This window comes from Shimia litoralis, from assembly GCF_005518135.1.
Classification (GTDB): Bacteria; Pseudomonadota; Alphaproteobacteria; order Rhodobacterales; family Rhodobacteraceae; genus Shimia_E; species Shimia_E litoralis.
Genome location: NZ_SULI01000005.1, coordinates 1 through 113383 on the forward strand (window position 1 = coordinate 1; position 113383 = coordinate 113383).

The 113383-nt window shown below is 54.6% G+C and carries 115 protein-coding genes, 1 tRNA gene and 2 pseudogenes (1 of these 118 cut by a window edge); 44 read left to right on the forward strand and 74 right to left on the reverse strand.

The features are described 5' to 3' along the window. Positions 1 to 46: 46 nt before the first annotated feature. Positions 47 to 526, reverse strand: a complete 480-nt coding sequence (locus FAP39_RS05975; RefSeq protein ID WP_138015491.1) for a hypothetical protein — start codon at positions 524 to 526, stop codon at positions 47 to 49. A 203-nt stretch (positions 527 to 729) separates the two neighbouring features. Between FAP39_RS05975 and thyX the strand changes: the two genes are divergently transcribed. Both thyX and FAP39_RS05985 read left to right on the forward strand, forming a co-directional pair. Next, positions 730 to 1638, forward strand: coding sequence for an FAD-dependent thymidylate synthase (gene thyX / locus FAP39_RS05980; protein WP_138015492.1), 909 nt, complete (start codon positions 730 to 732; stop codon positions 1636 to 1638). 112 nt (positions 1639 to 1750) lie between these two features. Beyond that, entirely contained in the window at positions 1751 to 2032 is a 282-nt protein-coding gene (locus tag FAP39_RS05985) for a hypothetical protein (protein WP_138015493.1), read from the forward strand. A gap of 36 nt (positions 2033 to 2068) precedes the next feature. On the opposite strand, the gene FAP39_RS05990 is transcribed toward FAP39_RS05985, so the two are convergent. Next, positions 2069 to 2275 carry a cold-shock protein gene (locus FAP39_RS05990; RefSeq protein ID WP_138015494.1) on the reverse strand — a complete coding sequence of 69 codons (207 nt, stop codon included), beginning with the start codon at positions 2273 to 2275 and terminating at the stop codon, positions 2069 to 2071. Between the two features lie 211 nt (positions 2276 to 2486). Between FAP39_RS05990 and FAP39_RS05995 the strand changes: the two genes are divergently transcribed. Continuing rightward, on the forward strand, positions 2487 to 2798 hold the full coding sequence (locus FAP39_RS05995; protein ID WP_138015495.1) for an ArsC/Spx/MgsR family protein: 312 nt from the start codon (positions 2487 to 2489) through the stop codon (positions 2796 to 2798). 48 nt (positions 2799 to 2846) lie between these two features. After that, positions 2847 to 3215 carry a hypothetical protein gene (locus tag FAP39_RS06000; RefSeq protein WP_138015496.1) on the forward strand — a complete coding sequence of 123 codons (369 nt, stop codon included), beginning with the start codon at positions 2847 to 2849 and terminating at the stop codon, positions 3213 to 3215. Here the strand turns inward: FAP39_RS06000 and FAP39_RS06005 are convergent. The 6 genes and pseudogenes from FAP39_RS06005 to thrS form a co-directional block, all read right to left on the reverse strand. Then, positions 3199 to 3759, reverse strand: coding sequence for a DoxX family protein (locus tag FAP39_RS06005; protein WP_138015497.1), 561 nt, complete (start codon positions 3757 to 3759; stop codon positions 3199 to 3201). The genes FAP39_RS06000 and FAP39_RS06005 overlap by 17 nt on opposite strands. A gap of 9 nt (positions 3760 to 3768) precedes the next feature. Beyond that, entirely contained in the window at positions 3769 to 4518 is a 750-nt protein-coding gene (locus FAP39_RS06010) for an HvfC/BufC N-terminal domain-containing protein (protein WP_138015498.1), read from the reverse strand. Then, positions 4515 to 5372 (reverse strand): annotated as a pseudogene (gene bufB, locus FAP39_RS06015) (MNIO family bufferin maturase). The gene FAP39_RS06010 and the pseudogene bufB overlap by 4 nt, the downstream one beginning before the upstream one ends. Positions 5373 to 5397: 25 nt before the next feature. Next, on the reverse strand, positions 5398 to 5700 hold the full coding sequence (locus FAP39_RS06020; RefSeq protein ID WP_138015499.1) for a BufA1 family periplasmic bufferin-type metallophore: 303 nt from the start codon (positions 5698 to 5700) through the stop codon (positions 5398 to 5400). A 136-nt stretch (positions 5701 to 5836) separates the two neighbouring features. After that, on the reverse strand, positions 5837 to 6142 hold the full coding sequence (locus FAP39_RS06025; RefSeq protein ID WP_138015500.1) for a BufA1 family periplasmic bufferin-type metallophore: 306 nt from the start codon (positions 6140 to 6142) through the stop codon (positions 5837 to 5839). Between the two features lie 240 nt (positions 6143 to 6382). After that, positions 6383 to 8332: a threonine--tRNA ligase gene (gene thrS / locus FAP39_RS06030; protein ID WP_138015501.1), complete on the reverse strand. Its 1950-nt coding sequence runs from the start codon at positions 8330 to 8332 to the stop codon at positions 6383 to 6385. Positions 8333 to 8487: 155 nt separating this feature from the next. Between thrS and FAP39_RS06035 the strand changes: the two genes are divergently transcribed. The 3 genes from FAP39_RS06035 to FAP39_RS06045 all read left to right on the forward strand — a co-directional run bounded on the left by FAP39_RS06035 (position 8488) and on the right by FAP39_RS06045 (position 10688). Next, positions 8488 to 9237, forward strand: a complete 750-nt coding sequence (locus FAP39_RS06035; protein WP_138015502.1) for an alpha/beta fold hydrolase — start codon at positions 8488 to 8490, stop codon at positions 9235 to 9237. Positions 9238 to 9445: 208 nt separating this feature from the next. Next, complete coding sequence (locus FAP39_RS06040) at positions 9446 to 9883, forward strand: VOC family protein (RefSeq protein ID WP_138015503.1); 438 nt, start codon at positions 9446 to 9448, stop codon at positions 9881 to 9883. Between the two features lie 94 nt (positions 9884 to 9977). Then, positions 9978 to 10688 carry an alpha/beta fold hydrolase gene (locus FAP39_RS06045; protein ID WP_138015504.1) on the forward strand — a complete coding sequence of 237 codons (711 nt, stop codon included), beginning with the start codon at positions 9978 to 9980 and terminating at the stop codon, positions 10686 to 10688. A gap of 111 nt (positions 10689 to 10799) precedes the next feature. Here the strand turns inward: FAP39_RS06045 and phaZ are convergent, their stop codons facing one another. After that, on the reverse strand, positions 10800 to 12098 hold the full coding sequence (gene phaZ / locus FAP39_RS06050) for a polyhydroxyalkanoate depolymerase (protein ID WP_138015505.1): 1299 nt from the start codon (positions 12096 to 12098) through the stop codon (positions 10800 to 10802). A 102-nt stretch (positions 12099 to 12200) separates the two neighbouring features. Here phaZ and FAP39_RS06055 point away from each other — a divergent pair, with 102 nt between their 5' ends. The 3 genes from FAP39_RS06055 to phaR all read left to right on the forward strand — a co-directional run bounded on the left by FAP39_RS06055 (position 12201) and on the right by phaR (position 15268). After that, positions 12201 to 13994: a PHA/PHB synthase family protein gene (locus tag FAP39_RS06055; protein WP_138015506.1), complete on the forward strand. Its 1794-nt coding sequence runs from the start codon at positions 12201 to 12203 to the stop codon at positions 13992 to 13994. 128 nt (positions 13995 to 14122) lie between these two features. Beyond that, on the forward strand, positions 14123 to 14566 hold the full coding sequence (locus FAP39_RS06060; RefSeq protein ID WP_138015507.1) for a phasin family protein: 444 nt from the start codon (positions 14123 to 14125) through the stop codon (positions 14564 to 14566). A 147-nt stretch (positions 14567 to 14713) separates the two neighbouring features. Further along, a complete protein-coding gene (phaR, locus tag FAP39_RS06065; RefSeq protein WP_138015508.1) occupies positions 14714 to 15268 on the forward strand; it encodes a polyhydroxyalkanoate synthesis repressor PhaR in 555 nt (184 codons plus the stop codon). 65 nt (positions 15269 to 15333) lie between these two features. Here the strand turns inward: phaR and FAP39_RS06070 are convergent, their stop codons facing one another. From FAP39_RS06070 to FAP39_RS06090, 5 genes are all read right to left on the reverse strand, one after another. Beyond that, positions 15334 to 16551, reverse strand: a complete 1218-nt coding sequence (locus tag FAP39_RS06070; RefSeq protein ID WP_138015509.1) for a DegT/DnrJ/EryC1/StrS family aminotransferase — start codon at positions 16549 to 16551, stop codon at positions 15334 to 15336. 162 nt (positions 16552 to 16713) lie between these two features. Then, positions 16714 to 18021 (reverse strand): NAD(P)/FAD-dependent oxidoreductase, encoded by a 1308-nt coding sequence (locus FAP39_RS06075; protein WP_138015510.1) that lies wholly within the window; start codon positions 18019 to 18021, stop codon positions 16714 to 16716. Between the two features lie 85 nt (positions 18022 to 18106). Continuing rightward, entirely contained in the window at positions 18107 to 19465 is a 1359-nt protein-coding gene (locus FAP39_RS06080; RefSeq protein WP_138015511.1) for a glutamine synthetase family protein, read from the reverse strand. Beyond that, positions 19465 to 20145 carry a type 1 glutamine amidotransferase gene (locus tag FAP39_RS06085; RefSeq protein ID WP_138015512.1) on the reverse strand — a complete coding sequence of 227 codons (681 nt, stop codon included), beginning with the start codon at positions 20143 to 20145 and terminating at the stop codon, positions 19465 to 19467. Before FAP39_RS06085 ends, FAP39_RS06080 begins: the two co-directional genes overlap by 1 nt. Before the next feature lie 131 nt (positions 20146 to 20276). Next, positions 20277 to 21593, reverse strand: a complete 1317-nt coding sequence (locus FAP39_RS06090) for a glutamine synthetase family protein (RefSeq protein WP_138015513.1) — start codon at positions 21591 to 21593, stop codon at positions 20277 to 20279. A 219-nt stretch (positions 21594 to 21812) separates the two neighbouring features. Here FAP39_RS06090 and FAP39_RS06095 point away from each other — a divergent pair, with 219 nt between their 5' ends. Beyond that, on the forward strand, positions 21813 to 22220 hold the full coding sequence (locus FAP39_RS06095) for a hypothetical protein (protein WP_138015514.1): 408 nt from the start codon (positions 21813 to 21815) through the stop codon (positions 22218 to 22220). Positions 22221 to 22297: 77 nt separating this feature from the next. Here FAP39_RS06095 and FAP39_RS06100 read toward each other — a convergent pair whose 3' ends face one another. The 11 genes from FAP39_RS06100 to secG form a co-directional block, all read right to left on the reverse strand. Next, a complete protein-coding gene (locus FAP39_RS06100; RefSeq protein WP_138015515.1) occupies positions 22298 to 23104 on the reverse strand; it encodes an ABC transporter permease in 807 nt (268 codons plus the stop codon). After that, a complete protein-coding gene (locus FAP39_RS06105) occupies positions 23101 to 23985 on the reverse strand; it encodes an ABC transporter permease (protein WP_138015516.1) in 885 nt (294 codons plus the stop codon). The genes FAP39_RS06100 and FAP39_RS06105 overlap by 4 nt, the downstream gene beginning before the upstream one ends. Positions 23986 to 24043: 58 nt before the next feature. Further along, positions 24044 to 24769, reverse strand: coding sequence for a transporter substrate-binding domain-containing protein (locus FAP39_RS06110; RefSeq protein ID WP_138015517.1), 726 nt, complete (start codon positions 24767 to 24769; stop codon positions 24044 to 24046). Positions 24770 to 24798: 29 nt separating this feature from the next. Beyond that, the gene (locus FAP39_RS06115; protein WP_138015518.1) at positions 24799 to 25575 is read right to left on the reverse strand and encodes an ABC transporter ATP-binding protein; all 777 of its coding nucleotides are present in this window, start codon (positions 25573 to 25575) and stop codon (positions 24799 to 24801) included. A 164-nt stretch (positions 25576 to 25739) separates the two neighbouring features. After that, on the reverse strand, positions 25740 to 26483 hold the full coding sequence (locus FAP39_RS06120; RefSeq protein ID WP_138015519.1) for a phosphate/phosphite/phosphonate ABC transporter substrate-binding protein: 744 nt from the start codon (positions 26481 to 26483) through the stop codon (positions 25740 to 25742). Beyond that, entirely contained in the window at positions 26480 to 26920 is a 441-nt protein-coding gene (locus tag FAP39_RS06125; RefSeq protein WP_138015652.1) for a tellurite resistance TerB family protein, read from the reverse strand. The genes FAP39_RS06120 and FAP39_RS06125 overlap by 4 nt, the downstream gene beginning before the upstream one ends. Positions 26921 to 27023: 103 nt before the next feature. Next, positions 27024 to 27449 carry a tellurite resistance TerB family protein gene (locus FAP39_RS06130; RefSeq protein WP_342777177.1) on the reverse strand — a complete coding sequence of 142 codons (426 nt, stop codon included), beginning with the start codon at positions 27447 to 27449 and terminating at the stop codon, positions 27024 to 27026. After that, positions 27446 to 27739 (reverse strand): DUF1330 domain-containing protein, encoded by a 294-nt coding sequence (locus FAP39_RS06135; RefSeq protein WP_138015520.1) that lies wholly within the window; start codon positions 27737 to 27739, stop codon positions 27446 to 27448. Before FAP39_RS06135 ends, FAP39_RS06130 begins: the two co-directional genes overlap by 4 nt. Before the next feature lie 16 nt (positions 27740 to 27755). Then, entirely contained in the window at positions 27756 to 28454 is a 699-nt protein-coding gene (locus tag FAP39_RS06140) for a hypothetical protein (protein ID WP_138015521.1), read from the reverse strand. A 124-nt stretch (positions 28455 to 28578) separates the two neighbouring features. Next, the gene (locus FAP39_RS06145; protein WP_138015522.1) at positions 28579 to 30222 is read right to left on the reverse strand and encodes a CTP synthase; all 1644 of its coding nucleotides are present in this window, start codon (positions 30220 to 30222) and stop codon (positions 28579 to 28581) included. Positions 30223 to 30403: 181 nt separating this feature from the next. Then, on the reverse strand, positions 30404 to 30763 hold the full coding sequence (gene secG / locus FAP39_RS06150; RefSeq protein ID WP_138015654.1) for a preprotein translocase subunit SecG: 360 nt from the start codon (positions 30761 to 30763) through the stop codon (positions 30404 to 30406). Between the two features lie 116 nt (positions 30764 to 30879). On the opposite strand from secG, the gene nthA reads away from it, so the two are divergent. The 3 genes from nthA to FAP39_RS06165 are packed head-to-tail and all read left to right on the forward strand — an operon-like array spanning position 30880 to position 32488. Continuing rightward, positions 30880 to 31500, forward strand: a complete 621-nt coding sequence (gene nthA, locus FAP39_RS06155) for a nitrile hydratase subunit alpha (protein WP_138015523.1) — start codon at positions 30880 to 30882, stop codon at positions 31498 to 31500. Next, positions 31497 to 32171: a nitrile hydratase subunit beta gene (gene nthB / locus FAP39_RS06160; RefSeq protein ID WP_138015524.1), complete on the forward strand. Its 675-nt coding sequence runs from the start codon at positions 31497 to 31499 to the stop codon at positions 32169 to 32171. Before nthA ends, nthB begins: the two co-directional genes overlap by 4 nt. Beyond that, a complete protein-coding gene (locus FAP39_RS06165; RefSeq protein ID WP_138015525.1) occupies positions 32168 to 32488 on the forward strand; it encodes a nitrile hydratase accessory protein in 321 nt (106 codons plus the stop codon). Before nthB ends, FAP39_RS06165 begins: the two co-directional genes overlap by 4 nt. Here FAP39_RS06165 and FAP39_RS06170 read toward each other — a convergent pair. Further along, positions 32485 to 32880 carry a DUF6524 family protein gene (locus FAP39_RS06170; RefSeq protein WP_138015526.1) on the reverse strand — a complete coding sequence of 132 codons (396 nt, stop codon included), beginning with the start codon at positions 32878 to 32880 and terminating at the stop codon, positions 32485 to 32487. The genes FAP39_RS06165 and FAP39_RS06170 overlap by 4 nt on opposite strands. Positions 32881 to 33017: 137 nt before the next feature. Between FAP39_RS06170 and FAP39_RS06175 the strand changes: the two genes are divergently transcribed. Together FAP39_RS06175 and FAP39_RS06180 are read left to right on the forward strand one after the other, a co-directional pair. Continuing rightward, positions 33018 to 34310, forward strand: a complete 1293-nt coding sequence (locus tag FAP39_RS06175; RefSeq protein WP_138015527.1) for an adenylosuccinate synthase — start codon at positions 33018 to 33020, stop codon at positions 34308 to 34310. After that, positions 34310 to 34549 (forward strand): DUF2842 domain-containing protein, encoded by a 240-nt coding sequence (locus tag FAP39_RS06180; protein ID WP_138015528.1) that lies wholly within the window; start codon positions 34310 to 34312, stop codon positions 34547 to 34549. The genes FAP39_RS06175 and FAP39_RS06180 overlap by 1 nt, the downstream gene beginning before the upstream one ends. 71 nt (positions 34550 to 34620) lie before the next feature. On the opposite strand, the gene FAP39_RS06185 is transcribed toward FAP39_RS06180, so the two are convergent. Then, positions 34621 to 36681, reverse strand: a complete 2061-nt coding sequence (locus FAP39_RS06185; protein ID WP_425471402.1) for a chemotaxis protein CheA — start codon at positions 36679 to 36681, stop codon at positions 34621 to 34623. Between the two features lie 141 nt (positions 36682 to 36822). Between FAP39_RS06185 and FAP39_RS06190 the strand changes: the two genes are divergently transcribed. Further along, on the forward strand, positions 36823 to 37503 hold the full coding sequence (locus FAP39_RS06190; protein WP_138015530.1) for a thiamine diphosphokinase: 681 nt from the start codon (positions 36823 to 36825) through the stop codon (positions 37501 to 37503). On the opposite strand, the gene FAP39_RS06195 is transcribed toward FAP39_RS06190, so the two are convergent. From FAP39_RS06195 to FAP39_RS06220, 6 genes are all read right to left on the reverse strand, one after another. Then, on the reverse strand, positions 37427 to 38368 hold the full coding sequence (locus tag FAP39_RS06195) for a DMT family transporter (protein ID WP_138015531.1): 942 nt from the start codon (positions 38366 to 38368) through the stop codon (positions 37427 to 37429). The two genes, FAP39_RS06190 and FAP39_RS06195, sit on opposite strands and share 77 nt — an antisense overlap. Positions 38369 to 38596: 228 nt before the next feature. Continuing rightward, the gene (locus tag FAP39_RS06200) at positions 38597 to 39352 is read right to left on the reverse strand and encodes an ABC transporter ATP-binding protein (RefSeq protein WP_138015532.1); all 756 of its coding nucleotides are present in this window, start codon (positions 39350 to 39352) and stop codon (positions 38597 to 38599) included. An 11-nt stretch (positions 39353 to 39363) separates the two neighbouring features. Continuing rightward, the gene (locus tag FAP39_RS06205) at positions 39364 to 40119 is read right to left on the reverse strand and encodes an ABC transporter ATP-binding protein (protein WP_138015533.1); all 756 of its coding nucleotides are present in this window, start codon (positions 40117 to 40119) and stop codon (positions 39364 to 39366) included. Positions 40120 to 40131: 12 nt separating this feature from the next. Further along, entirely contained in the window at positions 40132 to 41328 is a 1197-nt protein-coding gene (locus FAP39_RS06210) for a branched-chain amino acid ABC transporter permease (RefSeq protein WP_138015534.1), read from the reverse strand. A 3-nt stretch (positions 41329 to 41331) separates the two neighbouring features. After that, positions 41332 to 42363: a branched-chain amino acid ABC transporter permease gene (locus FAP39_RS06215; RefSeq protein WP_138015535.1), complete on the reverse strand. Its 1032-nt coding sequence runs from the start codon at positions 42361 to 42363 to the stop codon at positions 41332 to 41334. 120 nt (positions 42364 to 42483) lie between these two features. Next, the gene (locus FAP39_RS06220) at positions 42484 to 43827 is read right to left on the reverse strand and encodes a substrate-binding protein (protein ID WP_138015536.1); all 1344 of its coding nucleotides are present in this window, start codon (positions 43825 to 43827) and stop codon (positions 42484 to 42486) included. Positions 43828 to 44046: 219 nt separating this feature from the next. Between FAP39_RS06220 and FAP39_RS06225 the strand changes: the two genes are divergently transcribed. From FAP39_RS06225 to FAP39_RS06245, 5 genes are all read left to right on the forward strand, one after another. After that, positions 44047 to 45345 (forward strand): helix-turn-helix domain-containing protein, encoded by a 1299-nt coding sequence (locus FAP39_RS06225; protein ID WP_138015537.1) that lies wholly within the window; start codon positions 44047 to 44049, stop codon positions 45343 to 45345. Between the two features lie 69 nt (positions 45346 to 45414). Continuing rightward, positions 45415 to 45783, forward strand: coding sequence for a response regulator transcription factor (locus FAP39_RS06230; protein WP_138015538.1), 369 nt, complete (start codon positions 45415 to 45417; stop codon positions 45781 to 45783). Further along, entirely contained in the window at positions 45780 to 46046 is a 267-nt protein-coding gene (locus FAP39_RS06235; protein ID WP_138015539.1) for a hypothetical protein, read from the forward strand. Before FAP39_RS06230 ends, FAP39_RS06235 begins: the two co-directional genes overlap by 4 nt. After that, positions 46047 to 48737, forward strand: coding sequence for an ATP-binding protein (locus FAP39_RS06240; RefSeq protein WP_138015540.1), 2691 nt, complete (start codon positions 46047 to 46049; stop codon positions 48735 to 48737). A gap of 81 nt (positions 48738 to 48818) precedes the next feature. After that, complete coding sequence (locus tag FAP39_RS06245) at positions 48819 to 49922, forward strand: FliM/FliN family flagellar motor C-terminal domain-containing protein (RefSeq protein ID WP_138015541.1); 1104 nt, start codon at positions 48819 to 48821, stop codon at positions 49920 to 49922. 9 nt (positions 49923 to 49931) lie between these two features. Here FAP39_RS06245 and FAP39_RS06250 read toward each other — a convergent pair whose 3' ends face one another. The 4 genes from FAP39_RS06250 to FAP39_RS06265 all read right to left on the reverse strand — a co-directional run bounded on the left by FAP39_RS06250 (position 49932) and on the right by FAP39_RS06265 (position 52184). Beyond that, positions 49932 to 50357: a protein tyrosine phosphatase family protein gene (locus FAP39_RS06250; protein WP_138015542.1), complete on the reverse strand. Its 426-nt coding sequence runs from the start codon at positions 50355 to 50357 to the stop codon at positions 49932 to 49934. 9 nt (positions 50358 to 50366) lie between these two features. After that, positions 50367 to 50798 carry a DUF6691 family protein gene (locus FAP39_RS06255; RefSeq protein ID WP_138015543.1) on the reverse strand — a complete coding sequence of 144 codons (432 nt, stop codon included), beginning with the start codon at positions 50796 to 50798 and terminating at the stop codon, positions 50367 to 50369. Then, a complete protein-coding gene (locus FAP39_RS06260) occupies positions 50798 to 51223 on the reverse strand; it encodes a YeeE/YedE family protein (RefSeq protein WP_138015655.1) in 426 nt (141 codons plus the stop codon). Before FAP39_RS06260 ends, FAP39_RS06255 begins: the two co-directional genes overlap by 1 nt. A 97-nt stretch (positions 51224 to 51320) precedes the next feature. Further along, positions 51321 to 52184 (reverse strand): MBL fold metallo-hydrolase, encoded by an 864-nt coding sequence (locus FAP39_RS06265; RefSeq protein ID WP_138015544.1) that lies wholly within the window; start codon positions 52182 to 52184, stop codon positions 51321 to 51323. Between the two features lie 135 nt (positions 52185 to 52319). On the opposite strand from FAP39_RS06265, the gene FAP39_RS06270 reads away from it, so the two are divergent. The 3 genes from FAP39_RS06270 (at position 52320) to FAP39_RS06280 (ending at position 55138) form a co-directional block, all read left to right on the forward strand. After that, on the forward strand, positions 52320 to 52649 hold the full coding sequence (locus FAP39_RS06270) for a TraR/DksA family transcriptional regulator (protein ID WP_138015545.1): 330 nt from the start codon (positions 52320 to 52322) through the stop codon (positions 52647 to 52649). A 27-nt stretch (positions 52650 to 52676) separates the two neighbouring features. Next, positions 52677 to 52892 (forward strand): hypothetical protein, encoded by a 216-nt coding sequence (locus FAP39_RS06275; RefSeq protein WP_138015546.1) that lies wholly within the window; start codon positions 52677 to 52679, stop codon positions 52890 to 52892. Positions 52893 to 53053: 161 nt separating this feature from the next. Further along, positions 53054 to 55138, forward strand: a complete 2085-nt coding sequence (locus FAP39_RS06280) for a 3-hydroxyacyl-CoA dehydrogenase NAD-binding domain-containing protein (protein WP_138015547.1) — start codon at positions 53054 to 53056, stop codon at positions 55136 to 55138. 14 nt (positions 55139 to 55152) lie between these two features. Here FAP39_RS06280 and FAP39_RS06285 read toward each other — a convergent pair whose 3' ends face one another. Further along, on the reverse strand, positions 55153 to 55368 hold the full coding sequence (locus tag FAP39_RS06285; RefSeq protein ID WP_138015548.1) for a hypothetical protein: 216 nt from the start codon (positions 55366 to 55368) through the stop codon (positions 55153 to 55155). 175 nt (positions 55369 to 55543) lie between these two features. Here FAP39_RS06285 and FAP39_RS06290 point away from each other — a divergent pair, with 175 nt between their 5' ends. Beyond that, the gene (locus tag FAP39_RS06290; protein WP_138015549.1) at positions 55544 to 55804 is read left to right on the forward strand and encodes a DUF2312 domain-containing protein; all 261 of its coding nucleotides are present in this window, start codon (positions 55544 to 55546) and stop codon (positions 55802 to 55804) included. Positions 55805 to 55847: 43 nt separating this feature from the next. Here FAP39_RS06290 and FAP39_RS06295 read toward each other — a convergent pair whose 3' ends face one another. Next, a complete protein-coding gene (locus FAP39_RS06295; RefSeq protein WP_138015550.1) occupies positions 55848 to 56729 on the reverse strand; it encodes a hypothetical protein in 882 nt (293 codons plus the stop codon). 85 nt (positions 56730 to 56814) lie between these two features. Between FAP39_RS06295 and FAP39_RS06300 the strand changes: the two genes are divergently transcribed. After that, positions 56815 to 58473: an ABC transporter permease gene (locus tag FAP39_RS06300; RefSeq protein ID WP_138015551.1), complete on the forward strand. Its 1659-nt coding sequence runs from the start codon at positions 56815 to 56817 to the stop codon at positions 58471 to 58473. 72 nt (positions 58474 to 58545) lie between these two features. Beyond that, positions 58546 to 58621 (forward strand) — tRNA-Thr (locus FAP39_RS06305). 57 nt (positions 58622 to 58678) lie between these two features. Here FAP39_RS06305 and FAP39_RS06310 read toward each other — a convergent pair. Further along, positions 58679 to 59797, reverse strand: a complete 1119-nt coding sequence (locus tag FAP39_RS06310) for a beta family protein (protein ID WP_138015552.1) — start codon at positions 59795 to 59797, stop codon at positions 58679 to 58681. Between the two features lie 14 nt (positions 59798 to 59811). Continuing rightward, on the reverse strand, positions 59812 to 61089 hold the full coding sequence (locus FAP39_RS06315) for an XRE family transcriptional regulator (RefSeq protein ID WP_138015553.1): 1278 nt from the start codon (positions 61087 to 61089) through the stop codon (positions 59812 to 59814). Positions 61090 to 61555: 466 nt separating this feature from the next. Here FAP39_RS06315 and FAP39_RS06320 point away from each other — a divergent pair, with 466 nt between their 5' ends. Beyond that, a complete protein-coding gene (locus FAP39_RS06320) occupies positions 61556 to 62131 on the forward strand; it encodes a hypothetical protein (RefSeq protein ID WP_138015554.1) in 576 nt (191 codons plus the stop codon). Between the two features lie 10 nt (positions 62132 to 62141). Here the strand turns inward: FAP39_RS06320 and FAP39_RS06325 are convergent, their stop codons facing one another. From FAP39_RS06325 to FAP39_RS06380, 11 genes and pseudogenes are all read right to left on the reverse strand, one after another. Beyond that, positions 62142 to 62384, reverse strand: coding sequence for a hypothetical protein (locus FAP39_RS06325; RefSeq protein WP_138015555.1), 243 nt, complete (start codon positions 62382 to 62384; stop codon positions 62142 to 62144). 152 nt (positions 62385 to 62536) lie between these two features. Further along, complete coding sequence (locus tag FAP39_RS06330) at positions 62537 to 62800, reverse strand: hypothetical protein (RefSeq protein ID WP_171006789.1); 264 nt, start codon at positions 62798 to 62800, stop codon at positions 62537 to 62539. Continuing rightward, positions 62797 to 63513 (reverse strand): hypothetical protein, encoded by a 717-nt coding sequence (locus FAP39_RS06335; protein WP_138015557.1) that lies wholly within the window; start codon positions 63511 to 63513, stop codon positions 62797 to 62799. Before FAP39_RS06335 ends, FAP39_RS06330 begins: the two co-directional genes overlap by 4 nt. Positions 63514 to 63654: 141 nt before the next feature. Then, positions 63655 to 64563, reverse strand: coding sequence for a hypothetical protein (locus FAP39_RS06340; RefSeq protein ID WP_138015558.1), 909 nt, complete (start codon positions 64561 to 64563; stop codon positions 63655 to 63657). 150 nt (positions 64564 to 64713) lie between these two features. Continuing rightward, entirely contained in the window at positions 64714 to 65169 is a 456-nt protein-coding gene (locus FAP39_RS06345) for a hypothetical protein (protein ID WP_138015559.1), read from the reverse strand. Then, positions 65166 to 65777, reverse strand: a complete 612-nt coding sequence (locus FAP39_RS06350; RefSeq protein WP_138015560.1) for a recombinase family protein — start codon at positions 65775 to 65777, stop codon at positions 65166 to 65168. The genes FAP39_RS06345 and FAP39_RS06350 overlap by 4 nt, the downstream gene beginning before the upstream one ends. Before the next feature lie 540 nt (positions 65778 to 66317). Then, positions 66318 to 68570, reverse strand: coding sequence for a DUF5906 domain-containing protein (locus FAP39_RS06355; RefSeq protein ID WP_138015561.1), 2253 nt, complete (start codon positions 68568 to 68570; stop codon positions 66318 to 66320). Positions 68571 to 68767: 197 nt separating this feature from the next. After that, positions 68768 to 69007, reverse strand: a complete 240-nt coding sequence (locus FAP39_RS06360; RefSeq protein ID WP_138015562.1) for a helix-turn-helix transcriptional regulator — start codon at positions 69005 to 69007, stop codon at positions 68768 to 68770. 294 nt (positions 69008 to 69301) lie between these two features. Continuing rightward, on the reverse strand, positions 69302 to 70531 hold the full coding sequence (locus tag FAP39_RS06365) for a tyrosine-type recombinase/integrase (protein ID WP_138015563.1): 1230 nt from the start codon (positions 70529 to 70531) through the stop codon (positions 69302 to 69304). Between the two features lie 595 nt (positions 70532 to 71126). Continuing rightward, positions 71127 to 72168 (reverse strand): annotated as a pseudogene (locus FAP39_RS06375) (integrase core domain-containing protein); the annotation flags it as partial. A 74-nt stretch (positions 72169 to 72242) separates the two neighbouring features. After that, positions 72243 to 73205, reverse strand: coding sequence for an NAD(P)-dependent oxidoreductase (locus FAP39_RS06380; RefSeq protein ID WP_138015564.1), 963 nt, complete (start codon positions 73203 to 73205; stop codon positions 72243 to 72245). Positions 73206 to 73337: 132 nt separating this feature from the next. Between FAP39_RS06380 and FAP39_RS06385 the strand changes: the two genes are divergently transcribed. Then, the gene (locus FAP39_RS06385; RefSeq protein ID WP_138015565.1) at positions 73338 to 74216 is read left to right on the forward strand and encodes a LysR family transcriptional regulator; all 879 of its coding nucleotides are present in this window, start codon (positions 73338 to 73340) and stop codon (positions 74214 to 74216) included. Between the two features lie 64 nt (positions 74217 to 74280). Here the strand turns inward: FAP39_RS06385 and FAP39_RS06390 are convergent, their stop codons facing one another. Further along, positions 74281 to 75447 carry an acetate/propionate family kinase gene (locus FAP39_RS06390; protein WP_138015566.1) on the reverse strand — a complete coding sequence of 389 codons (1167 nt, stop codon included), beginning with the start codon at positions 75445 to 75447 and terminating at the stop codon, positions 74281 to 74283. Further along, complete coding sequence (locus tag FAP39_RS06395) at positions 75444 to 76406, reverse strand: bifunctional enoyl-CoA hydratase/phosphate acetyltransferase (RefSeq protein WP_138015567.1); 963 nt, start codon at positions 76404 to 76406, stop codon at positions 75444 to 75446. Before FAP39_RS06395 ends, FAP39_RS06390 begins: the two co-directional genes overlap by 4 nt. Positions 76407 to 76605: 199 nt before the next feature. On the opposite strand from FAP39_RS06395, the gene FAP39_RS06400 reads away from it, so the two are divergent. Next, positions 76606 to 77628 carry a phosphotransferase gene (locus tag FAP39_RS06400; RefSeq protein ID WP_138015568.1) on the forward strand — a complete coding sequence of 341 codons (1023 nt, stop codon included), beginning with the start codon at positions 76606 to 76608 and terminating at the stop codon, positions 77626 to 77628. Here the strand turns inward: FAP39_RS06400 and FAP39_RS06405 are convergent. The 15 genes from FAP39_RS06405 to gabT form a co-directional block, all read right to left on the reverse strand. Next, positions 77625 to 78431, reverse strand: a complete 807-nt coding sequence (locus FAP39_RS06405; protein ID WP_138015569.1) for an ABC transporter substrate-binding protein — start codon at positions 78429 to 78431, stop codon at positions 77625 to 77627. The two genes, FAP39_RS06400 and FAP39_RS06405, sit on opposite strands and share 4 nt — an antisense overlap. Beyond that, positions 78428 to 79147: an ATP-binding cassette domain-containing protein gene (locus FAP39_RS06410; protein ID WP_138015570.1), complete on the reverse strand. Its 720-nt coding sequence runs from the start codon at positions 79145 to 79147 to the stop codon at positions 78428 to 78430. The genes FAP39_RS06405 and FAP39_RS06410 overlap by 4 nt, the downstream gene beginning before the upstream one ends. Beyond that, complete coding sequence (locus tag FAP39_RS06415; protein ID WP_138015571.1) at positions 79141 to 79845, reverse strand: ABC transporter permease; 705 nt, start codon at positions 79843 to 79845, stop codon at positions 79141 to 79143. Before FAP39_RS06415 ends, FAP39_RS06410 begins: the two co-directional genes overlap by 7 nt. 104 nt (positions 79846 to 79949) lie before the next feature. Then, complete coding sequence (locus tag FAP39_RS06420) at positions 79950 to 80444, reverse strand: flavin reductase family protein (protein WP_138015572.1); 495 nt, start codon at positions 80442 to 80444, stop codon at positions 79950 to 79952. Between the two features lie 83 nt (positions 80445 to 80527). Further along, complete coding sequence (locus FAP39_RS06425) at positions 80528 to 81940, reverse strand: 3'-5' exonuclease (protein WP_138015573.1); 1413 nt, start codon at positions 81938 to 81940, stop codon at positions 80528 to 80530. Then, positions 81940 to 82461, reverse strand: a complete 522-nt coding sequence (locus FAP39_RS06430; protein ID WP_138015574.1) for a hypothetical protein — start codon at positions 82459 to 82461, stop codon at positions 81940 to 81942. The genes FAP39_RS06425 and FAP39_RS06430 overlap by 1 nt, the downstream gene beginning before the upstream one ends. Before the next feature lie 70 nt (positions 82462 to 82531). Beyond that, positions 82532 to 84355: a DUF294 nucleotidyltransferase-like domain-containing protein gene (locus FAP39_RS06435; protein ID WP_138015575.1), complete on the reverse strand. Its 1824-nt coding sequence runs from the start codon at positions 84353 to 84355 to the stop codon at positions 82532 to 82534. A gap of 110 nt (positions 84356 to 84465) precedes the next feature. Next, a complete protein-coding gene (locus tag FAP39_RS06440) occupies positions 84466 to 86253 on the reverse strand; it encodes a sodium:solute symporter family protein (RefSeq protein ID WP_138015576.1) in 1788 nt (595 codons plus the stop codon). 14 nt (positions 86254 to 86267) lie between these two features. Next, a complete protein-coding gene (locus FAP39_RS06445) occupies positions 86268 to 86528 on the reverse strand; it encodes a DUF4212 domain-containing protein (protein ID WP_138015577.1) in 261 nt (86 codons plus the stop codon). A gap of 76 nt (positions 86529 to 86604) precedes the next feature. Continuing rightward, a complete protein-coding gene (locus tag FAP39_RS06450; RefSeq protein ID WP_138015578.1) occupies positions 86605 to 87288 on the reverse strand; it encodes an adenylate kinase in 684 nt (227 codons plus the stop codon). Between the two features lie 7 nt (positions 87289 to 87295). After that, positions 87296 to 89260 carry an acetate--CoA ligase gene (gene acs / locus FAP39_RS06455; RefSeq protein WP_138015579.1) on the reverse strand — a complete coding sequence of 655 codons (1965 nt, stop codon included), beginning with the start codon at positions 89258 to 89260 and terminating at the stop codon, positions 87296 to 87298. A gap of 479 nt (positions 89261 to 89739) precedes the next feature. Continuing rightward, a complete protein-coding gene (locus tag FAP39_RS06460) occupies positions 89740 to 90615 on the reverse strand; it encodes a 3-hydroxybutyryl-CoA dehydrogenase (protein WP_138015580.1) in 876 nt (291 codons plus the stop codon). Positions 90616 to 90619: 4 nt separating this feature from the next. Further along, positions 90620 to 92050: an aldehyde dehydrogenase family protein gene (locus FAP39_RS06465; RefSeq protein WP_138015581.1), complete on the reverse strand. Its 1431-nt coding sequence runs from the start codon at positions 92048 to 92050 to the stop codon at positions 90620 to 90622. Between the two features lie 105 nt (positions 92051 to 92155). Then, positions 92156 to 93370, reverse strand: coding sequence for an acyl-CoA dehydrogenase (locus tag FAP39_RS06470; RefSeq protein ID WP_138015582.1), 1215 nt, complete (start codon positions 93368 to 93370; stop codon positions 92156 to 92158). Positions 93371 to 93384: 14 nt separating this feature from the next. Further along, positions 93385 to 94686, reverse strand: a complete 1302-nt coding sequence (gene gabT, locus FAP39_RS06475; RefSeq protein ID WP_138015583.1) for a 4-aminobutyrate--2-oxoglutarate transaminase — start codon at positions 94684 to 94686, stop codon at positions 93385 to 93387. A 125-nt stretch (positions 94687 to 94811) separates the two neighbouring features. Between gabT and FAP39_RS06480 the strand changes: the two genes are divergently transcribed. Both FAP39_RS06480 and FAP39_RS06485 read left to right on the forward strand, forming a co-directional pair. Continuing rightward, the gene (locus FAP39_RS06480) at positions 94812 to 95393 is read left to right on the forward strand and encodes a cupin domain-containing protein (protein WP_138015584.1); all 582 of its coding nucleotides are present in this window, start codon (positions 94812 to 94814) and stop codon (positions 95391 to 95393) included. Positions 95394 to 95447: 54 nt separating this feature from the next. Then, on the forward strand, positions 95448 to 96554 hold the full coding sequence (locus tag FAP39_RS06485; protein WP_138015585.1) for a CaiB/BaiF CoA transferase family protein: 1107 nt from the start codon (positions 95448 to 95450) through the stop codon (positions 96552 to 96554). A gap of 85 nt (positions 96555 to 96639) precedes the next feature. Here the strand turns inward: FAP39_RS06485 and FAP39_RS06490 are convergent, their stop codons facing one another. The 3 genes from FAP39_RS06490 to FAP39_RS06500 are packed head-to-tail and all read right to left on the reverse strand — an operon-like array spanning position 96640 to position 99602. After that, positions 96640 to 97959, reverse strand: coding sequence for a TRAP transporter large permease (locus tag FAP39_RS06490; protein WP_138015586.1), 1320 nt, complete (start codon positions 97957 to 97959; stop codon positions 96640 to 96642). A 48-nt stretch (positions 97960 to 98007) separates the two neighbouring features. Then, on the reverse strand, positions 98008 to 98583 hold the full coding sequence (locus FAP39_RS06495) for a TRAP transporter small permease subunit (RefSeq protein ID WP_138015587.1): 576 nt from the start codon (positions 98581 to 98583) through the stop codon (positions 98008 to 98010). After that, the gene (locus FAP39_RS06500) at positions 98583 to 99602 is read right to left on the reverse strand and encodes a TRAP transporter substrate-binding protein (RefSeq protein WP_138015588.1); all 1020 of its coding nucleotides are present in this window, start codon (positions 99600 to 99602) and stop codon (positions 98583 to 98585) included. The genes FAP39_RS06495 and FAP39_RS06500 overlap by 1 nt, the downstream gene beginning before the upstream one ends. 392 nt (positions 99603 to 99994) lie before the next feature. Between FAP39_RS06500 and FAP39_RS06505 the strand changes: the two genes are divergently transcribed. Continuing rightward, complete coding sequence (locus FAP39_RS06505; RefSeq protein ID WP_138015589.1) at positions 99995 to 101449, forward strand: biotin carboxylase; 1455 nt, start codon at positions 99995 to 99997, stop codon at positions 101447 to 101449. 5 nt (positions 101450 to 101454) lie between these two features. Here the strand turns inward: FAP39_RS06505 and FAP39_RS06510 are convergent, their stop codons facing one another. Next, entirely contained in the window at positions 101455 to 101814 is a 360-nt protein-coding gene (locus FAP39_RS06510) for a hypothetical protein (RefSeq protein WP_138015590.1), read from the reverse strand. A gap of 125 nt (positions 101815 to 101939) precedes the next feature. Here FAP39_RS06510 and FAP39_RS06515 point away from each other — a divergent pair, with 125 nt between their 5' ends. The 4 genes from FAP39_RS06515 (at position 101940) to FAP39_RS06530 (ending at position 105236) form a co-directional block, all read left to right on the forward strand. After that, the gene (locus FAP39_RS06515; protein WP_138015591.1) at positions 101940 to 103127 is read left to right on the forward strand and encodes a C45 family autoproteolytic acyltransferase/hydrolase; all 1188 of its coding nucleotides are present in this window, start codon (positions 101940 to 101942) and stop codon (positions 103125 to 103127) included. A 5-nt stretch (positions 103128 to 103132) separates the two neighbouring features. Further along, positions 103133 to 104044, forward strand: coding sequence for a carbon-nitrogen hydrolase family protein (locus FAP39_RS06520; protein WP_138015592.1), 912 nt, complete (start codon positions 103133 to 103135; stop codon positions 104042 to 104044). A gap of 48 nt (positions 104045 to 104092) precedes the next feature. Next, positions 104093 to 104611, forward strand: coding sequence for a VOC family protein (locus FAP39_RS06525; RefSeq protein WP_138015593.1), 519 nt, complete (start codon positions 104093 to 104095; stop codon positions 104609 to 104611). Between the two features lie 91 nt (positions 104612 to 104702). After that, positions 104703 to 105236 carry a GNAT family N-acetyltransferase gene (locus tag FAP39_RS06530; protein WP_212743407.1) on the forward strand — a complete coding sequence of 178 codons (534 nt, stop codon included), beginning with the start codon at positions 104703 to 104705 and terminating at the stop codon, positions 105234 to 105236. On the opposite strand, the gene FAP39_RS06535 is transcribed toward FAP39_RS06530, so the two are convergent. Continuing rightward, a complete protein-coding gene (locus FAP39_RS06535) occupies positions 105228 to 106199 on the reverse strand; it encodes an AraC-like ligand-binding domain-containing protein (RefSeq protein ID WP_138015594.1) in 972 nt (323 codons plus the stop codon). The genes FAP39_RS06530 and FAP39_RS06535 overlap by 9 nt on opposite strands. A 245-nt stretch (positions 106200 to 106444) precedes the next feature. Between FAP39_RS06535 and capB the strand changes: the two genes are divergently transcribed. The 6 genes in view from capB to FAP39_RS06565 are tightly spaced (at most 25 nt apart) and all read left to right on the forward strand, a layout consistent with a single transcriptional unit that may run on beyond the window. After that, the gene (gene capB, locus FAP39_RS06540; RefSeq protein WP_138015595.1) at positions 106445 to 108196 is read left to right on the forward strand and encodes a caprolactamase subunit beta; all 1752 of its coding nucleotides are present in this window, start codon (positions 106445 to 106447) and stop codon (positions 108194 to 108196) included. A 25-nt stretch (positions 108197 to 108221) separates the two neighbouring features. After that, positions 108222 to 110309, forward strand: a complete 2088-nt coding sequence (gene capA, locus FAP39_RS06545) for a caprolactamase subunit alpha (RefSeq protein WP_138015596.1) — start codon at positions 108222 to 108224, stop codon at positions 110307 to 110309. A 12-nt stretch (positions 110310 to 110321) separates the two neighbouring features. After that, on the forward strand, positions 110322 to 111065 hold the full coding sequence (locus FAP39_RS06550) for an ABC transporter ATP-binding protein (RefSeq protein WP_138015597.1): 744 nt from the start codon (positions 110322 to 110324) through the stop codon (positions 111063 to 111065). Beyond that, positions 111065 to 111799, forward strand: coding sequence for an ABC transporter ATP-binding protein (locus FAP39_RS06555; RefSeq protein ID WP_138015598.1), 735 nt, complete (start codon positions 111065 to 111067; stop codon positions 111797 to 111799). Before FAP39_RS06550 ends, FAP39_RS06555 begins: the two co-directional genes overlap by 1 nt. Further along, positions 111796 to 112710 carry a branched-chain amino acid ABC transporter permease gene (locus tag FAP39_RS06560; RefSeq protein ID WP_138015599.1) on the forward strand — a complete coding sequence of 305 codons (915 nt, stop codon included), beginning with the start codon at positions 111796 to 111798 and terminating at the stop codon, positions 112708 to 112710. The genes FAP39_RS06555 and FAP39_RS06560 overlap by 4 nt, the downstream gene beginning before the upstream one ends. A 3-nt stretch (positions 112711 to 112713) precedes the next feature. After that, positions 112714 to 113383 carry the 5' portion of a branched-chain amino acid ABC transporter permease gene (locus tag FAP39_RS06565; RefSeq protein WP_138015600.1) on the forward strand. It continues 365 nt past the right edge of the window, so the window shows 670 of its 1035 coding nt (coding positions 1-670); the start codon lies at positions 112714 to 112716; its stop codon lies beyond the right edge, outside the window.

A 113383-nucleotide genomic window follows, 5' to 3' on the forward strand; every position in this document is an offset into this window, starting at 1 on the left:
ATAGTTCATCTCCTTTGTTGCAGTAAATGCTATCAAAGGAGCGGCATCAAACCGTGACAGGTCCATAAGAGACCTGACCTGCTGCTGGGCCGGTGCTAATGTTTGGAGCATCAAAGCTTCCGACGCGCGTATAATATCCGCCCTGTAAAACGCGGTTGAATTGTCCGCCATCCCCGACAAATCCCGCCTGAACGGATCCATCGTGGCTTTCGCCAACCATGGCGACAAAAAATCTGTCTAAGCCATCTTCTTGAATGGAATAGGCTTCGTAACTGCCGATATCGCGCGCGGCATCGCGATTATAGACAACCTGGATGGGAGTCGAATCCAACGCATAAATTTCGGCAGTCAGCGTCTTTGCTGTTGCATTGTAATTGATGGACTTGAGATTTCCGGCCAAAGTTTCGGGCACCACAGAGGCGCCGCCGCTGCCGTCTGTGTCAGTGCCAGTCGCAAATGGATTTGTGCCACTGCCACAAGCGGCAAGGCTGACCAATGCGGTCATGCACATTACTGAGCGGATCATATTACTGCCTCAAACTGCTAAACGCCCGGTTTTCCGAGTCATTGCACAGAGAGTCGCGTAGCAGAGGGTGAAAGTCAACAAAATGAGAACAGAATATTCTCGGCCTGTGTCCCAGTTACCGCCACAATACGGTGGTTTCCGTGAACGAAATCACAAGATATAGTCGTCGTTGAAATGTAAGAATCCACAAGGGAATCGCCCAGATGCCTCTGAACCCCGACCAATTGGCCGAAATTCAAGACTTGCGCTCTAGCCCAAAGCAGACGGTGCGTGCCGTAAGTGAAGGCATGGAAAAGCACCTTTACCATGCGATTGATGTGCTGGATCACGGGTTTGTGCGAGTGATCGACTATATGGGTGATGATGCTGCGATCTGTCAGGCCGCGCGTGTTTCATATGGCAAGGGCACCAAGTCGGTTCAAAACGACGAGGGCCTGATCCGCTATTTGATGCGCCATTGGCACTCCACGCCATTTGAAATGTGCGAAATCAAGCTGCATGTGAAATTGCCGGTGTTTGTGGCGCGTCAATGGATTCGCCATCGCACGGCCAATGTGAATGAATATTCGGCCAGATACTCAATTTTGGATCGCGAATTCTATATTCCGGCACCAGAACATGTGAATGCACAATCTGTCGTGAACAACCAAGGTCGCGGTGAGGTTCTCGAGGGGGAAGAGGCGGCGCGTGTGCTTGAAATTCTCAAGGCAGACAGCAACCGTGCCTATGACAATTATGAAGCCATGATTTCCGAAGAGGGACAGCTTGGATTGGCCAGAGAGCTTGCGCGCATGAACTTGCCATCAAATATCTATACCCAGTGGTATTGGAAGGTCGATTTGCATAATCTGTTGCATTTCTTACGCTTGCGCGCCGATCCTCATGCACAATACGAGATCAGAGTATATGCGGATGCGATTTGTCAGGTTGTCGCTGATTGGGTACCCGCAGCCTATAAAGCCTTTGAAGATTATCGCTTGGGTGCGGTCACCATGTCCGCGCAAATGATGGTTGCTTTGCGTGGTCTTCTCAAAGGTGAAGAGGTCACAGCCGAGTCCTGTGGCATGAGTGCACGCGAGTGGCGCGAGTTTCAGGACATGATTGACGCATGATTGTAGAGGGGGCGATGACACATCGTTTCCAATACGGAAATTGATAGCCCCCCAAGGCACACCGTATTTTTGTGCAATAGTTTGATGCATTTTCTCCAGAAAAGGGGGTCCCATGTTTAGATCAATCACACTGGCGGCAATCGTGGCCGTACTCGCATTGCCGGTCTCGGCACAAACATGGAGCAGCAACGCCCCGGTGATTGGTGCGGTGTCCCAACCCGAGAACGTCTATATGCCAGCGTATCCAGCCGCGGAAAACTATTGTCCGCAAGGATTACAGCCGGTCACGCGCGGCGGGGTGATTTGCTGCGGCACGCCAACAGCCGGCGCAGACTATGCACCCGCCCCGCAACGGCAAATGTCGTGCCCAGCTGGAACCAAAGGCTGTTCCTAACGTGCCGGTGGGGCGCTTGTTGGCGCCCCGATCCAATTACAGAAGTTTCAGATCCGCCGCCATTTGACGGCCATCGCGACCTTCGGACAGGTCGAATTCGACCTTCTGGTTATCTGCCAGTCCTGTCAAACCAGAGCGTTCGACGGCCGAGATATGTACAAATATATCCGTTCCGCCATCATCGGGTGCAATAAAACCGTACCCTTTTGTTGTGTTAAACCATTTTACGGTACCGCTTGGCATACCGCGTCTCCTTTGTTCTTTAACTTGCCTGCCGCGCGGACGTGCGCGACAAGTTCGCACTTGATCCCGGGACCTGCAAACTTAATGTAGTTTGGCGGGGAGCGGGAAAATGCTGTGCAAACCATTGCACGGCGTTTGTGAAAATCAAGCAAAACTCGCGAAATGAACGCTGGGGTGGCTGTTTCTAGCCGCTAATACAATGGAGAACTAGATGGTCCTTTATGGTCTTAAGAATTGCGATACTTGCCGGAAGGCATTGAAAAGGCTGGAGGAAGTTCAATTTGTAGATGTGCGCGCGGATGGGGTGCCTGCTGATGTGCTTGCCAATGCATATGAAGTATTCGGTGCTGCTTTGGTCAATACCCGCTCGACCACTTGGCGCGGGTTGGATGATACCGAGCGCGCAACGCCGCCGCTGGATCTGCTGGCATCGCACCCCACCTTAATGAAGCGCCCGCTGATTGAAAAAGATGGGAAATTGTATCTTGGCTGGGGCAAGGATGTGCAAGAGGCCCTTGGATAAGCTGCGCAGGCATCTTATGTGAGACGCCTGAACAGGTAAGGACGTAGTATGCGTAACGCGGCATTGGTATTGGGGATCATCGCAGGAGTTGTGGGGATGATCATCGGATTTTTTAGCTGGGGTTATACCGATGTTGTCGATCGATACGGCGAGGTCGAAGGCCTTTTTGAACAAGTCGACAATGTAGAATTGGTGCGCATTGGCGGCTTGCTTGCCCCTATGCTGGCCATCGCAGGCGGTGCAATGGCCCGTGCGCGTGCACTTTGGGGAGGCATCCTGTTGTTGCTCTCTGCTGCTGGAATGTACGCGGCGTTTGGATTTAACCCGTTCACGATGTTCCCGATCAGCTTTGCCGCACTTGGTGGAATTTTAGCAGTCGCAGCAGGCAAACCGGACGAGCCTAAAGCCCACTTTTGATCCGGCGCGACAAGATACGATCCAAGGATAGGGGGCCCGCCCCCTTGATCACCAATACCATCAGCACAAAGACCCAAAGTGTGCGCTGGTCCATGATCGCGCTGTTTTCAAACCGATCAAACCAAGCGCCGATGGTTTCGGGGTGGTCCATCGCCCCGTGCCCGTAGATATCGGTCAATGATTGCATAAACACAAAGCCAATCATGCCCAACGCGGCCAAGCGGGTCATCAGCCCGAGCACAATAAGGGCTGGCAAGACAAACTCTGCGAAGGTGCCCGCGACGACAACGGCCCAGTGAAAGAATGACAGTTGGGAACTGTCATAGCCGACGGCCTCGAACACACGTGGGAAAATTTGGACATAGGCACCGGTTGATGGTGTGAAAATACCGAAAATGCCATCGCCGATCTTTGTCAGGCCAGAGTTCCAGAAATAGACGGCAAGCACTGCTGCAAAGACAAATCTGGCCAGCGTCGCCAAGAGCCAGTCCGCCCGTTCAAGACGTTGGAAAAAGGCGGTATATGCTGACATCAGTATCGTCATGGTGCTTCCCTATTTTGTGAGAGATGTAAGTGCTTGGTGTTCCAGCAACTGACCTAGGCAGGCCCCCAAATCAAAGTTCGGATGCTGTGCAATGGTGGTCTCTGCGGCATCCCCAAGCGTCTGGCCCGCACGTAATTCGCACAAAAAGTCAGCCCCTCCAGTCGGAAGGATATGCGGTTCTGGATCAAAATCCGGACGGGTGATGATGACATCTTGGGCGATCGCACGGGGCTTTGGTGCACCATCAATCATGTTGAAGGTCCAGATATCAAATATCGGCCAGGCCGACTGAATGATTTGGGTGCTTGGTGCAATGCCAAGTTTTTGTTCGGCCAGATCGTCCGGGGCAATCGCGCCGAGGGTTTCGCTGGTGAGAGGAGCACAATCCGCAGCATGGTATGAGCGTCGTAGCGCCAATTCCATCTGAGCGATGTCGGCGAGATACCCGATGTGTGCAAGAGGCTCAAAATTTGCAAGAAAGCGCGGGAACTCATCGCCATACTGCATCATCAATGGCGATGACGGAGGAGATTGTCGCAAGAACACCCCAGCGATGGCTTTGAAGTTTTCATCCCCCAACAGCTTGGCGATCACCGGAAAACCGGTTTCCAAGGCTTCGGTGAGGGAGACCGCAACATTGTTGCGATATACGTCAAACCTGCGCCCAGCGGCACGCCCCTGTGCATCCACAAGGCCCGTCGGCACCGGCGTTTCAGCCGACAAAATAGCGGTGCGAAAATCGGTTTGTGATACACTCATGCCGGAACCACCGCCAAGGCTGCGGCTGCACGCGCTGCTTCGGCATGAAGCTCTGGCCACGCGGGCACATCATTGTCCCATTCGATCAAAATCGGCTTGGGGCCAGAAATGGCCAGTGTGTGATCCAACAATGCCCAAACTGGATCGACAACGGGCTTGCCATGGCTGTCAATCAACAGCGGTGCGCCATGGTCATCTTGGTCTTCGTCATGCCCGCCAAGGTGTATTTCCCCAACGTATTCAAGTGGTTAGTCCGAAATATAGCCGCGTGGATCATAGTTTAGATTTGTGGCGGACACAAAAACGTTGTTCACATCAAGCAACAGACCGCATCCTGTGCGTTTGGCGACTTGACGCAAAAATTCTGGCTCGGAATAGGTGCTTTCTGAAAATGCCAAATAACTTGACGGGTTTTCCAGCATCATTTGTCGCCCGATTGTGTTTTGCACCTGATCAATGTGGGTGCACACACGATCCAGAGTGTCCTGCGTATAGGGCAGGGGCAACAAGTCATTCAAAAATGCGCTCTCGTGGCTGGACCATGCGAGGTGTTCCGAAAATACAGTCGGTTGCAGCCAACCAACCAAGGTCTTGAGGCGATCCAGATGATCCGGATCAAGCCGCGCCTCACCACCGATCGAAAGACCGACGCCGTGCACAGATATTGGAAACCGTTCTGACAGGTGCTCAAGTTGAGCAAGGGGCCGTCCACCCGCTCCCATATAGTTTTCTGCGTGGATCTCCAGCCACTGCACGACGCCAGAGTTATCAAGAATCTCTTGAAAGTGCTGGGGTTTATAGCCAACACCCGGCGCATTGGGCAGGGATGGAAAACGGGATGTCACGTCGAACATGGAAGCGGGCTTTCCGTGAGTAGGGTTAAGCAGGACGGTCGCGTTTAAGAGGTTCTAGAGATGGCTTTCGCGGTGTGCCGTCGGCCATCGGAGGTAATTCAATTGACAGGCATGTGCCCTTTTCAACCAATTTCCAAGCATCGCCCTGGTAGTTGCGGGTGGATGTCCCTGCGCAGGTTGTTCCGGGGCCCGCAGCGCAACCGTTTGCGCCGATCTTGGATACACCGTAACATTTTTCTTTTTTGGCGGCTTGTGCAGGCTGTGTCTGGAGGGCCAAGGCGGCCAAAACAGCACCTGCGACAAAGGTTGATTTCATTGGTTTTGACATAGGGGTATCCTTTCGCATCAAAATCTTTGGTTTTAATGAATCCCAATTAGGTCTTCGGAAGATATCGTACCATAACCTTCCAACGTTGTGCGATCGGATTGCCCCGGCGCCGAAGCGCCAGAGCGGGGAGGGTACCTTATGCTGGCAGATCACGCTCGAGTGCTTCCAGAGAGCCTTTGCGCATTGAGCCATCAGCCATCGCAGGCAGATCGATCGAGGCGCATGTGCCTGCATCAACCAATGTCCATGCGTTCCCTTGATAATCTACAGAAGATGTTCCTGCACATGTGGTGCCTGGGCCCGCAGCACAGTCGTTTTTGCCAGCCATGGACACGCCATAGCATTTTTCTTTTTCAGCGGCGTTTGCGGCTGTGTGTGTGGCGGCTGTCAGAGCTGCTGCAACTGCGGATGCGACGGCGAGGGTTTTTACGGTCTTAGACATTGTTTCTCTTCCCTTTTGGTTTTGGTCGGTTGTGAATTCAGACCACCGTGTTTGGCGGCATATGAAAAACCTAAAGCCTAAGAGCCCAATTGATCCAATCACGGGGGCGTGTATCACGGCCCCGTCAGGTGGCGTGACGTTTTTGTGAGGATTCCAGCGCAGGAACCCCCAAATTCTACTGAAAATGAAACAGGCGCGCCCGGTTTCCCGTGGCGCGCCTGTGAATTGTTGCAAGTTTTGTTACGCTAGGTCAGGTGCGAGGGCCTCTTGTGACAAGATGCTCACGATTTCGTCCAAACTCTGGACTTTGCTTTGTTTGTTGCCCAGTCGCCGCGTGGAGACCGACCGGCTTTCCACTTCTTTCATACCGACGGCAAGAATGACTGGCACCTTGCCCACCGAATGCTCGCGGACCTTGTAATTGATTTTCTCATTGCGGATGTCTGCTTCTGCGCGGACGCCCTTGGCACGTAGCTCGGAAACCACTTCATGCACAAAATCGTCTGCGTCCGACACGATAGAGGCCACGACGACCTGACGCGGTGCAAGCCAGAAGGGCAACTTGCCAGCGTGTTCCTCGATCAGAATACCAATGAAGCGTTCGAACGACCCCAAGGTTGCGCGATGCAGCATGACGGGGCGGTGCTTGGCGCCGTCTTCGCCGATGTATGTGGCATCAAGACGTTCAGGCAGAACAAAATCGACCTGAAGTGTGCCGCATTGCCAGTCACGCCCAATTGCATCAGTCAGCACAAATTCCAGTTTCGGGCCATAAAAGGCACCTTCGCCGGGGTTTAATTCAAAGTCACAGCCCGCTGCGATTGTGGCAGCCTTAAGCGCGGCTTCGGATTTGTCCCAAACCTCGTCAGACCCAGCGCGTTTCTCGGGGCGGTCCGAAAATTTAATCGAGAAGTTTTCAAATCCAAGATCCTTATAAATCTTCGACAAGAAGTCGATGAACATCTGGGTCTCTTCTTCGATCTGCGCTTCGGTGCAGAAGATATGCGCGTCATCTTGGGTGAAACCACGTACCCGCATAATTCCATGTAATGCACCCGACGGCTCGTACCGGTTGCACGACCCGAACTCGGCCATCCGCAAGGGGAGGTCACGATAGGACTTGAGCCCCTGATTATAAACCTGCACGTGACACGGACAGTTCATCGGTTTCAGGGCGTTCACAGCCTTTTCGCGCGCGTGCTCTTCGTCGACTTCGACGATGAACATGTTTTCCTGATACTTGTCCCAGTGCCCTGAGGCCTCCCAGAGACGGCGATCGACCACTTGGGGGGTGTTGACCTCGACATACCCGCCGGCGGTTTGCTGGCGGCGCATATAGTCCTGCAACAGCGTGTAAATCTTCCATCCGTTCGGGTGCCAGAATATCTGACCGGGGGCTTCTTCCTGCATATGAAACAGGTTCATTTCGCGGCCAAGTTTGCGATGATCGCGCTTGGCGGCCTCTTCCAGCATGTGCAGGTGCTTTTTCAGGTCTTCTTTGTTCTTAAAGGCGACACCATAGATACGCTGGAGCATCGCACGATCTGAATCCCCCCGCCAATATGCACCGGCGACACTCATCAACTTGAACGCATCTGCCGGAATTTGGCCCGTGTGTTGAAGGTGAGGACCACGGCACAAGTCTTGCCAATGGCCGTGCCAATACATGCGCAGGGGCTCGTCACCCGGGATCGCATCAATCAACTCGACCTTATATGGTTCGTTGTTGGCCTCATAGAATGCAACAGCCCGGTCACGGTCCCATACTTCGGTGGTGACAGGATCGCGCCGATTGATGATCTCTTTCATCTTCTTTTCGATTTCACCCAGATCTTCTGGTGTGAACGGCTCTTGGCGGTCAAAATCATAGTACCAGCCATTATCAATCACAGGGCCGATGGTAACTTTGACATCTGGCCATAGCTCTTGCACGGCGCGTGCCATCACGTGCGCACAATCATGCCGGATCAACTCGAGCGCTTCGGCGTCGTTGTCTTTTAAAGTGTTGATCGCAATCGCACTGTCTTGTTGGATCGGCCACTGTAAATCCCAGTGCTGCCCATCGACAGTTGCAGAAATCGCCTTTTTACCAAGCGATGAAGAAATGGAAGTCGCGACTTCGGCTGGTGTTACACCAACGCTGTAAGATCGCGCGTTACCATCAGGAAAAGTAAGAGAAATATCGGCCATTAGCCTCTAGCTCCTCGTCAGTTTGGCGCCCACGGAACGCCCGGTTGCGGGTATTTGGTTCGGCAGTGTGTTTGCGCTTTTGATGATCGCAAGTCAAGTCACCTTTCCCGTTCCCAAAAGCCGCGCTAAGCTGGATGAAAATACGCGAGGGTAGCATGTCGACAACACAGTTTTTTCAAACGCCTGAGGGGCGCCGTTTGGCCTATCACAAGTCTGGCGACGCCGGTCCGACAGTGGTTTTTCTCGGGGGACTCAAATCCGATATGGAAGGGACCAAGGCGATACATTTGGAAGCGTGGGCGCACGCACGCGGTCAGGCCTTTTTAAGATTTGATTACTCCGGCCACGGTGAAAGTGACGGACGATTTGAAGACGGGTGTATTGGTGATTGGCATCAGGACACGCTTGCAGCAGTTGATGCATTGACCACAGGGCCGCTGATCGTGGTGGGATCATCGATGGGGGGCTGGCAGGCTCTGCTTCTGGCGCGGGCGATTCCAGAGCGGATTGCAGGGATGGTCACAATTGCGGCGGCACCCGATTTTACCGAAGACGGGTATTGGGCATCGTTCTCGGACACCCAAAAACACGAGTTGGACACGCAAGGTTTCGTCGAGCTTCCGAGTGATTACATGGAACCCTATATTATTTCCAAGCGGATGATTGAGGATGGGCGGGACCAACTTGTCTTGCGCACGCCTTTGACGCTGGATTTCCCGGTCAGGTTTCTGCAAGGCACACAAGACACGGCGGTGAGCACATCCACAGCCGTGCGGTTGCTCGAGCATGCCGCGGGACCTGATATGCGCCTGACGTTGGTGAAAGATGCGGACCACAGGTTTTCGGATGAGACTTGTCTAAATATGATAATTCAGAGTATTGAGGAGGTAATTTCTGCCGAATAGTTTTCATTTTGCGATGTTTTTCGGTTTGGGGTATGACATCGACTGCCGATTGGGGATGATGTCTTGCCACGAGGGCTTTGATAGGGGAACCGTTCGGCGGGGGCGGTGTAATATGTCGGTCATCCGTCGGTTTTTCTGTCATAACCTTGGTATATAATTTATATATATCAATGCACTATGCATCATATTTTATGTTGGAGTGGTTGAATTGGAACAAAGAGTTAGTTTAATCACGCTTGGGGTTCAGGATATGGATCGATCCGCAAGCTTTTATGAGAAATTGGGATGGCAGCGCGTGCCCAGCCAAGACGGTGTGATTGCGTTTGATCTAATCGGGCAGACGCTTGGGCTCTATCCCAAAGACATGCTGGCCCAAGAACTTGGTATTCCTGCGGATGCGATCGGCGGCTTCAGTGGTATAACCTTGGCGCATAACGTACGCACCAAAGCCGATGTTGGCAGAGTGCTCGAGGCGGCCAAGGCGGCAGGTGGGCAAATTCTGAAACCCGCCCAAGACGTGTTTTGGGGCGGGTTTCACGGATATTTCGCAGATCCGGATCGCCACGTCTGGGAGATTGCGTTTAATCCATTTTCGCCGCTGTCCTCATCTGGTGCATTTCGCTGGCAAGGATATGGCGAACAATAGCGTAGCCGCCATGTCTTATGTTGACGTTGGTGGGGACGGCGCAGAGAGTGCACGTGCAAACAAGTGAAATGACAAGCAAACAGGGCGGAATGGAATGCAGGAACCGTTGGTTCTAATACCGGGAATGATGTGTGATGCGCGCCTTTTTGGCCCACAGATCGCAGAGCTTTCGGCGGATTTGTGCGTGATGGTGACTTCGATGGCCCATGGGGATCGGGTCGAAGAGATTGCGTCGCGCATCCTTGATCAACTGCCTGCAAAGTTTGCACTGGCGGGGCTTAGTATGGGCGGGATCGTCGCCATGGAGTTGCTGCGACGTGCCCCAGATCGCGTCACGCGTATTGCGTTGCTTGATACCAACCCGCTTGCAGAAACGCCGCAAAGCGCTGCGGCTTACGAACCGATGATCGTCGGCGCAAAGGCGGGGCGCCTCGAAGATGTGATTACAGGGTTTATGCGCCCAGAGTATCTCGCACCGGGGCCACAGCGGCCAGAGGTGCTTGCGTTGGTGCGCGATATGGCTTTGACATTGGGGCCAGATATGTTCGTGCGCCAAGCGCGTGCCCTACAGCGTCGCCGCGATCATCAGAGTACGCTGCGCAAGTGCAAAGTCCCGGCTTTGGTGTTGTGTGGTGAGCATGATGCGTTGACGCCCGTCAAACGTCACAGCTTTATGGCGGACCTTATCCCATTCGCAGAGCTACGTATCATCGACGGGGCAGGGCATCTTCCTACGCTTGAACAACCGGCGGCAACGACGTCGGCTTTGCGCGATTGGATGGCACAGCCCCTCGTGCTTCAGTAATAAATTGAAACGGAATGGTTTTTTACACATTTGCGAGGTGTAAAAGACGTTCCGCAAACAGAAACGGGACCCAGCGGGTCCCGTTTTGATGTTTTGATGTGACGCAAGTATTTACGCGGCTGCGTTCTTGTTTGCAGCACCTTTTCCCTTGGGTTTTGGGGCAGCAGCAGCCTTTGGGGCGTCGCTGTTGGCGTCGATAAAGTCCAACACCAGTGGACGGATGTTATTGCGCCAGCTTTTGCCTGCAAAGATACCATAGTGCCCTGCATCGGGTTCTACATGGCTTGCCTTTTTGCTGTCAGGTAGGCCTGTGCAAAGGTCCAGCGCGGCGATGCACTGACCGGGTGCAGTGATGTCGTCTTTGGCACCTTCGACTGTTTTTACAGCAACCGTTGTGATTTTACCCAGATCAACTTTGCGTCCATCGACAACAAATTCGTTCTTTGCAATTTCGCAATTCTTAAAGATCCGCTCGACAGTGGAGAGGTAAAACTCGGCTGTCATGTCCATTACGGCGAGGTATTCGTCATAAAAACGGTTGTGTGCGTCATGATCAGATGCTTCGCCGCGTGTGACGCGCATGATCTGGTCTTGGAACGCTTTTGAGTGCCGATCGCCGTTCATCGACATAAACGAGGCGAGTTGCAACAACCCAGGGTATACCATCCGTCCGACACCAGGGTATTTATACCCCACGCGTTGAATCATGGTTTCTTCGAGTTGACCCATTGTAACGCGGTTGCCGAAATCAGTGACTTCGGTGGCGTTTGCATCCGGATCGATCGGCCCACCGATCAACGTCAGCGACCGTGGCTGGGCTGCCGGATCTTCTTCGGCAAGATATGCGGTGGCTGCCAAAGTTAGCGGGGCGGGTTGGCAAACTGCAATCAAGTGAATGTCAGGGCCGAGGGCCTTCATGAAATCAACAAGATACAGAGTATAATCTTCGATATCGAATTTGCCTTCGGACACAGGAATGTCACGCGCGTTGTGCCAATCTGTGACGTAAACTTCACAGTTCACCATCAGGCTTTTGACTGTAGAGCGCAGGAGAGTGGCATAGTGACCGGACATCGGGGCAACCAGCAGTACTTTGCGGGCCTGTGTTTCGCGGCCGGCGACGTTAAAGTGGATCAAATCCCCAAACGGACGTTCAACAACGGTCTCGACATTCACAAGATGGTCTTTTCCGTCTTCACAGGTGAATGTGCGAATGCCCCAATCGGGCTTAACAACCATGCGCTGGAATGTGCGTTCTGTCACTTCACCCCATGCGGCCATCCACTGGAACATTGGGTTAGGTACCATCGAGAAAACCGGGTAAGATGCCATAGCAAGTGCAGAGGCGCCCATCCATTGGTTTGTATTTCGAATGGTATCCATCAAGTCATATGTGGCCATGTAGCGCATAGGCGTCTCCTGTGTACCCCCGTTATGAATTGGCAATTAAGTTGCCCGTGGAGGGGTGATTGTCATGCTGCGTAGCGGCGAGAATAGGGCGAAATATTGAATATGACAACAAAAGAGAATGCCGCAGGTGCAAATTTGGCGACTTTCAACGAAAATTTGGAGCGCGTTGAAGAGCTTTCAAAACGTCTTGTTGAGGTGATGACACACCACAAACCTTTGCGCAAAGATTTGAACTCACCTGACCAAGACGTTTTTATGAGTGCGGCCAACGCTTACATGCAGGCGATGATGTCGAACCCCGGCAAAATGATCGAGCATCAGTTGGACTATTGGACCAAGTCTGTGAAGCACTTTGTGGACGCGCAACATGTGTTGCTGCAGGGTAAAATTGCCGCAGCCCCCGACGAGACCCCTTCTGACCGGCGTTTTTCGAACCCCTTGTGGCAGAATCACCCGTATTTCAACTTCCTCAAACAGCAATATATGCGCAATGCCGAAGCGGTGCGTCAGGCTGTAAACGATATCGAAGGGATTGAGGGCAAGGATCGCCAGCGTCTGGAGTATTTTTCACAGCAGATCATCGACATGATGTCGCCGACAAATTTCTTGGGCACCAATCCGGATGTTCTTGAGAAAGCGATCGAAACCGATGGCGCGTCTTTGGTCAAAGGACTTGAGAATCTGATCGCTGACCTTGAGGCCAACAATGGCGAGCTTGTGGTGCGGCTGGCCGACGAAAACGCATTCGAGCTCGGACGCAATATCGCGACAACACCCGGCAAGGTCGTGTTTCGCAATCACATGTTTGAACTGCTTCAGTATACGCCAACCACAGAGACTGTGCATGAGACGCCGCTGATCATTTTCCCACCGTGGATCAACAAATACTATATTCTGGATCTCAAAGAACAGAACAGCATGATCAAATGGGCGGTCGAGCAGGGATACACCGTCTTTATCGTCAGCTGGATCAACCCGGACAGATCGTATTCCGACATTGGGATGGAAGACTACATCGAGGGTGGCTTTCTCACGGCGATCTCCGAAGTGAAAAAACTGACCAACCAGAAACAGGTTAACGCGGTCGGATACTGTATTGCAGGTACCACGCTGCATATGACGCTGTCGTTGATGAAAAAGCGCGGGGACAAGTCTGTCAAATCCGCAACCTTCTTCACCACATTGACCGATTTCGCTGACCAAGGTGAATTTACCCCGTTCCTGCAAGACGACTTTATTGACGGGATTGACGCGGAAATCGCCGAAGAAGGCATTTTGCGGTCCTTTATCATGCAGCGGACATTCTCGTATCTGCGATCCAATGACCTTGTGTATGGCCCCGCAATCAAGAGCTATATGCTGGGCGAAGCGCCGCCCGCCTTTGACCTGCTCTATTGGAATGGTGACGGGTCGGGGCTTCCTGGTAAGATGGCACATCAGTATTTGCGCCAACTGTGTCAGGGCAATGCGTTTGTGTCCGACGGGCTGGAGCTGTGCGGCGAGACCTTGCATATCTCTGACGTGGACATCCCGCTTTGCTCGGTCACATGTGAAACGGATCACATCGCCCGTTGGAAGGACTGTTATAGAGGTTTCCAGCAAACCAAGAGTCGGTCCAAGACCTTTATCGTCTCAGAGTCTGGCCATATTGCCGGGATCGTGAATCCTCCGAGCAAAAAGAAGTATGGCCACTATGTGAACAAGGACACCAAAGCATCGCCAGACCAATGGATGGCCGATGCAGAGTTCCATGAAGGGTCATGGTGGCCGCGGTGGGACACATGGCTGTCATCTCGGTCTGGCAAACAAGTTCCAGCGCGTGATCCGGGCGATTCGGAGCATCCAGTGCTCGAAGATGCACCGGGGACCTATGTAGCGACCCTCGCAACGCGTTGATTTTACTTGATATGTGAATTTATTCTGCAGTGCAGCAAAATAATACTTGAAATGCTGCGCTGCAGAAAGCATATTGTTTGCAGAACACCAACGCGGAATATTCCGCACATCGTTAAAGGACCTGTGAAATGGCTAATACACCTGACATGACAGCAATGCTCAAAGACATGATGGGCGCATTCCCTGTGGACACTTCTGCAATGGAAGACGCTTTCAAAAACACCGTAGCAATGAACGAAAAGTTCGCTGGTGTTGCTCTGGAAGCTGCTGAGAAATCTTCCGAGATCTCCAGCAAATGGACAAAAGACACTTTGGCTAAAATGAGCGAAATGTCCAAAGCCAAAGCAGAGCCTGCTGACTATGCAAAAGCGATGACAGATTTCGCATCTGCTCAAGCTGAAGTTGCTGCTGAAAACATGGCTGCTTTCGCTGAAGTTGCTAAAAAAGTTCAAATGGAAACTGTTGAACTGATGATGGCTGCTGGCAAAGACGTCACAGAAGAAGCTCAAGCTGCTGTTAAGAAAGCCACGAACGACGTGACTGCAGCCGCTAAAAAAGCGACTTCTAAATAAGATTACGCGATACTCCCTCGGTACCCATCTCCTCCCTAATGGTACCGATCGCGCGGGCGAGCCTCTGGCTCGCCCTTTTCTTTTGTTTCCTTTTCTGCTGCAGTCGCATAAAGTTTTCTGCAGCGCGCATAACTTGGGGAGAAGTTCGTGGCTGAAGCACAAAAAACGCTACTGATCAAACGGTACGCAAGCCGCCGTCTTTATAACACAGAGACCAGCGACTATGTCACGTTGGACGATATTGCGGGGTTTATCCGTGATGGTCGCGAGGTCCAGATTGTTGATCTCAAGACCGGAGATGATCTGACAAGGCAATATCTGCTGCAGATCATTGCAGAACATGAAAGCCGTGGCGAGAACATGCTGCCGGTGAATGTGTTGAATGACCTTGTCCGCAGTTACACCACGCAAGCCACCAGTGTGGTGCCGCAATTCCTGCAAGCATCGTTTGAGATGCTGCGTGAAGGCCAAGAGAAAATGATCGGTAATTTGGGGGGCGGGATGAAAATGCCGGGCCTCGAGGCGATCCAAGCCCAGCAAGAAGCCTTTCTCAAGGCGATGACGGGGGGATTGGGCACATGGGGAACCCAACCAGGTGCATCAAGTGAAGACACCACGCCATCCTCTGAGGGCGAAGATAATCTTAGCGATATCAAGAAGCAGCTCTCAGAGTTGCAAGATAAGCTTTCCAAGCTCAAATAAAGTAGTGAAAACGCAAAAGGCCCCGTTTATGCGGGGCCTTTTTGTATTTCTGGGTGTTTCAGAAATTAGGTGCCAAAGGCGCGCTCGGTCCCCATCACGGCATGGGCCGCGCTGGTCAGTGCACCAGAGATCACGTCCAATTCGGCTTGGGTCAAGCGTGCCGGAAGACGCACATCGCATGCTTGCATCAGCATGGCGCGGGTTTTTGGCAAGTCGGGCAGGGCCTTCATGAACTGCCAGTTCCAGAACGCACGCGCGTTATCGGTGGACTGACCGAATACCTGAACTTTGATACCGCGATCTTGGGCCGCGGCGGCAAAGGCTTTGATCTGGGTATCTGTCATGCCGTGCGTGTTGAATTGAATCGAGTCGGGCGCACGTTGTTCTGGTGCCAGCTTTTCGGGCACGTGCAGCCATGGGGACGCATTCAACGCTTTGGCCACATGGTCGTGGTTGGCACGGCCATCTCGCACGCGCCGTGGTACTTCGTCCAGTTGCGGGCGGATGATCGCAGCGGACAGGTTGTTCAAACGCAGATTATAGAGCGGCAACTTGTTCTGCCACTTTTGGAACGCTGCGGTTAAGTCGCCAGTGTTGTCGCCTTCGGGGGCTTTGTGCTTTTGCCACGTATGTTCGTATGCTCCGGACATGATGACGGCGCGCGCCACAAGGTCGGCATCATCCGTAACCAGAATGCCACCTTCGCCAGCATTAACCAGTTTATAAGACTGGAAGGAAAAACAGCCAACGCGCCCAATAGTGCCGATGTTGCGCCCATGCCATGTGGTGCCCAAGCTGTGGGCGGCGTCTTCGATCACGGGGATATTTCTGGCGTCGCACAGGGCCATAATGGCGTCCATGTCCGAGGTGTGGCCACGCATGTGGCTGATGATGACGGCTTGGATGTTATCTTTGAGGCGCGCTTCAAAATCGGCAAGATCGATGCGGTAGTTTTCACCGACTTCGCACAATACGGGCACACAATCTGCGTGCACAACCGACGATGGCACCGCAGCAAATGTAAAGCCCGGGATCAATACACGCGAGTCACGCGGCAAGGCCAACGCCTTGAGAGATAAGAACAAAGCCGCAGAACAGGACGACACTGCCAGCGCATATTTTGCCCCCAATAATTTGGCAAACTCTGCTTCCAGCAGGGCCACAGGCGCGTCTTGTGCAGATGTGTAACGGAACAAATCACCGGACTGCAGCAGGCGGTCAATCTCGTCTCGGGCAGATTCCGGAATTGGCTCGGCATCGTAAACGTTGGGCGGCAGTGTCATAGTTTTCACTTTTCTGTATCTATACTGAAGAATATATAAAACTAGTGCTGATGAAAATCCAGCCCCTGACCGTGCTCTGATGTGAATTTTGCATGAAGAAAAGGCCACAGGACTGACCCTGCGACCTTCTTGTCTATCGAAATCTGTCGTGCTGACTGCGGGTTAGATGCCCAACCTATCGCGCAATCCAAACCATGTCATCGCCATCACCAACAGTGGCGTCCGAAGACCTCCTCCGCCTGGAAACGCCGGGGCAGGGACCTTGGCTAGGGTATCAAACCCTTCGCTTTGTCCGGCGATCGCCAAGGCCATCAATTGCCCTGCATGGGTTGCCGTGCCGACACCGTGGCCGGAATATCCAGATGCGCTCAGGACATTTGGCGCGATACGGGTCAAATACGGCATGCGCTTCATGGTGATGCCCAATGTTCCCCCCCATGCATAGTCGATTTCGACGTCGCGCAGGTGCGGATAGATCTCGGTCATGGGTTTGCGCACGGTGGCCGCAATATCGGTTGGGAATTTGTATCCATAGTTTTCGCCCCCACCAAACAACAACCGTTTGTCATGCGACAGTCTGAAGTAGTTGATCACAAACTTGGAATCGGCGATGGCAACATCACGCCGTAACACTGTATCCAGCTCGGACTCTGTTAAGGGGCGTGTCGCGGCGATAAAGTTGTTGATGGGCATCACGCGAGCGGCGATCTTCTTCTCCAGACTGCCAAGATACCCATTACAGGCCAAGACCACATGTTCGGCATCAACCCGCCCTTGATCGGTTTGCACAACGGGGCGGCTTCCATGTTGGATGTTGTGTACATGGGTATTCTCATAAATCCGCACACCTGCAGCTTGGGCTGCACGCGCCAGCCCAAGGGCATAGGCCAGAGGGTGCAAATGCCCTGCACTCATATCCAAAGACCCACCGACATACTTAGGGGACGGACAGATATCCTGAAGCTGATCATGGTCCAGCGTTTCGATCTGGTCATAGCCATATTCGGTCTGCAAATGTGCGACATAGGCGTGTTCGTGGCGGACTTCGGATGCGCTTAGGCAGGCATGTGCAATACCCGGTTTAAAGTGACACTCAATATTGTGCTTTTCAATCAGACCCTTGGTGACTTGTTTGGCCTCTTCGGCCAAGAGCCAGAGTTTGTGCGCATCTTGACGCCCCACCAGCTTCTCAAGGCCGTCTTGCTCCATGCGTTGGCCGGACCCTAATTGACCACCATTGCGGCCAGACGCGCCAAATCCCACACGGTGCGCATCCAGTAAAACGACATCATAGCCACGTTCGGCCAAGTGCAGGGCAGTGGACAGCCCAGTATATCCGGCGCCCACCACACACACATCGGCGCGGGTTTCCCCCTTAAGAGACGGGAACTGGCTTAGCAATTCAGTCGAGGCCGCGTACCAGCTCTGGGGATATTGGCCTTGCGTATCATTCGAATAAAGAAGGTTCATGACACCTCACACACGTAATATCGGAAATGTTTCGGTATGCCCTCGACCCAGTGCATATTCTGGGTCGAGGTCGGAAGGCCCGAGATCAGACGTTCAGCAATAGATGTTCGCGTTCCCAAGGGCTGATGACCCCAAGGAACTCTTCGTATTCTGTCTGTTTTACGATGGAATAGACGCGTGCGAACTCTGGCCCCAACACATCGTGCAGCTTTTTTGCTTCGTCAAATAGCTCAAGCGCTGCTCCGAGTTCACGAGGAATCGCCTCTTCGCCGTCATAGGCGTCGCCTTTGAATTGGGCGTCTGGCTGTTCTTTTTCCAGCAAACCAAGATAGCCGCAAGCAAGGCTGACCGCGATGCCGAGATAGGGATTGCAATCCATGCCCGCCAGACGGTTTTCGACACGTCGGGCCGACGTCGAGGAAATCGGAATACGGATACCCGTTGTGCGATTGTCCCGTGCCCACTCTAGATTGATTGGGGCTGCGTGATCACGCACATACCGACGGTACGAATTTACATATGGAGCCATGACGGCAATCGCTGACGGCAGGTGATTTTGCAATCCGGCGATAAAGTGGAAAAACGCATCTGTTTCGCCGCCGTTTTCATCCGAAAAGATATTCTTGCCGGTTTTTGTATCCAAAATTGAATGATGGATGTGCATCGCACTTCCGGGCTCGGCCCCGATGGGTTTGGCCATAAACGTCGCATAACAGTTGTGACGCAGTGCGGCTTCGCGGATCAGACGCTTAAAGTAAAAGACTTCGTCCGCAAGCTTGACCGGATCGCCGTGCAGCAGGTTGATCTCAAGCTGGCCAGCGCCCCCTTCTTGGGTGATGCCATCAATCTCAAACCCTTGTGCTTCGGCAAAATCATAGATGTCGTCAATCACGGGGCCAAATTCATCCACCGCTGTCATCGAATAGGCTTGGCGTGCGGCGGCAGGGCGGCCAGAGCGCCCCATCATCGGTTCAATCGCCTTGGCGGGATCGATGTTGCGCGCGACCAGATAAAATTCCATTTCTGGTGCAACGACGGGTTCCCAGCCTTTGGCACGATACAGCTCGACCACACGCTTGAGCACATTGCGCGGGCTATAGGGGATGGGCGTGCCATCAGTGAAATAGGCGTCATGTATGACCTGAAGTGTCCAGTCGCCTGTCCATGGGGCCGCAGTGGTTGTCGCCATATCCGGGCGCAACACCATATCTTTTTCGATAAAGCCCTCGTCGCCAGCCGCTTCGCCCCAACCACCTGTGATTGTTTGGTAGAAGATAGAATCGGGGAGGTGGAAAAACTCCTGGCGGGCGAATTTCTTGGCTGGCACAGCCTTACCGCGCGCGATGCCCGGAAGGTCCGAAATGATGCATTCGACTTCGTCCAGCCGTCGACCCTCAAGATATTCCTGTGCAGCCGTGGGGAGCGATTTCATCCAGTCAGTCATTAGGACCTCTCTTTGCGGAAGAAATCCGCCATTTGATCTGCAAAGCTTTCGCTTGAAATATGGTCGTCCAATTGGGCTTGGGCGGCCTCCAAAAGATCGTCAGGGACGACGCCTTTTCCGCGGGTATTAATCAACCCTTCAATGACATCGGGGCCAAATTCGGGATGCGGTTGAATGGTCAAAATCTGATCACCATACAAGAGCGCCGCGTTTTCGCAGAAGTCATTTGATGCCAATACGACAGTCCCCTGAGGACGTTCGGTGACCTGATCTTGGTGCCACGCATTAAACGCCATTTCGACGCCGCCAAAATCATAGGTCTGACGTCCGACGGCCCAGCCACCGGAAAACTTTTCGACCTTGCCACCAAGCGCTTGTGCAATGATCTGATGTCCAAAACAGATACCGATCAAAGGTCGCCCTGCTTCGGCGATGCCTTGAATCAGCTGTTCAAGCGGCGGAATCCAAGGCAAATCTTCGTATGCGCCGTGTTTGGATCCCGTGATAAGCCAGCCATCCGCGGCCAAAGCCGAGTCAGGAAACTGACCATCTACGACGCGATAGACGTCAAATTCAAAGCCTTGCCCTTGAAGCAAGTGCTTAAACATATCCGAGTAATCCCCGATCTGCGCACGCAGGTCTTCGGGGGAATGTCCGGTTTGTAAAATACCGATTTTCATGTGTCACCGATTTTATGATCAAATTAACGCTAGTCGAGAGAAGCTCATGCCGCAAGAGGGGCGAACCTCGGTTGACCGTTGAGAAGCGACCTTCCGCGCGTGGTCACAAAAGACCGTGGGCGCGAAAGGGCTCAGACTCTTTCGAGATAGAGTTTCCAGTGATCATGGGGGGCAAGCTTGGCAAGGTCTTCAAACTCTTGGCGTTTGGTCATGACCAAATTCTTGATCAAAACATCAGGTAAACAACGCGCAATAAAGGCGTCATGTTCAAACACATCGATTGCGGCGCCCCAGTCTGGCGCAAGTTGCGGCAGGTCGTGGTCATAGGCGTTGCCGGTAATGGGGGCCGGGGCAATCATGCCTTCTTCGACGCCCTCAATGGCCGCGCCCAGCACGGTTGCGAGCATAAGGTACGGGTTGATGTCACCCCCTGCAACGCGGTGTTCAATACGGCGTGCTTGCGGCGCGCCACCCGGCACACGAATGGCCGCTGTACGGTTTTCATACGCCCAGCACGCACCGGTTGGTGCATGCGCACCCGGCACGAGCCGGTCATAGCTTGGCCCATGCGGTGCAAAGATCAACGTTGAAGCGGGCATCGCATGCACACAGCCCGCAATGGCCTGTTTGAGCGTCTCGGTCCCTTCGGGGCCACCATTGTCAAAGACGTTTTGCCCGTCGGCATCAAGCACAGAAAAATGCACGTGCATGCCGTTGCCAGCATCATCCGCATAGGGTTTGGCCATAAAGGTTGCGGCCATATTGTGCTTGCGGGCGATGCCTCTGGCCAACACCTTGAACAGCCAAGCATCATCTGCCGCGCGAAGTGCATTTTGGTGGTTCAGCGTCACTTCGAATTGGCCAAGACCGGATTCATTGATGATGGTTTGCGCGGGCAGGCCCATCGCGACACAGCCCTCATAAAGCTCTGTAAAAAATGCGTCAAACGCATCAAGTTCGTCTACGGACAGGATATCTTGGCCAAACAGGCGGCGGGATGATCTTGGATCAACAGGCGGCTGTAAATGATCACCTGTGTCATCAACAAGACTGAACTCCATCTCTGTGGCGGCCATGACCTGCCAGTTTCTTGCCGAATAACGGTCCAGAACGCTGATCAACGCCTGTCGCGGGTCCCCCAGAAACGGGCTACCATCCTCAAGTGTCATCGCCATTGGAACCAACGCAGATGGCGTGTCCAGCCATGGCATGGGGACCGCACCACGATCCGTGGGCAGCAAGACACCATCCGCATCGCCTGTTTCGAACACCAAAGGCGAGTTGCGCACATCGGCCCCCCAGATATCCACATTCAAGACAGACAGCGGCATTCTAAGTGCGCCGTTGCTCAGCTTTTTGCGAAACGAGGATGGCACGCGTTTTCCGCGCATCTGTCCGTTCAAGTCGGATACGGCGACACGAAGGGTTGAGAATTGCGATAAGTCCATGCTGGGCTCCATTGGCAGCTTTTGTGTGTTTTACCTTAGGCGATGGGGGGCTGTCACCATAATTTGATCAAAATATTTTCTTGAGGTTTCTTTTTGCCTGTGTGACCTGCGCCAAGCCGATATCTGCTCACTTTAATTTGGACACGGAATTTTGACTTGTCAGCGCGCGCGCAGCTATTCAGGGTTGTGCGAGTATGAACATTCTCAGAGGTATTTTTTATGACAAAGCTAACACGACGGGGCCTGATGGCGATGGGGGCCGCAGTCGCGCTGTTCCCGATGGCGGCTTTTGCAGCATCTGTGCCGGCTCCTGAGCCAGGCAAGGGGCTCATTGTTTTCTATCGCGGCGGTTCTACAGCAGGAAATGCTGTGCGTTTTGATATTGCGGATCAGAACGGCAATATCGTCGCTCATATGCAACGCGGCGCTGTACAACCGGTTTCGGTGTCCCCCGGCGCGCACGAGTTCTCGGTGCCTGATGCGAACAACACGTCCGGCGTCATTGACATCAAGGCAGGCGAAACCATCTTTATCGAAAGCTATATCGATGCGGCCACATTTGCCGGTAAGCTTCAGTTCCGGGTTGTCCCTGAGAAGCGCGCGTTGAAGACCATCGGCAAGATGTAAACGCTGTATACAGCGTTCAGCGAACACGCAAAAAAGGCCGGTCTCTTTGAGGGACCGGCCTTTTATTTATGGATATCTTAGCGAATGATGTTTGGCCGAAACCGCAACTTCACACGGCGCTCTTGTGGGAGATGTCGGTTCAATCGGGCGTTCACGAGGCCGAATACCCCAACTACACACAGTGTCAGAAGGATGAAATACCCCGCCAAGATCGGGTAGGGGATAAACGGGTTAAATGTCTTATCCGCGAAATAGTTGGCATAATACAGCGCATCGCCTTTCTGTCGCCACGCGGGAAAGCCACTAAAGTACACAAGTGTGGTGGCGTGGAACAAAAAGATGGCTTCGTTTGTATACGCAGGCCATGCCAACCGAAGCATTGTCGGCCAAATCACCCGCCGAAACCTGTGCCAACCTGACAACCCATAAGCATCTGCGGCTTCAATGTCGCCTTTGGGGATCGACAGCAGCGCCCCATAGAATATCTCGCCAGAGTATGCGGCTGTATTGCAAAACAGAACAACCAAGGCGCCCAGCCATGCGGCGGTAAACGGGGAAAACATCGGTGCGACCTGCTTGAGCGACAGAAACAGGAAGTATGCAAAGAAAAACTGGATAAACAGCGGTGAGCCGCGGAACAAAAAGATAAACCACTCCGAGGGTTTGCGCAGCCACGCAGAGCGTGCGTGTTTACCCATGGCAAGAGCGGTGGCAAAGAAGAACCCGGCCGCAAGCGCCAAGACGCCAAAATAGATGTTCCACAGCATTCCCGAGCCAATCAGGGTGAATTGCTGGCACAGGGTGAAATCTTGTTTCGGCAACAGCCGTTCGCCAATTCCGATCGAGCGAAGGGCATAGTCCTGAATTGTAATCCAACAGCTCATGCGGCGGCCTTTCTTTGGGCTTCGCCACCTGTCGTGGCCTGACCACGGGTGAGCCGTTTCATCAGCTTGTCCAAGAACACTTCAGAGACCTTGGTGAACATCAGGTAAAAGACCAGCAGAGCAAAGAAATACCACATCCGCCAATCTTGATGGGGGTATTCGGTGAATTTGGATGTTTTCGATCCGCCCAGTTCTCTTGCCCAATACACAATGTCTTCGACACCCAGCAGGAACAGCAAAGGGGTGGCCTTGATCAACACCATCCACAGGTTCGACAATCCGGGCAGGGCATAGACCCACATCTGCGGGACCAGAATACGCCAGAACGCTTGCCGGTGCGTCAGACCATAGGCTTCGGCAGTTTCAATCTGGGCCCGTGGCACAGCGCGCATTGCACCAAACATCACGTTTGCTGCAAATGCACCAAACACAATTGCAAATGTGAGAATCGCAAGGCTGAACCCATAGGTTTCATGCATCCATTGCGGTGAAGACGATAAGGGCATCTTGGCCGCGTCACATACGACAAAATCGTTGCCTTGGCGAACGGGCCCTGTCCAGTCAGGACAGAGAATTTTGTGGCGCGACCATTCGATGATCTGGTCCAGCGCAATCACAAAGAAAAGGAAAAACGCAATGTCGGGCACACCCCGAACAATAGCGATATAGGCTTTGCCGATCCAGCGCAGCGGTGCAATGCGTCCACGTGCGGCCATCGCGCCAGCAAATCCAAACATCAGGGCCACGGGGGCAGTGATTGCCAACAACAAGAGCACGGTGCCAAACGACGTATAGAACGCCATATGCTTACCGGTGGTCAAATAGCACGACAACCAAGCAATGCCATCGAGGGCAGAAGGATCAGAGCAGTATGAAAACATGATATAAAAAGGCGAGACCAAAATAAATTTTGGCCCCGCCTATGTCCTTGGCGCGCGCTTAGAAGCCCGGGCCGATTTCCCATTTGGTGATCAGTTTGTTCAGCGATCCGTCTGCCTTCATTGAGGTCAGAACCGCATCAAACTTCATCTTTAGATCTTGGTCGCTTTCGCGAAGACCCATACCAACGCCGCCACCGATCAGCTCTTCTTGCTTGAGCAGCATCAGGTCAGCATTTTCGTCTGCGATTGGCGACAAATAAGCTTTGTCGGCCAGAACAGCGTCTGCTTCACCATTGCGCACGGCAGCAACGGTTTCATCAGGTGTCGCGAATTCAACCAGTGTGGCGCCAGACGCGGCAACAAACGAGGCTTGGATTGTGCCGGTTTGTGCGGCCACGATGCCACCTTTGATGTCTGCATCGTCTGACATGGCCAGATATGCCGACGGATCAGGCTGGGTATAGTTTTGGGTAAAGTCGATGACTTCGTCGCGCTCGTCGGTGATCGACATGCCTGCGATGATGGTGTCATAGTTGCCGGATACGAGGTTCGGAATGATGGAATCCCACTCGTTTGTGACCCATTCACAGGTCAGTTCGGCGCGGCGGCACATTTCGTCGCCCAATTCACGCTCAAAGCCGTCGACTTCACCTTGGTCGTTCAAAAAGTTGTACGGAGGATAGGCACCTTCGGTACCCATGCGCACAACATCGCCATGGCTTTCGGCCATTGCAAAGCTTGCGGTCAGCGCCAGAGCAGCAGTGCTGAGGATTAGAGACTTCATACTATTTTCTCCCAGTTGGTATGAATTTATTATTGCGCAGAGGTTGCCGATAGGAACCCTTGCAAACGCTCGGTTTTGGGTGCGCCAAACAATGTGTCCGGATCACCTTGTTCTTCGATTTTGCCTTGGTGCAGGAACACAACATGGTTGGACACATCCGCGGCCATTTTCATGTCGTGGGTCACAATCAGCATGGTCCGGCCTTCGTCGGCCAAGGCTTTGATAACCCGCACAACTTCTTGTTCAAGCTCAGGATCAAGCGCCGACGTAGGTTCATCAAATAGCAGAGCTTCTGGTTCCATGCACAGCGCACGCGCAATGGCAGCACGTTGTTGTTGTCCACCGGACAACTGAGCGGGATAGACATCACATTTGTCACCGATACCCACCTTGTCCAGATATTTGCGGGCCGCATGTTCGACTTCGGCTTTGTCCCGGCCCAGAACCGTGACCGGTGCCTCCATGACATTTTGCAAAATGGTCATATGCGCCCACAGATTGAACTGTTGAAAGACCATCGACAGATTGGTGCGAATGCGCAGAACCTGTTTCCAGTCGTCGGGGTGGCGGTGATGGCCTTTGCCTTTCCAATGCACGGGCTCGCCCTTGAAAAGGATCTCGCCTTGCTGGCTGTCTTCCAAAAGGTTGGCACAGCGTAAAATGGTGGATTTTCCTGATCCAGAGGACCCGATCAAAGACACAACGTCGCCACGGTGGGCGGAAATATCCACGCCTTTGATGACTTCTAATTCGCCATACGCCTTATGCAGATCGCGAATTTCTATTACTGGAGTAGTTTCGGACAAAGATCGCCGCCACGTTTTTGTTACATTGTTAGACGCTAACTAGGACTTAAAAAACGGGTAAATGCAACTTCCAAAACGGGTGACTTTGCGAGAGTCTTCACAAAACGGATGGCAATATCGCCTGAACGGCGCGCGCGAGCATGAAATAATTGCCCCACCAGCGCCTAGAGCTGTGTCGGAACCGGTGGGATCGGGAGCTGAAGATACGCCGAAACCGGAAGCCGGGCGATTCCCTTGAGCCCTAAAATGGCTTGGTCCTCGCTGGACATGTCACGCACGGCCGCATCCAATGCGGTTTGCAGCGCTGGAACCGCGCTCGGGTCGGCGGTGATAAACGGGCCGCTTGGCACTGCTGGCATGCGGCCAATGACCTGCAGATCTTGCGCGAAGTCATCATAGCGGCGAATGAGTTCCCACGTCATAAAATCCACGGCGGTGAAGTCGGCTTGTTGTTCAGCCACAGCGCGTGCGGAAAGATAATGGCCGCCGGTTTGTAGCCGTGTGGTCGGGGCGAGGCCCAATTCGGCGAAATGCAGGGCGGGGGATGCCCAACCTGTTTGAGACCAAGGCGCGCTATAGGCAAATGTTCCGGTCGACAGATCGGACAGCGATGTCGACACCGCGTCGCGCCTTGCCAGATACACGCCAAACACGTGGCCAGCAGGACAATCGGTTAGACCGTAATCAGGGGTGCCAACCAAATGGACTTGGCCATGGAGATGGGTTTTGTACACCAGCCCGCAGGTTTGCCCCAAGATCAAATCTGGCGAGGTCCATAATGTCCAAAAATCAACATCACGCGTGAGCTGTGGTGGGCCATACCCCAATGCGTCGTGGATACGCGTCCAAAACCGGTCATGTGCAGGCGCCGTTTCAGGGCGATCATACATGCCGAGCATGGCCTTCATAGGCGCGCGTGAACCCTTTGGCGTGCCAAGGCACTGTCCCGATCGTTTATGCCAAGCAAGTTCGCGGCGAGACGCACAATCGAATCTTCTTGGGCATCGCGCACCCCATCTGCCAGAACCACCTGCCAGAGGGCTTCGACCACGCTGAGACGGTCATCATGAGGAACGGCGTCTTTGATCGCGCGGGTAAACCGGACGGTGTCTGGGGCCTCGGCCTCGACACCTTGGGCTTGCGTGCGCAACGCGGTCGCCTCAAAAGGTGACAGTGCATACCGCTGTGCAAGGACGCGATCAATTTGTGTGGCTTCGTCTTGGGAAAAATCGCCGTCCGCCCGTGCAATACGAACCAACAGTGCCGATAACGCCAGTCGTGCGTCATCATCTCCAAGGGTGTCTGGGCCTGAAGATGTCAGGCGTTTAAAAAAATCTCCGAACATACCACAAGATGTATGACGCCGATGCCGTCGCGACAAGCCTTGTTCTGTCATTGGGGCGCTGACGTCATAATGCAGCCCAAGAAACTTTTTCGCGATGCGGCGCCTAACGGATGGGGCAATCGTTGTCTTCGATCCCCAGAATTTTTTGGATTTCTAACAACGTCGCTTCTTCTTCTTGGGCATGGGTGCCGTCGACCTCCATGACCTGACAAAGCGTATGCAGCATTTCCAGACGATGCGGATAATCCACATTCTGTCGAATCAAGAGCGCAAAATCGGGCGTCCCCGGAGCTTGGGCCTCGAGTTTTTCGCAGGTGGCACGCATTTTTGCTGCATCAATGGGGCCAAGTGAGAAGGTTTTGGCCAATATGCGGTCAATTTCACCAATTTCGACGGCGTCATAGTGGTTGTCAGATTTGGCAACCCGCACCAAAAGCGCCCCAAGCGCCAAGTGTTCATCAGGTTCGGGCAGGGGCGCAGGGGCCTGTGGTACACCCTTGAGCCGGCGAATCAATCCATCCCACATCATCCGTCATACCCTTCGATGATGACCATGTTGTTCACGCTCACAGGCACACGAAGCGCCTTTGCCTTTTGATAAGCGTCGCTTTCATAGCATGCGACGGCCGCGTCATAGCTTGGAAATTCGATCACGACATTGCGTGTGCGTGCGGATCCTTCGGGGTTTATGTACTGGCCGCCTCGTATCAAAAATTTGGCCCCGTATTCTGCCAATGGTGCGGCATTCGCGGCAATATATTTTTGGTAGGCTTCCAAGTCATCGACTTCGACACTCCCAATCCAGTACCCTTTTGCCATCTGCATCCCCCAATTTTCAAAATAGCATGTGTTCAATTTGAAAGACGATGTCATCAATAGCAATCCCTCCGGGATCGGAATTGGAAATCAATATGCCCGCAAAGGGGCGCGATCCCGGTAATATGCGAAAACCAAAGTCTGAAATACCCTGATCGGGCGTCAGGGTCATACTGGCCAATGGCACACCTTGGCGCGAGAAAAACGTGGCCGTGATCGTCCCGCGCTTTTGTGCGGTGCCCAACGGGGTTTCATAACTGGTGTGCACCCGAAATCCGGCGGCAAACTGGTTCGTATCAAACAAGATGGCCAATGCCCCTTCGCCGCGCCCGGAAATGTTTTCAAACCCCAAAGGGCCAAGCGGCAGCACGGCATTTGACCGAAAACCGCGATGAAAGGCCACCGACAGGTTTTCCCCGTTTTCGTCAGCCTTGATTGACAGGGGGCGATGGGCAAACGGGTGCCCCAAGGTGTCATGCGGGGTGCCGTTTCCCGCAAGCGACTGCACAAGTGTTTGCCCTGCAAAATATGCACCCAGCCACGCGCCGTCACTACGGATCGGGGCATTCAGGTTAAAACCGGGTTCTGGTTTCTGAGGCAGGGTTTCAAAGGTGATCTTACCGGACAATATCTGGTTTAGATCATCATACGCCACTTGGGTGATTTGGGCGTGTGCAGTGCACGCCAGCAAAGCGAAAATAAGACAGAGAACACGCATATCTCAGGCTACTCTGCAATGCCGTGCGATGCCAAGAAAATTGCAGGGGAGCAAATGCAAACAGCACCCGCCGTCGGGGCGAGTGCTGTGAAGGTGCGATGCGCGGGTGGCGACGATATGTGCCTTAGACCAAGCGCGAATTTTCTTTGGCGGCGCGTACGAACTCTTTGAACAATGGATGTGGATCAAAGGGTTTTGATTTGAGTTCCGGGTGGAACTGTACACCAATAAACCAAGGATGATCCTGCCATTCAACGATTTCAGGAAGACGCCCATCTGGGGACATGCCTGAAAACTTCAGGCCACATTCTTCAAGCTTGTCGCGATAGGTTGTGTCGACTTCATAGCGATGGCGGTGACGTTCTTCGATCGCTGTTGTGCCATACACGTCTGCAACTTTGCTGCCTTCACCAAGAACGGCGTCATAGGCCCCGAGGCGCATCGTGCCGCCTTTGTCATCATCGTGCTTGCGCGTGACCTTGGCGTTGCCCTGAACCCATTCCTTGAGGTGATAGACCACTGGCTCAAAGCGCTTGCCGCCGGCTTCGTGATCGAATTCTTCTGATCCTGCGGTGCTGATACCGGCCACGTTACGCGCGGCTTCGATGACGGCCATCTGCATGCCAAGGCAAATGCCCAAATACGGGATCTTCTTTTCGCGCGCAAACTGTGCGGCTTTGATTTTTCCCTCGGTGCCACGTTCACCAAATCCGCCAGGCACCAGAATGGCATGGAACCCTTCCAGATGGGGCGCTGCATCCGATGTGTCGAACACTTCGGCATCGACCCATTTCACGTTCACTTTGACACGATTGTGCATGCCGCCATGTGTCAGCGCCTCTTTGATCGACTTATAGGCGTCTTCGAGCTGAATATATTTGCCGACAATTGCCACGTTCACTTCGCCATCGGTGTTGTGAATACGATCTGCGACATCTTCCCAAACACGCAGGTCGGGTTTTGGGGCAGGGGCAATGCCAAACGCATCTAGCACAGCTTGGTCTAGACCTTCGTGATGATAGGCAAGCGGCGCCTCGTAGATCGATTTCAGGTCATAGGCGGCCACAACGGCTTCTTTGCGGACATTACAGAACAGCGCGATCTTGCTGCGCTCTTTTTCTGGAATGGGCTGTTCGGAGCGACAGACAAGAATATCCGGCGCAATCCCGATGGACTGAAGTTCTTTGACCGAGTGTTGTGTTGGTTTTGTTTTGAGCTCGCCCGAGGCCGCCAGATATGGGAGCAGCGTCAGGTGCATAAAGATACACTCGCCACGCGGTTTGTCATGGCTGAACTGGCGGATGGCTTCGAAAAAGGGCAGACCTTCGATGTCGCCGACCGTGCCGCCAATTTCGCACAGCATAAAATCAACTTCATCATCGCCAACGTGCAAGAAATCTTTGATTTCATTGGTGACGTGGGGCACCACCTGAATGGTTTTACCCAAATAATCGCCACGCCGCTCTTTTTCGAGAACGTTCGAGTAAATCCGGCCTGAACTGACCGAGTCGGTGTTGCGCGCCGGTACACCCGTAAAGCGTTCATAGTGCCCAAGATCGAGATCGGTTTCTGCGCCGTCATCGGTCACAAACACTTCGCCATGCTCAAATGGCGACATCGTGCCCGGATCCACATTCAGATAGGGGTCAAGCTTGCGAAGGCGCACCGTGTATCCGCGTGCCTGAAGCAAAGCGCCCAAGGCCGCAGATGCAAGGCCTTTGCCCAGCGAAGACACAACACCACCTGTGATGAAAATATAACGTGCCATAAGTTGGCGACCCCCGTGAATTCAGTAGTTTTGCAAGCGCCCACAAGCAGAGAATCTGCCGTAGCATCACGGGACTTAAGTCTTATAGGATTCGCATAAGATTGGCAACAGAACCGCAAGATGCTGTTGCGGTTCCGAGTAAGTTGTCAATCTGTAGTGTTATTAAAGCGTTAGCCTGAAATCAGTCTGCGCGTGGAACCAACGGTACATTTTCACCTTCTGCCGGTGGCAGAAGATCAGAGACCGGAGCTTCGGGAGCTTCCTGAGTGGCCGCGGGTTGATCGCTGATGCGATCCATCACCGAACCACCGGCAGAGTTGCGCGCAGAAATGATCGTAAGTGCGATGGACGTACAGATAAATCCGATCGCCAAAATCCATGTCAGCTTGCCCATGGCAGTGGCTGCAGCACGTCCGGACATGGCACCGCCACCTCCGCCGCCGCCCATGCCAAGTCCGCCCCCTTCCGAGCGTTGCATCAGCACAACCCCAATCAGGGATAGCGCAAGTAGAAGGTGGATAATTAGGACAACGTTTTCCATGGGGACCTGTGCCAGCATTCGATATGTTCAGCGCGCTATGTAGGCAAGTTTCGAGCGCGGGGCAAGGAGGTTTCCGCACTAGACACCAATGGGGACGTTCTGGCAGGGTTCATCCTATGCCTCATGATCATGATCCAGACCATTATCACGCCGTTTTGCCCTCTGATCCAGCCTTGCGGGTCAAGGCTCTCGAAACAATTTTGACTGACAAAGGGTTGGTCGAAACCGCCGCGCTGGACGAAATTATTGATACTTATCAAAATCGTATTGGTCCGCAGAATGGTGCCAAGGTGGTTGCCAAGTTCTGGGACGATGCAGAATTTCGCGCCGCCATGCGGACCGATCCAATGCCCGCGCTCTCTGACTTGGGGTTTTATGGCCGCCAGGGCGAGCACATGGTGATGGTGGAAAACACACCAGAGGTGCACAATGTTGTCGTGTGTACTTTGTGCAGTTGTTATCCATGGCCTTTGCTTGGCATTCCGCCGGGCTGGTATAAATCTGATGCCTATCGTGCGCGCGTCGTGCGCGAACCCCGCAAGGTTTTGGCCGAATTTGGATTGGACATACCTGCGTCGCAAAAAATCCGGGTTTGGGATTCTACCGCGGAAATCCGTTATTTGGTGATTCCACAGCGCCCCAAAGATACTCAAGGCCTGAGCGAACAGGCGTTAGCGCGGTGGGTGACACGCAATTCCATGATTGGCACAGGCCTCGCGCGGGATCCTGACCAATGACGCGTGTGCATGACATGGGCGGGCGCTTTGGAGACGGTCCTGTTGAGGCTGATGATTCTGTCACATTCGAGAAGGAGTGGCACAAAAGGGCGCTGGCCCTGACGTTGGCCGCAGGGGCCTTGGGACGCTGGAATATCGACTCGTCGCGCCATGCCAGAGAATGCCTTAGCCCGAAAGATTACAGTCGATTTTCATATTACGAGAAATGGATGGCGGCTCTGGCGGATTTGCTGGTGGACCGAGATTTGGTCACGCTGGATGAGCTCAAGAGCGGGCACGGGCACGGGGTTTCCGATGTGGCGAACAAGGCGTTACGCGCCCAAGACGTTGCCAAGGTGTTGGCCTCGGGCAGCCCATATACGCGGGCATGTGATGTGGCACAGCAGTTTTCAGCAGGCGCACGTGTGACAACACGTCGTCCGGCGGGCAACGTGCTGGTTGACGGGGGGCATAGCCGCTTGCCAGCCTATGCCGCTGGTGCGACAGGCACGGTTGTGATCTGTCACGGGGGGTATGTCTTGCCCGATTCCAATGGGCATTACTTGGGCGATCAACCCGAACCCCTGTATGCGGTGGCGTTTGAGGCTCAAGACCTGTGGGGCGCACAAGCCAATGCCCAAGATGAAGTGATCTTGGATATTTGGCAAAGCTATTTGGGGCCCGCAGAATGACCCATGACGTTGAAAAACCCGCCCCCGTGTTCGAGGCGCCGTGGCATGCGCAGGTGTTCGCGCTGACCGTGCATCTGAATGAAACCGGCGTTTTCGCATGGTCAGATTGGGCCGCGGCATTTGGCGACACACTGCGCCAGCACGGAACCTCCAAAAGCCTGAACGGTGGCGAAGACTACTTTGTCGCATGGCTGGAAACGCTTGAACGCGTTCTGCAGGACCGCGCGCTTGTCGATGCAGCGGCGCTTGCGCGGATGCGCGGTGCGTGGGAGCAGGCGTATCTGGCGACTCCGCACGGAGCACCGGTCAAACTTTAGTCTTCGACGTCATCCATGTCGTATTGGCCCGACAGCATCCGGCGCACAATTGACCATCCAAGCCCGATCCCCAAAACCGCAGACAGCGCGAAAATCCCGATCCATGTGTTCAGGTTGTTATTGTCCAGCGTCAACAGGTGCCAATCATACAAAACCCAAATCAAGGCACAGACGACCGACAGCACCAAAAACATGCCAAACCCGCCGATAGAGCGCAAAGTCGCCCGCAAATAAATTATATATCCAATCAGCAGCAACAAACCGAGCAAAACCGTTAACGGGGTTTCGTCCATATAGTTTGCCGCACTCCAGCGGACGTAATTCCACTGTGTTGGGTTAAATGTAAGGGCCAATAATAGAAAGGCAAAGACCCAACGCAGGAACAAGCCCATCGGTACTCCAATCGATTTTTGTCCATTGGTTTGCGAAAATTTCGCGCCTCTGTCCAGTGCTGCGGCACATTTGCGGTTTCACGTCGCGGGTAACATGGCTAAAAGGGCGCGGGTTTGACCTTTGAAAGGACCGGATAATGGCCAATGTAGTCGTCGTGGGCGCCCAGTGGGGCGACGAGGGTAAAGGCAAGATCGTTGACTGGCTCAGCGAACGCGCAGATGTGATCGCGCGTTTTCAAGGGGGCCATAACGCAGGCCATACTCTGGTTGTGGACGGTAAGGTCTATAAATTGCATGCGCTGCCTTCGGGTGTTGTGCGCGGCGGCAAGCTGTCGGTGATCGGCAACGGCGTTGTTTTGGATCCGTGGCATTTGGTCAAAGAGATCGAAACAATCCGTGCACAAGGGGTTACGATTTCTCCTGAGACGCTGATGATCGCGGAAAACACACCGCTGATTCTGCCGTTTCACGGCGAATTGGATCGTGCGCGCGAAGATGCCATCGGTGTCGCCAAGATTGGCACAACCGGTCGTGGTATTGGTCCGGCTTATGAAGACAAAGTGGGCCGGCGTTCTATTCGCGTGGCTGATTTGGCGGATGAGAAAACGCTTGAGTTGCGTGTGGATCGGGCTTTGGCACATCATGATGCGCTGCGTCGTGGGTTGGGCCTCGAGCCTGTGGATCGGGTTGGCCTGATCAAACAGCTTAAAGAAATTGCGCCGGTCATTCTGGAATATGCCGCCCCCGTGTGGAAGGTTCTGAATGAAAAGCGCAAAGCGGGCAAACGCATCTTGTTTGAAGGCGCGCAGGGCGCACTTTTGGACATCGATTTTGGGACATATCCGTTTGTCACCTCGTCGAATGTGATCGCAGGCCAAGCCGCAACAGGCGTTGGTGTGGGGCCCGGGGCGATTGATTTTGTGCTGGGGATTGTCAAAGCATATACCACGCGCGTTGGCGAAGGTCCGTTCCCAACCGAACTTGACGATGACGATGGTCAGCGTTTGGGCGAACGGGGACATGAATTTGGCACAACCACGGGCCGCAAGCGTCGGTGTGGTTGGTTTGATGCCTGTCTGGTGCGCCAAACGTGTGCCACCAGTGGCGTGAACGGGATTTCGTTGACCAAGCTGGACGTTTTGGACGGCTTTGAGACATTGAAAATCTGCACGGGTTACGAATTGGACGGCAAAATGCTGGATTATCTGCCGACTGCGGCGGATCAACAGGCGCGTTGCACACCCGTTTACGAGGAAATGCCGGGTTGGTCAGATTCAACCGAAGGCGCCAGAAGCTGGAATGATCTTCCTGCCAATGCCGTGAAATATGTGCGTCGGGTTGAAGAGCTGATTGGATGTCCGGTGGCCATGTTGTCGACATCGCCCGAGCGCGAAGACACGATTCTTGTCACTGACCCGTTTGCTGACTGATGGCGTTGTCCTACAAAGCGCGTCGACGGTGGGCGTTGGTGGTCCTTTTGGTTGGATTGCCGGTGTATATCGTTGTCGCCCTCAATTTGGTGGCATTAATTGAGCGACCGTCGATACTGGTCGAGTTCGCGATCTATGTCGGGCTAGGGATTGTCTGGATATTGCCATTCAAGAAGCTCTTTAAGGGCATTGGCCAGGCTGATCCGGATGCTCCACCAGATGATGGCCCCGGTTATTAAGCATAAGAAAAGGCGCGCAGGATATTCTCCTGCGCGCCTTTTCTCTATTCACCAGCCTTGCGGCGCGCGGCTTAACCGGCTGCGCGATCCTCTGGCTTGAAGCTGATCCGCTCTGACGCTGTAAAACGACCATCAGGCAGTTTCTCAATTTTGTTCTGACGCAGCAACTGGCCAAAGCCACGCAAACCGTCTTCGCGGGTAAAGTTGTCTTCGTCCATATCGCGTGCCATCCGCATCAGCATCGGGCGTGAAAACCGGTCGTGGCCTTCGACAAATGTCAAATACGACGCCGCAGCTTCGAGCATGTCGGGCAGGTTGTTGGCGCCCATGTTCTCTGCATATTCTGCGAAGTTGCTTACTTTTTCCTCGGGCGCGCTAACCGGGGCAGCCGGAGCCACTGGGGCCTCCGTCCGGTCAGCGGCCGAGACACGGCGCGGGCGAACAGGATCGCGCTGTGTGGTATCGGTTTCTTGGGTCGGAGCATCGACACGCTGCTCTGCCACTAGTTTAAGAGGTGCAGGGCCATCCTCGCGTGAAGGCCGTGGCGCAGAGCCTTGTTCTGCTTCGGAATTTGGAACTTGCGGCCGCTTGGGGCGTGCGCCTTGCAAGGGTTGAACCACGCTGGCCAAATCGTCCCGATACGCTTCGGATCCGTCAGTTGTATCGCGCAGTTCTTGCCCAGCAGCCTTCTCGGCTTTGGTCGCGGCAACAGCGGCACGCAGATGGGCAATGGCGCTGCGTCGGCGGCTGCCTTCGGGTTCGTCCATCTGGTTGTCGGTCTCTGCCATCAGTCGGGACACATCCACATCTGCGGCGGCCACATCCTCGACCATCACCGCGTCCTGTGATGGCTCAATTTCTGGGGCCACATCTTGCGCAGCGTCTTCCTCGATTTCGGCGTCTTCGCCCAACGCATCGGCACGATTAAGTTCCGCTTCAATTTGCGCCAGTTCCGCGACCAGATCGGCCTCGTCTTCTGGGGTCAGAGTGCTTTCGGATGCGCGGGCTGCGTCACCGGACACAGGTGCGACCTCGGCTTCAATCACGTCCTGAGCAGCGTCTGCGCTGTCAGTGGGGTCTTCCTCGGCTTCCAAAACGCCGCTTGTGACGGCATCTTCAAAATCTTCACGCTTCATGCGAACGACACGGGCGCGCACCGGACGTACGGGGGTTACGGTTTTTGGCGTATCGTCATTGTCTTGCGCTTCAGAAACCTCGGTTTGGGCCTCGGCATCTTGCACACGCACATCGCTTTCAACGGCAGCCGTCGCCATTGCGTCATCGAGTTGTAGTACCGACTCGCTGTCGTCGACATCAGGGGTCATCAGGTTTTCGGCATGCTCGTCTTCAGAAAAATCATCTTCTTCCGGCTGAGCGTCTGCTTTGGATACGACGGCGCGAATCCGGCGCAACTTGGCGGCGATGCTGTCGTCATCATGATCAATTGCAGGCGCAAGGTCTGAAACGGTTTCCGCCTCTGGCGCTTCCATAATTTCGGCCTCAATGATCTCCTCAGCGGCATCATCTACAGAGTCGTCCAGAGCAACCTGATCGTCATTGTCGTCTGTATCCGAGAGGGACGCAAGAATATTGCTGATCTCCGGTGTGTCCGAAACATCAACAATTTCAATCTCTTGTGTGTCCTGAATCTCTTGTTCTTCAAGGACCTCTTCGTCGGACACGTCTTCTGACACAGCGTCTTGGGGAACAACAGAGTCGCCAGCGTCGGTCACAGTATCATGTGTGTCGTCATCAGCAGAGGTTGCGCTTTCGACATCCGGTACGATCTCTTCTGAGACTGCGGTTGGCTCACTTGCCACATCTGGGGCGGCCTGCGGGGCCTCGGGTTCTGGTGCGATCTCGGCGTCGGCCTGTGCCGCAGGGGCGGTCAGGACAATTGCACCATGTTCCGTGCGCGCCTGTACACGTCTTTCGATTTCTCGCTCGGCGATACGCGCCAACATTTCAGCGTCTGGCGTTGGCGGTTCTGCGCCAAAATACCTGTCGTCACCTGCGAGGTCTCGAAAATACTCGGCGATGGCCTTCATCGTATCAAACGAGTCATCGAATCCTTCAAGGGTGCAGGAAAAAGTCCCGTATGAGACTGTTAAAACTTTGCTATTCGTAACCATAATATGCGGGTCCTTTGCACTACTCGATGTTGTGTTTACCACGACAGACAAGACGAAAGCTGACCGATTCTGTGGAATACAGGGTATCATTTCAGGGCCAGAATGTGGCGCGTTTCCTTTTTAGGGGTATTTTGAGCGAAAATGACGGACATTGTTCACAGTTTGGAACCAATCACATTGGTTGGTGCCGGAATCTCTACAATCCAAGACCTAGAGCGTTGCCGCGTGCTGGCGCCGCGGGTGATTGCTGCCGACGGAGGCGCGCTGGCCTGTCTGAAATATGGGGTCACACCCGAGGTGGTGCTTGGCGATATGGATTCGGTTCAGGGCGCATTGGATTTGGGATTGCCAACCGATCGCCTTCATCATGTTGCCGAGCAGGAGAATACAGATTTTGACAAAGCCCTGAGCCACATTCGCGCGCCTGTCGTGCTGGGGGTGGGGTTTAGTGGAGCCAGACTGGACCATCAACTGGCGTGCTATAATACGCTTGTCCGCCATCCAGATCGCCGTTGTGTGATCTTGGGTGACACTGACATCGCCTTTTTGGCGCCCCCGTCGCTGGACTTGCCGCTCGAGGCAGGCACACGTGTGTCGCTGTTTCCGATGGCTTTGGTCGAAGGCGTGTCTGATGGTTTGGAATGGCCGATCAAAGGACTGGTCTTTACACCCGACGGGCGGGTTGGGACCTCGAATGCCGCTCAGGGTCCGGTATCGTTGGTGTTTACGGCACCAAAGATGTTAATCATTCTGCCGCGTGCATGTCTTGAGCTTGCGGTGGCTGCACTGGCGCGCCAGCCCGGCTCATGGACCGCTCTCTGAAGACGATATAGAGCCCTGCACCAAGTGTGATGGATATTCCAAGCGACGCCAGACCGTTGGGCAAATCACCGAACACAGCCCAGCCCATAAGCGTTGCAAAAGGGATTTCCAGATATTGCATCGGCGCAAGCGTGGCCGAAGGCGCATATCGGAGTGACCATGTCATGAGAAGATGTGCGAGCGTACCAAGACTGCCAATCACCAAAAGCAGGATTTGAGTTTGCACATCGGGCAGGGCAGGCACCAGATCAGTTTGGGTTGCGAGAGGCACAAGGAGCAATATCGGCAAAATGAGAACCGTGGCCATGGCTCCGCTGACGGCCTGAAGGGCAATCGGATCGGTGTCTTTGGCGATTTTGCGCGTCAGCAGCATAAACAATGAAAAGACGACAGCCACCACAAGCGGCAGCAATGCTGGCCAGCCCACCGTGGCAAAGCTTGGTTGTATGACAAGTAACGTGCCAATGAAGCCGACGCTGCACGCGATCAGACGCCTTGCCCCGACATCTTCGTGCAGCACGTATTTTCCCAAAATCAACATGAAGAACGGCATGACAAAGGCGATCGCTACAGCGTCTGCCAGAGGTAAATATCGAAGTGCGGTGAACATGGCACCAATTCCGACGATATGCAGGCCCGTACGATAGAATGCCAGCCGTAGGAGATTAAAGGACATGCGCCAATGCCGGCCTGTGATCCAGACGATTGGGATAAGAAGCGCCGTCTGAACTGCAAACCGCACGAACAAGAGATGTCCTAAAGGTACGGATTGACCCAAAATCTTTGCAATCGCATCCCCAAGGGGCGCGATGATGCAAAATCCCAGCATCAAAGATATGCCAAGCAAAGGACGATCGTGAGTCATGGAGAAAGGCTAGGGCGAATTCACCAAAGAGGCAATCAACTTTAGATTGATTTTGGGGATTCGGAGAAAAGCGTTGATGCGATAGCCGCTCGAAACGGCGAATGTCCGGCACTCTTCGTAGTCACGAGGCCAACACGTCATCATTTTTGGGGGAGGGGGCCGACTTGCGGAGAGGCAAGACGTGTCCTGCCCGCATCAGATGGTGCGGACAGGACTTTATGCTGTGGCTTAGATCGCCAGATATTCCGCGCGCAACTCTTCGTTTGCGAGCACTTCTTCGGCGGCGCCGTCAAAGACAATTCCGCCCGTATCCAGAATGACCGCACGGTCTGCCAGTTCCAGAGCACGCACCGCGTTTTGCTCAACGATAATCGTCGTCATGCCTTGTTCTTTGATCAAGCGCAGAGTCTTTTCGATTTCGTCAACGATCACGGGGGCAAGCCCTTCGTAAGGCTCGTCCAGCAACAACACCTTGATGTCGCGCGACAAGGCGCGGGCAATTGCCAACATCTGCTGTTCACCGCCAGAAAGCGTGACACCTTCTTGCTTGCGGCGTTCGCCCAGACGCGGGAACAATTCATACAGGCGTTCGATTGACCAGCCGATAGGCGGGGCGATTTGTGCCAGCTGAATGTTTTCCTCGACCGTGAGGCCAGGAATGATGCAGCGATCTTCTGGCACAAGACCAATGCCGACCGCAGCCGCTTCATAGCTTTTCATCAAGTGGAGCGGTTTGTGATCCAGCCAGATTTCACCATGAGTCACCTGAGGGCTGTCCATGCGTGCAATCGAACGCAGCGTCGAGGTTTTGCCAGCACCGTTCCGGCCCAGAAGGGCCAGAATTTCGCCCTCGTGCACGTTGAACGAAATGTTCTGCACGATATAGCTTTCGCCATAATAGCTTTCCATGTTCCAGATCGACAGGAACGCGGGGGCTGTTTCCGCGTGGCTGTGGCCTTTGGAGAAGTCGGGTTTCACGTTCATCTGATTTCTCCTTACGCTGACTCACCCAGATACGCTTCACGTACCTTGGGGTGGCCTTTGATGTTTTCCGGCGTGTCCTCGACCAGCGGTGTGCCCTGAGCCAGAACGGTGATGCGTTCTGACAGCGAGAAGACCACATGCATGTCGTGTTCGATGATGGCGATTGTGATGTCGCGCTCTTCTTTGATCTGCTTGAGCAGGTCGATGGTGTTATTGGTATCCGCACGCGCCATACCGGCAGTAGGTTCATCCAATAGCAACAGCCGAGGTTCCTGCGCCAAGCACATGCCGATCTCGAGGCGACGTTTATCGCCCCGTGACATGGACGAAGAATGCATATGGCGCTTGTCTGCCATATTCATGTCTTCAAGCATGGCTTCGGCTTTTTCCACGATGTCTTTTTCGTTGTGCATGTTTTCAATTGCATGCATGCGGAACGACCCGTCGCGTTTGGCGAAACAGGGGATCATCATGTTTTCCATCACGCTCAGTTCACCAAAGATTTCCGGTGTCTGAAAGACGCGGGAAATGCCCATCTGGTTGATCTCGAACGGTGTGCGCCCCAGAACCGACTGTCCGTCAAACATGACAGAACCGGTGTCGGGGATCAATTTGCCCACCAGACAGTTGAGCAGGGTAGATTTACCAGCCCCATTGGGGCCGATGATCGCGTGGACAGTGTTCTCTGCCACGCTCAGGTTGACATCGCCCAGAGCCTGCAGGCCGCCGAAACGTTTGCCAACGTCTTTGACTTCAAGAATTCCCATCAATCCGTCTCCTTATTCTGCAGGTGTGGTTTTGGCGTTGGTGTCATCATCGGATTTCTTCTTGACCATGCGAGAAATACGTTGACCACCTTCGACAAGGCCACCAGGCAAGAAGGTCACAACCAGCATGAACAGAATACCCAAAGTCAGATGCCAGCCTTTGCCGATGAACGGGTGGATCAAGAAGACCACAAAGTCCTCGAGGCCGTCGGGCATAAAGCTAAACCAGTTGTGCAGCACGGTATCGTTGATCTTCGAGAAGATGTTCTCGAAGTACTTGATAAATCCCGCGCCCAATACTGGACCGATCAAGGTGCCTGTCCCGCCAAGAATGGTCATCAGAACAACTTCGCCTGATGCGGTCCATTGCATACGCTCAGCACCAGCAAGAGGATCCATCGACGCCATCAGACCGCCTGCCAAACCAGCATACATGCCAGAGATCACAAAGGCTGCCAGCGCATAGGGACGCGGGTTCAGGCCCGTATAGTTCAGACGTGTCTGGTTCGATTTGATCGCCCGCAACATCATGCCAAAAGGTGAGCGGAAAATGCGGATCGACAGATAGAAGGCCAGCAGCATAATGATGCCACACAGATAGTACCCAGCGTTGAACTGGAAGGCCCATGGGCCCACAACCATCTCGTAGGTCGAACGCATTTCAAGCCCAAACAGTGATGTGACCGGAATGGATCCGTCAGCCGTGGCCGATTCACCAAGAATACGTGGGTCATTCAGGGTCAGTTGCAGACCTGTTTCACCGTTGGTGATTGGGGTCAGAACCGAATAGGCAAGGTTGAACGACATTTGGGCGAACGCCAGTGTCAGGATCGAAAAGTAAATCCCCGAGCGACGCAGGCTGACAAAGCCGATCAATACTGCAAACAGGCCCGAGACCACGATTGCCAGCGCAATGGCGGGAATAACGTTCATGCTCAGAAGCTTGAACATCCACACAGCAGAGTAAGAACCGACACCCAGAAATGCTGCGTGACCAAAGGAGAGATACCCAGTCAAGCCAAACAGAATGTTGAAACCAATGGCAAAGATACCAAAGATCACAAAGCGTTGCATCAGATCCGGATAGCCAGCGTTGAACTGTGCCAAGCCGCTATCGGACGGGAAGGGGTTCAGGATGAAAGGCGCAAACATGACCAGAGCAGCCACGATGACCAGAAGAGAAGTGTCTTTTTTGTTGAGTCCGAGCATAGCTTATTCCTCCATCACGCCTTTGCGGCCCATCAAACCACGAGGGCGGGTGAGCAGGATGATAATTGCGACGACGTAGATGATGATTTGGTCAATCCCTGGGATCAGCGACTTGATTTCGTTCATCGAGGCAAAGCTTTCGAGAACACCAAGCAGGAACCCGGCCAGAACGGCGCCTGGAAGGCTGCCCATGCCGCCGACAACCACAACCACAAAGGACAGCACAAGAAAGTCCATACCCATGTGATAGTTCGGAGAGTTGATCGGTGCATACATGACACCTGCCAAACCTGCGACCGCGGCCGCAATGCCGAACATGATGGTAAAGCGCTTGTCGATGTTGATGCCCAGCAAACCCACGGTTTCACGATCGGCCATACCTGCGCGGACAACCATCCCAAAGGTGGTGAACTGGAGGAAGGCAAAAACGCCACCAATAATAATCGCAGAGAAGGCAAAATATACCAAACGCCAGTAGGGGTAGATGATCGCGTTCGGGTCGAACCCAAGCATGACGCCAAAATCAAACGACCCCTTGAACACATCTGGTGCGCCGGTGGGGATCGGGTTGGCACCAAAGAAGTATTTCACCACTTCTTGCAGAACGATCGCCAAACCAAAGGTCACAAGAATTTGGTCTGCGTGCTCACGCTTGTAAAAGTGCTTGATCAGGCCGCGTTCCATGATGAAGCCAATACCGATCATAATCGGGATCGAGAACAAGATGGCCAGCGGCACAGCCCAGTCGATAATGGCCGCGCCCGTCTCGGCACCGAACCACTCCATGACATAAGGCGTTTTTACTTTGAGTGGATTTCCCAAAAAGTCCGTTTGTGTTGGATCAACGGTCTCAAAGCTCAGGTTTAGAATTTTGCTGAGTGTGACGGCGCAGAATGCCCCGATCATAAATAGTGCGCCGTGGGCAAAGTTTACCACGCCCAGCGTACCAAAAATAAGTGTTAGCCCCAGCGCGATCAGCGCATAGGCCGAGCCCTTATCAAGCCCGTTCAGGATCTGCAGGATAATTGCGTCCATGGTCCCCACCTGTGTGTTTCTTTGAAAGCTTTCCGTGCTCGGGTCCTGTGCATTGACAGCCGCAAGCCGGGAAAGAGAAAACCGGTCGCGCAAAGGCGCGACCGATCAATTGCATCAGGATTAACCTGCGTTACACGTACCCAGTGCACCACCAGCGAACATGGGGTGATCTGGCGCATACGTAACCTGCGACGCCGGAGTAACTTCGACAACTTCAAGAAGGTCGAACTCGGATGTCGGGTTCTCTTTACCGCGCACAACCAGAACGTCTTTGAAGCACTGGTGATCTTCGGCGCGATACAGCGTTTTGCCGTTGCCCAGACCATCAAATTCAAAGCCTTCCAGAGCTTCAGCCACACCACATGGGTTATGTGTGCCAGCACGCTCACATGCATCTGCATACAACAGTGTCTGACAATATACGGTGTGTGCCGCCTGTGAGGGGGGGAAGCCGTATTTGGTGCCGAACGATTTGACGAATGCTTTGGATGCATCGTCTTGCAGCGACCAGTGCCAGTTTGTGGAGCCGTGGATGCCCTTAACGTTTTCACCAGCACCCTTCGCCATCAGGCGTGAGTAAAGTGGAACAACGATTTCGAACTGTTTGCCGTTCACGATTTTCTCGCGCAGGCCAAACTGAACCGCGTTGGTCAGCGAGTTCACCATGTTACCGCCGTAGTGGTTCAGAACCAGAACGTCAGCACCCGAGTTCAGAACTGGTGCGATGTAAGACGAGAAGTCAGTCGCAGCAAGAGGTGTGCGAACCTTGTTCACAGTGTTCCAGCCCAGAGCTTCGGTCGCGGCTGCGATCGACTCTTCTTGGGTCCAGCCCCATGTATAGTCAGCTGTCAGGTGATAGGCATTACGATCGGTGCCGTAGAGGTTCTTAAGAACCGGTGCCAAAGCTGCGCCCGACATGTACCCGTTAAAGAAGTGACGGAAGCCGTTGGCCTTCTTGTCTTTACCAGTTGTGTCGTTCGAGTGGGTCAGACCCGCCATAAAGATAACGCCAGCTTCTTGGCAGAGACCTTGAACAGCAATCGCAACACCCGAAGAAGAGCCGCCAGTGATCATCACTGCGCCATCTTTTTCGATCATCGACTTAGCGGATGCACGTGCAGCGTCAGATTTGGTCTGTGTGTCGCCTGTGACGAAGTCGACTTTTTTGCCCATGATGCCGTTGCCTTGCAGGGCTTTGGACGAGAAGGTGTTCATCATGCCGCCGTCGCCGCCACCATTCAGGTGCTCAACAGCAAGTTCATAGGCGCGCAGTTCGTCAGCACCTTCGTCAGCATATGGGCCGGTTTGCGGTACGTTAAAGCCCAGCGTTACATTCGGGCCAGTTGGCTCGTTTGTGTAAGCAGCAGCAGAAGACGCAGTAAAGATGGTCGGCAGTGCAACGCCAGCGCTTGCAACTGCGCCAGTCTTAAGAACACCACGACGTGTCATATTCGTTTTGGACATGTAATCCTCCCGTTTCGTGAAACATGACGCAGGGCTCCTCTTCCCACGCGCCAAACGCACTATTGTGCAAATCTATTATCGTGGGCAGATAGAAAATTTCGCAACAACTGCTTTGTGAGTAACAATTTTTTTGTAAATTAATCGACAGCGTTGTACTAATTGTTGTAAAGAAATTATTCTGCATCGCAGAAGGTGCTTGAAAAGACCAAGGAAAATCATATGGCCCGCGACACAGTGACCGGAAGCCGAATTCGCGAAAGACGCATCGTTGCCGGCATGCGGCAGGCAGAGCTTGCGCGCGAGGTTGGCATTTCGGCATCTTACCTGAATTTGATCGAACATAACCGTCGAAGAATCGGCGGGAAGCTGCTTGTTGATATCGCGCAAATATTGGGTGTCGAGCCGTCTTTGCTGAGCGAAGGCGCCGAAGCCGCATTGATATCTACGCTGCGTGAAGCAGCGGCAGATGCGACCGCAGTTTCGCCGGAATTGGATCTGATTGATGAATTTGCAGGGCGTTTTCCGGGATGGGCCGCATTGATCGCAGAGGGTCATAGCCGCCTTGGAATGTTGGAACGCACAGCAGCGACCTTGACGGACAGATTAACGCACGACCCACATCTGGCAACATCCATGCATGAAGTGTTGACCATGGTGACCGCAATTCGATCAACCGCTGGTATTCTGGTCGACACAAAAGAGATCGAGCCGGAGTGGCGCAACCGGTTTCATCGCAACCTGAATGAAGACAGCCAGCGTTTGGCCGAAAGCTCTCAGGCGCTTGTCGAATATCTGGACGGGGCAGGGGATGCAGGTGCGAGCTTGTCGTCTCCCATGGAAGAAGTCGAGACAATGCTGATGGAGCACAAGTATCGGTTTCCTGATCTGGAAAACGCTGACGGGGATGTTGCGGCCTTTGTCGCAGCGCAGCCAATGCTGCAATCTTCTGCGGCGCGGACCATGGCGGAAACTTCACTTCGGCGGTTGCGCACAGATGCGCAACAGATGCCGCGGGATGCCTTTGCCAAAGTCTTGGACAAGGTTGGTCTTGACCCCTCGGCGATCGCGCACGCGTTTCGCGTTTCTCTCCCTGCCGTGTTCCGACGCATCGCGATCCTGTCGGATGATTTGCTTGAGACGCCTGCGGGCTTGGTGATGTGTGATGGGGCGGGGACTCTTATGTTGCGTAAGCCGATCGAAGGGTTTTCGGTACCGCGTTTCAGTTCCGCCTGCCCCAAATGGCCGCTTTTTCAGGCGCTCGGCCGTCCCCTGCATCCGATCAGCCAGCGTGTTTTGGTCACAGGGCGGGACGCACGGCAATTCGATTGTTATGCAATCGCGGAACCCATCGGAGCCATAGAGTTTAACGTAGACCCTTTGTATCATGCCTATATGCTGATTGTACCGGCCGATGCGCCGGCCCAGAACGCCAACGAAGTCGGCTCTACATGTCGCGTGTGTCCCGCTCAGGGCTGCGCAGGGCGTCGTGAGCCGTCGATACTTGTAGACGGGATTTGACTTGGCTTTTACAATTGCGCCGATAAGATTAACAAAACGCCGATAAAACAGGCGAAGGGGGGGGGATGAATGGGGAAACGAGTTCTTCTGATTGAAGACGAGCCAAACATCATCGAAGCGATCAGTTTTATTCTGTCGCGAGATGGTTGGTCCGTCGCTACGCATTCAAACGGGCATGATGCTGTTGGGGTGGTTCTTGCGAACCCTCCGGAACTCTTGATCCTTGATGTGATGCTGCCCGGCAAGAGCGGGTTTGAAATTCTGCGAGAGCTACGCGACGCAGAGGCGACACGCGATATGCCCGTCTTGATGCTGACGGCACGTGGGCAAACAAAAGATCGGGAAATGGCCGAGCGTGCCGGGGCAAGCCGCTTTATGACCAAGCCGTTTTCCAATGCAGATGTGATTGATGTTGTGCGCGAACTGGTTGCGACGTGAATACGCGCAAGTCTCCGCTGTTTCTGGAACGGCAAAGCTATAAACAGCGTCGCCTCATTGACATGATTAAGGTGTTGCCACTGGTTGGGGGCTTGCTTTGGGCCACGCCGATGTTGTGGCGCAACGGTGACGATGGGGACGTTAAGACCTCAAGCGCGATCATCTTTGTCTTTCTGGTCTGGATCGCGCTAGTGACGCTAAGTTCATTTTTGGCGCGCACTTTGGGTCGAGCGGATGCGGAAGACCCTCAAAAGGACAGTTAGATGGCCACGCTCAATGTTCTTGTTGCGGTCTGTCTGATCTATGTGACCTTTCTGTTTGTGGTTGCGTTTGCGGCGGAACGTGCCGCGATGCAAGGCAAGGGCGGATGGCTTCGCTCGCCCATGGTATATACCTTGTCGCTGTCTATCTATTGTACGGCATGGACATTTTACGGCGCGGTTGGTTATGCCGCGCGATCAGGCTTGGAGTACGTGACCATTTATATTGGTCCGACGCTGGTCATGGTCGGCTGGTGGTGGATCTTGCGCAAGTTGGTGCGCATCGGCCGCGCGCAACGGGTGACATCCATCGCTGACTTGATTTCGTCGCGCTATGGTAAATCAAACATGCTGGCCGTTGGGGTGACCATCCTCGCCGTCATTGGGACCACGCCGTACATCGCGCTTCAGCTTCAATCCGTGACCCTGAGCTTTACAGTGTTCTCTGGCGCGCAGCCGGGCGGGAGCTCTCCGGTTGATCGTGATTCTACGGCGTTGCTTGTGGCGATGGGGTTGACGCTGTTTACAATTGTGTTCGGGACGAGAAATCTGGATGTGAACGAACGTCACCACGGGGTTGTGATTGCCATCGCGGTCGAGGCTATCGTCAAGCTCTTTGCCTTATTGGCCGTTGGGGTCTTTGTGGTTTGGGGCGTTGGTGGCGGGATCGCCGCCACATTGGAACGCATTGATACGTCTGAAATCGGCATGTGGCATGTTCAGGGCGACCGTTGGGCAACCTTGATTTTCCTGTCGGCAGCGGCCTTTTTGTGTTTGCCACGTATGTTCCAAGTGATGGTTGTCGAAAATGATGACGAGGGCCACCTGCGCACTGCGTCTTGGGCATTTCCGGCCTATCTGATGCTCATGAGCCTGTTTGTGGTGCCGATTGCTGTGTTGGGGCTGGATCTATTGCCTGCAGGATCTAATCCGGATCTTTTTGTTTTGACCTTACCATTGGCAACCGGAAACGACGGGCTTGCGATGTTGTCGTTCTTGGGCGGGTTTTCCTCGGCAACGTCTATGGTGATTGTTGCGGCTTTGGCCCTGTCGACGATGGTGTCCAACCACATTGTGATGCCGATCTGGTTGTCGCTGACGGGCGGGGGGGCGAATATCTCGGGCGATGTGCGCAACGTTGTGATTTTGGCACGCAGGGTGTCCATCGGCGGCGTGGTTCTATTGGGGTATCTCTATTTTCGTTTGTCTGGCGGGGGGGCTGCATTGGCGGCAATCGGGCTGGTATCTTTTGCGGGGGTTGCTCAGTTTTTGCCTGTGTTACTTGGCGGAATCTTCTGGCGGGGCGCGACCCGTATGGGCGCGTTCGCAGGGCTGACAGTGGGCTTTATGGTCTGGGCCTATTCGCTCTTGTTGCCCAGCTTTGGGACGGGTGCGTTGATATCGCAGAGCATCATGGAAAACGGAATTTTCCATATTGGCTGGCTGCGCCCACAGGCGTTCTTTGGCATCGAAGGCATGGATCCTTTGGTGCACGCAGTTTTGTGGTCTATGTCGCTGAACTCGCTGGTGTTTTTTGTTGTATCACTGATTGGGTTCCCGTCCCCTCTAGAACGTCTGCAAGGCGCGCAGTTCGTCAATGTCTATGAACACAGCTCCAATCCACAAAGCTGGTCAGGCGGCGCCGCCCAAAGCGAGGATTTGATGATCATGGCCCAGAGAATTTTGGGTGCACGTGAGGCGCAGAAGCTTTTTGAACGCGAGGCGCAACGCCAAGGAGTGACGGGATATCTGCCCGAACCCAGTCCGGATTTCCTGCAGGTGCTGGAACGTGAATTGTCAGGATCGGTTGGCGCGGCCACGGCCCATGCGATGATTGGCCAGATTGTCGGTGGCGCGTCTGTGTCTGTGCGCGATTTGATGGCGGTTGCCGATGAAACCGCCCAGATGATGGAATACTCTAGCAAACTTGAGGCAAAGTCGGATGAACAGGCGCGGACCGCACGCCAGTTGCGCCAAGCGAATGAAAAACTGACCCAGATTTCGGTGCAAAAGGACGCGTTTCTGTCTCAGGTGAGCCACGAGCTGCGCACGCCTATGACGTCGATCCGCGCGTTCTCAGAAATTTTGCGTGATAGCGACCGCCTGAGTGCGGAAGAAAAGGTCAAATACTCGTCTATCATTCATGGCGAAGCGATCCGCCTGACGCGTCTTTTGGATGATTTGTTGGATTTGAGTGTGCTGGAAAATGGTCAGGTAAATCTGAATATCCAGACCGGGAATTTGGAAGATTTACTCGAGCACTCGGTGGTGACCGCGCTGACAGGAAGCGACGAGACAGCAATCACAATCCGCCGGAATCGCGCGTTGGAATCTGCGTGGCTTACCACCGATCTGGATCGGCTCAGTCAGGTCTTTATTAACCTCATCAGCAATGCCCAAAAATACTGTGATGCAGAGACACCAGTGTTGAGTATTCAGGTCAATCAGGCGGATGGTGTTGTGATGGTGGATTTTGTGGATAACGGAACGGGAATCTCCAAAGACGAGCAGGCAATTATTTTTGAAAAATTCGCAAGAGTCGGCGTGCAAAAGGCCGGTGGCGCAGGCCTTGGGCTTGCGATTTGTCGCGAAATTTTGGCGCGCCTTGGCGGCTCCGTCAGCTATTTGCCCGGTCAGGGAGGCGCGGCATTTCGGGTGATTGTTCCTGTACGAATTCCTCAAGATGAGGTCTAAGCCTTGGGAATCTTAAAGAGTTTCGTAACCAACACCGCCCTATAGTTATCGGAAATTCCGTGACAGGTTGCGGCGAGGGAAATGGCCGAAATACAAAAAACCTCTATTCTAGGACGCAAAACGCGCAATACCCAAAATGATGTGGGCGCGTCGGATGATCCGCTGTGCCGTGCTTTGCGCATCGGGCTTGAGCGCACGGCAGATGATCTTTTGGGGCTGCAACTATGTGTGTCATCGGCCTCTCAACGTACAGTGGGCTGGACCGCCTTTGAAAAGCTGTTTGCCAGCAATGCCATGTACGCCTTGCTCGAGGGAGGAGACGGGATTCGTGCGGGCGTTATTATCGACATGCCGGTGTTATGCGGATTGGTCGAACATGAAACCATTGGTCGTGTTTCGCCGACACCAGCCGAAGATCGGCGGCCAACCAAAGTGGATGCAGCGCTTGTTGCACCGTTGATTGATGAAACTCTTGTGCGCCTCGATGCAGATTTGGAGGGGGCTCATGGTCAAATTCAATCCGAAGGGTTGTGTTTTGGCGCGATGGCGCCTGACTCTCGAGGTTTGATTTTAGCGCTCGAAGACACGCGGTATGTGGTTATTGATCTGCTGGTTTCTCTGGCGAGTGGCGCAAAGTCTGGGAGTATGCGTTTTGTCCTGCCGATGCGTCGTGTTGCCAAGGACAAACCTGCCGAGCGGGATCATACCGACACCAGCAAACAGGAATTTCGTAATTCGGTTCTGCGTGCGCCGGCGACGTTGAACGTTGTCTTGACGCGGATGGAATTGGCGCTGACCGATTTACAGAATCTCATGGTTGGCCAGGTCATTCCGATCAAAGGCGATGTGATCGACAAGGCCGTACTAGAGCTGCCGAACGGTCAGCATGTTTCGGCGGCATCTTTGGGACAAATGAACGGCATGAAAGCTGTGCGTGTGTTGCATCCTGATTTGCCACGGAACACATCAAGTGCACCACCTGAGGCGGAGCCTGCGCCGCCAGAGGAAGACGTTGTGACGCCAAACCCAGCCGCACCGCCAGTACCCGCACCGCGGGTTGAGGTACAGGAACACGAAGAGGTCGAAAATATGCTCGATCTTGTTGAAAATTTCGATGATCTGGAAATTCCAGATGATCTTTTGTCTGACGGGGCAGGGTTGCCTGAAGCGTCGCTTCAGGCATAGTTTTCGAGTTTAGGACGCAGCAATCTGCTCAAGCGTCGGACGCAGCGCATCAAGCGCATAGCCACCTGACTGTGCCGCGCCAAGGATGTCGTCTACGGGGATGCTTTTTGCATGGCCAAGACACCACGCGACAGTTGAACGCGTGCCAGAAGCACAATACGCCAACACCTTACCGTCTGACTGTTCCAATGTGTCGCGCTGTAACGCAAGCCTGTCGGGAGTCATCGTGTCATGTGTCAGAGGATTGACGACAAATGTCAGCCCCGCTGCTTCGGCTGTGGCCTTGAGCGCCAGCGCGTGATGGCTAGGCGGAATTTCGGCATCTGGCCGATTGCAAATGACCGTCGAAATCCCTGCCGCAACAACGGCAGGAATATCCTCGGCAGAGATTTGTGGCGAGACGAAGTAGCGGGGTGTGATTTGACGAATATCCATGCTCTGTGATTACGCTGCAGGCACTGCCTTGTCCAGTTGTTGACGTAGTTTCGGCGCGGCGGCCATACCGACGAGCATTGCCACAAAGAAGACCCAGTGCGGCCAACCACCATAGCTTAGGGACGCGATCGCGGGGCCAGGGCAAAGACCTGCGAGGCCCCAACCTGCGCCGAACAAGACCGATCCAACAACCAAGTTCCGACCGATCTTTGGTTCTGGTGGTGTCGGAAATGATCCGCCAACAAGCGGCTGTCGCCCCTTGGTCAAGAGCCACGCAATGGCCATTGGCAAGATTGCACCGCCCATGACGAAGGCCAGCGTCGGGTCCCAGTCACCAAATACATCAAGCCAACCCTGAACCTTGGACGTATCCGTCATGCCAGATACAAACAAGCCGGCGCCAAATAGGCCGCCCGCGATAAACGCATATAGAAACCGCATCAGATCACCCCCAGAATATGCCGAAACAGAACGACTGTGACGCCACCGGCCAAGATATAGAACACCGTGGCCACCATGCCGCGCAGTGAGAGGCGTGAAATGCCACAAACTCCGTGGCCGGACGTGCACCCGTTGGCAATCCGTGTTCCGACGCCCACCAGCAGCCCGGCAGTGATCAGCACCGCCAGATTTTGGCTCGCGTGTGTCGAAAACGGACGATAGATCGGGTTGATGAGGATCGGCAGCAGGATCACCCCTGCCAAGAAGGTCAAGCGCTCAAGTGCGGATGCACGGCCAGAGCCATCCACCAAGCCGCCGATAATGCCGCTGGCGCCCATGATGCGGCCATTGCCAAGCAAATAAACCGCACCGCCGGTACCAATCAGCAAACCGCCAATCAGCCCCCAGATCCAGTCTGTTGGAATTGTGTCAAACATGGCGTTTCCTTTTGTCCTGTTTGAGAGATGTTGCGGATGCTGGATCAGAGTTCGCAACCGATCCAGTCTCCGTGAGTGGTTGTGTTTAGATTTTGTTCACAGGCACTTTTAGAAATACGTCGCCCTGTTCGTCAGCCTCGGGCATTTGGCCCGCGCGCATGTTGACCTGAAGCGATGGAATAATAAGCTTTGGCATGGCCAAGGTTGCATCCCGAGTGTCCCGCATTTCGACAAATGCATCTTTGTCCTTGCCTGCACCGACGTGAATATTGGCAGATTTTTGCTCGGCTACGGTGGTTTCCCACGCGTATTCATCCCGACCGGGTGCTTTATAATCATGCCCCACAAATATTCGAGTGTCGTCGGGCAATGTCAGAATTTTCTGAATTGAGTTGTACAAGACCTCGGAAGACCCCCCGGGGAAATCACACCGCGCGGTCCCAAAGTCGGGCATGAACAGAGTATCTCCGACAAATGCCGCGTCGCCGATCACATACGTCAAACACGCAGGCGTATGGCCAGGCGTGTGCAAAACGTCTCCGCGCATTTGACCAATCATCAAGCTGTCACCTTCGACGAAAAGCTGGTCAAATTGGCTGCCATCACGTTGAAAACGTGTACCTTCGTTGAAGACCTTACCAAAAGTATCCTGAACCACAGTGATCTGATCGCCAATGCCGATTTTTCCGCCAAGACGTTCTTGCAAATACGGGGCAGCCGACAGATGGTCCGCGTGCACGTGGCTTTCCAAAATCCACTCGACTGACAAGCCTTGCGCCGTCACATACGCGATGATCTCATCCGCAGATTTGGTATCCGTGCGTCCTGACGAGTAATCAAAGTCCAACACGCTGTCTACAATGGCACAGGCGGTGCTTTCGGGGTCTTTGACCAAAAATGAAACTGTGTTTGTCGCGTTGTCAAAGAACGCTTTTACCTCAGGGGTCATTGGGAATCCTCCAGATTTGCCTCAAACATATAATGATTTATGCATGTGTATCAAGTCCGTTGCGACTGTTGACCTAAATCAAGGTGTTCTTGTCAGAGTTGTGCGACCTTCCGGACCCAACAGAAGGAGACCGCGATGATCGATATTGGCACACAGAAAGCTGCACTTTTGAAACGCCTTTCCGAGTTGGATAGCCGTCTTCATGTGATTGAAGCCGAGTTGGATGTCACGCACTCCAAAGACTGGGAGGAGCAAGCTGTCGAGCGCGAAGGAGAAGAAGTGCTCGAGCAGCTTGGGCAAGCGGGGCAGGATGAAATTTTGCGCATTCGCGCGGCACTTAAGCGCATACGTGAACAAGAATATGGCGATTGCGTGCGCTGTGGCGAGGAAATTGCGGCCAAGCGCTTGACGATATTACCAGATGCACCGTTGTGTCAGACATGCGCAGCAAAGGTTGCAGGATAGTTTTTAGGATTTTGAGGAGGATCTGAAATGACAGTGAATGAATGGCTCGCCCAGGCGAAAGATTTAGAAGCAAAAATTGCCAACAGCGTGGGTGATGCACGCTATGAGTTGCACCAACAATTGCACCGCGCGCTGGAAAATATCCGCGTTCATGGTGGCTCGGTTCCCGCGCATTTGCGCAATCTGGATCTGGAGCTGGTCGACGAAGAGGTCGAAGACAGTTTTGATAACATGCCGATCTAAGCGCGCGTTCGTGTGCCCGACCAAGTGAATTTCCAAGGCGCTGGCTGATTTCATCGGCTGGCGCCGTTTTCAAAACTTGCGCGAACAATACTTCTGCGTACAGTCAATCAGGACACAATGCAGTGCGCCAAGCTGGTGCCAACCCCCGAGGAGGAGGGCGTATGGCAGACATCCTGAAATACGAGGTGATTGACGGGGTCGCTGTTCTGACTTTGGGCAATCCTCCTTTGAATGCGCTTGGGGCCCATGTGCGAGAACAGCTTATCGCCGGGCTGAAACGCGCCTGTGGTGATACTGGCGTGCGTGCCATTGTCTTGATCGGGGCGGGGGGCACGTTTTTCTCTGGGCCCGATGTCGAAGATATCGAACAGACCCCGTCAGACATACCTTTGTCATGGGTCTGCCAGCAAATTGAAGATTGCGTCAAGCCCGTGGTCGCGGCCATTCAAGGCACGGCGCTTGGCGGTGGGTTTGAGCTTGCGTTGGCAGCACATTACCGCGTGGTGCATCACATGGCACGGATCGGATTTCCAGATGTCATGTTGGGGCTGATCCCGAACGCAGGTGGGACACAACGCGCGCCACGCCTTGTTGGGGCGCAGGTGGTCTTGGACATGATGCTGTCGGGGCGTCCGGCGGTGGCCAATGCGCAGCAGGTTGCCGGGTTCTTTGATGTGGTCACGCAAGACAATATTCGCGATGCGGCGTTGAATTTTGCACGTGATGTGATCCGGTCTGGGGCCAAGCCGCGCCGCACGCGCGATGCGGTGCAAGGCTTTTCCAGATCGTCAAAATATTTGTCAGAGACATCAAGCCGCAAAAAGGCTCTGCATCGGCGTCCCGAGAGGGCACCAAAGGAGATTGTCAGATGCGTCGAGGCAGCAGAGTTGTTGCCGTTTTCCGTTGGCTTGGAATTTGAAAAGGCCGCGTATGACACATGCCTTGCATCGGATCAGTCCAAGGCACTGCGCCACGCGTTCATAGCCGAGCGCATGGCCGCGAAATTCCCTGAGTTACGTGGGGTCTCTGCGTATCCTCTAGAGCAAATAGGCGTTGTTGGCGGCGGAGGTCTGGGCGCCGGTCTTGTCATGGCGTGTTTGTCCGCCGGTTTCGAAGTGATCCTTGTTGAACAGAACTCCGCGAGCCTTGCGCGGGCGCACACCCGCCTTTCGCAATTGATGGATCGAAAAGAACAATCTGGCCGGCTTGATGTCGAAAAACGTGGTCAAATGATGCGCCGTTTTGGGGCGGACACTGATTATGTCAGTCTGGCGCACGCCGACATCATCCTTGATACCACCCCAGAAACCTTGGATCAAAAACGCAATGTGTGTGCACAACTGGACGCCATTATCAAAGACACGGCGGTGATCGCAGTGTGCACATCGCATCTGGACATTGATCGTGTTGCATCGGCGTCCGACGCCCCGGAGTCTGTCATCGGGTTGAATGTAGTGATGCCGGGGCAGGTGGCGCGTTTGGCCGAAGTGGTGGTGGGGCAGGCGACAGATGTTCGTACCGTCGCGACGATGGTGGCCTTGGTGCATAAACTGGGGAAAATTCCCGTGCGATCCGAGGTGGCCGACGGGTTCATTGCAAGCCAGCTTCTGGATGCCTTACAGACAGCCGCAGAGTGGTTGGTCCAGCATGGCGCAAGCCCATATGAGGTCGACAAGGCCATGCACGCGTACGGATTGGTGCTTGGGCCATTTCAGATACTTGATCTTGTGGGGCTGGATCGGCACGCGCGTTCTATGGGGGGGCATCAAGGTGGTGATCAGGCCGCCAACGCGTTTCCCGTTTCAGACGCGCTGTGCGCTGCGGGGCGACTGGGTCAGAAAACGCGGTCGGGATATTACCATTATCCAAACGGTGGCCATGGTGAGGCAGACGTAACCGTTTTGGAGACAATAGATCAGCTTAGAGACCAATATCGTTGGCCCTCGCGAGAGCTTACACATGATGATATTCAGCGCAGGTGTCTTGCCGCTTTGGTCAATACCGGTGCGCGGCTTGTGCGCGAAGGCATCGCCACGCGGGCCTCTGATATTGACGTTGTAATGTTGCACGGGTTTGCATTTCCGCGTCGCCGCGGTGGCCCGATGATGAGCGCAAACCTTGAGGGTCTGTTACATATTCGCAAGGATTTAACCGCGTTCAGCACTGACAACGCGGCGCTTTGGTCGCCCGATCCTGCGTTCGATGAGCTTATCAAGAATGGGTTGGATTTTCGGTCACTTGCCTGACCTTGTTGTCAGGTCTAGCCGAGAAAAATTCCGACGATGACAATCATCAATCCAATCACCGACAAAAAGAGCGCCCCCAGATTCAAAGGCATTACCTTCTGAACCGCTGCGCGCAGCTCTTCGTCACTTAGTCCTGCTTTACGTGCTTTGGCGACTTTTAGGATCGACACAACAAGACCCACAAGCCCGATCGATGAAATTAGAGCGCCTGACCAAACCAGCCATTCCATGCCGTTTTCCTTTCAAAACCAAAGTCAGAGTGCCCTAATCTATTGCGGTGCAAGCCGCAAGAGCATGGCAATCGGCGAGGCTGTGCCAAAAACCCGAATTTCAAGAGAATGATGGCTTGCGAGCTTTGAGAGCCAGAGGTAGGTTGCGGCCTTCATCCGACCCTCAGGAGGCCCCATGAGCGACACTATTTCGGACGCCAGCTATCGCGTGACCGCAGACGAGCTGCGCCAGTTCATTGAACGTATCGAACGTTTGGACATGGAAAAGAAAGACCTTGCCGAACAGCAAAAAGAAGTGATGGCCGAGGCCAAATCACGTGGTTACGACACCAAAGTCATGCGCAAGGTGATTGCTCTTCGCAAGCGTGACAAAGACGATATTGCCGAAGAAGAAGCCGTTCTAGAGATGTACAAAGAAGCGCTTGGCATGGCCTAAGCCTGAATCTGATTTTGCCCTGCAATGGTCGGGGCGAAATCACTTAGGGCGAGATCAAAGTGACGCCGGGCATGCGTGAAATATCGTAGACGTCGTCATCATAGGCCTCAGTCAGTGCGTCGATGTATTCTTCGGTCCAGCCCGGAATATCAAGCTCTTCTTCGACTTCATCCTCTAGGGCGAATTTGTCCATGAATGCAGCAATCACACGACGTTTTTGCACTTCGGTCATGCCCGGATGTTGGATAACGTATTCGCCAAAACGCGCCAGACCTTCGGATGACATGATCCCCGAGAGCAAGTCATCGCTGCCCTCAAGGGATTGTGTGGCTTCCAGACCGGCCATTTCACGCATCACCTGTTCCCAGATCAATGGCGTGTCTTCGTTGCACCAAACCGTCACAGATGCGTTTGGAACGGCGTCGCGAATACGGGCAATCATCTCTGACCAACGCAAAGACAGCGGGTTTGATCCCTCGATCACCTCATCAAGTGTATCATCAGGGCTTCCGGCGAGAATGGCGGGTAAAAATGTGGCCGGATCGCGAATAGCGATGAAAATTTCCAGATCATCGCAATTGAACAGGCTTGCGAAGTCCTGAAGACGATCGGCGGCAGCCGGATAAAAACGATCATTTCGCACGGCAAGGCGCGGCACACCCAAAAAATTGCTGTTGGACAGAATGATGCGATCGGGTTCCGAAATGGCCGGGTCTTTCATCTTGCCCAGAACGGTTTCACGTGCGTTCGCCTCAAGCGGGACCGACCGCACATCATGCAGTATGTCCCGAATTTGGCGCCGATAGCTGCGCGGCTTGGGGATGGAAACCCCGCGCTCTGCTAAAAACGTGCGGTTTTTGCCAAGACTTTTCAAGAGCCCGTCATCGTCTGTGAAGTGGGCCCCGATATGAAGAATAACCTGCATCTGTATCCGGATGATGTTAGAGTTTACGCAATCTATTATATCTTGCTTTCTGGACAGTTAAACCAGATTCAGGCAACAGGGCATCATGAAACCGCAACAAGCCTTTTCTCCCTCTGAAAATGGGCGTTCTTTTCAGATCAGCCCATGGTCCATCGGATCGGTCATTATCTGTGTGATCGTGGTGGCACCAATTCTTGCAGTGTTCTATATCGCGCTGAATCCGTCTGAAAACATTTGGCCCCATCTGATCTCGACCACATTGCCGCGATACATGCGCAATACCGTGATCCTGATGCTTAGTGTTGGAACCTTGGCGGCCAGTGTGGGCACGGGGGCGGCGTGGCTCGTGGCGCGCTATAGATTTCCCGGTGTTGGCTGGTTGCAATGGGCGCTGTTATTACCGCTGGCGATCCCTGCCTATGTGGGCGCGTATGCTTTGGTGGATTTTCTTGAATACGCAGGACCCGTACAAACCGGACTGCGGTCGATCTTTGGCTGGCAAACGTCGCGCGATTATTGGTTTCCCGAGATACGCTCGATGGGGGCGGCGGTGGTTGTGCTGACGGCGGCGTTGTTTCCGTATGTCTATATCTTGGCGCGTGCTGCCTTTCGCGAACAGTCGGCCGAAGGTGAGGACGTGGCGCGTTCATTAGGCGAGGGCGCTTTGGGGCGTTTTTGGCGCATTGGATTGCCGTTGGCGCGTCCGGCGATTGCTGCAGGCACCGCTATCGTGATGATGGAAACCGTCAATGATTTCGGGACCGTAGACTATTTTGCGGTGCAAACCCTGACCACAGGAATTTTTAGTGTTTGGCTAGAGAGCAACAATGCCGGTGGTGCCGCACAAATCGCAACGGTGGTTCTGTTCCTTGTGATTTTTTTGGTGACCATGGAAAAAACCAGTCGACGCAAGGTTCAGTTCTTTAGTTTGTCGAGCCGGCACCGACCCGCCACGCGCACTCAACTTTCAGGCGTTTTGGGGCTTGCGGCTACGGGGGCCTGCCTTATTCCCTTTGCCATCGGGTTTGTACTGCCCGTCGGTGTGATCTTGTCCCACGCATTGGAAAACGCAGACCGCTGGACAGATCCTGCGCTGGTAAGGGCGTTGATCAATACCGTGTCCGTTGGCGGGGTTGCGGCGGTTGTAACGGTATTGGCTGGTGTATTTTTGGTCTACGGCGTGCGTCTGTCAGGGCGCAGCCTGCCACGGCTATTGCTGCCGCTGACGACAATTGGATATGCCGCACCCGGTGCGGTTTTGGCTGTCGGAATATTGATTCCCTTGTCGCTCTTGGATCACAAGTTGGCGGATCTGATCGAGGTCATCACCGGACAACCCTCTGGGTTGGTTCTCACTGGATCTGCGTTTGCGCTGGTGTTGGCATATTGCGTACGTTTCTTTGCGATTGCGCAAGGGGCTGCTGACGGGGCGATGGGACGTGTCCGCCCCAGCTTGGCCATGGCGGCACGGTCTTTGGGCCGTACCAAAGGTCAAACCCTGAAAGATGTGTATTTCCCGCTTATTCGTGGGTCGATCGGCTCGGCATTGCTGTTGGTGTTCGTGGATTGCGTCAAAGAACTGCCTGCGACAATGCTGTTGCGCCCGTTTAATTTCGACACATTGGCCACGCGTGTGCATGATCAGGCGAGTCTCGAAAACCTAGGAGACGCAAGCCCTGGAGCGATCTTGATTGTGGCCGTCGGCCTCGCGGCAGTCGGCTTGTTGGCCCGCGCAAACAAGTGATTTTGCCGATATGAAAAAATCTTGTTTTTTTTGCTTGCAGGTCGGGAAGTTTCGGCTTAAATCGCCTGCAGTGCCCCTATAGCTCAGCTGGTAGAGCAACTGATTTGTAATCAGTAGGTCCGCGGTTCGAGTCCGTGTGGGGGCACCATTAAAATCAAAGACTTAGCTGGCGTAAGAGTTTTAAGACGGTTTGAAAAGACGGTTTTTAGGACGGTTCGATCACCATGTCATCATCTTCTAGCCAGCTTATCTGCTGGCTTGGCTGGCTGACACGGGCATCTGCGAATTTGATTCCTTCTAGCGCTCCTAGATCACGGACTACCCGAGTGAGGTGATGGGCCGTATTCCATTCGCGCCACATGGATGCATTGCCGCACCCGTCTAGCCCTTTAGCTCCACGCCAAATGCGGTCGTCCGCATAGCTGAAATGTTGGCCTGCAAAATGTCCGCTGTCCAAAATTCGCTGGAACACTTGCTTCATCACATCTCTGTCTTGCCCCTCTTTGCCGCCTCGCACAACGAGGGTGTGGTCTGGGGTGGTGTACCTCAGGTGACGGATCGGACGCCCACCACCCTTTGTCGAGAAGGCCATCTCTCCGCAATCTGCGCCGAAGTCGCCATATGCGATGACCTCTCGCTGCACAGAACATTCACGCATTGCCGCCAAGAAAGTCTTCCACTCGTCACGGGGCACAAGCTTATCGGCCCCTACAGCAGCGGGGTTCTTGGCTGGAAAAGCTGAGCCTTGAAAGACGATGCGAGCCCAAACTGCGCATTCATTGAGGAAGTCAAATACACCTGCAACGGACCCTGCCGCGATTTCGGGCATAAGGTCGGCTCCGGTGAAGTCTAGGAATACAACGGTGTCCTCAGGGCGAGCGCCCACCTCATGGAGACCCCTCAATAACGTATCGGGTTCTACCTCGGAGAAGGGAACATAAACACCAAGACGGGGCGATTTGGACCTAAGGAAACCTTTGTATATGGGGTTGAATAGGTCGGCGACTGTCGCGACGGGAATCAGATTTGGATTGCGGCCTTGCGCTATTCTAAAGAGAGTCTTGATGCCATTGTCACCCAGCGCCGGTGCAACGAATTGCGGATCCACGAAAGCCGGGCGGACAGGCCAATACTTCCCCATCCTCTCACCGCTGTAGTGTGCGATCTCATCTGGAGACAGTGGTGCGCCCTTTTCAGGGTCGCGCTCTTTCGGAGGACAAATTACAAAACGAGGGCGGATATGTTCTTGAACGTCACGAGCTATACGTGACGCAGCGACGTACTCGCCAAGCTTCAATCGCAGGGTTGGGTGGTAAGGCAGCATTATCGGATTCTCCGTTAGACTTGTTCCATCAGTTGTTTGCGCACAGTGTTCCTCCCAATATTCTGCGAGAAGATAGCATAGTTCTTCCTCTCGCGCCGTATCCGGCCAAATACGATTGCCGGGTTGATCCCCAAGTCATTCGCAAATTTCTGTATCACCCCAGCCGATTTTGAAATTCTTGCAGGGGATCGCCTCCAGACCTCATCTGGTATCAGTATGTTTTGGGCAAAAAGGTCAGCCTCTGCCTCCTGTTCGTCTGCGGAAGGCAGGTCCATTTGGTCAAAGAAGCCAGTCGATAGGCCCGTCTTGAAGTGCAAAATCGCATGGGCGATTTCGTGCAAAATAGTAAACCAGAAGTTGTCAAGCGCATCGTTGCGAAGAGTTAGCCCAATCACAGGCAAGCCATCTTCTATGAACGCAGCGCCATCAATTGCTAGACCTTCAATCTGACGTTCGACGACAGCCAGAATGCCCTTTGAGTGGAGCATGTCCAAAGCTCGCCTTGGACCGTCATCAAATGCACTGAGGCGGACGAACTCAGGCAACCAACCAATGTCCAAAGGATCGAAGTGGAAGCTGCCAGAAGCTTTTAAGGCGTTAGCGCGCTTGGCAACTTGTGCCCGCCACGCATGGAGCAGTATGTCCTCGCTCTTATCTACGACGTTTAGCCCGGTTCGGAGAAGCGATGGGCTGCCAAATTGGATGCGATTCTCCGCAATTGTCTGTCTAAGGTGGTCCTCATCGAACTCATCGCCAAACCAACCATGCTTGCGGCCATGTTTGAGAATTTTCTTAATCTCGTTCTTCGGGGCATTTGCTATGACTTCATCCATGCCTCTTAGGGCGGGAAGGTCGGTTATCTCTGCCTTTAGATGAACACCCAGAAGAGACGCTATGCGGCCATAATTCTTGATGCTTATAGAATTGTAACGGTCCGCTTCATAGCGCTGCACCTGTTGCTCTTTCAGGCCTAGTCGCCAAGCAAGTTCTTTTTGGGAATAACCCTTTGCAATACGTGCGACGATCAGTGTTACACCGGGATCGGCTTTGGCATGGACTTCCAAATCTTTAGCGCGACCATTTTCTTTCGCGTTCTGATACGCATCAATCGCCTTTTGAAGGTCGCTGCGTTCTGCTTTCATAATGCGTGTGACTTGCGAAACCACTTCCGGTGGAAGACCCGCTACAACGTGCTTGAAAGTCTCCTCGGATGAGAGCGCGTCAGTCAGCTTAGATAAGCGTGCTTTGGCTTCTCTGAGTTCTTTTTCATTGAGGATGATTCCATTTGTCATGCCTCTTGGTACACAACTTTTGTGTTGTGTGCAATGGTAACAACAAAATTGTTGTGTCGGCCATTATCGACCTGTCACCCCTAAAAGGGCCTCTTATCGGATGGCTCTATACATCAGTAAAATATGGTGCAGGGAAAGATACATCCCGTCACCCTGTATCCGACCGTTTTCCGGGTTGGTCTGAGCCCGGATAACCATTTGCCGCGCAGTAGTGTTTCAAGGTAAACGATTTACAGGGCGGGCAATAAGTCAGCCCCGGGGCGTCGTAACCTCGCACGAAGCGGCTGGTGTTGGCCGCAATAGCACCTCCTCAACCTTTATGGTCGGGGAGGCTGCGACGTATGTCCAGGGCTTCGGCCTAAAGGTCGTAGCGGTCGTCTTCGTGCGACTTACGAACTCCCCGGTCACCAGAGGAAACTCTTGGTGGCCGTTTCAATTTAGGCGTTTCGCCATAAGGGAGTTAAACATGGCATCAGCACTCGAATTCATCTTTGCATTTTTCTCAGTCGGAATTTTTGTCGGCGCGTTTCTGCTTTTCATCAAGAAATACAGAAAGTTGGGACTGCGATTATTGCTAGCGTCAACAGTTGTAAGCTTTGGTGTGTTTTCCGTGCAGGAATACCAGAAAAACCAACATGCCCAACAACTAGGATTCTTAAGTGGTGACGACTGGCAAGCTGCCGTGGAGGCGGGTATCGAAAACCCGCAGGATTGGGCCGTTGTCCGTACTGAACGGGAAGCCGAACTTACCGCACGACGCAATCAGAAAAGACTAGAGGAGGCGTGTGGCGACGATCACTCTGTCATGGCCTATGTCATGTCACAAAGAGGCGTCCGAGCAAACTTGCGCTCTCCAGCAACGGTGGATTTTCCAACCATCAATTCAATTTCCGTTCACGCGAACGGCGACTGCACGTATTCTGTCAACGCGTATGTCGATGCACAAAACGGCTTTGGAGCGCTTGTGCGCACAAATTATTCAGCCACGATGCGCCGCAATCGCGACACGGAAACATGGTCACTGCTCGAACTGAATATGTAGAAACCCTATCTCAATGTAGTGTGGCTGCTTCACGTTCGATCAATGCCGATGCAGCCCGGAACAGGCCATATCCGCGCAGAGCCTCGCGGGGGAATGTTTCGATGCCGACCGTGTAGCCAACGGAAGGGGTGCGGACCATGTCAGCCCAGACAGTGCGGCGACCGACCTTGTGCGGCAACAAGCCAACCAGTCCGCCCAAGGCGGCAGGCGTGACACCGTAACATTTGGCGAAGCGGATCACGTCAGCGGGCATGGGCCAGCCGTCGCTGTCCGGGGCCTCCGATGCCCAAGCGAGTAACGCCGCTTGTGCAAGGCGAATCTCCGGCGCGAAGGCGCTGGCGTAGCCAGCGACAATCCACTGATCGCGCTCCGCTTGCGTCATTGATTCAATGTGCGCGGGCCGGGTCATGTGCCGCGCCCCGGGCCAGAGTAGGCATCGCCCAAGACATTGCCTTGGATCAGGGCCGGGACGAAACCGGCCTCTGCGGTCGCGGCAACCTGCGTTGTGTCGAATCCAGCGAAGGGCGCGTTGTGGCGGGTGGCTAGGGCATTTGCGGCTGCAATGGCGCCGGTGTCATCGGTGGCCTCAACGACTGCGCCATGCAGCGTCGCGGGGTTCTTGAGGTGTTCTGCTCCCTTGGGCCGGGTCACGAGGAAGAGGGGCATCATGCATTCTCCTGTTTGTTGAGCGCCAGCTTCACGCGGGCCAACGGATCGCGCCGCCCGGCCTGAAACTCGCGGTTGATGTTGAGGGCGGACTGGGCCGCCAATTTGATCTTGGTGACGGCGTCTTGCACGGCGCGGGTTTCGTCGCCTACAAGCTGTTCGGCCAGTTCGGCGGTGGACAAGGGCCGGTCACGCCGGGGCATCCGGTCAACAACGGCGACGATTGCGGCCCCGAGGGGTTTGTTGCCGGTTGCGACGGCAAAGGCGGCCATGTTGCGCAGTTCGGTATTTCCTGCACCGCTGAGCTGGGCCTGATAGTTGGTGCGCTCAAGAGTGCCCAAGCCAGCGCGGGCAAGCACGGCCTGCGGCGAGGCGAACAGCGTGGCGGTTAGTGCGACTGAGTCAGCGGTGGCGTTCACCTCTTTGATATAGCCCCAACGGGTGTCTTCGCTATTGGCGGCAACCTCACCTCGGGCCTTGGCGGCGACCTTGCGAGCGGCTGACGCTTGATCCTCGGTCGGGAAACCTGCGGCAGCGGCGGACTTGGCCGCGTCTTCGCCACGGCTTGCGATGCCGGCTTCAAGGCCGTCAATCACGGTTCCGAGCTTTGCAGCCCGTTTGGCGGCATGGTCTGCAAGGCTGATGATCTCAGCACTGGCAAGCAGCTTGCCGGGCGGCGGCAGTGGTGGCGTGTCGTTCGGGGCGGTTTGGTTCACTGGTCAAGGCTCCTCTGCTTGGGGCCGCCAGTGTGCTTGCGCCCTCCGCTGGGCGGCCTATTCCTGCATAGGAAGATACCGCGCCGTTTGGGGGAGAGGCGATTGGAAAGACTTGTTGCTTACGTCAGCTAAGTGGCTTCGCTACATTGGAGTTTCAATCTCATCGACCTTTTGATCCACTGTCCTGACCAAGTTTTCCAGCGTTGTGGCTAATCTCAATAACAACCCTTGATCAATTTGATGCAACTCACCGGTCTCTCTGTCCACGCCGTTCCTATGGACGCAATCGTGGCGCATTTTGATCGCCTTCTGGATCAACTCCAACTCTTTTCCCTCCGGGAGAATGTTGATTCCAAGCCCGACACGGAAAAGGCTATTCGCTTTTTGCACATCGTGGAATGACACCGCCCTAAGGTATTCGAGCAGCCGGGTTTTCGCAAAGTCTTCAACACCAATAGCGTCCGCAAGTTCGAACTTTTTGCTACCAATCCCCAAACTCTTGGATCCGAGCAGCTTTTCTTGGGCTTTTGGATGGTTAGCCACAGTCAGGATCAGCGTGTCCGCAAGAAAGGCTTCGAGAGCCGTAATGCTCTGTGCCAAAAGCATCCGTGCCAACATTTGAGATTGATCGTCGAGCAAGACTTGAGCAGTCAGGGCCTTCACATCACTGATTGTTTGATTGAATGCGCGGTAAACTGGTCGAGAAAGCAGTTCTTGCTGTTCTAACCACTCGTAGTATTCGTGGTCATAGTCATCGTAGTCACTGGCGAAACCACGCATAGGATCAGTTATGATTGTCTTTTCGGGATAGTCATCGAGCTCAATTTCGCAGCTATCCCAATCGGTTTTCACCCATCCGTCAAAACTGTGCCCACCACTGAAACACCGCACATTAACGGGTAGATGAGTGCTATCGCCATTGTCGTAGACAATTGGCAGTTCAACGGTTCCATCAACCTCTGATTTACATTCCGGGCAAAAGAAGGTCACGTCGCTCGCTTCCCATTGAGCTTCCTCCATTTCCATCATTAGAGCTTTTACAATGCCCATTGGCTTTCCTTAAATGATTGCCCAAAGACAAATCGAAATTGAAATCAAAATTATTCAGAGAACACCTGCAAGGTGTCGCTTGTACATATAGTTGCAATGAAGGCAATTTGCCACTGGAATGAGCCGGAAACAGGCAACCGGCAAGGGGCTTTAACGGTCCTGCGCCGCAGTCGGCGTCACATCCCGCATATCTACATCCCGCAAGAAGTCTTCAATGCTCTGCTTCGCCGGGACAACCAAGACGCCGCCCGTGTTCACGTTGACACTGAGGTTCGCCTCTATCACCTCGCCCTCGCGGTACTGGTGGCGGGCCTTCAACAGGAAGATGTTGGCGACGATGTTGCCCTCATCGGCGGCAGCGCGGAGGTTGCCCACGAGGGCGTCATGCTCGACGGCGCGGCCCTGTTCCAGTGCATCTTCAACCTCCGGCTGGCGTCCACGCACGGCCCGGAAGGCATCGCGGCCCATGCCCAAGGCGCGGGCGATGGTCACGACGCTGCAACCACGGGCCGCGAGGTCGCGCACGACTTTGAGGCCGGTGTCGGTGACGACGTATTCGCTCTTGCCGAGGTCATTGACGACGCGGCGGGCTGGCAGGTCGGTCATTGCGACGCCTCCTTCATCTCGCGGTCGTATTCGGTGCAGACCCTCTGGCTCAATCCCTTTCCGCATTTAAGGGTCTTCGCGATCCGGTCCATGCCCATCTTCTGGCTGCGCAAAGAGCGGATGGCGGCAACGATGCCATCGCCCGCCGGTGGCCGCCCGATCTGCGCACCCCGGGCGCGGGCGCGTTCCATCCCGGCTTTCGTGCGCTCGACAATCATCGCCCGCTCAAACTCCGCAAAGACAGCGGCCATGCCCAAGAGGGCGCGGCCAGAGGGCGTTGTGGTGTCAACGCCTTGCTGGTCAAGGTAGAGGTCCACGTTCAAGGAACGCAGTTCCTCAAACAGCCCAACAAGCTGCGCCAGAGAACGCCCGAGGCGGGAGACATCCCATGCCATCAGAACGTCGAATTTGCGCCGGGCGGCATCGGTCACGACGGCCTCAAGTGCGGTGCGTTTGGAGCGGCCCGCTACGCCAGAGACAGTTTCATCATAGATGCCCACAACATCCCAACCGGCCCGCTCGGCAACGGCTTTCAGAGCGCGCAACTGGTTCTCTGAGGATTGCTCGCCAGTGCTGACGCGGGCGTATATCGCGGCACGTTTCTTCATCCTTGTTGCTCCATGTTCTGTTAGTTCAATGCGAGAACGTAGCGTGAACGATGTTGGCGCGTCTACCCCCGCAACCGTTCGGTTGGAGGGTTGGTTTCTTGGTGGCTAAGTAAGCCCAACAAGTGTGGGTTTTCGCCGTTGCCAAGCGGCAACCCCTTTCGGGGTAGGTGGAAGCTGTACCGAATTGGGAGGGGCGGATTTTGCCAGCCCCTTTTAGAGAAGCGACAAGCGCGTGTTGCGGTGTTCAACTGCCTAAGAGGAAACGGGCAAAAACAACCGGGGTCGGTAAGGCCGGTAAAGGTCGGCTGCCTGTAAGTGTCTGTATATTCTATAGTTTCCCGACTTAACCGACCTTACCGACTTAAAAGGAGGTATAGGGAACGCTTCCTAAAGCTTGTCCCTTCTGGGTTCACCGCGTCGGCTCGGGCGAAATCGATCTAAGGTCGGTAAGTCGGTTAAGTCGGTAAAACGATTTATATTCAACAGCCTATCGTTACCGACCCCAGAGCCGGGGTCGGTTGCAGGTCGGTAAAGGTCGGTTCAGAATGGCCCGCCCCCAGCCCAGTCCTTCGCGTCATCCCATTCCTGCGTCGGCAGTTCAGGGCGCGCGTTCCACGCTGCGCGGGCCTCACCCAAGGTCTGCAAGACGTATCCCGAGGGCCGCCCCTTCCGGCTCTTCTCAGCTTCGATCTTTTTCAACGCATCCGAAACGGCATTGGCGGTCACTGCGCCGCGTGTCTGTCGCTGAATGGCATCTCTGAACTCATTGGTCGCAATGAATGGGCGGGCTTCAGTGCCTCGGGGATCACTGCCAGCTTCAAAAGGAAGCGAACCCTCTCGCAGCATGTCCAGAACCGCCGCCTTCACCGGATCAAGGCCACGTGCCCTTTGGTCTTCCAGTGCGGCAGTATCGGGCCGGTCGTCCCTTGGGTGCCAGTCGCCCAAGTCCATCGCAAGCAGGTCGTATAGCATCGCGGACAAACCCGCGCCGTCGATCTCGGCATACAAGGGCTTGAAGTACGCCTTCTCCTGCCTGTGTGCGTCCGACACGTCGAAGACCGCATAGCGCCGCTCATACGGACCGGCGGGCACAATCCACTCGCTGTTGCTTGAGATTACGACGTGCAGCATGTTGGGCCACGACACTGCATCCTTTCCCTTCCCTTCAATGGTCAAGGTTGGCTCGGTCAGGAATGTCTTGATCTTGGCCTCAGCCTTGCGGTCGCCGTCCCAGATAACCTCATCAGCGAACAGGAGGCAGCAGTCCCGAAAGTGCAGGTTGAACCGCCCGGTGATCAATTCGCTGCCGCCCGTGTGCAAGCCGTGTTGCCCAAATATCTGCGCCATCGCTCGGCCAAAGACACCCTTGCCCGTTCCGGGTTCGCCTCGGAAGACAAGGGCAACCTCGGCAGGTTCATCAGGGTTCTGGACGGTCCATGCCATCCATCTCTCAATATACGCGGCAAGCTTAGCGTCACCGCCTGCGAGGACGTCGTGGATATGTACCTTCATCAGATGCCAATCGCCGGGTTCGGGTTTAACCGCAAATCCCTGCCAAAGGTTCAGTTTGCGCTTTGCGCCTTCTCCAACGACTTCACCCGCTTGGGGCTGAAATGTCAGGGAGTGAAATTGGAGGCGCAGAGGATTTTCAAGCCACCACTTGCCCAATGGCATAAAGCGCTCATTTCCTTCTCTGTCCTGCCCGACCACTACCCTCTGGTTTAGGTATCGGTTGCGAACGTCTTCAAAGCTTTGAAGCGATGGCACAAGACGAGTTATGCCCCTTTTACCAGTCGGCATCTCGACAAACTCCAAGACCCTGCACTTGCCGTCTTGGTTGCTCAAAACGGCGTGAAGGTCATTCAGCTTGCGTAGCTTTGGGTCAATCGCCTGCTCGTGCGCGCGCCGTATCTGGCGGGCGACGTACTGCTGGGGACGGGGCTGGTCGTGGACGTGAGCGCTGATCGCATGATCGCGATCCATCACGCAGGCAGCAATCACATCGTCGGGCACATCGGCCCGCACCATTTCGCACAACACTGCGAACAAGACCTCAGACCGGGAAGGGTACTTTGTTGGATCATCCGGGTCGTCGCCATTAACGATGAGCATCTTGGTGCGAGACGACACGGAGGGCGGAAGGTCGTCCAGCGCGATCTGCGGCAGGTCGGCAGGCAGGTCGACTTTGTTCGAGGATACTTTCTGAATCTTGACCTTTTGAGCTGGCTTGAAGGCTGAAAGGGGATAGACGCGTGCCCGGTCGAACTCAACGACCGATGCCAGTGCAGCCGTGCGGCCTTTCTCGCGCTTCTTCTTGCTGGGCACGTTGACGGTTCCCGGCAATCGCATGATGCGGTCGATGTTGTGGCAGGCATCCCCTTGTAGCATCGTTTCGATGTTCAAGTTGTAGGCTTCCAACTCCGCCGCCTTCGCCTCATCACCACTGGTCTCATGTTCCTTGTCCAACATCCAGAAACCTTGATAACCACCGCCGCTGTCGATGATGACAGTTGGCTTAGGCTCGAACTCCCGTAGAAGCTTCAGCGCCCGAACGCGTTCGCTTTCAAGCTTTTCGCCCGGGCGTGGGTCCACATCAACGTGTAGCCACTGCATTCCCCGCATATCGGTCTTCTTGGGCTTTGACAGGACTGGGCGGATTACCGGGTTCACCGTGAAGTACAAATTTTGTTTGCCCTGCCGATCTTCAATCCAATCCTGCATTCCGGCCTGTTGACCGGCTTCAAACGTCGTCGTGGTAATCTTCCCGCCATCTGGCGCGATTGCCGTCAACACCCAAGGGCCATCCTCTGCCCAAGCCTGCAAGAACTGGACCGCTTCTGATGTGCGCCCTATTGGCGACAAGTCTTTTTGGTCCGCCTCTGACACAACGTCGGGTATAGTATCGGGGATGATGTTCGAGTGACTTTTGTCATGCACTCCTGCGCCCCCGGTTTCCGTTCCAAAGCCGGGGGTGTTCTCGTTCTCCATGTTCATGCCTGCCTCCCCGCCATCATCCATGCGTCAAGGTCTTTGCGGTGATAGCGGACAATGCGCCCACCGACCTTGTGGGACACTGGCCCCTTGCGGCGGTATCGTAGGTCTTCAAGGCCCCTTGCAGTAAGTCCGCAGTAAGAGGCGGCTTGGTCAGGCGTCAGCCATTCGGGTTCCACCAGCTCATCACGCACACGCGCGACGACAAGTTGGACAATTTCATCTAGGTTCGGTGTCATTCCGGCGATCTCCAAAGAGATCGGGGCGGCGCAGATGTCAGCGACACCCCGAGGTTTCGGGGGTCGCCATCGAAAAGAGACGCTGCGGTGCTCGCCGTGTCCGTTTGTCCTGCACCCGACGCTGTGGTCAGTGCTCAGACGCAGGGTGGCCCGCGTACTCTTCCCTGCAACGGCGGTGCATCACCTTACCTGCGCGCCGTTGGCGGGTTAATCTCGATACGTTACCGGTCGCAAACGCCCCGGTAAAGCCCGCAATCGGGGCGAAAGATGCGAATAACAAATTATTTTAGGTAGTTATCCCCGCTTGATGGCTGCCATCAGGTAACGGCTCATGGCTTCTTGCTGCGCACGGAGGTAGTCCTCTGCCACCTTGTTTCGGGTCATGTACCCGTCATTCACGTCGCCGTCGGCATGGTTCATCAAGATCATGACGTCTGTCTTCGTCAACCCTGCCTCGGGGGAGAGTGTCTTGTAAGTCTGCCGGAGGTCGCCGCCCCATTTGGGCAAGGCTTCCCGGTCTTCCCTGTACTCAACGATGTGCCCGGCGGACAGTGGCCCGGCCTTCCTGCGCGAGCGCCCAAGATCACCGGGGAATACCCATTCAGTGGCATTCACGGCATGGACCTTTCGACCGGCGCGCCGCGCCCGCGCAAGGCAGGCAAGCATCGGCCGAGAAAGCGGCATGTCGAAGGCTCTCTTTGTGCCCCCCTTTGGGCGGGGGATGTGTAGAACACGGCGGCCCATGTCGAGGTGTTCCCAACGGGCCACGGTCAATGCGCTTGGGCGAGAACCTGATAGGAGGCAGAACAGGTGGAACTCTTGGCGCACTGGGTTTGGCAGTGACCGCAACTTGCCGAACCATCCGGCCAGTTCACCAGCACTCATGGCAGTGTCGCGGCGCGCGCTCGGGTTTAGGTCAACTGAGTCCACCGGGTTGTAGTGCGGTAGGTTCGGGTCAAGGCGGCGCTTGTGGGCATAGTTGTATGTGCGCCGCAAGAACACCATAGCCCCGTTCGCGGCGGATGGGCCGCTGGCCTCGCTCAGTGCACGGTGCCGCGCCCGAACTTCATGTGCATTGTCGGACAGCTTTGCCAAAGACGTGTCTTTCCACTCTGCCAGAAGCTGAGAGCCATACTCGTATGAATCGACGGTGCGTTGGCTGCGGCGACCGGCAGCGACCTCACGCAGTAGGTTTGCCCTCAATTCGTCCCATGCCTCGCCCAAAGTGAGCGCCGTTCCAACCTTGCGGGAACCTTCTGAAGCAATCTCAACCTTGGCGGCGCGGGCCAGCCGACGGGCCTCAGCCACTCCAACCTGCGGCCATTTTCCCACTGCGCGCTTGCGTGTCTGCCTCTTTCCGAGCGGCGTCGTCACGTCGATCTGCACGGTGAAGGTCTTGGCCTTGCGTCCAACAACAACAAAGAAGCCTGGCTCCTCCGTGTCGCGAAGGATGTACTGGCCAGTTTCGGCTGGGGGCAGCTTGTCCAGGACATCTTTGGTCAGCTTGGCAGGCTCCATATTCATGCTTTGTTCTCCAATTTTTCTGCCTAAGACGGAATTAAGACGGTTCCTCGGCGCTAATGGTAAGAGGGTAGTGGCTCGGCGTAGCCCTGTAACGTTCGTGTAAGTTGTTTGTTTACAGTTGGTTGCGAGTATTTCCCGTAGCTTACCGAGCGGTGCGTGGAGCGTCTAGTCTTATTTGTAATCAGTAGGTCCGCGGTTCGAGTCCGTGTGGGGGCACCATTTACCACATCAAGTATTTGTTCTTATGCGTATAAATGTCCAATTTGGACCGCAGTGAAAAATCGCGTGGTCCGCAGCTCCAACCGAACACCGAAATAACTTGAATTGTTTCGACTGCCATCGCGCGGCGTTCAGCGCCTTTGGTGTAAATAGCAGACGTGCTGGGTTGGGTGTGCGATAGCACCGACATGATTTGATGTTCGCGGCAGCCTTCTTCTGTCAGAAGTTCGGCCAATGCTTTGCGAACGCCATGTTTTGATCTGCCCACAAAGCCAGCCTCATCGCATCTTTTGTGCAGCCAGTTCCGATAGCTGTCCGCATTTTTGAAGGATTGTGAGCGGCCCCATTTGAGTGGTTCAGTTTGAATGTAGGGCGTGATTGACCTTTGATCCATCGGTACGAAGGCTTCGGGGGCTTTGGGCGATAGCCCAGAGCACTGCGAGGGCGTTTGCTGTTGTAGTGGTTCTTCCATTTTTCGATGTTGAGTCGGGAGACCCAGAGCGAGTGGAAGATTTCGCTGTTCAGCAAGTCGTCGCCCAATCTCCCGTCGAAGCTTTCACAGTGCCCGTTCATCCAAGGTGATCCAGACTCTACGTAAGCCGTCTTGGTTCTCAAGGCTTTGATCCATTCACTTAAGGATTCCGCAACAAATTCGGGACCATTGTCTGGTCGAATACTTGCAGGTGCACCGCGAACGATAACAGGTGGGGCGAGTGTCGACGACCTCAGTCGAGTTCAGTTTTTGCTTTACCCAGATAGCCAGACATTCCCCACTGTGTTCATCCAAGATGGTGAGCGTGCGAATGGCTCTGCCATCGTCTGTCCTGTGATGTACGAAATCGTGCGGCCAGACGCGGTTGTGATATTCAGGGCGCAGCCGGACGCATGATCCGTCGTTCAGCCAGAGCCGCCGTTTCTTCGGTTGTTTCACTGGTGCTTTAAGCCCATCACATCGCCACAGACGTTCGACACGAATGTCATTCACCCGCTGCCCGGCAGGCGCATGCGCAGCATGCTTCCGAGAAGGGCCCCGCCTGTGTCTCTCAGCAAGGCAGCAACCCGACGGTAGCCGTATCGACCTTACTGGCGTGTCAACTCAATCATGGCCGCGACTAAGGTTCTTCCTCAGCAGGTCTCGTCGGCAATCGACGTTGTGCGGGTCTCTGCTGGCCCAGAACGCGACAAACACGATGCTCAGGAACCTTGAACGGACTGCGCACAAAGGCCAATTCAGGCAGGGCGACGCAAAGGGCTTAGAATCCGATCGGCACATTGTTGCGCAATCTCCTGTCGATCAACGGTAATAGGCTTGTTTAGTCACACTGAACATCTATGCGAGGCATACCTCGCCCCATCAAAACTTCAACAGGTTGTAACTTTACGATAATTTCACCTTGCTTGGGTCTCTTACTGGCTATTTGTGTCCTCCGCTTTCCCACCTGTAAGCGCAAACCTCTTCTTTGGGGGGCTCAGGCCTAATTCCAATTTCGTATTAGAGTTTGGCCGCTGTGGGCCCGTTGGGGATGACTTCATATCCCGGTTCTTCTGGTTCATCATCCTGCAATTCAGGCGGAAATCCCGGGGCGCGAATATCAAGCCCCGTCGCATCTTCCAAGCGTTTGATAATATTGGGAGAGAAACACCGTTCACCGTATTTTGCGATCCCGTCATCAAAGATTTTGCACAGCATTGGCGAGATTTCCAGAGGCACATTGTTGCGCTCGGCCACCTCTTGAAACAAGCCAACGTCCTTTTTGACCAAGTCCATCGTAAAGGAAATATCGCGACTGCCATTCAGAATAACTTGGCTTTCGGTCTCGTGCACAAACGATGTGCCGGAAGACATTTTTAGGGCCTCATAGGTGGTGTTTAGGTCCATGCCTGCGGCCTTGGCTGTCACGAGCGCCTCACAGCAGGTGACAAGATTGGCCGTCGCCAGATAGTTGGTGACGACTTTTAGAACTGAGGCACTGCCAAGTTCGCCGGTGTGCAGAATACGTCGCCCCATGGTTTTCAGAAGCGGGGCGATACGATCGAACGTAGCGCGATCGCAGCCAGCGAAAATTGAGATATTCCCGGTGGCTGCTCGGTGGCAACCGCCAGATACAGGGCAGTCCACGGCCGCCCCGCCTGCATCGATCACCTGTGCCCCCAGACGGCGCACCTCGGCTTCGTCGGTTGTGGACATTTCCATCCAGATTTTACCTGTTGTCACTTCGGGTAACATGTCTTGCATGACGGCATCGGACGCAGCGGGCGAGGGCAGGCAGGTAATCACCGCATCACATGTGCGCATAAGCTCGGCTGGGCTGCCCACTGTCTGCGCGCCTTGTGCCACAAATTCAGCCACCAGATCAGGATTTAGATCAAGAACAGTCAGGTTAATGCCATTGCGCAATAGTGATCCCGAGAGTTTGCCTCCGACGTTCCCAAGACCAATAAATCCGACTTTCATATGCTGTTCCTTTTGTTCGGGGTCATGCAGTCAGGCCAATTGGGTCTGAGCGCAGTTTGAGTAAAGGCGTTCGACAAAGCTTAGTAAAATGAATAATAATTCATAAAATGGGTAATAATTTTTGGTGATAGAATGGCAAAACTGCCCAATCTGGTCTGGTTACGCTCGTTCGAGGCAGCAGCACGGCACATGAGTTTTACAGCGGCTGCGGCTGAACTGGGGGTCACCCAAACAGCGCTCAGCCTGCACGTGCGCTCGCTCGAAGCGGCCTTGGGCTGCAAATTGTTTACCCGCGCAGCACGTCATCTGACGTTGACAGATCTTGGTCAGGCCTATGCGTTTTCAGTGCGTCGTGCGCTCGGGGATATTGGGTTGTCCACCGCAAGCCTGTTTGGTCCTTCAAGTGCTCAAGTTCTGACCGTGCGCGTGCCAATCTCTACTGCGGCATTATGGCTGGCGCATCGCTTACCCAAATTCACTGCGGCGCATCCGGACATTTCCCTCAAGCTTGTGTCAAATATATGGGCGAGTTCTGCGGATCAGGACGACGTCGATGTGGATGTTCGATTGGGACATGGGGAATGGGCGCAACTGGCCAGCCGGAAAATTTCCCAAGAACGCGTTGTGCCGATTGCATCGTCGTCTGCGGCGTCCCGGAATTTGCCTGTGACAGAGTGGGCGCATGGGCCCGTTGTACAGATTTTGGGGTACCAAGATCTTTGGCACCAGTACCTGAATTCGCACGATACGGCCGCCAACAATACGCCTCCGTACACCGTGGATACGACAATCGCGGCAATTGATATCGTCGCTGCAGGAGGAGGGTGTGCCATGATCTTGGAGCGCTTTGCCCATACTGCTATTCAGACGGGCAAACCCATTTCCATTTTGGGGGCGCCAATGGCCATCAACCAAAGCCATTATCTGGTGGGGCGCGAAACCTCGGGTATGAACGACACCGCGCGCCAGTTGTTTGAAGCATGGTTAGAGGCCGAGTTTCGCGCCGACTAGACGCAGGGCGACCCGCGTCTTAGGTGCATATGCGATATCTCGAGTGAGGCAGAAAATGCACTGTCTAGGGGTGCGTGCACACCAAGGTCCTCGTGTCGTTGGCGATCACCAGTTCCTCGTTTGTCGGGATAACCAAGGCTTTGACCGCACTGGTATTAGTTGAGATAACTGTTTGATTTTCTGCGTTGGCATCACTGTCACAATGCACGCCAAGCCACTGTGATCCTGCAATAATATCCGATCTTATGCGCGCTGCATTTTCTCCCATGCCGCCGGTGAAGACAATGGCATCGACCCCTTGCAGGGCCGCAGCCATCCGCCCGATTTGGGCGCAAGCACGATATACAAAAAGCGCGATGGCCTCTTTGGCCTCGATCCGGTCGCTGGCCAGCAAATCGCGCATATCATCGCTTTGACCAGACACGCCCAACAAGCCGGATTTGGTCGATAGCAATGTCTCGACCTCGGCCGCGCTCATGCCTTTTTCACGGATCAGATGAAAGATGACGCCGGGGTCAATTTCACCACATCGTTTGCCCATCATCAAACCATCAAGGGCGGTAAATCCCATGCTTGTGGCGATGCTTTTGCGGTTCTGCATAGCACAGACACTCGCCCCATGTCCCAGATGCAAAACAATCACGCGGCCCTCGGCTGCGTCGCCAAGGACATCCGGAAGCTGGCTGGCGATATAGGCATAGCTCAGACCGTGGAACCCGTATCTGAGAACGCCCTCTTGGGTCAGTGCGCGTGGAATGGCAAAACTTTGGGCGACGGTGGGTTGGGTGCGATGGAATGCCGTATCAAAACAGGCGATCTGGGGGATATCAGGCCAGATGTCCTCCAGGGCACGCACGCCAGCCAAATTATGAGGCTGATGTCCCGGAGCAAGCGGCGACAGCGCGTCGAGCCGCTGCATGTGTTCGGGCGTCAAGCGCAGGCTGTCTGAATACTCGGGGCCACCATGGACCACGCGGTGACCACCTGCCACAATTTCCACATCCGCAAATCGTGTCTGGAGCTGGGCTGCCAACCATTCCAGCACCTCTGCATGCGTGGCGTCTGGGGCCATTGGCAAGGTTTCGCTGCGGTTTTCGCTATGATGCTCGGGCCCCAAACCAATACGATCAATAAGACCCTTTGCAAGACAGTCCCCAGAAGGGCGCGCCTCGTAGATCGCGTATTTTATGGATGAACTACCGGCATTTATGACAAGAACTGCGGCGGTCATAGGACACCTTTTTGTACGCGATGATGTACCAAAAGCTGCGCCAACGCCGCCGATATGACCCGCGAGAGCACGCCATCAGCGCGACTTGTTAACATCACTGGCACCCGCGCGCCCAGAACCACGCCTGCGCATTCTGCCCCTGCAAGATAGATCAATTGTTTGGCAATCATGTTGCCTGCTTCCAAATCTGGGGCGATCAAGATGTCCGGATCACCAGCCACCTCTGATATGATGCCCTTGGCTTCGGCGGCGTCTTTTGAGACGGCATTGTCAAATGCCAAGGGACCATCCAGAAGACCGCCAGTGATTTGTCCCCGATCCGCCATCTTGCACAGGGCACCGGCTTCGACGGTTGACGGGATTTTTGGGTAAATCGTTTCGAGAGCGGACAAAATGGCGACTTTGGGTGTGTCGACGCCAAGGGCATGACCCAACTCGATGGCATTCTGGATGATGTCGGCTTTGGTCATCAGGTCGGGGAAAATGTTGATGGCCGCATCCGAAATCAGCAATGGTTTGGAATACCGTGGCACATCGAGCACGAAAACATGGCTCATACGGCGCTCTGTCCGCAATCCACGCTCTTTGTGCACGACTTCGCTCATCACCTCATCGGTATGCAGGGCGCCTTTCATGAGGGCTTGAACCTTGCCCTCGCGGACCAATGCGACCGCTTTTTCAGCTGACGCATGGCTGTGTTCTGTCGGGACAATCTCGATCCCAGATAGGTCCAATCCTGCCGCGATGGCCTCTTCTTGGATGCGGGCTTGAGGGCCAACAAGCACGGGGATGATCAGGCCTTCGTCACGTGCGGCCAGCGCCCCTTGAAGCGAGGCATCGTCACATGGATGCACCACGGCCGTTTTAATCGGGTCCAAGGCGCGCGTCGCGGCAAGCATATCGTCAAAAGACTGGCGCGTGACTGCCTTTGAAGATGGAGAAACAATAGATTTGATCAACGGTATATTCCTTGGTGGTCCGATCGGGCGTCTGACGTGTATGTAGACTGAATTCTACCAGATAAACATCACCTCGATATGACAGATACAGCAAATTCGCCCATGTCGGATCGTGACCAAAGGTCAATCGGGTGCAATCCATTGCTTGCGGTACGGGGCTGGTTCAATGCAAGCTGTGACGGAGACAACAGGCAAGTCCATGACATCCTCAGAAGATCAACCGCGCCCCAAACATTTGGAACCGTCGCAAATCTCGGCCATCGCAGAGGCCCATTTTGGCCAACGGGTGATCAAGATCACGGCCCCGGGTGGGCGCAATCGTGATTCTGTGCGGGTGCATTTCCAAGATCGGACGGTCATTGCCTCGTACCGGCACCGCGACACGCGTCGGAACAGAGAAGTCGCGGTCTTTCAGGCTTTGAATACCTTGAATGCGCCGGTGCCACAGTTTCTGGGTCAGCATGACGGCGTGCTTTTCCAGTCAGACGCGGGGGCAGGGCGCCTGAGTTCTGAAATGTCGCGACAGGACGCTGCTGGCCAACGCCGGTTGGCGCGCGCCGCATTTGACAGCCTTTGGCAGATCAAACAGGCGGCACGGCAGACAGGGTTGGTGCAAGACATGCCAAGTGTGGCAAGCACGGCCAAATGGGCCGCGCGGTTTGGTACTGGCCCGCGTGCATTGTCGATCACGTTGGATATGACGCCGCCCTTGGTGGACTGGGCTAAATTGTCAAAGGCCGCGTCATCCGTGCCACGTCATTTTGTAAAGTGGGATTCCCGCTCTGGAAATGCCGCCGTCCAAGCGGATGGCAGCGTGATCTGGTTTGATTGGGAACATGCCGGACGTCGACATGGCGTCGAAGATTTCGCCTTTTTGATCGGGGATGAATTTTGGCCTTTGGATGCCGTCACGAGCCTTGAGGTCTTTGCAGAGTCCTGTCCAGGAGATGCGGCGGCTTTGGTGCCCTATTTGCGGCGGTTTTCAACGCTACAGATCGTAGAGCGGTTGCGCCTGATCAAAGCAGAAGTCGATCGACGTGGCTGGACCGAGTATGCGCGCGCGCAACGCTATGACCGGATGGGGGGCACCCCACAGCAGGTGGTGAGGTTGGCCGAACATGGGCAACAGCTGTCTGAATTGGACGAGATGCTGCACCCGTTAGGTGACTGGTTTTCGATGGTCGCAGCAAAAATGACGTCTGCTGCGACCAAGGCGGATTAAGGCGCGTTATAGATAAACAACTGTTCGCCATTCAGCCGATATTCATTGATCAAACTTTTGGCACGCGCGCTAAGCAACCACGTCTCAAGCTTGGCTGTCAGATCGGATTTTACATGCGGGTGTGTGGCCGGATTGACCGGAATATAGGCGTATTGATTAAACAAAACCGGATCGCCTGCGAACAACAGCACCAGATCACCCTTGTTGCCAAACTTGAGCCAGCTCGCGCGGTCGCTCATAATATAGGCATTCATGGCGCTGGCTGTATTGAGCGATGCGCCCATCCCTGCGCCTGCCGCCTGATACCATGTGGTCGCAAAATCGTCCGGGATCAGACCTGCACCGAACCAAAGGGACAATTCCTTTTTGTGGGTGCCGCTGTCATCGCCGCGGCTCACAAAGGGGGCGCGTGTTGATTGGATCGACGCCAAAGCCTCGGCTGCGCTCTGGGTTTGGGCAATATGTGCAGGATCATCCGCAGGGCCAATCAGCACAAAATCGTTATACATGAATGGGGTACGATGCGTTCCGTATCCTTCAGATACAAATTTTTCTTCGGCAGATTTGGCATGTACCAATATGGCGTCTACATCTCCGGCGCGGCCCAACCGCAGGGCTTGGCCCGTGCCAACCACGACCAGATGCACATCCAAGTCAAGATCGGCCTTGATTTCGGGAAGCAACACATCGGCCAAGCCGGAATTATGAAACGACGTGGTGACAGCCATCTTGATGTCGTCGGCCAGCGTAGCGCTTGCAACACATAGGGACAGTGCAGAGGCAAGCAATAGACGTGGGATCATTCGAGAATATCTCCTCTCAAAAAGGCCTGAGCCTCGGGGGTTTGGGGGGCTTTGAAAAATGCTTCGGCGGTGCTGTGTTCGTGCACGTTACCGCGATAGATAAACAGGACATCATCGGCCAGCCGCTTGGCTTGGCCCATGTCGTGCGTGGCCATCACCATGCGGGTGTTCGCAGTCCGGGCGGACTTGAGAATGCCTTCAATTTCGCGCGTGGCGCTGCCGTCCAGACTTGCACATGGTTCGTCTAGAAACAAAATATCAGGATTGCGGATCAAGGCTCGTGCAAGGGCCATTTTTTGCCGCTCACCGCCTGACAGGGTGCGAGCAGGCCGTGCGGCGTGGTCGGCCAACCCTACGCGGTCTGCCCAGTCCAATGCTTGGGCATGCGCGTCTTTGCGAGAGACCCCGTGCACCAGCAAGGGATAGGCGATACAATCCACCACACTGCGGCGCATCAAAATAGGGGTCTGAAATACGAATCCCTGCCTGTTTTGGGCATCCTTCATCGGCACATTCCAGTCCACACGCCCTTTGGCGGCCCGATCAAGACCATGCATCAGCCGTAGCAGGGTGGATTTGCCAGCCCCGTTGGGACCGATGACAACGGTAGTCCCAATAGGCCCAATTTCCAGATCAACCGGGCCCACAAGGGTGACGCCAGATTTGCGCACAGTGGCCTCTGAAAGCGTCAATGGGAACAAAGCGGTCTCTACCATCGTCCGCTCCTTTCAGTTTGCGACAGGCTGTGCACGGTTGCGTTGATCAGGATGGCCAAGGCGATCAATACAAACCCCAGAGCCAGCGCGAGAGAGAAATTTCCTTTGGATGTTTCAAGCGCAATCGCTGTGGTCAGAACACGCGTCACATGGTCGATATTGCCGCCAACAATCAAAATAGCGCCAACTTCGCCAATGGCGCGACCAAAGCCTGCCAAAGACGCGGTCAATAGCGCGCGTCGCCCATCCCAAAGCAAGGTGCAGATGCGTTGCCGGTGGGATGTGGATACGGAAATGAGCAGATCATGATATTCGGCCCAAAGCTCGCGAATGGCTTGGTGTGCGATGGACGCGATCAGTGGTGTGATGATGATGGTCTGGGCAATCACCATGGCGCTGGGGGTGAACAAGAGGTTCAGAACCCCAAGCGGACCAGAGCGCGACAGGAACAGATAGACAATGAGCCCAACAACCACCGGCGGCAGACCCATCAGGGCATTCATCAAGGCGATGACAAACCGACGAAACCGAAAGCGATTTACGGCCAGCCAAGCCCCCAACGGCAACCCGATGACCGAGGACACGACCACAGCACCCACGGTCACTTGAAGCGAACGCAGCACGATCTCTATGAGATCAGGGTCAAAAGTGATGATCAGCCAGCCAGCAGATATCAGGCCTTGGAGAATGTCATTCATTGCGGGGTCTCAAACGTCGAAGAGTTGCCGAACCCTATGACGTGGCCATCACGTGCGCCTGTCCGCATTGCGGCAATTGAGATGTCATTTCCGCACTTTGGCGATTATGTGCCGGAAAACCCGCCATAGGCGCTTTGAGTGAAAATCAACGGCGCGCCCGCGTTGAGCCGCACGGTTTGAACGCGTCCCACAACAATCACATGGTCACCGCCATCGTGAATCGCGTCTGTGCGGCATTCAAAAGATGTCAAACAGTCTTGAATAACAGGTGTTTGTGTCTCGGTAAGCGTCCAGTCAACCAGATCAAACGCATCGCCACGTTTGGCAAATTCAAGCGCAAGGTCCTTTTGGTCATCACGCAAAACGTGAATGCAAAAATGGCTGGCATGTTCAAATGCTGGGTATCTTTTTGAGTGTTTGGACGGAGACCAAAGCACCAGCGGTGGCGTGAGCGAAATTGACGAGAAACTGTTGGCGGTCATACCAACCGGGCCATCGGGGGTCTGGGCCGTCACAATGGTAACCCCAGTCGCAAAACACCCCAAGGCATCGCGAAATTCGCGGCTGTGGTCTTGGTCCGGTGTAAATGTCTTGCTCATATGCGATCTGTCCCGTTCGGCGCGTCAGGCCAACACGCATTTACGCGATTTTTGCACATGTGCAAGACTGTATTCTTCAAGACCTAGTTCAAATCCTCGAGCAGGCGCCCATGTTTACGCGTCTGCTGGATGACGTCTCCAAAGGTATTAAACCCGCGCGATTGCAGCATGGGGATCATCAAACACAATACTTCGGCAGTGGCCTGAGCGTCGCCAAGTGCGGTATGGCGCAGCTCTTCCGGGATGGTCACCCCAAGACGGTCACACAGTGCATCCAGCGTATGTGTTTCGCTCGCGCCAAACAGCACCGCTGACAACAATACCGTATCAATGATGGGATGATCCCATGCCAAGCCAGATGTTTTTCCGTGACGACGCAAAAATGCCATGTCAAACGGAGCGTTATGCGCCACGATCACCGCATGGTTTGAAAATGCGTGAAACTTCTCTGCTGCCTGATGGATATCTGGCGCATCGGCGACCATTTCGTCACTGACTTTGTGCACCTTGGTCGAGGCGGGCGGAATGGGCATGCCCGGGTTCACCAATTGGTTGATCTGTTCTCTGGGGACGATTTTGCCATTCACAACACGTACCGCGCCGATTTGGACAATTTCGTCTTTGTGAGGCAACAAACCGGTTGTTTCTGTATCAAATACCACAAAATTCAGTTTGCTGACCGGCGTGTCTTCCAAAACGTGTTCGACGTCATGGTCCATCAAGTCAAAGTCATAAATCAACGGACGCGCCGCATCAGGCGAGGCCATCGCATGGGCATCATCAATCAGAATCATATATCCGGGCGCATGCCCCAACGGCTTGAGCCGCGCATCAAATTCAAGGTTTCCGTGAATGCCCTTGGCGGTAAATGGGACATCAATGCCCGACTGAAGCAGGTCGGTGTGGGCCTCAAGCAATCCGGACTCGTCGAAATAGTCAAAGATTGACGCGTTCAGGCGCGGGTGGTGAATTTGGCTCAGGGCTTCGGCGGCTTGGGCATCGTACAGCACGATTTGGTGGGACGGGCTGACCAAAATCATCGCGACGGGGATTTCTGTCAACAGCGCGGTCAGGCGCTCTTTTTCCATCGACAGACGCGCGGTTTCGGACGCAACGGCCTCTGCGGTGTCCAGTGTTGTCTTGGTCAACTGGTGGGATACCGCTTTGGCTGCTGGGGCCAGATCCCCCAAATACCGTGCTTGATGGGTGTCCAGCTCAAGATCTACGCCCGCATGGGCGCGGGTGCGCATGGTCGCGGCCAACCGTTCAATTGGTTTGGCGACGTTTTCATCAAACAGCAACCAAACCCCGATCATCAGGGCAATCAATCCGAAAGACGACATCACAGCCGCAAGAATATATCCGGATGCTGGATCGTCAGCTTGGGCACGGCCATATCCATAATAGAGTGCCCCCGTGGTGATCACCACGCTGCCCAGACCCATCAATACGAAAAACAAAAAGACCCTAAGTCGCAAGCTGAGAGAGTGAAACATCAGGACACCTCGCAGATTGCTGCGAGAAGCCCGTCATCCTTTGGGACACCGACCCAGTTCGCGCCGCTGACGTTCCCACTCTCGTCAAAGCTGATGGCGTCGATCAGCGCTGCGCGTCTGGCGTTTGCGCAATCTGCGAGGACACCAATTTTATTGACGGGTGACCAGCGGCCAAAATAATAGACATCCGCGATGCGTTGATCGGGCAGGGCAGGGTGTGTTTGCAGCGACAAGGTATCCACCGCGACGAACCGCTCAACATAGGGTCGCACATATGTCCAAGGCCGATAGAATGATTGATTTTCAATGGTTTCGGAAATGACCAGACCCTCGGGCAGGGCCGCCTTGGTCCGTGGATACCATCCGTATTCGTTCGAAATCGTGGTGACGATCATGGCCGCACCAGCGGCCACAGGGGTAAACCATTTTGGCAGGCGTCCTCCTACGATCCGATTCAACAACAGAACCATACCCGCCGCAGCAAAGGCGGCCGCGATGGTCGCAACCAATTCCAAAAACATGTTTTCTCCTCCTCAAAAGCCCTCTGGTTTGGGGCTCGTGGGGGCTCAGATACTGGGCCCCCAAATATTATTAGCTCAGCATGCCACGCCCGTGTCCAATTGCGGATTGCAGGGTTTTCACCACCACAAATGCATCCCGAAGGTGGCTGCGTTCAAAGTCCGAAAGGCTGGATGGCCGCAAATAGTTGTCGGGGGCTTGGCCTTGCTTGATCAATTCCGCTTGGTGTTGAAGACGGGTTTCCGCAATCAAATCATAGGCATCCAGCAGGTCCGCAGCGCCAGATCGGCTTAGGACATTGCTCTTTTCAGCGGCTTCAAGGCGGGCGCGGGTGTTGACTTCGCCAAGCTGACCTTGCAGCGCATATATCCGACCCAAGTCAACGATGGGCACCACGCCGTTATGCTTCATATCCAGTTGGTTTTTGTGTTCACCTGACCGGATCGTGGCAAAGCCGCGCAACAACCCCAGTGGCGGGGTGTGCTTAAGCGAATTGCTGATCATATGGGCCACAAAAATGGAATTCTTACTGGCTGCCCCGAGCGTATTTTGATTTAGGTCTTCAAACAGGCTTGCCGTGCCGCCGATCGGTCGCAAATCAAACATGACGCTGGCGAGCATTTGTGCCTCGGGGTCTGGCTTGGCGATCCAGCGTTGGAAATACTGCTTCCAGACAGACAGCGGCTGACACCAGCGCGGATTTGTGGCCATCATGTCGCCGGGGCAATACACATAGCCACAGACATCCAGCCCATCACACACGAATTTGGCCAGATCAGCGAAATAGGCCATGTGGTCCTGAGTGGCCGCGTCATCCAGAATGAGACAATTGTCTTGGTCGCTGACACCGGTTTGTTCTTGCCGGCCTTGGGATCCACACGCCAGCCACAGATAGGGAACAGGTGGCGCGCCGAGCTCTTTTTCGGCCAACGACAACAGGCGCCGCGTTGCCGTATCTGCGATATCAGTGATCAGGCGTGTCACGATTTCGTGGCGGTTTCCCCCTGCAACCAGTTGCACCAGAAGCTTGGGAATACGTGCGGTGACCACGGCCATTTCTTGTGCTGTGTTGGCATGCGCAATTTCTGCAACCAATTCGGCAGAGGATACGGCTTGGAAGCGGGTCAAATCCGTTTGGGTGACAATGCCCACCAATTTGCCAGCTTCAACGATCGGGATATGCCCGATCTTATGTTCCATCATCGCATGCAGCACATCCGAGCCAATGGCCGAGGGCGAGAGCGTCAACGGGTTCGATGTCATGACGTCGCGGACAGGGGTCGTGACGGGGCGTGCCTCTGCCAGAACTTTGCCAGACAAATCGCGGGTTGTCAGAATGCCTTCTAGGGTGTGATCCGATGTCACGCAGACCGAAGAGATTTTCTTGTCGCGCATGATCTGCGCAGCCGTCTGCACGGTATCATCGGCGGCGCATGTCATCGGGGCGCGCGCCATCAAGGTTTCCACACGGCTGGTGGCCAGATCGTTGCCACGGGGGCTTTCGCCGCGTGAACGATCAAAGAATTTGCGCACTGTGTCATGCGCGGCGATCAGCGCCTTAAAGGCGGCGGGGGGCAGGACAAGCAAAATGGAATGTTCGTCAGCGCGCGCGCTGGTCACAGCTTTGCCGTCTCGCAATAGGCCACGTTCGCCAAATGAATTCCGCAGGGCAAGATGGGAAACAACCACATCGTTTGCGTCAGTGATTTCGATCATGCCCTCATAGATGATGAATAATCCACGCAGGGTTTCACCAACCTCGTAAACCGAGAAATCTTTCTCAAGTTCCCAAGCTTCGAATTGTGTCGACAGCGACGTCAGCGTCTCCAGAGACAGCGTATCGTAAGGGTGGACGGACTTGAGGAACCGTATGATTTTATCTTGAGAAAGCGGCATGGGACTCTACCCGAATTAGAACAAAAAAGTCCCGTTCGATATGCACCGAACGGGACCAGATTTAAAGATGGCGGGCAGTCGCAGGGATGCATCTGCCCGACCAAAACACCTTAGTGATCCTGAGCTTCACCAGCACCTTTAGGAACACGTACGCTTTCCACCAAGTCTTTGATGTGCTGCGGTGTTGGTTTGGTCATGCCTGTCACGATGTAAGCAACCGCAAAGTTGATCATCGCGCCAATCGCACCGAACGATGTCGATTTGATTGTGCCCAACAACGGATCAGCATCTGTGAAGCTGTTGGTGCCTGGAACAAAGAACCAGCCTTTGTGCAGGAAGATATAGACCAACGTCACACCCAGACCAGCCAACATACCGGCAACAGCGCCTGTGTTGTTGATCTTGGTGCTGAAGATACCCATCATCAGAGCCGGGAAGATCGACGCAGCAGCCAAACCAAAGGCAAGAGCCACGGTTTGCGCAGCGAAGCCCGGAGGGTTAAGCCCCAGATAGGTTGCAACAGCGATGGCCACAGCCATAGCGATACGTGCCGACAAAAGTTCGCCTTTTTCCGAAATATTCGGGTTCAAGGAACCTTTGATAAGGTCGTGAGACACAGCAGACGAGATCGCCAACAGCAAACCAGCAGCCGTTGACAGAGCAGCCGCAAGACCACCCGCAGCCACAAGACCGATCACCCAGCTAGGCAGGTTCGCAATCTCGGGGTTGGCCAGAACCAAGATGTCACGGTTGAACTTGGTCAGCTCGTTACCGGTCCAGCCTTTTTCAGCGGCCATTGCTTGCATGTCAGCATTCTTGTCGTTGTAATACTGAATTTTGCCGTCGCCGTTCTTGTCTTCCCAGTCAAGCAGACCGGTTTTTTGCCAAGTGGCCATCCAGTCGTAACGCTTTTCTTCTTCGATCTGTTGCGTTGTCACAGCACCACCTTCGATGCCGCCATTTGGCCACATCATGTCAGAGATGTTGAGACGCGCCATCGCACCAACAGCAGGAGCCGTCAGATACAGCAGAGCGATGAACACAAGTGCCCAACCAGCAGACCAACGAGCATCAGCAACGCGTGGCACTGTGAAGAAGCGCATGATCACGTGTGGCAGACCCGCAGTACCGATCATCAGCGACAAGGTGAACAGAACCATGTTCAACGTATCGGCGTGATGTGTTGTGTACTCGTTAAAGCCCAACTCGGTGACAATCGCGTCCAGTTTCGCCAAAAGAGGCTCGCCAGAAGCAACGTGATCGCCAAACAGACCCAACGCAGGGATCGGGTTGCCTGTCAGTTGCAGCGAGATGAAGATGGCCGGAATGGTGTAGGCCATGATCAGCACAACGTACTGAGCAACCTGTGTATATGTTACACCTTTCATGCCGCCGAACACCGCATATGCAAATACCACACATGCACCGATCAACAGACCGGTTGTGTTGGATACTTCCAAGAAGCGACCAAAGGCAACGCCAACACCCGTCATCTGACCGATCACATATGTGGTCGAAGCCACGATCAAGCAGACAACAGCCACAAGGCGCGCTGTTGGAGAGTAAAAACGGTCGCCAATGAATTCGGACACTGTGAATTTGCCAAACTTACGCAGATAAGGCGCAAGCAACAGAGCCAAAAGCACATAACCGCCGGTCCAGCCCATCAAGAAAGACGAGTTGTCATAGCCGGTAAAGGCGATAAGGCCAGCCATCGAGATGAACGATGCCGCTGACATCCAGTCAGCCGCAGTCGCCATACCGTTGGTGACAGGGTGAACGCCGCGACCCGCAGCGTAAAATTCTGATGTGGAACCCGCACGGGCCCAAATCGCGATACCGATGTAAAGCGCAAAAGATGCGCCAACAAACAGTAGGTTAATCGTAAACTGATCCATCTGTCCCTAGGTCCTTATTCTTCGCTGACGCCGTGTTCGGCATCCAGCTTGTTCATCCGCCAGGCGTAGAAGAAAATCAGCGCCAGAAAGACCAGAATTGAACCTTGTTGGGCGAACCAGAAGCCCAGATCGGTTCCGCCAACGGCGATGCCGCTGAGCATTGGACGCAGCAAAATGCCGAACCCGAAAGATACCAGCGCCCAAATTACGAGGCTGATCAAGATAATCCGCACATTGGCAGACCAGTATGCATTGTTGGATGAGTCGTCGGCCATATTGGCTCCTCCCTCTTTTCCGTTTCCTCTATAAACCCGCGGCCTAAAACACAGACCGTGGGCTTACCCTTCCCCCTTACGCGGTTGCCTTTTTGACAATCGCGTTCAGATTTCCTGCAATCGCATCAATATCGCCCATGGCGTCGATCCGTTGCAGAGCGCCCTTGCCGTCGTAATAGGCAATGAGCGGTGCTGTTTGTGCGTGATAGGCCTCAAGGCGGCTTGCCACGGTTTCAGCATTGTCGTCGGCACGGCGTTTCATGTCCGTCCCGCCGCATTTGTCACAGACGCCGTCTTTGGCGGGCTGCTTGAATGTGTCGTGAAAACCTTCGCCACAATTGCCGCAGGTATAGCGGCCCGAAATGCGCGTCACCATGGCGGCGTCTTGCACATCAAGGCTGATGGCGGCGTTGATTTTTTGACCACTTTCGGCCAGCAAATCGTCCAGTGCCTCGGCCTGAACTGTGGTGCGTGGGAACCCGTCAAGGATCACACCTTTGGCACAGTCAGCATCGGCAAGACGATCGCGCAGGATGTTGATGACGATCTCGTCACTGACCAGATCGCCAGCTTCCATGACGGCCTTGGCGGCAAGTCCTGCCTCGGTGCCAGCGGCAACCGCTGCGCGGAGCAAATCGCCTGTGGACAATTGAACCAAGCCAAATGTGTCTTCGAGCATGCGCGCTTGGGTGCCTTTGCCGGCCCCGGGGGGGCCAAGCAAAATAAGAACGGGCGCGGTGTTTTGTGCTGTGTCTAGCATTGTGCGCTTATCCTTTGTTCATGCGGTTTTCGATCAGGTCATCGACCACGCCCGGCTCGGCGAGGGTCGATGTATCGCCCAGCGACCCAAAGTCGTCCTCGGCGATTTTGCGCAGAATGCGGCGCATGATTTTACCCGAACGTGTTTTGGGCAGGCCAGGGGCCCATTGGATCAGATCAGGCGAAGCGATTGGCCCGATTTCGGTGCGAACCCAAGTGCGCAATTCCTTGGTCAACTCGTCTGATGGCTCTACGCCGTTCATCAAAGTGACATAGCAATAGATGCCTTGGCCTTTGATATCATGGGGGTATCCGACCACGGCGGCTTCGGCGACTTTGGCGTGAGCCACAAGCGCGCTTTCGACTTCGGCGGTGCCCATGCGGTGGCCAGAGACGTTGATCACGTCATCAACGCGACCGGTGATCCAGTAATCGCCATCTTCATCGCGCTTACAGCCGTCACCTGCAAAATAATAGCCTTTGTAATCCGAGAAATAGGTTTTCTCGAACCGCTCATGATCGCCCCAAACTGTGCGCATCTGGCTTGGCCAGCTGTCTTTGAGACACAGAACACCTTCGCATGGGTACGTGTGAATTTCCTCGCCAGAGTGTGGATCAAGCACAACGGTCTGTACACCAAAGAACGGCTTCATCGCCGATCCGGGCTTAGTGGCATGTGCGCCGGGCAGGGGTGTCAACAAGTGACCACCGGTTTCGGTTTGCCACCATGTGTCGACGATGGGGCAGCGTCCGCCACCGACAACGTCGTTGTACCAGTTCCATGCTTCGGGGTTGATCGGCTCGCCGACCGTGCCAAGAATACGCAGCGAAGACAGATCACAAGATTCCACAAAGCTGTTGCCTTGGCCCATCAGAGCGCGCAGGGCCGTTGGTGCCGTATAGAATTGGTTCACTTTGTGCTTTTCGCACACCTGCCAGAAACGGCTTGCGTCTGGATAGGTGGGCACGCCTTCAAACATCAAAGTCGTCGCGCCATTTGCCAGCGGACCATACACGATATAGCTGTGTCCGGTGACCCAGCCCACGTCAGCGGTACACCAAAAGATGTCGTCCTCTTTATAATCAAAGACATATTCGTGGGTCATGCTGGCAAATACCAGATACCCGCCCGAGCAATGCACAACGCCCTTTGGCTGGCCGGTAGAGCCGGATGTATACAGAATAAACAGCGGATCTTCGGCGTTCATTTCAGCGGGCGTATGGAATTCGTCGGCTTCCAGCGCCATTTCGTTGTAATCAAAGTCACGACCGTCAACCCAAGTGGTTTGACCACCTGTGCGCTTCACCACCAGACATTTGACTGAGTCTTTGGTGTGCAGCAACGCAGCATCTGCGTTGGATTTCAAAGGTGTCTGGCGACCACCGCGCGGGGCATAGTCTGCGGTAATCAGAACCTTGGCATCCGAGCCGTTGATCCGTGCAGACAGCGCGTCCGGGCTAAAGCCAGCAAAGACGATAGAATGGATAGCACCGATGCGTGCACAGGCCAGCATTGCATAGGCGGCTTCGGGGATCATCGGAAGATAGAGCACGACGCGGTCGCCTTTGCGTACGCCCATATCTTCAAGGATATTGGACATGCGGCAGACACGGCGGTGCAGCTCTTTATAAGTGATGTGCTGTGCGGGTTCTTCGGGGTTGTCTGGCTCGAAAATGATTGCTGTTTTGTCGCCGCGCGTTTTCAAGTGGCGGTCAATACAGTTTGCGGCAACGTTCAATGTACCGTCTTCAAACCATTTGATCGAGACATTGCCCGGTTCAAAGCTTGTGTTTTTGACTTTGGTAAAAGGCTTGATCCAGTCGATCCGCTTGCCATGCTCTCCCCAGAATGCCTCCGGATCCGAAATCGAGGCCTCATACATTGCGTCATAAGTTGCTTCGTTTGCGTGTGCATTGGCAACAAGGTCGCTTGATGGTGGATATGTCGGGTTAGCGGTATTTTCGGATGACATTGAGGCTCCTCCCTCTAGGTACAGTAATGAACTTTGCAGGAACAGACGCCCCACAGAGTATTATCCGGCTCGCTAAGGATCATAGGGCGTGTTGAAAATAATGAAATAACCCACAGAAACGTAACAAAGTTTTTGTAAATATTTTTCCATCTGGTTTGTGTATTTTGTAAATTTTTTTGACTTTGCTGAAAATATCGTTTGAAAGCAATGTGTTGTTTGCAGACGAAGAATGCACAGTTTTTGTGTTAGGCCGCATAATCACATTCCTACCCAATATTGCGTAGGTGTGACAAATTGTTTCGGTATGCGGTTGTATACAGAAAATTCAAACCCATCAGACTTGCACCGACCGATTTGCGACTCGTGCATAAGGTGTCTGCGGTGTGAGGGGGCCAAGATATTACACCGCACCCCAAGAAAATTGAGGTGCGGTGTTTCAGGCGTTTTTAGGGTCGTCGTGGTGCCGATGGGCGCATGGCCTAGCGGGTCGGGACAGGCGTTTCGCCGCGATAGTCGTAAAATCCTTGGCCACATTTGCGGCCAACCCAACCGGCCTCGACATATTTCACCAGCAGCGGGCAGGGGCGGTATTTGGTGTCGGCCAAACCGTCATGCAAAACGTTCATAATCGCCAGGCAGGTATCCAGACCGATAAAGTCCCCCAATTCCAGTGGCCCCATCGGGTGGTGAGCCCCAAGTTTCATCGAGGCATCAATACTGGCCACATTTCCAACACCTTCGTACAAGGCATACACGGCCTCGTTGATCATGGGGATCAGAATGCGGTTTACGATGAAACCGGGGTAATCTTCTGCGCTGGCAGATGTCTTGTTAAGACGCTCGACGACGCCCAGCATGGTTTGATAGGTCGTTTCCGAGGTCGCAATGCCCCGGATCAGCTCTACCAGTTCCATCAGTGGCACCGGGTTCATAAAGTGCACGCCCATAAACCGCTCTGGACGATCCGTTTTTGCGGCAAGGCGTGTGATCGACAAAGATGACGTGTTGGTCGCCAACAGAGTGTGATCTGCCAGAGAAGGGGCGAGTCCCGAAAATATCTGGTCCTTGATGGATTCGCGTTCGGTGGCGGCTTCGATCACCAGATCACAGCCCCCCAATTCACCAAGCTCTGTCGTTGTTGAAATTCTGGACAGGGCCGCTGCACGGTTTGCTTCGCTCATTTGCGATTTGCTCACCTGACGGGCCGTGTTTTTCTCGATGCGCGACATTGCTGATGTCAGGGCATCCTGTGAAATGTCGTTCAGCGACACATCAAATCCGGATGTTGCAAACACATGCGCGATCCCGTTGCCCATCTGTCCGGCACCAATGATGCCCACAGTTTGAATATTCATTCCGCTACCCCGCAAAGCTGTATGCTGTTTTGACCATGGTATAAAACTCGGCGGCATAACGGCCCTGTTCCCGAGACCCATAAGACGAGGCCCGTGTACCACCAAAGGGCACGTGATAGTCAACCCCGGCTGTGGGCAGATTGACCATGACCATTCCGGCTCGGCTTTGTTTCTTGAACGCGCGGGCGAATTTCAGACTGGATGTGCAAATGCCCGACGACAGACCAAACTCGGTATCATTCGCGGTGGCCAAGGCTTCGTCAAAGTCATCGACCTTGATGACGGACGCACAGGGACCAAAGATTTCTTCGCGCGATGACCGCATTGCGTTGGTGGCATTCAAGAACAGGGCAGGGGCTTGGAAGTAGCCTTCGGTGTCGCGCTCCAAACGCTCGCCGCCGATGACCTCTGCGCCGTCTTTTTGGGCAATATCGACATAGCTGAGATTGTTCATCAACTGCTTTTCAGACACCACAGGGCCGATGTGCGTATTGGGGTTCAACGGGTTTCCGATATTAAGCGCCAGCGCCTCTGTTGACAGGCGATCTACAAACGCATCGTGAATACCTGCCTGAACGATGATCCGGCTTGTGGCTGTACATCTTTGCCCTGTCGAGAAAAACGCCGCGTTCAGGACCGTGGGTACTGCAATGTCCAAATCGGCGTCATCCATGATGACCATCGGGTTCTTGCCGCCCATCTCGAGCTGAATCTTTTTCATGCCTTGCGCGGCTTGAACGGCCATATTGCGCCCAACCGGCACCGAGCCGGTAAAGGAAATGGCATCAACATCGGGGTGGGTCACAATGGCGTTCCCCACAACCGACCCTTGACCCATCACAAGGTTAAACACGCCCGCAGGACAGCCCGCCTCGTGAATGATCTCGGCAAGGATATGCGCGGTTGCGGGCGTCAGATCGGCAGGTTTGAACACCACCGTGTTGCCATAGGCCAGCGCAGGGGCGATTTTCCATGCCGGAATGGCAATGGGAAAGTTCCAAGGCGTAATCAGGCCGACAACGCCGACGGGTTCACGCTGAACCTCGACATCGACGTCGGGCCGGACAGAGGCCACCGCGTCGCCTGCAACCCGAATGGCTTCGCCTGCGAAAAAGCGGAAAATTTGCGCGGCGCGTGCCGTTTCGCCAATCGCTTCGGCAAGGGTTTTGCCTTCTTCGCGGGCCAGAACAGTTCCGATTTCTTCTTTGCGTGCAAACAGACGCTGGGCCACAGCCTCGAGCATATCAGCCCGTACCTGCGGTGATGCGCCGGCCCAAGCTGGCAAAGCTGCGCGTGCGGCTTGTGCGGCTTGATCTACATGTGCTTGCGACGCACGTGCATAGACCCCGACAACTTCGGAGATGTCAGCAGGGTTGCGATTTTCAATGGCATCTTCGCCATCCAGCCAATCACCGGCAATCAGGTTCTGTTTCATAACGAACTCTCGAAAAAATCAGGGAATAAGGTGGGGAAAGCAGGGGAGTGCGCTTTCCCCGAGTGAAAATAGCCACTTCGGGGGGGAATTGGCTATTTTCGGGGGTTAAAAGAAGGCCTGCAGTCCGGTTTGTGCGCGACCAAGGATCAACGCATGCACATCGTGGGTGCCTTCATAGGTGTTGACGGTTTCCAAGTTCACCATGTGGCGAATAACGTGGAAATCCAAAGAGATGCCGTTGCCGCCGTGCATGTCGCGGGCGTGGCGGGCGATCTCGAGGGCTTTACCACAGTTGTTGCGCTTGATCAGCGACACCATTTCAGGTGCGGCCTTGGCTTCGTCCATCAAACGACCAACACGCAATGCAGCTTGCAGACCCAGAGAAATCTCGGTTTGCATGTTGGCAAGCTTGAGTTGGAACAACTGGGTTTGGGCCAGTGGTTTTTTGAACTGTTTACGGTCCAGACCGTATTGACGTGCACCGTGCCAGCAGAATTCTGCTGCGCCCATGGCACCCCAGGCGATACCGTAGCGTGCGCGGTTCAAGCATCCAAATGGACCCTTAAGGCCTTCAACATTGGGCAACAACGCGTCTTCGGAGACTTCGACATTGTCCATCACGATTTCACCCGTGATTGACGCGCGCAAAGACACTTTTCCTTCGATTTTTGGCGCGCTCAGGCCGGGTGTGCCTTTATCAAGCACGAAGCCGCGGATTTTGCCGCCATGGGCTTCTGATTTGGCCCAGACCACAAACACATCTGCGATGGGTGCGTTGGAAATCCACATTTTGGACCCGTTCAGCACATAGCCACCGTCGGTCTTTTTGGCTGTGGTTTTCATGCCGCCGGGATCAGAACCCGCATCTGGTTCGGTCAAACCAAAACATCCGATGTATTCACCAGACGCCAGTTTTGGCAGGTATTTGCTGCGCTGTTCAGCAGAGCCATAGGCATAGATGGGGTACATCACGAGGCTGGATTGCACCGACATCATCGAGCGATAGCCGCTGTCGATGCGCTCGACCTCACGCGCCACAAGACCATAGGTCACATAGCCGGCACCAATTCCGCCGTATTCCTCGGGGATGGTTGTGCCCAACAGGCCCATCGCACCCATTTCGCGGAATATCTCGGGGTCGGTTGTTTCTGTGGCATAAGCTTCGGTGACGCGCGGCATCAGCTTGTCTTCGGCGTATGCGCGGGCTGCGTCACGCACCATGCGTTCGTCTTCGGTCAACTGATCCTCAAGAAGAAATGCATCTTCCCAGTTAAATGTAGAAAGCTCGGGGCGCGACTGCGCAGATAGATGTTCTGTCATAAGTGCCTCTATGTTTAGGCCGCGTTGGCGGTTGTGTTAAGGGCGGCTTCAATCGAAGCCTCAATGATATCAAGGGCTTCATGAACCATCGGCATCGGTGTTGTCAGCGGTGGCAGCAAGCGCACGGCGTTCGCACGTGTGCCACATGGCAAGATGATCAGGCCGCGGGTTTCTGCCTCGGCGATGATCGCTTGGGTTAGGGCAGGATCGGGATCGTTGCTTGTGCGGTCGGTCACCAGTTCAAAGGCAACCATGGCACCCAAGCCACGGACGTCGCCGATGGCTTCCATGCCTTGACGTTCGGCCAATGCGGTCAGGCGTGCCTTGATGGCATCGCCGATCTCAACGGCTTTGGCGCACAGGTCTTCTTCTTCGATCACATCCAGAACCGCGTTTGCAGCGGCAACCGCCAGTGGGTTGCCTGCATAAGTCCCGCCGATGCCGCCCACAGGGGCAGCATCGACGATCTCGGCCCGACCGGTGACGGCTGAGAGCGGAAATCCGCCAGCCAGACCTTTGGCCATGGTCACCAAATCGGCGGCCACGTCAGAATGTTCAAATGCAAAGAGCTTCCCTGTTCTTGCGATGCCCGATTGGACTTCATCGGCAATCAACAGCATGCCGTGGGTGTCGCAAATTTTGCGCAGGGCGCGCAGCAATTCAGGCTGTGCTACGTTAAAGCCACCTTCGCCCTGAACAGGTTCGATAATGATTGCTGCGACGCGCTCTGGGTCGATAGAGCTGCGCAGCATGTTTTCCAGCACATCCAAGCTGTCTTGAACGCTGACGCCGTGGAATTCGTTTGGAAACGGCACATGGACCACTTCGGCAGGCATTGCGCCAAACGCTTTTTTGTACGGGTTCACTTTGCCACACAGCGCCATGCCCAACAGGGTGCGGCCATGGAATGCGCCAGAGAATGAAATAACGCCGGACCGACCTGTATAGGCACGCGCCATTTTGATCGCATTTTCAACGGCTTCTGCACCGGTTGTCACCAACATTGTCTTTTTCTCGAAGTCACCCGGTGTCGAGGTGTTCAGCCGCTCGGCCAGCGAGATATAGCTCTCGTATGGGGCGACGTGAAAGCAGGTGTGGGTGAAGCTTTCGGACTGTTTTGCGACCGCAGCCATGACTTTGGGGTGACGGTGGCCGGTGTTATTCACGGCGATTCCGGCAGCGAAATCGATATACCGTTTCCCGTCCGCATCCCACAGTTCGGCGTTTTCGGCGCGCGTGGCATAGATTCCACGTGTCGATACGCCTTTGGCGACTGCGGCCTCGCGGCGCGTTTTCAAATCTTGGCTGGCGCTCATGGCGAATCTCCTGTTGTCCATAATTTGGATATCATATTGCTCAATTTATCGAGCAATGCTAGCTAAAAGTTGCGCAACATCCTTCGATTCGACTAATATCGAGAGGATTGGCATGGAGTAGGACGATGGTAGATGAATTTGATGTAGGGTCACGGCTAAAAGCGCTTAGATTGCAGTTTTCTTTGTCTCAAAGACAACTTGCTGAGGCGGCTGGTGTGCCACACGGTCAGATTTCGATGATCGAAACAAACCGTTCGAGCCCGTCCGTGGCCAGTTTGCGCAAAATATTGGGTGGATTTGGCATAAGCATGTCTGAGTTTTTTGAGCCAGATGCCGTCACAACCCAACAGCCGTTCTTTACCCCAGGAGAACTGCGCGATCTGACATCGCTGTTGTATCAGGGGAACGAACCGGCCCAACAAAAGATCGAAATCAAACAGGTTGGAGACGCCAAAGCGCACGGCCTGCAGATCTTGCACGAACGCTATGAGGCGGGTGCGGACACGGGTGGATCGATGATCGAACATGATTCAAACGAGGGCGGCATCGTCATTTCTGGCGAGTTGGAAATCACGGTTGGGGCTGAAATTCGTGTTCTCAAGGCCGGCGATGCCTATTTGTTTGACAGCCGCGAACCGCACCGGTTTCGCAATATTTCGGACCGTCCGGCCGAGGTGATTTCGGCCTGTTCGCCTCCATACTTGTAAGTCTCACGTATCCGATGTGTGCGTTTTGCCCATCACAATCATAAGGAATGATGAATGTCTCCTCTTGAAGGTTTGAAAGTCGTCGAATTGGCGCGCATCTTGGCAGGACCATGGATCGGCCAGTCGCTGGCGGATCTGGGTGCCGACGTGGTCAAAGTCGAAGCCTTGTCTGGCGATGATACACGCAAGTGGGGGCCTCCCTTTATTGAACGCGATGGGGATACAACAGCGGCCTATTATTATGCGGCCAATCGCGGAAAAGACGTGGTGGTGGCTGATTTTCGCACCGAAGAAGGGCAAAAAATTGTCCGCGACCTTGTGGCGGATGCTGACATTCTGGTTGAGAATTTCAAAGTTGGCGGGTTGGCTAAATACGGGTTAGATTATGACAGCCTCAAGGATTTGAACCCGCGTTTGATTTACTGTTCTATCACCGGTTTTGGTCAGGACGGCCCCTATGCCAAACGTGCGGGATATGACTTTTTGATTCAGGGCATGTCGGGATTGATGTCGATCACAGGCGAGCCTGACCGCCAGCCGCAAAAGGTCGGCGTGGCGGTGACGGATGTGGTCACTGGTCTCTATGGCACAATCGGGGTTCTGGCGGCGGTCGAACAACGCCACCGCACAGGAAAAGGCCAGCATATCGACATGTCGCTTTTGGATTGTGCCACTGCGTTGTTGGCCAATCAGGCGATGAATTTTCTGGCGACAGGGGACAGCCCCAGCCGGAAAGGCAACGACCACCCCAATATTTCACCCTATCAGGTTTTGCCGACCTCGGACGGGCACATCATTCTGGCGGTGGGCAATGATGGACAATACCAGCGCTTGTGTGGCGTACTGGATCGGACAGATTTGGGGGAAGATGCCCGCTTTGCCACCAACCAGTCGCGGGTTGAACACCGCGCTGCGCTGACTGCACAGCTTGAAGATGCTTTTGGTGCGTGGAATTCAAAAGATCTGTTGGTGGCCCTCGAGGCGGCGACGGTTCCCGCTGGGCCGATCAATTCGATTGGACAAGCGTTTGACGATCCCCAGATCAAAGCCCGCGGGATGGTGATCGCCCCCGAAGGCGTCAAAGGCGTGCGTGGGCCATGGAAATTCTCGGACGCTGAACTGGCTCTGTCCAAGAGCGCGCCGACCTTGCCCACCTCATAAATAAGAACGGCCGCAAACGATTGGTTTGCGGCCGTTAAGATATTGTGTTTGGTCTGCGTCGATATCGTCGCAGACCTTTTGCTTTTTAGAACAGCAAGCTTGGTAACCACAAAGCAATCTGCGGGAAGCTGACCACCAGAATAAGCCCGATGATTTGCAGCGCCACAAACGGCAGAGCCGCCATATAGATGTCACCGATGGTGACCTCTGGGGGGGCAACCGAACGCATATAAAACAGATTATAGCCGAACGGCGGGGTCAGATATGCGGATTGCATCGACAGGATGAAGAGCACCGCAAACCAAGTTGTGTCATACCCAAGGTCGCGCACAATCGGCACGAACAGCGGCACAGTGATGAACACGATAGCGAAATCATCCAAGAACATCCCAAGCACAAAATACGTGATCAGCATCGCAATAATGACCAGCATCGGAGACAGATCAAAGTCTTCGATGAGTTCCCCGACAATCATGCCAGCCCCAAGGCCCACATAGATTTTCGAAAAGAACACAGCGGCGATTGTGATCCACATCAGCATGCCCATCAACTTGGTGGTGGTCAGCATGACATAGCGCATCATATCCCAGCTGACGCGGCCATGAATGGCGGCGATCAACAAAGACCCTGCAGCGCCGATTGCCGATGCTTCGGATGGCGATGTGATGCCCCCAATGATGCAGCCCAAGACGGTCGCGATCAATGCACCCGGTGCAATCAAGTGCCGAAGCGACTTGAGCTTTTCAATGCCGCTAAAGCGTTCGCTTTCCGGGGCAGGGGGGCCAAGTTCTGGGTTCAAACGACAGCGGATCAGGATGTAGGTGATATAGATACCCGCCAACATCAGACCGGGCATAAGTCCAGCCGCAAACAATTTGCCTACGGAATCCCGGCTCAGGAAGGCATAGATGATCATCAGGACCGACGGTGGGATCAAAAAGCCCAAGGCCCCGCCAGCCATGATGGTTCCGGTCACAAGTCGTTTGTCATAGCCGCGCTTAAGCATTGCAGGCAGCGCGATGATGCCAAGCGACACAGTGGCCGCACCAGAAACGCCAGCCATTGCAGCAATCAGCGCGCAAATGATCACGGTTCCGACACCCAGACCGCCAGGAAGGCCGCCCATCAGTTTGTGGATCATCTCGAACAGGTCATCGGTGATGCCTGACCGCTGAAGCACAAGGCCCATAAAAATAAAGAGCGGCAATGCCACTAGCAAAAAGTTGTCCATTGCGCTGTAGGTTGAGCTGACCAATAGGTCCAGACCACCAGGGCCCCACAGCATAAAGGCGCTGCCTACGCCACAAATTGTCAATGCCCAGGCCAGTGGAGACCCCACCGCCATCAAGGCCAACATCGACAAGAACATGATCGCTGTCACAGCAAGCGGATCGAGTTCAGCCATAATTATTCCTCTCTCGGGCAATCATCCGACCACCCGCATTAATCTGCTTTAGTCTTTGACAGCTTTCAGAAGCTCTGGGTCGATGTCGCTTTCTTCTTCCTTCGTGCGCGGATCGACATATTGAATGCCAAAGAGCGTCAGAACAGAGCGCAAAAGCTCTGCAATGTTCTGAAGGATGACCAAGCCAACCGCGATTGGGATCACGGTTTTGATCGGATAAACCGCTGGTTGCCAGATGCTTTTGTTCGAGTATTCGCGAACGGCCCAACTGTCGGCTGCGAATTCCACAGACATTTTAAAGAAAACGCCCAATACGATCAGGCCAAGTGTGAAAATGATCGTGTCACAAAAGGCTTTTCCGCGGGGCGGCATGATTCCGTAAATCACTTCTGAACGCACATGTCCTTGATGCCGCAGCGTATAGCTACCTGCTAACATACAAAAAGCACCATAGAGCATGGTGCTTGTCTCGTGGGCCCAAATTGTAGGTGAGTTGAGGAAGTATCGAGCCACAATTTCCAGCACAAGCACGGAGATCATGGCAAGCGTCAGCCAAGAAATGGCCCGCCCGACGAATTCGGACAGGCCATCCTGAATGACAAGATATCTTGTCACCAAGCTCATTACAGGCGCCCTTGCGCTTTCGCATTTGCGACCAGAGCGTCAATGAACTTCTGGTTGCGCTCAGAGCGTGCTGCTTCTTCTTGCCAGATGCTTTGTGCTGCTTTTGTCAGCTCTTTCGAGTCTGCTTCCGGAAGTGTTGAGAACTCGAATGTGCCCTCTGCAACACCTTCGTTGCCTTCAGCAAGCCATTGGTGAATGTCTTCGGCAAATTGCGCGATTGCAACTTCGAGGATTTGCTTGTGCTCGTCCGACAGCTTTTCCCAAGCGGCTGGATTGGCGAGGAATGTCTCGGTCCAGCCCGGCATCAGCATGTTCAGGAAGGTATAGTTTGTTGCAGTTTCGTGCAGCTTGAGTTGTTCGTACTCAACTGGGCCACCATAGATCGCGCCATCAATCACGCCAGTCGACATGCCGATATAAAGCTCTTGAGCGGGCAGATATACTGTTGGAATGCCGAAAACGTTCAGAACCTTGGCAACGTTGGATGTTGCGCGGATTTTGCGGGTTTTCAGATCTTCCAGAGATGTCACTGGCTCTTTGGTCAGCAGGTCATAGTTGTGACCATAGCCTTTGCCCAGATATACGGTACCGGCTTCGGCATAGGCTTCTGTCAGCAGGGCATCAACTTCGGGGCTGTTAAAGATTTCTTTGGCTTCTTCAACGCTTGTCCATGCGCCGGGAAGACCTGCTTCAATGTTGCCGATGTCGATTTGGCCAGACCAGTAGCCGCCTGTGCCGTGCACGATGTCGATGGTGCCTTTTGACACAGCGTCTGCGAATTGATCAGATGCCACCAGCTCGCCGCCGCGGAAATACTGAATGCGCAGAGTTCCGTTAGAGGCTTCTTTAACAGAGTTTCTGAACTTCTTGGCGATCGCGTCGATCTCTGTGCCATAGAATGTATGGAAGCGCAGACGCACGGTGTCCGATGCGGCAGCTGTTGTGGCGACGGTCGCCAGGGCGAGAGCGCCCGAAATCGCGCCCAAGGCAGCGCGACGAGTAAATGTGCTGAAGTTCATGTTGTCTCCTCCGAAACAATAGTGTGTCCCTAACTAGAACGTTGAACCTGCGCTTAGCCAAAAAGCTTGTGCCGCGTGTTCAACGTGTTTAGCGTCGTACACCATGTACAATGCTGTAGGCAACAATTTCGAAGGGATTGTTTGCAAATTTGTCAGAAAGTTAACGTGTATATTGATCGGCTGTAAAATTGCGTAATAAATACTTATCTATACTTAACAGCGGAGTAAGCTCGTTTACTCTAGGGAAGGTATGGCAAAATTTGCGTAGTATTCTGAGCGACCATCTGTCGCAAACGAGAGGTGACATTATACACCAAGCTGCAAGTTTACGTGATTCTAGGTTAACTCTAGGTCAACTGCGCAGCGACGAAATTTCTAGGAGGAGCCCACAAATGTCATCAGAATCAAGCACCCTAAAGGGTCTGACCGACATATTTCGATACCTGCGTCGAAACGAGACACCTATATATGTGATCATGCCGACGCCGTTTAATCTCATGGGATTGGATCAATGGGTCGGAGGTTTAGAGTTCATCAACTATTTTGATATCTTTGATGGTCAGCACCCGCGTGTGGTGATCCCGAACCAGACCGAGGCACAAGATTTCCGGTCTATGGAAGATGTGGGGAACTATCTTGTGGACCACCCCGAATTCCGTGATCGCGTCAAAAACCAGAAAGACGCCATGGCGCTGTTTGTTCAGTTCGATGACAAAACCGAAGAGCTGTGCGAGGAAATTGGCTTGCGCATTGGTCTGCCGTCAAATGACTTGCGCAACCGTCTCGACAGCAAAATCGAGACAACCCGCCTTGGAAATGAAGCTGGAGTGGCCAGCGCCCCCAACATCATGGGCGAGGCAAAAACCTATGGCGAACTTAGCAAGTTGGCGGAACGCGCGGGCCTTGGGGCTGATCTGGTGGTGCAAACACCCTATGGCGATAGCGGGCGTACGACATTCTTTATCAAATCCAAGGCGGACTGGGACAAGAATTCGGGCAAAATTGTTGGGCAGCACCTAAAGATCATGAAGCGTCTCAACCATTTGCCGGGCACCATCGAAGGTTGTGCGACGCGCCATGGCACGTTGGTCGGTCCCGTTATGACCGACATCACCGGGTTCGAGGAAATCACACCCTATAAAGGTGGATGGTGCGGAAATGACATTTCCCCAGCGATCTTGCCGGACGGTGTTCCGGAAAAAGTGCGCGAAATGGCCCGCAAATTTGGCGACCGTCTGTACAGCGAAGGCTACAAAGGTGTGTTCTGCATCGATTTTCTGTTGGATACGGACACGAACGAAGTCTATTTGGGCGAACTTAACCCGCGCATTTCTGGCGCGTCGCCTCCCACAAACCTGATCACATCGACTTATGGGGGCTGTCCTTTGTTCCTGTTCCACCTGCTGGAATTCATGGACGTCGACTATGAGATCGATATCGAAGAAGTTCAGGCGCGCTGGAACCACTATGACCACTGGACACAGCTTATTCTCAAGCAGACAGACGATAAGGTCGAGCTGATCACCAAGGCACCCCAGTCTGGTATCTGGCAGATGGACGACGAGGGCGATATCGAATTCTTGCGTGCCTCGCACAACATAAATGCCTTGGGGAACGAGAACGAAGCCTTCTATCTGCGGGTTTATGGTGTGGGTGAGTATTGTTACCACGGCGCAGATCTTGGGTGTTTGCTGGCACGCGGGCGGATGCAGTCAGATGATCGGGAATTGCTTGAACGCGCGCGCCTTTGGAACAAAGCCATCAAAAACGAGTTCCACAGCGTACCGTTGTCGCCCAACACCCAAGTCACGTTACCGTCTGATATGACCGCCGGTAAGTGGTTCTAAGGTTTTCAGTCGGGCCCGTTTGTTCCAATCGGGCCCGGCATTGGAATAGATGGCGCCACCGGATCGATATCATTGCGCACCCAGAAATACCGGAAGCCCTGATCCCGTAACCAACTTTCGAGTCGATCAAGGTTGCCCCATTCCCGACGATGACCACGGGCGCTTTCGATATGCGCCCATTGATTGTCGACAAGGAAATACACGGTCCACGTGTTGGGGTTTTTCTCCTGATCGCCGAACCCGCCGCCTTGAACTTGGCGCGACGTTCTGACGATCACAGGGTAATGGGTAATGCGATAGGTCGCCAAAAAGGCGGGGATATCGTTCTGTCGGATGGCGGTGGTGGGTTCTGGTGCTGGCAACATGGCGCCAATTTTGTGGAAACACGTCGGAAAGTCAACGCGATCGCTTGAATTCAATTTCTTGACATCATGTACCATGGTGTTAGTTAGGTGAGACCGCCGCGACAAGACCCAAGGGGATTGACTGAATGCAACTGACCTTTCGCAGCCTGAGCGAAGAGCAACCGGGGGACGCTTGGCGTCGCGTGGTGTCTCATGGCTGGCCGGGCTGGAGTGAATGGTTTTTGGCGCGGGGTGGACATACACAACGTATCGAAGACGCGCGTCGGGCTTTGCGGCGCCATATGCCCGAATATGAAAGCTTGTGGGATGATCTGAACCTCGCAGGTGGGGCAGACGATGATCTGGTCCGGTTTCTCAGCTTTTGGTGCCCGCCGCGGTATCTGGTCAATTGCTCTCAGGCGGTGATCGTCGATCAGGATGGCCCGTACCTCATTCGCAACTATGATCTTGATCCCGACCTGAACGAAGCCACGTTTTTGTCGACGGCGTGGCGGGGCACACGTGTTGCTGGCATGGTCGAGGCGATGGCGGGTCTTTCGGATGGGATGAACGAATTTGGCCTTGCGGCGTCTTTGACGTTCGGCGGTCGGGTTGTTACGTCAAAAGGGTTCGGCATCCCATTGATAATGCGTTATGTTTTGCAAATGTGTCGGGACATTCCCGAGGCAATCGAAGCTCTGCGCGCCGTGCCATCCCATATGTCGTACAATGTCACTTTGGTGGACAAATCCGGAGATTGGGCAACGGTGTTTCTGGCTCCTGATCGACCTGCGATTGTCCGTATGCAGCCATGGGCGACCAACCACCAGTTGGGCGTTGAATGGCCGCGCCACGGGCGTGTGTCCAACACACTTGGCCGCGCTGAACACATCGCGACCCTGTTGGGCCCGTCTAATGTCACAAGTGCCGATCTGGACGCGGCGTTTCACAGCCCCCCGATCTATAGCACGAATTATGCCCAAGGGTTCGGCACTGTTTATACGGCGGCGTACCGCCCGACACAGGGGACCGCGCGGTTAAGTTGGCGGGATGGAACCAGTCAAGAATGGGCCATTTCAAATGTCACGCCGTGGCAGCAGGCCATTGCTTACACGTCTGATGGGGCACATGCGTTGCCGTCACCCGATGTGGACCCGTCCGAGCCGCACCCAGAGTGGTACGCGAACTTTTTACGCAGCTTGCCGCATGATGCGAGTGATGCCGACGGCCTGCGCCGCGCGCGTTTGGCCGCGTTCTGGCGGAGAAATCATTTAGGAGAAGATCGAGAATGGTCGAATCTTTCTCCTTGCACCCCGATTATCGAAGAGGAGTAATTTCAATGTCACGTTTCGCAATCGCGGGCATTCAGATGCACATCACCACGCACCGCAACCTTGAAGAAATGCGCCAGCGCATGGAGATTCTGTTTCATCTCTATCCATGGGTGCAAATGGTCGTGTTTTCGGAGCTCGCTGCGCATGGTCCTGCATTGCATGCCGCACAGCCAATGGGCGGAAGCTTTGAAAAAGAATTTTCCGAGATGGCCCGTCATTATGACACGTGGTTGATCCCCGGCTCGTATTTTGAAGAACTCAACGGGGCTGTGTACAACACCACACCCGTGTTCAACCCAGAAGGCGAAGTCGTCACCCGGTATCGCAAAATGTTCCCGTTCACGCCGTATGAAAAGGGTGTCACGCCGGGAACTGAATTCTGCGTGTTTGACGTGCCCGATGTGGGCCGGTTTGGGGTGTCGATCTGTTATGATCTCTGGTTCCCAGAAGTGACGCGCACCCTGACGGCGATGGGCGCCGAGGTGATCATCAATCCGGTCTTGGCAAGCTTTGTGGACCGCCCTGCGGATCTGGCGATCGCCCAAGGGTCAGCGGCCATGTTCCAAAGCTATATTTTCCATATCAACGGTTTGTTGGCTGGTGGGAATGGGTATTCGATGGTGATCGATCCCGCAGGTCAAATTTTGCATCGCGGGAATGTTCAGGAAGAGATGATTCCGATTGAAGTCGATTTTGATCTTGTCCGCCGTCAACGCGAACGTGGGGTTCTGAACATGGGGCAACCTCTTAAGAGCTTCCGCGACAACGCCGTGCCATTCCCTGTCTATCAGCCAGAGTTTGACCGCACTTATCTGAATTCACTCGGGCCACTTGAGAAGCCCGGCCGCCCAACAGGGCCAAAAGCTGTGGCGGCTCTGCCGGCTGTGGCACCTGAAACTGTCAAAAAAACAGGCTGAGACGGGGCGGGATGCCTTTGGTCAGCCATATTTGAAAAGGAGACTTTGATGAGCTCTAGCGTTGCAAAAATTCCTACAAAACCCAAAGGGTTTTCCGCTGTCACGGCGACCATTTCGGTTGCAGATATCTCTGCGGCACTGGGATACTATCAAGAAGCGATGGAAGCTGAAGTTGTTGAAACTTTGAGCGTGCCGCAAACGGATAATATGGTCCACGCAGTGATTAAAATTGCGGGAACAACTGTGGTTCTTGTGCTGGACGAGAACGCCTTGCCGTATGCGGGTCCAGGACATGTCACGTTGCACCACTATCTGGATGATGTGGATGCTGCCTTTGATCGGGTTGTGGCGGCGGGGGCGGTTGTATCGTCGTCCATCGTGACAAACTGGTGGGGGGATAAAACTGCGGTTGTTGTCGATCCGTTTGGTGTGCGCTGGAGCCTTGCCCAGCGTGTCGAACAGCTTAAGGCGGCAGATCGCCAAGCACGGTTGGACGAGTTCTACGCAGAGCCGATTGCCCCAGCCGAACCTGTCGAAGACCCCAAAGAAGAGCTGGCGGCCGAGTAGGGCACGTAATTTAGAAAAGGTCCCTTCGCGAAGGGACCTTTTTTGTGATATTTCCTGACACCATGAATGGCCCTTATGACGGATTTCCCCGATGAGTGATGACATGCTTGCCGCAAAATCTGATATTGATCCAAATCTTTCGTGGCGATGGGCGACGCCGGATGATGCAGAGCAGGTTGTGGCCTATATGCGCAAGCTGGGTGCGTATCAAAAGATGTCTGATGCCATCATCGCCACACCCGCAAGTATCCGTGGTCTATTAGAAAAAGGGCAGGGCGAAGCGATTTTCTGTCTCTATGACGGCGCCCCGATTGGCTTTGCCTATTTCTGTGAGAAATCGTCTGCGTTCACCGGACGCTCGGGGATTTTTATTGACGGATTCCTGATTGATGAACAGATGCGCCACAAGCATGCAGGCCGGTTTGTGATGTCAGCGTTGTGCCAGATCGCGCTTGGTCGCGGGTGTCAGTTGCTAGAATGGGGGTGTCTTGATTGGAATGCGCCCGCCATCACATTTTATCAGGGGTTGGGCGCCTATTGTCTGGATGACATGCGTATCTATCGGCTAACACCGGACCAGATGCACACGGTGGCAGAGATGGCGCCATACAGGGGGTCAAACTGAGGGCTGTTGGGCCCCTTCGACCAGATGACGCGCCCGAAAATCAGAGGGTGGAATGCCAAACTTGGCTTTGAACAGGCGGGAAAACTGGGCCTGATCAGAAAACCCAAACCGATAGGCCACGTCAGCCATCGTGATTTCCCCTACAATCGCCAGCCTGTCGCGTGCGGCCACAAGCCGTTGATCCCGAATTTGTTGACTGACCGTACTGTTCACATCTTTGAAGAGATCATGCAGATAGCGTTTTGAAATGCCACAGCCCGTGGCAATCAGATCAGGTGACAAATCTGGGTTTCTGAGGTTCGAGCGCACAAATTGATCCACGCGGCTCAGGTGCGCGGCGCGAACAGAGGACGCGTTTGATCCGGCGACACCGTTTTCCTCTTCTAATGCAAGGCCCAGAAGCTCTAGCAATTGCCGTCCGATGGTTTCGCAAGCAACCTGTCCGGCATGGCCGACTTGGGATTGGGCGTGGTTGACCATTGTCGAAAACAGGTTTGCCGTACCCGAAGTGGCATCAATGACCCGCGCGCAAAACCTGTCTGGTTGGCGCACGCGCTCGGCCAGCAACGACTTGCGGACCTTTAGCACAAACAGGTCATTCGGGTCGGCATACATAAACCGATAAGGTTCATCGCCGCGTTCCAGAATGAAACTACCGGGTTCACAACGCACATCCTTGCCAAGTTGGCGAAATTCGACCGCCGACGTTTTGGGGATGGTGATCAGATATTCTTCTTCGCGCGCCTCGCGGATGTGGCGGGGGCGACGTTCATAGTTGACTGGCGCGGACGTCAAGCGAGACAGACCTACGTGCCCCAACACAACCCGCGACAGAGTCCCGTTAAATTGCAGGGGGTCGCGAAAATGCGTCTGCAATGGGAAATATGCGTCCGCAATGATCGCATTCCATTGGCTGGAGCGGTCCTGTGGCGGCGTATCTGCGGTGGTAAATGTCGTCAACATGGCGTCTGCACTCTTCCTCCCAAAAGAATGATTGAACGAACTTACGCCGCTTCGCCTTGTGTACAAAGGCTTTTTTGCATTCCTGCACGGATTTGCAAGAGGTTCTGCACTCAGCGTCAAGACCCTGGCCCCGATTGCCGCGAGCATCAGGCAAAGACAACGACGTGCAACGAAAGATCTCCGGTCTTGGGGCAGCATCCCCACCACTGGGGCCTTTCCGACCACCCATGCAGAGGACAGACATCATGGCCAAATCCCAAGTGGATCCCATCACCCTTTCAGTGGTGCGGGGTGTTCTAGAGACCACCCAACGCGAAATGACGCTGACGCTTGAAAAGACCGCGCGCAGCTCGGTGTTCAATCTGGCGCACGATTATTCCACAGCGCTTTTCAATCATACGCCGGAAATGATCCTGCAAGGGCAAGATATCCCAATTCACCTTGGGTCGCTCATTCCGGCGATGAAGGCGGTCGAGGGCTTTTTTGAAGGCGACATCAACGAAGGCGATTTGATCCTGCACAACGACCCGGATTATGCGGGCAGCCACATCATCGACACCTGCATGTATTATCCGGTGTTTTATCACGGAGAGTTGGTTTTCTGGACTGTCTGCAAGGGCCACTTGACCGATATCGGCGGGCCGGTGCCTGCGGGCTATAACCCTGACGCCAAAGAAATCTATGCCGAAGGTCTTCGTATTCCGCCAATCAAGATTTGGGACAAGGGCGAGCCCCGAAACGACATTCTGAACATGTTGTTGACCAATATGCGGGCACGCCGTGACCAAGAGGGTGATTTTAACGCCTTGATCGGTGCCTGTCAGGTGGGCGCGCGCAACCTGATTGCGCTGTTGGATAAATACGGCAAAGACGTGGTTCAGGCCTGCATCGAAGAGCTGTTGTCGATGGCCAACACTCACATGAGCGGCCTGATCGCCAAGGTACCTGACGGCACATACTCTGGCACAGCCGTGCTCGAAGACGCGGGTCACGGTTTTGGGGATTTTGACATCACCGCCACGGTCACCATCGAAGGGGACGGGTGTCATATCGAGATCGCAAGCCCGCCACAGATCCCGTATTTCATCAACTCTTACGAAGGCAATTCGTATTCAGGTGTGTATTTGGGTCTGATGATGTTTGCCCAGCTGCCGCCGCCCTATAACGAGGGTCTGTATCGGAATGTGACGGTGAACATGGGGCCAAAAGGCACGCTGTGTAACGCCAAATCGCCCGCCCCGCACATGAATTGCACGACCACGCCGATGGAAACGCTGACAGATGCGGTACGGCTGGCGTTCGAGCAGGCCGCGCCAGACAAAGTGTCGGCAAGCTGGGGGCATGCCAACGGCTGTAACATCGCTGGTTGGGATACCCGTCACGACGAAGAATACGTCACGATGGTGCTGGCCTCGATCATCTCTGGGGCAGGAGCCACCAACAGTCAGGATGGCTGGCACGCCTGTGGACCCGAATGTTGTTTCGGGGCGCTGACCAGCGGTGACATCGAAATGCTTGAACACAGTTATCCCATCATCATTCACGAATATGGCTTGATGGAAGACAGCGGTGGCGCGGGGAAATTCCGTGGCGGGTCCGGCACACGCTGGGAGGTTGAACCGCTGAACGAACCGATGACGCTTGTCACTTTCGGCGAAGGACGTCGCATTCCCGCCATGGGGGCCGCTGGCGCCAAATCGGCGATGGTGCACAAAAAGGTCGGGCGGTTGGAACTGACCCGTAACGGCGACACCGAGATCATCACCGACAATGTGATTGAAACCATCAATCCCGGAGAACGGGCGGCGAACCTTAATCCCGGTGGTGGTGGCTTTGGCCCGGCATTTGAACGCGATCCGCTCAAGGTCGTCGAAGATGTCCGCAACGGACTGGTCTCACTAGAGGGCGCACGGCTCGATTACGGCGTGATCCTGTTGGACGATGGGTCGCTGACCATTGACGAAGCCGCAACCACCAAAGCGCGCTCTGTCGCCTAAAGCCCCAGAACAAAGGAAATAACACATGCGTACTCAATATCGTCTGGGCATCGATGCCGGCGGCACATTCACTGACTTCATTCTTGCGGACAAAAAAGGCGAGCTTCAGATCTTTAAGGTGTTGTCGACACCCACCGAACCTACCAAAGCGATCAAAAACGGCCTTGCGCTGATCACCGAAGAAACTGGCCTGACGGCCCAAGAGATCGTGTCAAATTCCGATCTGTGTATCAACGGCACCACGGTCGGGCTGAATGCGCTGATCACCCACAACGGGGCCAAAGCGGGCTTGATTGCCACCAAAGGCCACGAAGACAGCATTGAAATCCGTCTTGGACACAAAGAAGACGGCTATCGCTATGATCCCGAATATCCCCCTGCAACCATGTTGGTACCGCGTAATCTGCGTCGCGGTATTCGCGAACGGGTGATCTCTGACGGAACGGTCTATACCCCATTGAACGAAGACGATGTGCGTGATGCATGCCGCCACTTTCTGGCTGAGGGCGTGGAATCTGTCGCGATCAGCTTTGTCTGGTCAGTCCTGCACACAGAGCACGAGACACGCGCCGCAGAGATCGTGCGTGAAATGATGCCCGATGTGCGCCTGACGGTGGGCAGCCAGCTATATCCGCAAGTGCGCGAATATACGCGGACCTCGACGGCAATTGTGAATGCCTATCTTGCGCCGATCTTGCAGCGGTATGTCGAAGCGATTGATGCCTATTTCCGAGAATTGGGCAGCCAGCACCCCGTGCGATATTTCCAATCCAACGGCGGATTGGCCTTGGGCAAGGTTGTGTCGGATCAGTCGGTTTATGCGATCAATTCCGGTCCGGCTTCGGCGCCTCAGGCGGCGTTGGATGTGGGGGCACCATGGGGTGAGAAGAACATCATCACCTGCGACATGGGCGGCACCAGCTTTGACATTACGCTGACCAAAGACGGGCAGGCAAACGTCAACAAAAACATCGACTTCTTGCGCTATCGTATTGGAATTCCGATGATTCAGGTGGAAACGCTTGGCGCTGGGGGCGGCTCGATCGGCTGGATCGACAGCATGGGTCTGATGCAGATGGGCCCGCAATCGGCTGGTTCTGAACCGGGGCCTGCATGTTATGGCCAAGGGGGCGAAAACCCAACGACCACCGACGCGAACCTGACAATGGGCTATCTCAATGCGGATGGTCTGGTGGGCGGGCGCTTGCCATTGGATGTCAAAAATGCCCGCGGTGCGATCCAATCCAAGATCGCGGATCCGCTTGGCATTTCGATTGAAAAAGCCGCGTATGGCATGTTCACTATTGTGAATAACAACATGGTCAACGCCATCCGTCGTGTGTCAGTCGAACGCGGTTACGATCCACGTGATTTTGTCCTGATGGGCGCAGGTGGCGCCACAGGCGCCCACATCACGGCGTTGGCGCGTGAAATGGGTATCAGCAAGGTGCTGATTTCCAAGCTGGCCTCGGGATTGTGCGCATATGGCCAGATTATCTCTGACGTAAAATATAACTATATGGCTCCTGCGCCAATTCGCCTTGAAGGGGCACCTGCGGCGGCCAAGCTTGATAGCCTGTTCTCGGGTCTCGAAGAGCGTGGCCTTAAGGATCTCGCAGGGGATGGTTTTGCCGAAGATCGCATCTCTGTCCGGCGGTCTCTGGATATGCGCTATGTCGGGCAAGTGCATGAATGCACAGTGGAAATTGACCAGTTCGATGTCACCGAAGCACGTCTTGAGGATATCAAGGCGGCGTTCCATACCCGCCACAAAGAGCTGTACACCTATGACGAGCCCAACAGCGACGTAGAGGTCGTGAATGTGGAAAGCACCATCGCGGGTCACGTGGACAAACCTGACCGGATGAAAATTGCACCAGGTTTGGGGGCCGAGTCCGCTCTTAAGGGCACACGTCCGATGGTGTTCTCGGCAGAGGGCATCACACAAGATGCGCCTGTCTATGACGGCTCTGCAATGGGGGCGGGTGATACCCTCAGCGGTCCTGCGGTGATCGAAGAGGTGACCACCACCATTGTTGTGGAACCGGGTTGGACCGTCAATTTGCACGAAAGTGGCGTGTACCTGCTGACATCTGATGCGGCCGAGGCCTGATCCGTGACCCACATGGATCAACAAAAGGGTTCCTCCCTGGCAGCGTCTGGCGTGACTGTGGCGTTTGGAGGTTTCAAGGCCCTCACAGACGTCACAATGTCCATCACGCCGGGCGCTGTTCATGGGCTGATTGGCCCCAATGGTGCGGGTAAAACCACGATGGTCAATGTGCTCACGGGGTTTCAGGCCCCGACGACGGGGGCCATTCTGTTGGGTGACACCGATATCGGGACGCACAAGGCGCACAAATTGCGTCGTAACGGCGTCGCGCGCACCTTTCAGGCTGGCAGATTGTTCGCGGGCCTTGATGTCCTCGACAATTTGGCGGTGACGGGCGTGGGGCTTGGTCATTCCCGTCATGCCAGCGAGGTCGAAGCACAGCGTGTTTTGGACTGGATGGGGGTTAGCCACCTAGCCGATATGCCCGCGATGGGGCTGCCCTATACAGATGAGCGCCGCGTCAGCATTGCGCGGGCTTTGATGTATTCCCCCAGCTTTCTTTTGTTGGACGAACCCGCCGCAGGCATGAGCGAAGCCGAGGCCGAGGATTTGTCGCAAGTCATTGCCCGGGTCGCAGCCGAGCTCGGCTGTGGGGTGCTGTTGATCGAACACAATGTCGGGCTGGTCCTGTCGGTCTCGCACCACGTGTATGTGCTGGATGCCGGACAAATCATCGAAGAAGGCGATCGGGATGTCATCCTGAGCAGCCGCAAGGTGCGCGACGCCTATCTGGGCGCGGATCAGGGGGAAATGTGATGTCCAAGCTTGGTGTATTCGATGTCAGCGTGCGGTATGGAAAAGTGCCTGCGCTTAACGACGTGTCGCTGCATGTGGAAGAGGGCGAAAGGGTCTTTATTTCTGGTCCAAATGGGGCCGGGAAATCATCGTTACTCGGGGCAATTTCCGGCGCTGTTAGCACGTCACATGGGCGCATTGAAATGGATGGCGACATCCTGAGTGGTCGCCCGCCCGAGGCAATTGCACGGCTGGGCCTGTCTATGGTGCCGGAAGGCCGCGAGATTTTCGGCGCGTTGACTGTCGAAGAAAACCTGCGTGTAGGTGTCGGGATACGGCGCGACAAACAGGCAATTGAATCAGATATTTCAGATATTTACGATGCGTTCTCAATCTTGGGTGAACGTCGCCATGCAAATGCAGGCGCATTGTCAGGCGGTCAGCAACAGATGCTGGCGATCGGGCGGGGGCTGATGACCAATCCCAAATTGATGATGGTGGACGAGCCGTCACTTGGGTTGGCACCGAACATTGTCGATCAGGTCTATGAAACGTTGGTGGCGCTTCAAGAAGAGCGCGGTCTGACTCTGTTGATCGTAGAGCAAAGCTCTGCCCGTGCTGCGCGTGTGGGCGGCCGGATGATTTTGCTGCGTGGCGGTGCCGTCGTTGGCGATGGGGATGCAGCCGAATTTGCCCAACAGGATCTGCTGAAAGAGGCCTATTTTGGTGGGTCCCAAAAGGAGACAGCCCAATGAACAATGTTGCCCAACTCTTTTTTGATGCTGCCAGCCTTGGGGGCATCTATGCCATGGCCGCCTTGGGGATCGCGCTGATTTTCGGAGTGATGAACTTGGTGAATTTCGCGCATGGAGACTATATTGCGGTCTGTGTTTTTGCGCTGATTGTGCCATCCAGCGAAGCCGTCGCGGTGATGTTTTTAGGACATGCGCCGGCGGTGGTATTGATCCCGATGCTCTTGGGGATCGGGGCCTTGTTGGCGATGGCATCTGAATATGTGGTGTTTCGCCATTTTCGCCGTGCTGACCCCGTGGCAATGATGATCGCGTCCTTTGCACTTGGTTTTGTCATTCAAAACGGGTTGTTGGCTGTGTATGGCGGGCGCCCCAAGGCAATCAGCCTTTGGCCGGACCTTAACACGCCTGTGGCAATCGCGGGGGCCAGCGTGCCTTTGCTGCAGGTGATTGTGATTGTTGCGACGCTTGTTGTCGTGTGCTCGCTGGCGCTGTTGCTCAAGAAAACCCGTATTGGGTTGGAAATGCGCGCAGCAGCCGAAAACTTTACCATGGCGCGGCTTTTGGGGGTGCGGGCGAACGTTGTGATCACCGGCGCTTTTGCATTGTCCGGCGCTTTGGCAGCGGCAGTGGCAATGATTATGGTCACGCAAACCGGTGTTGCGGATGTGCGCATGGGGGGCCAGATCATGTTGGTCGCCTTTATTGCCACCGTGATTGGCGGCATGGGCAGCTTGCCCGGCGCCGTTGCTGCGGGTTTTTTGATCGGGGCAGTATCGGTTCTGTTGCAGGCGTTCCTGCCATTGGATGCGCGCCCGTTCAGAGATGCGTTTCTCTACACCTTTGTGATCGTCAGCCTGTTGCTACGCCCGCAAGGTCTTTTTGCCTCAAACACTTCAAAACCAAGGGTCTGAGATATGCATAGCACTCATACACAAAAACGTCTGCGGGCATTGTCGACACCCGTCATCTTGATCTTGATCTTATGCGCCTTTGTGGGGCTGGTCACACTGTTTGGCGACAAATCTCTGGCGCGTATGGCCGCCCAAACCATGATCCGCGTGGTCTTTGTGGTGGGGCTGTGGATATTTGTCGGTAATTCTGGCGTCGTCAGCTTTGGACATGCCGGATATATGGCGATCGGGGCGTATGCGTCGGCTTGGCTGACGTTGAAACCGCAAACCAAAGCGCTGTTTTTGCCAGACTTGTGGCCATGGCTGGCCGAGGCCCAGTGGCCCGTCTTGCCCGCCGCAATTGCCGCTGGTCTTTTGACAGCCTGTGTGGCCCTGATCTCTGGGGCAGCGATCTTGCGGTTGTCCGGTATTGCAGCATCGATTGCGACCTTTGCCTTTTTGGCGATCGTCAACACGATCTATTCGAATTGGGATGGCGTCACAGGGGCCACATCTTCGGTTGTGGGCCTGACGCGGTATGCCGATCAATGGGTCACATTGGCGTGGGCGGGGGCTGCGGTTCTGGTCGCGGCTGTGCATGCCAACTCGGCGTCGGGCCTTGCCTTGCGGGCCACGCGTGAAGACGAAGTTGCCGCATCGGCATCTGGCATCAACATGTATGGGCACCGGCTGT

Bases quoted from the DNA above. Each gene is read 5' to 3' on its own strand.
- FAP39_RS05975 (WP_138015491.1), bottom strand. From the start codon at position 526: ATGATCCGCTCAGTAATGTGCATGACCGCATTGGTCAGCCTTGCCGCT.
- thyX (WP_138015492.1), top strand. From the start codon at position 730: ATGCCTCTGAACCCCGACCAATTGGCCGAAATTCAAGACTTGCGCTCT.
- FAP39_RS05985 (WP_138015493.1), top strand. From the start codon at position 1,751: ATGTTTAGATCAATCACACTGGCGGCAATCGTGGCCGTACTCGCATTG.
- FAP39_RS05990 (WP_138015494.1), bottom strand. From the start codon at position 2,275: ATGCCAAGCGGTACCGTAAAATGGTTTAACACAACAAAAGGGTACGGT.
- FAP39_RS05995 (WP_138015495.1), top strand. From the start codon at position 2,487: ATGGTCCTTTATGGTCTTAAGAATTGCGATACTTGCCGGAAGGCATTG.
- FAP39_RS06000 (WP_138015496.1), top strand. From the start codon at position 2,847: ATGCGTAACGCGGCATTGGTATTGGGGATCATCGCAGGAGTTGTGGGG.
- FAP39_RS06005 (WP_138015497.1), bottom strand. From the start codon at position 3,759: ATGACGATACTGATGTCAGCATATACCGCCTTTTTCCAACGTCTTGAA.
- FAP39_RS06010 (WP_138015498.1), bottom strand. From the start codon at position 4,518: ATGAGTGTATCACAAACCGATTTTCGCACCGCTATTTTGTCGGCTGAA.
- FAP39_RS06020 (WP_138015499.1), bottom strand. From the start codon at position 5,700: ATGTCAAAACCAATGAAATCAACCTTTGTCGCAGGTGCTGTTTTGGCC.
- FAP39_RS06025 (WP_138015500.1), bottom strand. From the start codon at position 6,142: ATGTCTAAGACCGTAAAAACCCTCGCCGTCGCATCCGCAGTTGCAGCA.
- thrS (WP_138015501.1), bottom strand. From the start codon at position 8,332: ATGGCCGATATTTCTCTTACTTTTCCTGATGGTAACGCGCGATCTTAC.
- FAP39_RS06035 (WP_138015502.1), top strand. From the start codon at position 8,488: ATGTCGACAACACAGTTTTTTCAAACGCCTGAGGGGCGCCGTTTGGCC.
- FAP39_RS06045 (WP_138015504.1), top strand. From the start codon at position 9,978: ATGCAGGAACCGTTGGTTCTAATACCGGGAATGATGTGTGATGCGCGC.
- phaZ (WP_138015505.1), bottom strand. From the start codon at position 12,098: ATGCGCTACATGGCCACATATGACTTGATGGATACCATTCGAAATACA.
- FAP39_RS06055 (WP_138015506.1), top strand. From the start codon at position 12,201: ATGACAACAAAAGAGAATGCCGCAGGTGCAAATTTGGCGACTTTCAAC.
- FAP39_RS06060 (WP_138015507.1), top strand. From the start codon at position 14,123: ATGGCTAATACACCTGACATGACAGCAATGCTCAAAGACATGATGGGC.
- FAP39_RS06070 (WP_138015509.1), bottom strand. From the start codon at position 16,551: ATGACACTGCCGCCCAACGTTTACGATGCCGAGCCAATTCCGGAATCT.
- FAP39_RS06075 (WP_138015510.1), bottom strand. From the start codon at position 18,021: ATGAACCTTCTTTATTCGAATGATACGCAAGGCCAATATCCCCAGAGC.
- FAP39_RS06080 (WP_138015511.1), bottom strand. From the start codon at position 19,465: ATGACTGACTGGATGAAATCGCTCCCCACGGCTGCACAGGAATATCTT.
- FAP39_RS06085 (WP_138015512.1), bottom strand. From the start codon at position 20,145: ATGAAAATCGGTATTTTACAAACCGGACATTCCCCCGAAGACCTGCGT.
- FAP39_RS06090 (WP_138015513.1), bottom strand. From the start codon at position 21,593: ATGGACTTATCGCAATTCTCAACCCTTCGTGTCGCCGTATCCGACTTG.
- FAP39_RS06095 (WP_138015514.1), top strand. From the start codon at position 21,813: ATGACAAAGCTAACACGACGGGGCCTGATGGCGATGGGGGCCGCAGTC.
- FAP39_RS06100 (WP_138015515.1), bottom strand. From the start codon at position 23,104: ATGAGCTGTTGGATTACAATTCAGGACTATGCCCTTCGCTCGATCGGA.
- FAP39_RS06105 (WP_138015516.1), bottom strand. From the start codon at position 23,985: ATGTTTTCATACTGCTCTGATCCTTCTGCCCTCGATGGCATTGCTTGG.
- FAP39_RS06110 (WP_138015517.1), bottom strand. From the start codon at position 24,769: ATGAAGTCTCTAATCCTCAGCACTGCTGCTCTGGCGCTGACCGCAAGC.
- FAP39_RS06120 (WP_138015519.1), bottom strand. From the start codon at position 26,483: ATGAAGGCCATGCTCGGCATGTATGATCGCCCTGAAACGGCGCCTGCA.
- FAP39_RS06125 (WP_138015652.1), bottom strand. From the start codon at position 26,920: ATGTTCGGAGATTTTTTTAAACGCCTGACATCTTCAGGCCCAGACACC.
- FAP39_RS06130 (WP_342777177.1), bottom strand. From the start codon at position 27,449: ATGATGTGGGATGGATTGATTCGCCGGCTCAAGGGTGTACCACAGGCC.
- FAP39_RS06135 (WP_138015520.1), bottom strand. From the start codon at position 27,739: ATGGCAAAAGGGTACTGGATTGGGAGTGTCGAAGTCGATGACTTGGAA.
- FAP39_RS06140 (WP_138015521.1), bottom strand. From the start codon at position 28,454: ATGCGTGTTCTCTGTCTTATTTTCGCTTTGCTGGCGTGCACTGCACAC.
- FAP39_RS06145 (WP_138015522.1), bottom strand. From the start codon at position 30,222: ATGGCACGTTATATTTTCATCACAGGTGGTGTTGTGTCTTCGCTGGGC.
- secG (WP_138015654.1), bottom strand. From the start codon at position 30,763: ATGGAAAACGTTGTCCTAATTATCCACCTTCTACTTGCGCTATCCCTG.
- nthA (WP_138015523.1), top strand. From the start codon at position 30,880: ATGCCTCATGATCATGATCCAGACCATTATCACGCCGTTTTGCCCTCT.
- nthB (WP_138015524.1), top strand. From the start codon at position 31,497: ATGACGCGTGTGCATGACATGGGCGGGCGCTTTGGAGACGGTCCTGTT.
- FAP39_RS06165 (WP_138015525.1), top strand. From the start codon at position 32,168: ATGACCCATGACGTTGAAAAACCCGCCCCCGTGTTCGAGGCGCCGTGG.
- FAP39_RS06170 (WP_138015526.1), bottom strand. From the start codon at position 32,880: ATGGGCTTGTTCCTGCGTTGGGTCTTTGCCTTTCTATTATTGGCCCTT.
- FAP39_RS06175 (WP_138015527.1), top strand. From the start codon at position 33,018: ATGGCCAATGTAGTCGTCGTGGGCGCCCAGTGGGGCGACGAGGGTAAA.
- FAP39_RS06180 (WP_138015528.1), top strand. From the start codon at position 34,310: ATGGCGTTGTCCTACAAAGCGCGTCGACGGTGGGCGTTGGTGGTCCTT.
- FAP39_RS06185 (WP_425471402.1), bottom strand. From the start codon at position 36,681: ATGGTTACGAATAGCAAAGTTTTAACAGTCTCATACGGGACTTTTTCC.
- FAP39_RS06190 (WP_138015530.1), top strand. From the start codon at position 36,823: ATGACGGACATTGTTCACAGTTTGGAACCAATCACATTGGTTGGTGCC.
- FAP39_RS06195 (WP_138015531.1), bottom strand. From the start codon at position 38,368: ATGACTCACGATCGTCCTTTGCTTGGCATATCTTTGATGCTGGGATTT.
- FAP39_RS06200 (WP_138015532.1), bottom strand. From the start codon at position 39,352: ATGAACGTGAAACCCGACTTCTCCAAAGGCCACAGCCACGCGGAAACA.
- FAP39_RS06205 (WP_138015533.1), bottom strand. From the start codon at position 40,119: ATGGGAATTCTTGAAGTCAAAGACGTTGGCAAACGTTTCGGCGGCCTG.
- FAP39_RS06210 (WP_138015534.1), bottom strand. From the start codon at position 41,328: ATGCTCGGACTCAACAAAAAAGACACTTCTCTTCTGGTCATCGTGGCT.
- FAP39_RS06215 (WP_138015535.1), bottom strand. From the start codon at position 42,363: ATGGACGCAATTATCCTGCAGATCCTGAACGGGCTTGATAAGGGCTCG.
- FAP39_RS06220 (WP_138015536.1), bottom strand. From the start codon at position 43,827: ATGTCCAAAACGAATATGACACGTCGTGGTGTTCTTAAGACTGGCGCA.
- FAP39_RS06225 (WP_138015537.1), top strand. From the start codon at position 44,047: ATGGCCCGCGACACAGTGACCGGAAGCCGAATTCGCGAAAGACGCATC.
- FAP39_RS06230 (WP_138015538.1), top strand. From the start codon at position 45,415: ATGGGGAAACGAGTTCTTCTGATTGAAGACGAGCCAAACATCATCGAA.
- FAP39_RS06240 (WP_138015540.1), top strand. From the start codon at position 46,047: ATGGCCACGCTCAATGTTCTTGTTGCGGTCTGTCTGATCTATGTGACC.
- FAP39_RS06245 (WP_138015541.1), top strand. From the start codon at position 48,819: ATGGCCGAAATACAAAAAACCTCTATTCTAGGACGCAAAACGCGCAAT.
- FAP39_RS06250 (WP_138015542.1), bottom strand. From the start codon at position 50,357: ATGGATATTCGTCAAATCACACCCCGCTACTTCGTCTCGCCACAAATC.
- FAP39_RS06255 (WP_138015543.1), bottom strand. From the start codon at position 50,798: ATGCGGTTTCTATATGCGTTTATCGCGGGCGGCCTATTTGGCGCCGGC.
- FAP39_RS06265 (WP_138015544.1), bottom strand. From the start codon at position 52,184: ATGACCCCTGAGGTAAAAGCGTTCTTTGACAACGCGACAAACACAGTT.
- FAP39_RS06270 (WP_138015545.1), top strand. From the start codon at position 52,320: ATGATCGATATTGGCACACAGAAAGCTGCACTTTTGAAACGCCTTTCC.
- FAP39_RS06275 (WP_138015546.1), top strand. From the start codon at position 52,677: ATGACAGTGAATGAATGGCTCGCCCAGGCGAAAGATTTAGAAGCAAAA.
- FAP39_RS06280 (WP_138015547.1), top strand. From the start codon at position 53,054: ATGGCAGACATCCTGAAATACGAGGTGATTGACGGGGTCGCTGTTCTG.
- FAP39_RS06285 (WP_138015548.1), bottom strand. From the start codon at position 55,368: ATGGAATGGCTGGTTTGGTCAGGCGCTCTAATTTCATCGATCGGGCTT.
- FAP39_RS06290 (WP_138015549.1), top strand. From the start codon at position 55,544: ATGAGCGACACTATTTCGGACGCCAGCTATCGCGTGACCGCAGACGAG.
- FAP39_RS06295 (WP_138015550.1), bottom strand. From the start codon at position 56,729: ATGCAGGTTATTCTTCATATCGGGGCCCACTTCACAGACGATGACGGG.
- FAP39_RS06300 (WP_138015551.1), top strand. From the start codon at position 56,815: ATGAAACCGCAACAAGCCTTTTCTCCCTCTGAAAATGGGCGTTCTTTT.
- FAP39_RS06310 (WP_138015552.1), bottom strand. From the start codon at position 59,797: ATGCTGCCTTACCACCCAACCCTGCGATTGAAGCTTGGCGAGTACGTC.
- FAP39_RS06315 (WP_138015553.1), bottom strand. From the start codon at position 61,089: ATGACAAATGGAATCATCCTCAATGAAAAAGAACTCAGAGAAGCCAAA.
- FAP39_RS06320 (WP_138015554.1), top strand. From the start codon at position 61,556: ATGGCATCAGCACTCGAATTCATCTTTGCATTTTTCTCAGTCGGAATT.
- FAP39_RS06325 (WP_138015555.1), bottom strand. From the start codon at position 62,384: ATGCCCGCTGACGTGATCCGCTTCGCCAAATGTTACGGTGTCACGCCT.
- FAP39_RS06330 (WP_171006789.1), bottom strand. From the start codon at position 62,800: ATGATGCCCCTCTTCCTCGTGACCCGGCCCAAGGGAGCAGAACACCTC.
- FAP39_RS06340 (WP_138015558.1), bottom strand. From the start codon at position 64,563: ATGGGCATTGTAAAAGCTCTAATGATGGAAATGGAGGAAGCTCAATGG.
- FAP39_RS06345 (WP_138015559.1), bottom strand. From the start codon at position 65,169: ATGACCGACCTGCCAGCCCGCCGCGTCGTCAATGACCTCGGCAAGAGC.
- FAP39_RS06350 (WP_138015560.1), bottom strand. From the start codon at position 65,777: ATGAAGAAACGTGCCGCGATATACGCCCGCGTCAGCACTGGCGAGCAA.
- FAP39_RS06360 (WP_138015562.1), bottom strand. From the start codon at position 69,007: ATGACACCGAACCTAGATGAAATTGTCCAACTTGTCGTCGCGCGTGTG.
- FAP39_RS06365 (WP_138015563.1), bottom strand. From the start codon at position 70,531: ATGAATATGGAGCCTGCCAAGCTGACCAAAGATGTCCTGGACAAGCTG.
- FAP39_RS06380 (WP_138015564.1), bottom strand. From the start codon at position 73,205: ATGAAAGTCGGATTTATTGGTCTTGGGAACGTCGGAGGCAAACTCTCG.
- FAP39_RS06385 (WP_138015565.1), top strand. From the start codon at position 73,338: ATGGCAAAACTGCCCAATCTGGTCTGGTTACGCTCGTTCGAGGCAGCA.
- FAP39_RS06390 (WP_138015566.1), bottom strand. From the start codon at position 75,447: ATGACCGCCGCAGTTCTTGTCATAAATGCCGGTAGTTCATCCATAAAA.
- FAP39_RS06400 (WP_138015568.1), top strand. From the start codon at position 76,606: ATGACATCCTCAGAAGATCAACCGCGCCCCAAACATTTGGAACCGTCG.
- FAP39_RS06405 (WP_138015569.1), bottom strand. From the start codon at position 78,431: ATGATCCCACGTCTATTGCTTGCCTCTGCACTGTCCCTATGTGTTGCA.
- FAP39_RS06410 (WP_138015570.1), bottom strand. From the start codon at position 79,147: ATGGTAGAGACCGCTTTGTTCCCATTGACGCTTTCAGAGGCCACTGTG.
- FAP39_RS06415 (WP_138015571.1), bottom strand. From the start codon at position 79,845: ATGAATGACATTCTCCAAGGCCTGATATCTGCTGGCTGGCTGATCATC.
- FAP39_RS06420 (WP_138015572.1), bottom strand. From the start codon at position 80,444: ATGAGCAAGACATTTACACCGGACCAAGACCACAGCCGCGAATTTCGC.
- FAP39_RS06425 (WP_138015573.1), bottom strand. From the start codon at position 81,940: ATGTTTCACTCTCTCAGCTTGCGACTTAGGGTCTTTTTGTTTTTCGTA.
- FAP39_RS06430 (WP_138015574.1), bottom strand. From the start codon at position 82,461: ATGTTTTTGGAATTGGTTGCGACCATCGCGGCCGCCTTTGCTGCGGCG.
- FAP39_RS06435 (WP_138015575.1), bottom strand. From the start codon at position 84,355: ATGCCGCTTTCTCAAGATAAAATCATACGGTTCCTCAAGTCCGTCCAC.
- FAP39_RS06440 (WP_138015576.1), bottom strand. From the start codon at position 86,253: ATGGATCAGTTTACGATTAACCTACTGTTTGTTGGCGCATCTTTTGCG.
- FAP39_RS06445 (WP_138015577.1), bottom strand. From the start codon at position 86,528: ATGGCCGACGACTCATCCAACAATGCATACTGGTCTGCCAATGTGCGG.
- FAP39_RS06450 (WP_138015578.1), bottom strand. From the start codon at position 87,288: ATGCTAGACACAGCACAAAACACCGCGCCCGTTCTTATTTTGCTTGGC.
- acs (WP_138015579.1), bottom strand. From the start codon at position 89,260: ATGTCATCCGAAAATACCGCTAACCCGACATATCCACCATCAAGCGAC.
- FAP39_RS06460 (WP_138015580.1), bottom strand. From the start codon at position 90,615: ATGAATATTCAAACTGTGGGCATCATTGGTGCCGGACAGATGGGCAAC.
- FAP39_RS06465 (WP_138015581.1), bottom strand. From the start codon at position 92,050: ATGAAACAGAACCTGATTGCCGGTGATTGGCTGGATGGCGAAGATGCC.
- FAP39_RS06470 (WP_138015582.1), bottom strand. From the start codon at position 93,370: ATGACAGAACATCTATCTGCGCAGTCGCGCCCCGAGCTTTCTACATTT.
- gabT (WP_138015583.1), bottom strand. From the start codon at position 94,686: ATGAGCGCCAGCCAAGATTTGAAAACGCGCCGCGAGGCCGCAGTCGCC.
- FAP39_RS06480 (WP_138015584.1), top strand. From the start codon at position 94,812: ATGGTAGATGAATTTGATGTAGGGTCACGGCTAAAAGCGCTTAGATTG.
- FAP39_RS06485 (WP_138015585.1), top strand. From the start codon at position 95,448: ATGTCTCCTCTTGAAGGTTTGAAAGTCGTCGAATTGGCGCGCATCTTG.
- FAP39_RS06490 (WP_138015586.1), bottom strand. From the start codon at position 97,959: ATGGCTGAACTCGATCCGCTTGCTGTGACAGCGATCATGTTCTTGTCG.
- FAP39_RS06495 (WP_138015587.1), bottom strand. From the start codon at position 98,583: ATGAGCTTGGTGACAAGATATCTTGTCATTCAGGATGGCCTGTCCGAA.
- FAP39_RS06500 (WP_138015588.1), bottom strand. From the start codon at position 99,602: ATGAACTTCAGCACATTTACTCGTCGCGCTGCCTTGGGCGCGATTTCG.
- FAP39_RS06505 (WP_138015589.1), top strand. From the start codon at position 99,995: ATGTCATCAGAATCAAGCACCCTAAAGGGTCTGACCGACATATTTCGA.
- FAP39_RS06510 (WP_138015590.1), bottom strand. From the start codon at position 101,814: ATGTTGCCAGCACCAGAACCCACCACCGCCATCCGACAGAACGATATC.
- FAP39_RS06515 (WP_138015591.1), top strand. From the start codon at position 101,940: ATGCAACTGACCTTTCGCAGCCTGAGCGAAGAGCAACCGGGGGACGCT.
- FAP39_RS06520 (WP_138015592.1), top strand. From the start codon at position 103,133: ATGTCACGTTTCGCAATCGCGGGCATTCAGATGCACATCACCACGCAC.
- FAP39_RS06525 (WP_138015593.1), top strand. From the start codon at position 104,093: ATGAGCTCTAGCGTTGCAAAAATTCCTACAAAACCCAAAGGGTTTTCC.
- FAP39_RS06530 (WP_212743407.1), top strand. From the start codon at position 104,703: ATGAGTGATGACATGCTTGCCGCAAAATCTGATATTGATCCAAATCTT.
- FAP39_RS06535 (WP_138015594.1), bottom strand. From the start codon at position 106,199: ATGTTGACGACATTTACCACCGCAGATACGCCGCCACAGGACCGCTCC.
- capB (WP_138015595.1), top strand. From the start codon at position 106,445: ATGGCCAAATCCCAAGTGGATCCCATCACCCTTTCAGTGGTGCGGGGT.
- capA (WP_138015596.1), top strand. From the start codon at position 108,222: ATGCGTACTCAATATCGTCTGGGCATCGATGCCGGCGGCACATTCACT.
- FAP39_RS06550 (WP_138015597.1), top strand. From the start codon at position 110,322: ATGGATCAACAAAAGGGTTCCTCCCTGGCAGCGTCTGGCGTGACTGTG.
- FAP39_RS06555 (WP_138015598.1), top strand. From the start codon at position 111,065: ATGTCCAAGCTTGGTGTATTCGATGTCAGCGTGCGGTATGGAAAAGTG.
- FAP39_RS06560 (WP_138015599.1), top strand. From the start codon at position 111,796: ATGAACAATGTTGCCCAACTCTTTTTTGATGCTGCCAGCCTTGGGGGC.